The 108,059-nt window shown below is 45.2% G+C and carries 78 protein-coding genes, 1 tRNA gene and 3 pseudogenes; 36 read left to right on the top strand and 46 right to left on the bottom strand.

Annotation, left to right across the window (positions count from 1 at the left end; all coding sequences use genetic code 11):
- Window positions 1-303: 303 nt before the first annotated feature.
- Window positions 304-7,182, bottom strand: coding sequence for an AAA family ATPase (locus QUB12_RS01210; RefSeq protein WP_333305096.1), 6,879 nt, complete (start codon window positions 7,180-7,182; stop codon window positions 304-306).
- Window positions 7,183-7,525: 343 nt separating this feature from the next.
- Between QUB12_RS01210 and QUB12_RS01205 the strand changes: the two genes are divergently transcribed.
- Window positions 7,526-8,227, top strand: coding sequence for a polysaccharide deacetylase family protein (locus tag QUB12_RS01205; RefSeq protein ID WP_333143256.1), 702 nt, complete (start codon window positions 7,526-7,528; stop codon window positions 8,225-8,227).
- Between the two features lie 254 nt (window positions 8,228-8,481).
- On the opposite strand, the gene QUB12_RS01200 is transcribed toward QUB12_RS01205, so the two are convergent.
- Window positions 8,482-9,690, bottom strand: a complete 1,209-nt coding sequence (locus tag QUB12_RS01200) for a lipid-A-disaccharide synthase-related protein (RefSeq protein ID WP_333305094.1) — start codon at window positions 9,688-9,690, stop codon at window positions 8,482-8,484.
- Between the two features lie 108 nt (window positions 9,691-9,798).
- On the opposite strand from QUB12_RS01200, the gene QUB12_RS01195 reads away from it, so the two are divergent.
- Complete coding sequence (locus tag QUB12_RS01195; protein WP_333143258.1) at window positions 9,799-10,962, top strand: GuaB3 family IMP dehydrogenase-related protein; 1,164 nt, start codon at window positions 9,799-9,801, stop codon at window positions 10,960-10,962.
- A gap of 312 nt (window positions 10,963-11,274) precedes the next feature.
- On the opposite strand, the gene QUB12_RS01190 is transcribed toward QUB12_RS01195, so the two are convergent.
- The gene (locus QUB12_RS01190; RefSeq protein ID WP_333300378.1) at window positions 11,275-11,433 is read right to left on the bottom strand and encodes a hypothetical protein; all 159 of its coding nucleotides are present in this window, start codon (window positions 11,431-11,433) and stop codon (window positions 11,275-11,277) included.
- 192 nt (window positions 11,434-11,625) lie between these two features.
- Between QUB12_RS01190 and trxA the strand changes: the two genes are divergently transcribed.
- The 8 genes from trxA to QUB12_RS01150 all read left to right on the top strand — a co-directional run bounded on the left by trxA (window position 11,626) and on the right by QUB12_RS01150 (window position 24,709).
- Window positions 11,626-11,949, top strand: coding sequence for a thioredoxin (gene trxA / locus QUB12_RS01185; RefSeq protein ID WP_333143260.1), 324 nt, complete (start codon window positions 11,626-11,628; stop codon window positions 11,947-11,949).
- Window positions 11,950-12,138: 189 nt separating this feature from the next.
- A complete protein-coding gene (locus QUB12_RS01180) occupies window positions 12,139-13,206 on the top strand; it encodes an LOG family protein (RefSeq protein ID WP_333305092.1) in 1,068 nt (355 codons plus the stop codon).
- A gap of 410 nt (window positions 13,207-13,616) precedes the next feature.
- Window positions 13,617-14,219 carry a hypothetical protein gene (locus QUB12_RS01175; RefSeq protein ID WP_333305090.1) on the top strand — a complete coding sequence of 201 codons (603 nt, stop codon included), beginning with the start codon at window positions 13,617-13,619 and terminating at the stop codon, window positions 14,217-14,219.
- Window positions 14,220-14,349: 130 nt separating this feature from the next.
- The gene (locus QUB12_RS01170; protein ID WP_333305088.1) at window positions 14,350-15,555 is read left to right on the top strand and encodes an urease accessory protein UreH domain-containing protein; all 1,206 of its coding nucleotides are present in this window, start codon (window positions 14,350-14,352) and stop codon (window positions 15,553-15,555) included.
- On the top strand, window positions 15,530-16,003 hold the full coding sequence (locus QUB12_RS01165) for a hypothetical protein (protein WP_333305085.1): 474 nt from the start codon (window positions 15,530-15,532) through the stop codon (window positions 16,001-16,003). The genes QUB12_RS01170 and QUB12_RS01165 overlap by 26 nt, the downstream gene beginning before the upstream one ends.
- 375 nt (window positions 16,004-16,378) lie before the next feature.
- Window positions 16,379-17,821 carry a cytochrome ubiquinol oxidase subunit I gene (locus QUB12_RS01160; protein WP_333305083.1) on the top strand — a complete coding sequence of 481 codons (1,443 nt, stop codon included), beginning with the start codon at window positions 16,379-16,381 and terminating at the stop codon, window positions 17,819-17,821.
- Between the two features lie 8 nt (window positions 17,822-17,829).
- On the top strand, window positions 17,830-18,843 hold the full coding sequence (gene cydB / locus QUB12_RS01155) for a cytochrome d ubiquinol oxidase subunit II (RefSeq protein ID WP_333305080.1): 1,014 nt from the start codon (window positions 17,830-17,832) through the stop codon (window positions 18,841-18,843).
- A 493-nt stretch (window positions 18,844-19,336) separates the two neighbouring features.
- Window positions 19,337-24,709 (top strand): AAA family ATPase, encoded by a 5,373-nt coding sequence (locus QUB12_RS01150; protein ID WP_333305077.1) that lies wholly within the window; start codon window positions 19,337-19,339, stop codon window positions 24,707-24,709.
- Between the two features lie 129 nt (window positions 24,710-24,838).
- On the opposite strand, the gene QUB12_RS01145 is transcribed toward QUB12_RS01150, so the two are convergent.
- Together QUB12_RS01145 and QUB12_RS01140 are read right to left on the bottom strand one after the other, a co-directional pair.
- Window positions 24,839-27,061: a PAS domain S-box protein gene (locus QUB12_RS01145; protein ID WP_333143267.1), complete on the bottom strand. Its 2,223-nt coding sequence runs from the start codon at window positions 27,059-27,061 to the stop codon at window positions 24,839-24,841.
- 412 nt (window positions 27,062-27,473) lie between these two features.
- On the bottom strand, window positions 27,474-28,952 hold the full coding sequence (locus QUB12_RS01140) for a leucyl aminopeptidase (RefSeq protein WP_333143268.1): 1,479 nt from the start codon (window positions 28,950-28,952) through the stop codon (window positions 27,474-27,476).
- 338 nt (window positions 28,953-29,290) lie between these two features.
- Between QUB12_RS01140 and QUB12_RS01135 the strand changes: the two genes are divergently transcribed.
- Entirely contained in the window at window positions 29,291-31,489 is a 2,199-nt protein-coding gene (locus QUB12_RS01135) for a transglycosylase SLT domain-containing protein (RefSeq protein WP_333143269.1), read from the top strand.
- A gap of 496 nt (window positions 31,490-31,985) precedes the next feature.
- On the opposite strand, the gene QUB12_RS01130 is transcribed toward QUB12_RS01135, so the two are convergent.
- Window positions 31,986-32,483: a pentapeptide repeat-containing protein gene (locus QUB12_RS01130; protein ID WP_333143271.1), complete on the bottom strand. Its 498-nt coding sequence runs from the start codon at window positions 32,481-32,483 to the stop codon at window positions 31,986-31,988.
- Between the two features lie 109 nt (window positions 32,484-32,592).
- Here QUB12_RS01130 and QUB12_RS01125 point away from each other — a divergent pair, with 109 nt between their 5' ends.
- Complete coding sequence (locus tag QUB12_RS01125) at window positions 32,593-32,961, top strand: phage holin family protein (protein ID WP_333143272.1); 369 nt, start codon at window positions 32,593-32,595, stop codon at window positions 32,959-32,961.
- A 4-nt stretch (window positions 32,962-32,965) separates the two neighbouring features.
- On the opposite strand, the gene QUB12_RS01120 is transcribed toward QUB12_RS01125, so the two are convergent.
- Complete coding sequence (locus tag QUB12_RS01120; protein ID WP_333305074.1) at window positions 32,966-34,018, bottom strand: cobalamin biosynthesis protein; 1,053 nt, start codon at window positions 34,016-34,018, stop codon at window positions 32,966-32,968.
- A gap of 120 nt (window positions 34,019-34,138) precedes the next feature.
- Between QUB12_RS01120 and QUB12_RS01115 the strand changes: the two genes are divergently transcribed.
- Window positions 34,139-34,501, top strand: a complete 363-nt coding sequence (locus QUB12_RS01115; protein WP_333305071.1) for a hypothetical protein — start codon at window positions 34,139-34,141, stop codon at window positions 34,499-34,501.
- Between the two features lie 50 nt (window positions 34,502-34,551).
- Here the strand turns inward: QUB12_RS01115 and QUB12_RS01110 are convergent.
- Window positions 34,552-34,794, bottom strand: a pseudogene (locus tag QUB12_RS01110) (TetR/AcrR family transcriptional regulator); the annotation flags it as partial.
- 75 nt (window positions 34,795-34,869) lie between these two features.
- Between QUB12_RS01110 and QUB12_RS01105 the strand changes: the two are divergent.
- Window positions 34,870-35,232 (top strand): hypothetical protein, encoded by a 363-nt coding sequence (locus QUB12_RS01105; protein ID WP_333143275.1) that lies wholly within the window; start codon window positions 34,870-34,872, stop codon window positions 35,230-35,232.
- An 8-nt stretch (window positions 35,233-35,240) separates the two neighbouring features.
- Here the strand turns inward: QUB12_RS01105 and QUB12_RS01100 are convergent, their stop codons facing one another.
- Together QUB12_RS01100 and QUB12_RS01095 are read right to left on the bottom strand one after the other, a co-directional pair.
- Window positions 35,241-35,762: a GNAT family N-acetyltransferase gene (locus tag QUB12_RS01100; RefSeq protein WP_333305069.1), complete on the bottom strand. Its 522-nt coding sequence runs from the start codon at window positions 35,760-35,762 to the stop codon at window positions 35,241-35,243.
- A gap of 24 nt (window positions 35,763-35,786) precedes the next feature.
- The gene (locus QUB12_RS01095; RefSeq protein ID WP_333083393.1) at window positions 35,787-36,404 is read right to left on the bottom strand and encodes a TetR/AcrR family transcriptional regulator; all 618 of its coding nucleotides are present in this window, start codon (window positions 36,402-36,404) and stop codon (window positions 35,787-35,789) included.
- A 312-nt stretch (window positions 36,405-36,716) separates the two neighbouring features.
- On the opposite strand from QUB12_RS01095, the gene QUB12_RS01090 reads away from it, so the two are divergent.
- Both QUB12_RS01090 and QUB12_RS01085 read left to right on the top strand, forming a co-directional pair.
- Complete coding sequence (locus QUB12_RS01090) at window positions 36,717-38,312, top strand: pitrilysin family protein (protein ID WP_333143277.1); 1,596 nt, start codon at window positions 36,717-36,719, stop codon at window positions 38,310-38,312.
- Window positions 38,313-38,704: 392 nt separating this feature from the next.
- A complete protein-coding gene (locus QUB12_RS01085) occupies window positions 38,705-40,186 on the top strand; it encodes a pitrilysin family protein (protein WP_333143278.1) in 1,482 nt (493 codons plus the stop codon).
- A gap of 193 nt (window positions 40,187-40,379) precedes the next feature.
- On the opposite strand, the gene QUB12_RS01080 is transcribed toward QUB12_RS01085, so the two are convergent.
- Together QUB12_RS01080 and QUB12_RS01075 are read right to left on the bottom strand one after the other, a co-directional pair.
- Window positions 40,380-40,760 (bottom strand): hypothetical protein, encoded by a 381-nt coding sequence (locus QUB12_RS01080; RefSeq protein ID WP_333143279.1) that lies wholly within the window; start codon window positions 40,758-40,760, stop codon window positions 40,380-40,382.
- A gap of 22 nt (window positions 40,761-40,782) precedes the next feature.
- Window positions 40,783-41,253: a hypothetical protein gene (locus tag QUB12_RS01075; protein ID WP_333143280.1), complete on the bottom strand. Its 471-nt coding sequence runs from the start codon at window positions 41,251-41,253 to the stop codon at window positions 40,783-40,785.
- A gap of 268 nt (window positions 41,254-41,521) precedes the next feature.
- Here QUB12_RS01075 and QUB12_RS01070 point away from each other — a divergent pair, with 268 nt between their 5' ends.
- Window positions 41,522-42,811: a S41 family peptidase gene (locus QUB12_RS01070; protein WP_333143281.1), complete on the top strand. Its 1,290-nt coding sequence runs from the start codon at window positions 41,522-41,524 to the stop codon at window positions 42,809-42,811.
- Window positions 42,812-42,924: 113 nt separating this feature from the next.
- Here the strand turns inward: QUB12_RS01070 and asnS are convergent, their stop codons facing one another.
- Together asnS and QUB12_RS01060 are read right to left on the bottom strand one after the other, a co-directional pair.
- Window positions 42,925-44,316, bottom strand: coding sequence for an asparagine--tRNA ligase (gene asnS, locus QUB12_RS01065; protein ID WP_333143282.1), 1,392 nt, complete (start codon window positions 44,314-44,316; stop codon window positions 42,925-42,927).
- Between the two features lie 119 nt (window positions 44,317-44,435).
- Entirely contained in the window at window positions 44,436-44,801 is a 366-nt protein-coding gene (locus QUB12_RS01060) for a DUF2203 domain-containing protein (protein ID WP_333143283.1), read from the bottom strand.
- A 118-nt stretch (window positions 44,802-44,919) separates the two neighbouring features.
- Here QUB12_RS01060 and QUB12_RS01055 point away from each other — a divergent pair, with 118 nt between their 5' ends.
- Window positions 44,920-45,195: a DUF6439 family protein gene (locus QUB12_RS01055; protein WP_333143284.1), complete on the top strand. Its 276-nt coding sequence runs from the start codon at window positions 44,920-44,922 to the stop codon at window positions 45,193-45,195.
- 246 nt (window positions 45,196-45,441) lie between these two features.
- Here the strand turns inward: QUB12_RS01055 and QUB12_RS01050 are convergent, their stop codons facing one another.
- Window positions 45,442-45,930: an anti-sigma regulatory factor gene (locus QUB12_RS01050; RefSeq protein WP_333143285.1), complete on the bottom strand. Its 489-nt coding sequence runs from the start codon at window positions 45,928-45,930 to the stop codon at window positions 45,442-45,444.
- A gap of 293 nt (window positions 45,931-46,223) precedes the next feature.
- The gene (locus QUB12_RS01045) at window positions 46,224-46,439 is read right to left on the bottom strand and encodes a hypothetical protein (protein WP_333305067.1); all 216 of its coding nucleotides are present in this window, start codon (window positions 46,437-46,439) and stop codon (window positions 46,224-46,226) included.
- 187 nt (window positions 46,440-46,626) lie between these two features.
- On the opposite strand from QUB12_RS01045, the gene QUB12_RS01040 reads away from it, so the two are divergent.
- From QUB12_RS01040 to QUB12_RS01025, 4 genes are all read left to right on the top strand, one after another.
- Window positions 46,627-47,520, top strand: coding sequence for an alpha/beta fold hydrolase (locus QUB12_RS01040; protein WP_333143287.1), 894 nt, complete (start codon window positions 46,627-46,629; stop codon window positions 47,518-47,520).
- Between the two features lie 143 nt (window positions 47,521-47,663).
- On the top strand, window positions 47,664-48,650 hold the full coding sequence (locus tag QUB12_RS01035; protein ID WP_333143288.1) for an aldo/keto reductase: 987 nt from the start codon (window positions 47,664-47,666) through the stop codon (window positions 48,648-48,650).
- A gap of 162 nt (window positions 48,651-48,812) precedes the next feature.
- Entirely contained in the window at window positions 48,813-50,210 is a 1,398-nt protein-coding gene (locus QUB12_RS01030; protein ID WP_333143289.1) for an AAA family ATPase, read from the top strand.
- Between the two features lie 10 nt (window positions 50,211-50,220).
- Window positions 50,221-50,751, top strand: a complete 531-nt coding sequence (locus QUB12_RS01025; protein WP_333305065.1) for a hypothetical protein — start codon at window positions 50,221-50,223, stop codon at window positions 50,749-50,751.
- A 172-nt stretch (window positions 50,752-50,923) separates the two neighbouring features.
- On the opposite strand, the gene QUB12_RS01020 is transcribed toward QUB12_RS01025, so the two are convergent.
- Together QUB12_RS01020 and QUB12_RS01015 are read right to left on the bottom strand one after the other, a co-directional pair.
- Window positions 50,924-51,064 (bottom strand): hypothetical protein, encoded by a 141-nt coding sequence (locus tag QUB12_RS01020; RefSeq protein WP_190736053.1) that lies wholly within the window; start codon window positions 51,062-51,064, stop codon window positions 50,924-50,926.
- A gap of 108 nt (window positions 51,065-51,172) precedes the next feature.
- A complete protein-coding gene (locus tag QUB12_RS01015) occupies window positions 51,173-52,864 on the bottom strand; it encodes a transglutaminase domain-containing protein (protein WP_333143914.1) in 1,692 nt (563 codons plus the stop codon).
- Between the two features lie 422 nt (window positions 52,865-53,286).
- Between QUB12_RS01015 and QUB12_RS01010 the strand changes: the two genes are divergently transcribed.
- The 4 genes from QUB12_RS01010 (at window position 53,287) to QUB12_RS00995 (ending at window position 63,037) form a co-directional block, all read left to right on the top strand.
- The gene (locus QUB12_RS01010; RefSeq protein WP_333143875.1) at window positions 53,287-54,153 is read left to right on the top strand and encodes a DUF928 domain-containing protein; all 867 of its coding nucleotides are present in this window, start codon (window positions 53,287-53,289) and stop codon (window positions 54,151-54,153) included.
- 116 nt (window positions 54,154-54,269) lie between these two features.
- Complete coding sequence (locus QUB12_RS01005) at window positions 54,270-54,446, top strand: hypothetical protein (protein WP_333143876.1); 177 nt, start codon at window positions 54,270-54,272, stop codon at window positions 54,444-54,446.
- A 24-nt stretch (window positions 54,447-54,470) separates the two neighbouring features.
- The gene (locus QUB12_RS01000) at window positions 54,471-56,591 is read left to right on the top strand and encodes a ShlB/FhaC/HecB family hemolysin secretion/activation protein (protein WP_333143877.1); all 2,121 of its coding nucleotides are present in this window, start codon (window positions 54,471-54,473) and stop codon (window positions 56,589-56,591) included.
- A gap of 581 nt (window positions 56,592-57,172) precedes the next feature.
- Window positions 57,173-63,037, top strand: a complete 5,865-nt coding sequence (locus tag QUB12_RS00995; protein WP_333143880.1) for a CHAT domain-containing protein — start codon at window positions 57,173-57,175, stop codon at window positions 63,035-63,037.
- 110 nt (window positions 63,038-63,147) lie between these two features.
- Here QUB12_RS00995 and QUB12_RS00990 read toward each other — a convergent pair whose 3' ends face one another.
- Complete coding sequence (locus QUB12_RS00990; RefSeq protein WP_333143881.1) at window positions 63,148-63,546, bottom strand: alr0857 family protein; 399 nt, start codon at window positions 63,544-63,546, stop codon at window positions 63,148-63,150.
- Window positions 63,547-63,779: 233 nt separating this feature from the next.
- Entirely contained in the window at window positions 63,780-64,295 is a 516-nt protein-coding gene (locus QUB12_RS00985; protein ID WP_333056402.1) for an HNH endonuclease, read from the bottom strand.
- A 583-nt stretch (window positions 64,296-64,878) separates the two neighbouring features.
- Here QUB12_RS00985 and QUB12_RS00980 point away from each other — a divergent pair.
- A complete protein-coding gene (locus QUB12_RS00980) occupies window positions 64,879-65,214 on the top strand; it encodes a ribbon-helix-helix domain-containing protein (protein ID WP_039886507.1) in 336 nt (111 codons plus the stop codon).
- A gap of 35 nt (window positions 65,215-65,249) precedes the next feature.
- On the opposite strand, the gene QUB12_RS00975 is transcribed toward QUB12_RS00980, so the two are convergent.
- Complete coding sequence (locus QUB12_RS00975) at window positions 65,250-66,440, bottom strand: transposase (protein ID WP_333143883.1); 1,191 nt, start codon at window positions 66,438-66,440, stop codon at window positions 65,250-65,252.
- 331 nt (window positions 66,441-66,771) lie between these two features.
- On the opposite strand from QUB12_RS00975, the gene QUB12_RS00970 reads away from it, so the two are divergent.
- Window positions 66,772-68,169, top strand: a complete 1,398-nt coding sequence (locus QUB12_RS00970; protein WP_333305063.1) for a D-alanyl-D-alanine carboxypeptidase — start codon at window positions 66,772-66,774, stop codon at window positions 68,167-68,169.
- A 319-nt stretch (window positions 68,170-68,488) separates the two neighbouring features.
- Here QUB12_RS00970 and QUB12_RS00965 read toward each other — a convergent pair whose 3' ends face one another.
- Window positions 68,489-69,604, bottom strand: coding sequence for an N-acetylmuramoyl-L-alanine amidase-like domain-containing protein (locus tag QUB12_RS00965; RefSeq protein ID WP_333305060.1), 1,116 nt, complete (start codon window positions 69,602-69,604; stop codon window positions 68,489-68,491).
- A gap of 179 nt (window positions 69,605-69,783) precedes the next feature.
- Between QUB12_RS00965 and QUB12_RS00960 the strand changes: the two genes are divergently transcribed.
- Window positions 69,784-71,289, top strand: a complete 1,506-nt coding sequence (locus QUB12_RS00960) for a serine hydrolase (RefSeq protein WP_333305058.1) — start codon at window positions 69,784-69,786, stop codon at window positions 71,287-71,289.
- Window positions 71,290-71,867: 578 nt separating this feature from the next.
- Here the strand turns inward: QUB12_RS00960 and QUB12_RS00955 are convergent.
- Together QUB12_RS00955 and QUB12_RS00950 are read right to left on the bottom strand one after the other, a co-directional pair.
- Window positions 71,868-71,939: transfer RNA gene (locus tag QUB12_RS00955), tRNA-Gln, on the bottom strand.
- Between the two features lie 101 nt (window positions 71,940-72,040).
- Window positions 72,041-74,845: a GAF domain-containing protein gene (locus QUB12_RS00950; protein ID WP_333305056.1), complete on the bottom strand. Its 2,805-nt coding sequence runs from the start codon at window positions 74,843-74,845 to the stop codon at window positions 72,041-72,043.
- 741 nt (window positions 74,846-75,586) lie between these two features.
- Between QUB12_RS00950 and QUB12_RS00945 the strand changes: the two genes are divergently transcribed.
- Entirely contained in the window at window positions 75,587-75,973 is a 387-nt protein-coding gene (locus QUB12_RS00945; protein WP_015175702.1) for a response regulator, read from the top strand.
- Window positions 75,974-76,119: 146 nt separating this feature from the next.
- Here the strand turns inward: QUB12_RS00945 and cheB are convergent, their stop codons facing one another.
- From cheB to QUB12_RS00925, 4 genes are all read right to left on the bottom strand, one after another.
- Complete coding sequence (cheB, locus tag QUB12_RS00940) at window positions 76,120-77,208, bottom strand: chemotaxis-specific protein-glutamate methyltransferase CheB (protein ID WP_333143888.1); 1,089 nt, start codon at window positions 77,206-77,208, stop codon at window positions 76,120-76,122.
- Between the two features lie 163 nt (window positions 77,209-77,371).
- Window positions 77,372-79,864 carry a hybrid sensor histidine kinase/response regulator gene (locus QUB12_RS00935; protein ID WP_333143915.1) on the bottom strand — a complete coding sequence of 831 codons (2,493 nt, stop codon included), beginning with the start codon at window positions 79,862-79,864 and terminating at the stop codon, window positions 77,372-77,374.
- A 224-nt stretch (window positions 79,865-80,088) separates the two neighbouring features.
- The gene (locus QUB12_RS00930) at window positions 80,089-81,972 is read right to left on the bottom strand and encodes a methyl-accepting chemotaxis protein (protein ID WP_333143889.1); all 1,884 of its coding nucleotides are present in this window, start codon (window positions 81,970-81,972) and stop codon (window positions 80,089-80,091) included.
- Between the two features lie 363 nt (window positions 81,973-82,335).
- Complete coding sequence (locus tag QUB12_RS00925) at window positions 82,336-83,760, bottom strand: methyl-accepting chemotaxis protein (RefSeq protein WP_445300647.1); 1,425 nt, start codon at window positions 83,758-83,760, stop codon at window positions 82,336-82,338.
- A 99-nt stretch (window positions 83,761-83,859) separates the two neighbouring features.
- On the opposite strand from QUB12_RS00925, the gene QUB12_RS00920 reads away from it, so the two are divergent.
- The gene (locus QUB12_RS00920; RefSeq protein WP_333143891.1) at window positions 83,860-84,069 is read left to right on the top strand and encodes a hypothetical protein; all 210 of its coding nucleotides are present in this window, start codon (window positions 83,860-83,862) and stop codon (window positions 84,067-84,069) included.
- Between the two features lie 305 nt (window positions 84,070-84,374).
- On the opposite strand, the gene QUB12_RS00915 is transcribed toward QUB12_RS00920, so the two are convergent.
- From QUB12_RS00915 to QUB12_RS00870, 10 genes are all read right to left on the bottom strand, one after another.
- The gene (locus tag QUB12_RS00915) at window positions 84,375-85,505 is read right to left on the bottom strand and encodes a chemotaxis protein CheW (RefSeq protein WP_333305052.1); all 1,131 of its coding nucleotides are present in this window, start codon (window positions 85,503-85,505) and stop codon (window positions 84,375-84,377) included.
- A 3-nt stretch (window positions 85,506-85,508) separates the two neighbouring features.
- Complete coding sequence (locus QUB12_RS00910) at window positions 85,509-87,185, bottom strand: CheR family methyltransferase (protein ID WP_333305050.1); 1,677 nt, start codon at window positions 87,183-87,185, stop codon at window positions 85,509-85,511.
- Between the two features lie 379 nt (window positions 87,186-87,564).
- Window positions 87,565-89,331, bottom strand: coding sequence for a R3H domain-containing nucleic acid-binding protein (locus QUB12_RS00905; protein WP_333305048.1), 1,767 nt, complete (start codon window positions 89,329-89,331; stop codon window positions 87,565-87,567).
- Between the two features lie 177 nt (window positions 89,332-89,508).
- Window positions 89,509-90,660, bottom strand: a complete 1,152-nt coding sequence (gene ldpA / locus QUB12_RS00900) for a circadian clock protein LdpA (protein ID WP_333305046.1) — start codon at window positions 90,658-90,660, stop codon at window positions 89,509-89,511.
- Between the two features lie 279 nt (window positions 90,661-90,939).
- Window positions 90,940-91,368, bottom strand: a complete 429-nt coding sequence (locus QUB12_RS00895) for a hypothetical protein (protein ID WP_333300793.1) — start codon at window positions 91,366-91,368, stop codon at window positions 90,940-90,942.
- Window positions 91,325-92,233: a hypothetical protein gene (locus QUB12_RS00890; protein ID WP_333305044.1), complete on the bottom strand. Its 909-nt coding sequence runs from the start codon at window positions 92,231-92,233 to the stop codon at window positions 91,325-91,327. Before QUB12_RS00890 ends, QUB12_RS00895 begins: the two co-directional genes overlap by 44 nt.
- 176 nt (window positions 92,234-92,409) lie before the next feature.
- Window positions 92,410-94,092: a hypothetical protein gene (locus QUB12_RS00885; RefSeq protein WP_333305042.1), complete on the bottom strand. Its 1,683-nt coding sequence runs from the start codon at window positions 94,090-94,092 to the stop codon at window positions 92,410-92,412.
- 92 nt (window positions 94,093-94,184) lie between these two features.
- Window positions 94,185-95,420, bottom strand: coding sequence for a hypothetical protein (locus QUB12_RS00880; protein ID WP_333143899.1), 1,236 nt, complete (start codon window positions 95,418-95,420; stop codon window positions 94,185-94,187).
- A 149-nt stretch (window positions 95,421-95,569) separates the two neighbouring features.
- Entirely contained in the window at window positions 95,570-96,148 is a 579-nt protein-coding gene (locus QUB12_RS00875) for a hypothetical protein (protein WP_333305040.1), read from the bottom strand.
- Window positions 96,149-96,644: 496 nt separating this feature from the next.
- Window positions 96,645-97,967: a four-carbon acid sugar kinase family protein gene (locus QUB12_RS00870; RefSeq protein ID WP_333305038.1), complete on the bottom strand. Its 1,323-nt coding sequence runs from the start codon at window positions 97,965-97,967 to the stop codon at window positions 96,645-96,647.
- 161 nt (window positions 97,968-98,128) lie between these two features.
- Here QUB12_RS00870 and QUB12_RS00865 point away from each other — a divergent pair, with 161 nt between their 5' ends.
- The gene (locus QUB12_RS00865; RefSeq protein ID WP_333305036.1) at window positions 98,129-99,334 is read left to right on the top strand and encodes a transposase; all 1,206 of its coding nucleotides are present in this window, start codon (window positions 98,129-98,131) and stop codon (window positions 99,332-99,334) included.
- Between the two features lie 165 nt (window positions 99,335-99,499).
- Here the strand turns inward: QUB12_RS00865 and QUB12_RS00860 are convergent, their stop codons facing one another.
- Window positions 99,500-100,168, bottom strand: coding sequence for a hypothetical protein (locus QUB12_RS00860; RefSeq protein ID WP_333305034.1), 669 nt, complete (start codon window positions 100,166-100,168; stop codon window positions 99,500-99,502).
- 96 nt (window positions 100,169-100,264) lie between these two features.
- Here QUB12_RS00860 and QUB12_RS00855 point away from each other — a divergent pair, with 96 nt between their 5' ends.
- Complete coding sequence (locus tag QUB12_RS00855; RefSeq protein WP_333305032.1) at window positions 100,265-101,434, top strand: IscS subfamily cysteine desulfurase; 1,170 nt, start codon at window positions 100,265-100,267, stop codon at window positions 101,432-101,434.
- A gap of 183 nt (window positions 101,435-101,617) precedes the next feature.
- Here QUB12_RS00855 and QUB12_RS00850 read toward each other — a convergent pair whose 3' ends face one another.
- Together QUB12_RS00850 and QUB12_RS00845 are read right to left on the bottom strand one after the other, a co-directional pair.
- Window positions 101,618-102,640: a glycosyltransferase family 2 protein gene (locus QUB12_RS00850; protein ID WP_445300646.1), complete on the bottom strand. Its 1,023-nt coding sequence runs from the start codon at window positions 102,638-102,640 to the stop codon at window positions 101,618-101,620.
- A 132-nt stretch (window positions 102,641-102,772) separates the two neighbouring features.
- Entirely contained in the window at window positions 102,773-103,480 is a 708-nt protein-coding gene (locus QUB12_RS00845) for a C40 family peptidase (protein ID WP_333143907.1), read from the bottom strand.
- A gap of 108 nt (window positions 103,481-103,588) precedes the next feature.
- Here QUB12_RS00845 and QUB12_RS00840 point away from each other — a divergent pair, with 108 nt between their 5' ends.
- Window positions 103,589-104,527: a serine hydrolase gene (locus QUB12_RS00840; RefSeq protein ID WP_333305030.1), complete on the top strand. Its 939-nt coding sequence runs from the start codon at window positions 103,589-103,591 to the stop codon at window positions 104,525-104,527.
- Between the two features lie 82 nt (window positions 104,528-104,609).
- On the opposite strand, the gene QUB12_RS00835 is transcribed toward QUB12_RS00840, so the two are convergent.
- The 3 genes and pseudogenes from QUB12_RS00835 to QUB12_RS00825 all read right to left on the bottom strand — a co-directional run bounded on the left by QUB12_RS00835 (window position 104,610) and on the right by QUB12_RS00825 (window position 105,988).
- Window positions 104,610-104,888 carry a hypothetical protein gene (locus QUB12_RS00835; protein WP_333143909.1) on the bottom strand — a complete coding sequence of 93 codons (279 nt, stop codon included), beginning with the start codon at window positions 104,886-104,888 and terminating at the stop codon, window positions 104,610-104,612.
- Window positions 104,889-104,898: 10 nt separating this feature from the next.
- Window positions 104,899-105,540 (bottom strand): annotated as a pseudogene (locus QUB12_RS00830) (transposase); the annotation flags it as partial.
- Window positions 105,541-105,769: 229 nt separating this feature from the next.
- The gene (locus QUB12_RS00825) at window positions 105,770-105,988 is read right to left on the bottom strand and encodes a hypothetical protein (RefSeq protein ID WP_333305028.1); all 219 of its coding nucleotides are present in this window, start codon (window positions 105,986-105,988) and stop codon (window positions 105,770-105,772) included.
- Window positions 105,989-106,031: 43 nt separating this feature from the next.
- Between QUB12_RS00825 and QUB12_RS00820 the strand changes: the two genes are divergently transcribed.
- Together QUB12_RS00820 and QUB12_RS00815 are read left to right on the top strand one after the other, a co-directional pair.
- Window positions 106,032-106,295, top strand: coding sequence for a hypothetical protein (locus QUB12_RS00820; RefSeq protein WP_333300790.1), 264 nt, complete (start codon window positions 106,032-106,034; stop codon window positions 106,293-106,295).
- Entirely contained in the window at window positions 106,285-106,974 is a 690-nt protein-coding gene (locus tag QUB12_RS00815) for a transposase (RefSeq protein ID WP_333305026.1), read from the top strand. The genes QUB12_RS00820 and QUB12_RS00815 overlap by 11 nt, the downstream gene beginning before the upstream one ends.
- Window positions 106,975-106,989: 15 nt before the next feature.
- Here QUB12_RS00815 and QUB12_RS00810 read toward each other — a convergent pair.
- Window positions 106,990-107,590, bottom strand: a pseudogene (locus QUB12_RS00810) (IS4 family transposase); the annotation flags it as partial.
- A gap of 18 nt (window positions 107,591-107,608) precedes the next feature.
- On the bottom strand, window positions 107,609-108,059 hold a 451-nt coding region (locus QUB12_RS00805; RefSeq protein ID WP_333143913.1), incomplete at its 5' end, for an ISAs1 family transposase.

Here is a 108,059-nt window from a genome sequence, read left to right as displayed (position 1 = left end):
AAGAAGGGGAGTAGGGGTTGACTTTGAGAAGACTCTTGTCCCCCCCTTAAGAAGGGGGGCTAGGGGGGATCGATCGCAATGATGGAACTGAACCAACCGCGTGCTAGCATCAAATAGCATAAACGGGACTTACACAATCCGACCCAAGAAATCTCGCTTTTAGCTGAGTCTCGATCCCCCTCGCATCCCCCTTAAGAAGGGGAGTAGGGGTTGACTTTGAGAAGACTCTTGTCCCCCCCTTAAGAAGGGGGGCTAGGGGGGATCGATCGCGCGGTATACTTCATAAACCTGCAATCTGCTATATCAATATTCACCAACCAATGGTTCAGTTAAATCCAGAATCTTCTCAAACTGAAACTTCGTCACCCAATTTCTGAGAGTTTGAAGCTCGAAAGTGTGAGATTCAGGAATCTCCTTTAGGAGTTGAAAAACTAATTCCGCATCCGCGTCAATAGCTGCTTCATATAATTTTACTATCCATTCTTTTGACATCGCTGCTAATAAATCAGTGAAATTTAACGGTTCTCCAGTCACATTAGAAGGGGGAGAGGGTAGGTCTTGCTCCTGATAAATATAATCGACCCCCAAATGTTTAGCCAGGATGTCAAAAAGGGCTTCTGTGTGGAACGGTTTTCGCACAAAATCATCACACCCAGCCGATAAAATAACTGCCTTTTCTTCTTCCCACACGCTAGCTGTCAGGGCAATAACAGCCGTAGCTTGACCTTTGATAGTGCCTTTAATCTGTTTCGTGGCTTCATAACCATCCATAATGGGCATTCTCATGTCCATCCAGATGAGATGCGGTGAGTAGGAGTCCCAAAGTGCGATCGCTTCAATACCGTTACTCGCTTCTTCCACCTCAAAACCAACAGGTTTGAGGAGTTTAACTAACAGTTGCCGATTGTAATCTCGATCGTCCACCACTAGGATGCGATATTGGGGCTGGTTAGGGGCGAGGGCAACGACGCGACGATGGTAGGGTTGGTTTTGAATTGTGCTGGCATCAGCGATGCCCACAGGAATGTCAAATTTAAATGTTGTGCCCGTTGTGTCTTCTAAAAATTCCTTGAGAGGCCTTCCAGGGGTGAAAGCTTTGCCGCCGCTGATAACGGTGATTTCACCTCCCATCAAGCGGACAAATTGACGGCTAATCGTCAGTCCTAATCCGGTTCCTTGCTGCACTTTTTGACCTGATGCTGTTTGTACGAAGGGTTTGAATAGTTTCTCTAGTTCGTCTGCAGCGATGCCAAGTCCGGTATCTTTTATTTCAAAGATAATGGTTGTTTGTTGTTGGTTTGTGGTTATTTGTGTTTGGGCTTCACTTTGGGTTTTGGCCTGTTTACTTTTTAGTTCTACAGATACGCTTCCCGAAGGAGTAAACTTAATGGCATTACTGATTAAATTAATCAGCACTTGCCGCAACTTAACTTCATCAGCATAGATATATTTAGGAACTTCGGCAGCACATTCAAACAGTAATTGTAAGCCTTGATATTTGGCTTTTAACGCAAACATCTCCTCGACATCAGCTAGTAATTGATGAATATCAAAGTTAGTTTCCGATAGAGTCATGCGTCCCGCTTCTACTTTGGAAAGGTCAAGTACCTCATTAATTAGAGATAATAAATGATTTCCACTCCGATAAATAATGTTAAGGTTCTCTTTTTGTTCAGTTAACAGATTAGTATCGTGATTCATCAGTTGAGAAAAGCCGATAATGGCGTTGAGGGGAGTTCGCAATTCATGACTCATGTTGGCAAGAAAAGTGCTTTTAGCTTTGTTGGCAGCTTCAGCAGCGTCTTTTGCTTGCTCGAGTTCTGCTTCGGCTTTTTTGCGAGCGCTGATATCTCGTCCTACCGCCTGGAATTCAACAATGCAACCGGAATCATCAAATATCGCTCGGTTAACCCACTGCGTCCAACGCACTTGGGAGCTAACAATCACCCGATTTTCAATTGTGACAACGGGATTTTCTTGGCTAATGGAATTGACGACTCGGGTTACATATTCGCGGTCTTCCTCAAACACGACAGGTGCGTAGTGATGGCCGATGAGTTGTTCCCTTGTCAGTCCAAAAAATCGACAGAAGCCTTCATTGACAAAGGTAACGGTACCATCTGGCAGATACCGGGCAATCAGTTCTGTCTGGTCTTCCAGAATACCAAGGTAGCGTGCCTCGCTCTGCTGCAGAGCCTCTTCTGTTTTTTTGCGCTCGCGAATTTCCTGTTCTAAGCGAACATTTTCAATGAGTGTAATCTGTGCCTGCTTACGTTCGCTTATATCTTGAAAAGCTACGATCGCATATTCTACATTACCCGTGTCATCCAAAATTGGCGTGCTGGTTACTTCTAAGGGAACGATTCGCTCACTGTAGTGCAGTTCCAAATCATCCGCCCATGTTTTTTCACCGCCAAGCGATCGCACCAAGGGCAACTCTTCCACTGGATACACCTCCCCTGTCCCTGCCCGATAAATGTGATAGGTTTTTGAGAGTTGATCGATTGCGGCTTTGGGTAAATCTTGAATATTCAGTAACTGCTGTGAAACGGGATTGGCGTAAACCAGTTGTCCTTTGGCGTCGTGAACGGATATGCCAAAAGGAATGGCATTAAGGAATTTATTCTGGCGATTTTGCGTCGATCGTACTTGAGTATAGAGTCTGGCGTTAGTAAGGGCGATCGCCGCCTGAGTTGAAAGCAATTGAATCACTTCCAGGCGATCGGGTGTAAAGACGCCATCTGCTAAATTATTTTCCAAGTAAACAATGCCAATTAATTGCCCTTGATTGAGCAGAGGGGCGCAAAGGATAGACTTGGGCTGCTGTGTTTTGATATAAGCATCTTGGGTAAATCTGCCTTCACGGGCCACATTGTTTTCAATCAGTCCTTCCTGAGTCCTTTCAACATAGTGAATAATCGACAAAGGCAGGCAGGTTTCTATAGGAGTCGATTGCAAAACCATCACCCGATCTGAGTTAGCCTCACCTGACGCTTCGACTCGCAGTTGTCCTTGAGACTCTAAAATTAGATAGCCAATTTGTGCCCCGCAGCTTTCTAGCAGGATTTTCATCAAAGTCGTGAGGAGTTTATCCAACTCAATTTCACTGGCAATTGCCCCAGATGCTTTCATCAATGCTGCCAAATCCAGGGTTTCACCTGAAGTGCTGCCATAAGTATTAGACAGGCTGTTGCGCGAATCTATGGACGTATTGGCTGTCGTAAAACGCTTTAAAAGTTGTGGGTACTGTCGTTTCAAATCTGTCATTTTAGCTGTTGCGCCCCAACGTAAATAACAGTAGTAAGCATTTGTCATATAGGCTTGGGCAACTTGCTCTTTTCCCCAAGCGATGTAGAATTTGGCTGCCAGTTCATTAGCCAAAGCCTCTTCGTTCAGGTACTCATGTTCTTTGGCTAAGGCAATAGCGCGATCGTAGTAGTCGATCGCCCTAGAATTTTCACCCAAAACTCGATATCGTTCTGCCTCCACTAGATAGAATTTATGGAGGTGAGTCATCGGAGCAAAGTGCGCCCATTTCTGGATCTTTTTCTGATTGGATTCAACCTTTTTCAGGATTTGTTTTTGCTCAATTTTAGAAACATCAAAATATATAGCAAGATGAGTAAGGGAATTGTAAAAATGAGAAAGAGGAATAGATCCCACAGCACTGTTTATATTTTTTTCGACCAAGGCGGCATTTTCCAGGGCTTGCTGATAGTCTTGGAAAAGATAGCCGAGGTATAATTTAAAAAAATAGATGGAGTGACAAATATTTGTAGTATTCGCCGCCAAATGAATGGGCAGCATTTTTATTTCATCATAGCTTTCACCGATTAAACGGCACTTATCTTCAGCCCGACCCATTAAGTTCAATACGACCTGCCGCTGGAGTTGATTGTAATAAAAAAATGTTTCTTGATTGAATTGCCGGAAAGCGTTACTGTACATAGCCATCTCGCGTTCCAGCCTTGTCAGTTCCTTGCCCGCTACCAGGGAATAGTAGCAGTATGCGCCGGCTGAAAAAGTCGCATATTCTAAATCTCCGGTTTCCCGTCCAATCAAGTAAGCATCTAGCAAAGGGGTTAAGCTTTCCCTAATATGCTCGTGCCAATGTCTAATAAAGTAATTAAAGATAAATAATGTCCGAGATTTAAGTTTTGTTGCCTTGAATTTATCGACTAACAAGAGAGCAAGTTTCCCAAATTTATAGCCGGAGTTAACATCGTTGACGCCTTCTCCCGAAAGAATTAGTCCGTAGGTAGCATAAGCATAGGATGACACAGGAGTATTACCATGTTGAACTGATAAATTAACCTGTTTAAACACTATCAGCGGAAACAATTCTGGTGTGGCGAAATAGGCAGCAGAAAACATAATTGATAAGATACGCATGGCGGCTATCTTGTCAGGATCAGTCATTTCTGGCAGGTCGATCAAGTCCTCGATTCGTTTCCCTGCTAGCCCGATCTTTGTCCTGGCGAGTGCAATGATAATATCTAATTTATTTGGCTTCTTGGGAAAGCGAATCCCCAACAGCTTTAATACAAAAAGTGCCGTATCTATAGCTTCCAGAGGTTTGTTTTGTGCTGTATAAGCTTGAATCTTGACTTCATAGACTTTCACTTTGTCCAGCAATGAAGTAGCTTGTTGAAGCACTAGGTTAGCCAATTTTTCCATTTCCTCAACATGGCCACTCAAGATAGCAGCTTCTACTGTTTCCACATACAGTGCTAGACTTAGGTCATACTGACGAAGCCAACTATCTGCACTCAGGCAATTTATACCAATGCTTAAGTAATTCCAGGCCGGTTTCCAAGCTGCTGATGCCTTCGCTTTTTTGCCAGCAATCAGATTTAATTGAGCAAGTTTATCTTTTTCTAACTGAACGTCAATTGCTTCTATACTGAAGTTTAGTTGATTGACAATATCAAAAATCTTTTGTTGGAGTACCTGTGGTGGTGTATTTTGTAACAACAGTTGCCCAACTTTCCAGTGAACCGCTTGCTTGTCGTCTGGGGGAATTAGGGAATAGGCTGCTTGCTGGATGCGATCGTGAGCAAATTTATAAATAATTTTTAATCCCTTGGTATCTCTGTCTGTTTTTAGGAATTTGTAATCATCCCCAATGGGTAATATCAACCCTGCTTGAATAGCATTCCACAATTCATCAGCCGTTTGTTTTTGAGAATCTTCATTAATAATTGAAAGGGTTGGCAAATCAAATTGGTTGCCAATGCAAGCGGCTAATCGTAAAACTTTTTGTGCTGAATCTGATAAGGTTTGAATTTTATCTGCGATGAACTCAACAACGTTATCAGTAATATTCCTAGTTATAATTTGCTCTAAATCCCAATACCAAGCCCCAGCATTAGTATCAAATTTCAGCAATTGCTCGGTATAAAGCGACTTGAGAAACTCTTTGATAAAAAACGGATTTCCTTGTGTTTTTTGCCAAACTAAATCGGCTAATTTTTGCGCCTGGATGCTATCGGTTTTCAGCGTATCCGCAATGAATTCATTAACCTGGTTTAAATTTAGGGGTGAAACGGAGAGATGATTAATTACAACTCCCTGCTTTTTCATCTCAGATAAAGTCAGCATTGCAGGATGAGTTGCAGTGACTTCGTTATCTCGATAAGCTCCAATTACAAACAGATATTGAGTAGTAAAATCGGTCATTATCAACTGAATCAATTGCAGGGTAGCGCTGTCTGTCCATTGAAGGTCGTCTAGAAATAGGACGAGGGGATGTTCTTTTTGGCAAAAAACTTGAATAAAGTTTTGAAAAGCTAAATTAAACCGATTTCTTGCTTCGGTTGCAGGCAATTCGGGGACGGGATTCTGTTTGCCAATAATCAGTTCTACTTCGGGAATAACATCAATAATAATTTGTCCGTTGATTCCTAATGCGCGTTGAATCTTCTCTTGCCACTGTTGTAATTGCGCTGGAGTTTCGGTGAGTAGTTGTCGCACCAATTCTTGGAAGGCAGCGACTAAAGCTTGATAGGGAATATCGCGTTGCAACTGGTCAAATTTACCTGCAATAAAGTAGCCGTTTTTTTGAGTGATGAGCTTATACAATTCCTGAACTAAAGCTGATTTCCCAATACCAGAGTATCCCGAAATTAGCATGAGTTCAGTTTGTGTCTCTACGGGCAGATTTTGTGACTGAGTTGTCGTTGGGTTACTCAGGTTATTTGCTAAACGAACCCCTACTTGTTTTTCTTGTCCGGAAGCTACGCGATCAAATGCACTCAATAAGGACTCAATCTGTGATTCTCTCCCGTACAGTTTTTGAGGGAGTTGTAATTGAGGAGAAATATCTTGGTATCCCAAGAAAAAAGGTTGAAATTTACCATTTATAAATCGATCAAGACAAGTTTTTAAATCCGTCTTGATTCCCCAAGCACTCTGATATCTATCTTCCGCATTTTTTGCCATTAACTTCATGACAATTTCTGAGATAGTCACGGGAATTTCTGGATTAATTTCATGAGGTGGAGTGGGTTGTTTGGCAATATGGCAATGAACTAACTCAAGTGGATCGACGGATTCAAAAGGCAACTGGTTGGTTAGCAGTTCATAGAAAGTAACGCCAAGAGAATAAAAGTCGGTGCGGTAGTCTAGTAAGCGATTCATCCTGCCTGTTTGTTCTGGAGATATATAAGCCAATGTCCCTTCTAGAAGATTAGGACTTGTGAGGCTGGGATTCTCTTGGGAGAGGATGGTAGATAAGCCAAAGTCAATAATTTTTAATTGTCCTGTTTGAGGATTCAAGACAATATTAGATGGATTGATATCTTTGTGAATGACATTTTTTTGATGAACTTTGCCTAACGCATCTGTGATTTGGAGGGCAAGGTGGAGAAAATCTGGTACAGCATAGGGACGACCTGACTGCACGATTTTTAAGGACTCTCCTCCAAAATCCTCCAACAACATGACTTGTGTGTTTTCGTATTGTCGCAGTTCGTAGGCTTTAATCGTTTCCTCTAGGTTGAGACGGCGAGTGATTTCGTATTCCTGCTGATAGCGGTAGAGTTCGGCTGGTGTGGGGTAATCCTCTTTGAGGAGTTTCAAAATCAAAGGTTGCTGATTTGATTTGAGGAGGCCCCGGTATACGAGGGTATTAGCACTGTCGTAGATTTGGTTGACAATTGTGATATCTGGCAGTGAAATCATGTTGGGAATTATTGCTGCCTAAAAAAGTTGACTATACAAATAAATATAACATGGCGAGGAGCGGGTGAGAACAGCCGTACACTCGCTCCGAATATAAATCCTTGCCTTACCAGCCCCTACAACTCCCGATCTTTTATTATTGCTTTTTTCCTCTGGACTTACTTACGCTATATGTAGGGTACAAGTGTACTGGCACTTGAAGCGTCTAGCTACTGGGCGATCGCCAAAACTCGAAAATCTCGAAACGGACAATAATTAATGATAAAATACCTTAAGGATTCAGTTACCCAATTGTGGTAATCTGACCAAATCCACTTTCATTCTCGATCGAGTGCGTGCAGCTATGCGAATCGGTAAAATTTTACAAAAGTTTCTGCTTTTCACCATAGCGTTATTTTTCGCAGTATCGCTGTTGATTAAAGTTACTAAATTTCACAATTATTTCGGCATCAACCGCGCCGATACCGAAGTAAAAGTTGTTGCCCTCAGCTACGACGATGGGCCCTATCCTCCCTATACAAATCAGCTTTTAGATATCTTAGACCGCTATCAAATTAAAGCAACTTTTTTTGAAATCGGCCGCAATATTGAGAAACATCCAGAAATCGTGAAAATGATTGTCGCGAGGGGAGATGAGTTGGCAAACCATTCATACTCTCACAAAGATATGATGTTTAAACCCCAGGAATTTTTGCTGTCTGAGATTGAAAAAACCGACAAACTTTTGCAGGAAGTTGGGGTTAAGCAAGATAGTATCAGTTTTCGGCCACCTTGGGGTAGGCGATTTATAGTTTTGTCTTATTTGCTATCCCAAATGCACAAAAAACTGATTATGTGGGATGTGGATTCCCACGATTATGAAAAAACACTCACGGCGGAAGATATCGCTAATCGGGTGATTAAAAATGTGCGATCTGGTTCGATTGTGGTGATGCACGACGGCGGGGGCGATCGCTCGAAAACCGTAGCAGCAACTGAGATGATTGTCAAGGATTTGCAGTCGAAAGGTTACGAATTTAAAACTGTTTCTGAGTTGTTGAAATAGCAGTAGGGTGCGTCAGCCACAATTATTTTCGCGACAAATCCACAATCTCATACTGACGCACCAGGAAATAATATCATGTCCGATAGAGCCATTAAAAGGGCGGGTTTTAGAGATTGTCAATTATTGGCAGATATTTTTTGTGAACCCGCCCCTACCGTATTAGAGGTAATCGACCGGACATAATATAAATGGTGCGTCAGAATTAGACTGTTCGTGGCGCTTGAAAATTTACAACCTGACCCACCCTACCACAATCAATAACCCAGATAGTTTGCCACGTAATTAGCAATTTTTATGCTGCTGCCCGATCGCCCCATTCTCTCTAAACCATTTTGAATGCAACTGGCTAAGTATTTATCATCTTGCAAAGTACGATCGACTGCCAAAGCAGCTTCCTTGATAATATCAGAATTCGCTGGTTGTGTGCCAATAACCTGCACCGAATCACCTAAAAGCCGATTTTGAGCCTCCGCAAATCTATAGGTAAAAGCAGGGCCGTTTCCCGGTACTGCAATTACAGGTTTTCCCAAACCCACAGCTTGTTCTACAGCAGTTCCAGTCATCCCAATTACTAAACTCGACTGCTGCAAAATATCGGCGAAAGCATCGGCCCAGCACATCACTTCGACTATTTTATCTTCACAAAAAGATCGTTTGATTGCTGGAAAAATGAGCTTGCCCGATCGCATTTGCCATCCGCATCGCGCCGCAATATCCTCTAATTGAGGCATTAAAGCCGGAACTAAAGCTGCCCGAAACTGCACTGGTACAGTAGAGTTACTAGCAATTTCTTTAACCAGTTCCAGCAGCAAAACGAGGTTGTCGGTGGCTTCCGGGAGGCGAGAACCGGGGAGAAGGGCGATCGTCCGAACTCCGGGTATTAACTGCAAATCTTTGCCCGTAGAATTGAGGTTGTCCATGACAGGATTGCCGACAAACTGAGCTTTCTTTAAACCCTGTCGGTTTAAGTCAGCAGCAGTCAAAGCATCTCTAGTAAAAACCGCCAGACATTTCTGTGAGCAAAGCAACTGCCACAAGATTAAACCCAAATCGACTCGCCCCTCGTAATAACTAGAATGGGCCGATAGAAAAATTATATAGGGGCGGTTGCTGGCATGGGCGATCGCCCCGGCGACAATATCCCCAGTGGCCACCACCAAATCGCAGTGGCGCGAATGCCTCCAAACAGCCTGCAATTGCTGCCAAGTCAAAGCAATCAGCCCCGCCCCAATATCTTTGAGGAAAAACAGGGGATTCATGTAAAAAACTCCCCCAGACGGCATTTGACTGGTGGGCCCAATAATTGGCACGGTCGATCGGCGGTAAGCAGCCCCGTCACCTACAATCGGCATGGCCGAAACATCAACATCCGCGCCAGATACTCTCAAAGCTTGGAGAATTTGACAGTTAATCGCGTCTTCCCCGTGGCCGTTGCTGAGGAAAAGTATCCCCTTCGATTTCATAAAATCCAATCAAGATCAGGCTTTTTAAACTCATTTGCGCGATCGCTACCTGCCGACAGGCTACGATTTTGTTACTCTAATTTAAATACATTGTGGAAGTGAAACAGCGTGAATATTGAAATTGGGCGGGGCAAAAGTGCTCGCCGAGCTTACGGCATAGATGAAATCGCGCTTGTACCAGGACAGCGCACGCTCGATCCGAGTTTGGCAGATACTCGCTGGCAGATTGGCGGGATCGATCGAGAAATCCCGATCATCGCCAGCGCAATGGATGGAGTAGTCGATGTCCGCATGGCGATTTTGCTGTCAGAATTGGGAGCAATGGGCGTGCTCAACCTAGAAGGAATTCAAACCCGCTATGCCGACCCCCAGCCAATATTAGAGCGCATCGCGAGTGTCGGCAACCACGAATTTGTTTCTCTGATGCAGGAACTCTATGCCGAACCCATCAAGCCAGAATTAATCGAGCTCAGAATTAAAGAAATTAAAGCAGGAGGAGGGATTGCCGCCGTCAGCGGTACACCGGCTGCTGCGAGCAAATACGGCCGGGCGGTTGCTGAATCTGGAGCCGATATATTTTTTGTGCAAGCAACAGTAGTCTCGACAGCTTTCCTTTCCCCTGAATCAATCTCATCTTTAGATTTGACACAATTCTGTCAAGAGATGCCGATCCCAGTAATTTTGGGTAACTGCGTGACCTACGAAGTCGCCCTGAATTTAATGAAAACTGGCGCTGCGGGCATTCTCGTGGGCATTGGGCCGGGGGCTGCTTGCACATCTAGGGGCGTATTGGGTGTCGGCGTGCCCCAAGCCACAGCGGTAGCAGACTGCGCCGCCGCGCGGGACGACTACTATCGCGAAACTGGCAAATACGTGTCGGTGATTGCTGACGGCGGTTTAATTACCGGCGGCGATATCTGCAAGTGCATTGCCTGCGGCGCCGATGGAGTGATGATTGGTTCGCCCTTTGCCAGGGCCGCCGAAGCTCCTGGCCGCGGCTTTCACTGGGGGATGGCGACTCCCAGCCCGGTTTTGCCGCGTGGCACTCGCATTCGCGTGGGGACTACGGGTACTGTGGAGCAAATTTTGCGGGGGCCTGCGGTGCTAGATGACGGTACGCACAACTTGCTCGGAGCTCTGAAAACTAGTATGGGTACCTTGGGCGCTAAGGATATTAAGGAGATGCAGCAAGTGGAAGTGGTAATTGCTCCTTCTCTGCTGACTGAGGGTAAAGTCTATCAAAAAGCTCAGCAGTTGGGCATGGGTAAGTAGATTTACCGATCGAATACCAGCATACCTTGACAAAATTTGTTCAATAGTCTCGAAATTTACAGAATATTGTGGAATTATCGAGAAGGAGATGTCACAATAGAAGAAGCGGAGACGCATGTTTCCGTTCACTCCTCACACCACACTCCGCCCGGACTACTGTTCGGGCGGTTCCTTTTTTGCCGGAAATCTTGGCTCTTGCTTACTAGATACAGAACTGAGGCTTTTAGCTCCGGAGAGGGGAGAGTGGGAGAGTGGGAGAGTCTGGGAGTGGGAGAACTTTTCTTCTACATAAGTGCATTCTGCGGGAGCATCTCATATTTGTAAAAATACTTCTTCTGGCTCCTTCCTTCTTGTGGCTCCTTCCTTCTTCCTCTTTCCTTCTGCCTCCTGCCTCCTGCCTCCTGCCTCAAAACTCCAATTTCTAGCTTGGCCGCAAAGGTGAGATGCTCCCCATTCTGCCTTCGGAAACATAAGTGCCTTCGGAAACATAAGTGCCTTGTTCCTTCAGAAACCTTGTCCCTTCTTCCTTCTACCGTCTTCCCTCTTCCTTCTACCGTCTTCCTTCTTCCTTCAGAAGCCTTCTGTTAAAATCGTTGACGCAAGTGGTTACATTTTTTGCTAAACTTGTTATCCGAGAAATAGTATTTACAAGGATGGCTAGGGATGTCAGCAGCCGCGCAAGTAACCGACTCTACCTTTAAGCAGGAAGTGCTCGATAGCGAAGTTCCAGTTCTAGTGGATTTTTGGGCTCCCTGGTGCGGGCCCTGTCGGATGGTGGCGCCCGTCGTAGACGAAATTGCCCAGCAATATGAAGGGAAGGTCAAGGTAGTAAAAGTTAATACCGACGAGAATCCTAACGTGGCCAGCCAATACGGTATCCGCAGCATTCCGACGCTGATGATATTTAAGGGCGGTGCACGGGTGGATATGGTGGTTGGGGCCGTCCCGAAAACTACTCTGGCCAACACTCTAGAAAAGTACATTTAACTGAACTGCGAGCGGTTTCGCGCTGTTCTTTTTGGGCGACGAAAGCTAACTCGCTTCAGAACCGGGGCAAAGCTACGGGAAAAGTTATTAGTGACCAGCAGGGCAATTTGCGGGTGGCTATTGGCTTATAACTTTGGCTTGCCCCTTAATTTTTAGTAGCGACAATTTGTTACCATTTCGGAAAAAATCATGATTCGTTCTGGGTATGGTCAAGGTTTTGAGTCCCTCCAAGCTGAAGTGATGGATTTGCTCGATCGCTTGCCAATGTTGAAGCACTCTGAGTGGATCGAACGATCGCTCTCTACTATAGTGCAAATGGCCAGAGAGGATCTCGATCGCCTAGACTTGAAGATTATTGCGGCGTCGCTCCGAGATATGGAGAGCGCTTTTGAGATGTTTTATCCTTACCGACACGTTCGCAAAATTGTGATTTTTGGTTCGGCGAGGGTGTCACCGCAATCTGCGGAATATTTGATGGCCAGAGACTTTTCGCGGGCGATCGCCCAGCAGGGGTTTATGGTGATTACTGGCGGCGGCGGGGGAATTATGCAGGCGGGGAACGAGGGGGCGACTGCGGAACGTTCTTTTGGGCTGAACATTCAGTTACCTTTCGAGCAGAGTTCTAATCCTTTCATTGCCGGCGATCCCAAATTGCTCAATTTTAAATATTTTTTCACTCGTAAGTTATTTTTTCTCCGGGAGAGCGATGCTTTAGCTCTGTTTCCGGGCGGTTTCGGCACTCTGGACGAGGCTTTTGAGTGTCTGACTTTGACTCAAACTGGCAAGTTCGGGCCGGCTCCTGTGGTATTGATCGATCGACCGGGAGGAGATTATTGGCTTGATTGGAATATTTTTGTGCAAAAACAATTGCGGGGTCGGGGTTTGATTTCAGCCGACGATCGCAGCCTGTATACGATTACTGACGATGTAAATGTCGCTTGCGAGGCGATCGGTAGTTTTTATCTGGTTTATCACTCCTGCCGCTACGTGCGCGAAAAACTGGTAATTCGCTTAAAAACAGAGCTTTCTCAGGAGAATGTCGATCGGCTAAATACAGATTTTAGCGATATAGTTGTCACCGGAAAAATTGAAAAAAGTCAAGCTTTGGAACCCGAAATAGGAGATGCAACTTTCGATCTGCCGCGCCTAGTTTTGCATTTCAACCAGCGGGATTTGGGGCGGCTTTATCAGCTAATTGCTGCTATAAATCAAATGGGTGCAGCTTCGCCGGCGGCGGCGCATCCAGCACAAAAGTAGTCATTAGTCATTAGTCATTAGTTATTAGTCATTAGTCATTAGTTATTAGTCATTAGTCATTAGTTATTAGTCATTAGTCATTAGTCATTAGTCATTAGTCATTAGTCATTAGTCATTAGTCATTAGTCATTAGTTATATCATATCCGGTCGATTACCCTTCATCAGGTAGGGGCGGGTTCACCAACAATATCTGCCAATAATCTCCAATCTCAAAAACCCGCCCTGCCCGGATATTATGGTCAATCGAGCGGACATGATATTATTAGTTATTAGTCATTAGTTATTAGACTTGTAGGGTGCGTCAGGCTTTCGTTAGAGAGCGATTATTAATGGTTTAGACCTCCGACGCACCCTACTATATGTGTGAGTTGCGTAAGTCCTAACAAGTAAAAAATCAAGTGTAAAATGTATGGCTTACAGCGATTTTAGTTTGGCAAGCGTCAAAAAAGCTTTGAATTTAACGATTTCGCCGAGGCAAGATTTGTTTTCGGCCGTACCTGCTTTAGAATGCAGCAATCATTTAACAGAAACTTTAGCTTATAATGTTCCTTTTGCTCTGGCGAGTAATACGGAAAAATCACGCTCAGAAATGATTATTACGCCGATTTTGCTGGAACTTACCAAACAGTTTCCCGATCGCATTAGTTTGTTTTCGGGAGTTGATTTTACGGTGGACAGCGACTTGGGATTAAACGGCAGTTGCGATTTTCTGATCAGTCGATCGGTAGAGTTCCTGATTGTTAGCGCGCCGGCGATTTTAATCGTTGAGGCTAAACAGGAAAATATTAATGCTGGGTTGGGTCAGTGCGTAGCGGAAATGTATGCAGCTCAACTGTTTAACGAACGGGAGGGAAATCAGGTATCGAGGATTTATGGGGTTGTGACAACGGGAGAAATTTGGAAGTTTTTAATGCTGGAAGGGCAAGCAGTTCAAATAGATTTATTGGAGTATTTTTTGAATCAGGTTGATAAAATTTTGGGAATTTTAGCGATCGGAATTCAAAATGGGTAATTGGGCATGGGGCATGGGGCATGGGGCATGGGGCATTGGCCCGCGCAGGGCATGGGGTAATAGGTAATAGGTAAGCAGTAAAAAAAAATCTAAAATCTAAAATCTAAAATCTAAAATCGTATGACTCAATATGCTCGACATCCTGCTAATTGCAATTTTGGGATTTCTCGGCAGTTTCGGTCACTGCGCGGGGATGTGCGGCCCGCTGACAATGGCGTTTTCTATTTCTAATTCCCGCAACGATAAATTAGCTGCTTTCCGCTTTCATTTGCTGCTGAATTTGGGGAGAATTACTGCTTACGCTTTGGTTGGTGCTGCAATTGGCGGACTGGGTTCGGTGTTAATTGCTGGCGGACTTTTGGCAGGTACCGGTAGCGAATTGCGGCGGGCGATCGCACTTCTCACGGGCACAATGCTGATTTGGTTCGGAGTAGTGCAAATTAAACCGGGTTTGCTGCCCAGATTGCCGCTGCTGCACCCAATGTCGCACGATCGAGTCGGACAAGCAATGAGCAAGCTTTCGGCGCAAAAAAACTGGTGGGTGCCGGTTGCTTTGGGTTTGCTTTGGGGTTTGATTCCCTGCGGTTTCCTCTACGCGGCGCAGATTAAGGCGGCGGAAACGGGAAATTCGGTTTTGGGTGCGGCGACGATGCTGGCTTTTGGACTCGGCACACTGCCAACTATGCTGGGAGTGAGTTTTTTTGCTGGCAGATTGAGCGCGGACAAGCGCAGTCAACTGTTTCGGATGGGTGGTTGGGTGACTGTGGCGATCGGGATTCTTACCTTGCTGCGAACCGATGAAATGGTAGATTTTACGGGCCACGCAGCGCTGCTGTGCTTGATGCTAGCACTGTTGGCGCGTCCGGTTAGCAAGTTTTTGCCCCAACTGTTGCGCTATCGCCGCGCTTTGGGTGTGGGCGCGTTTTTCCTCGCAGTCGCCCACACGTTTCATATGCTGGATCATACGCTGCGATGGAATTTTGACGCGCTATCTTTTATGTTGCCGCAGCATCAGTTGGGAATGGCGGCTGGAATGACGGCGCTGCTGTTGATGTTGCCGGCGGCGGTTACAAGTTGCGATCGTATTCAAAATTTTTTAGGCCAACTGTGGCGAATGCTTCATCTGTTAAGCGTTCCAGCTTTCTTGCTGTGCGCTGTACACGCCGCACTCATCGGTTCCCACTATCTCGGCGGTTTTGAATGGAAGTTGCACAATCAACTGCTGACAGCGGTGTTAGCTGTGGTTACGGTGTTAGTTACGTTTGTGCGATCGCGCTTGTTTTGGTCAGTTTTATCACTAGAAAATTTCTATGTTTCGCCTGTCAAACAAAAGTAAAAGTTTGGGATTGTTAGTTTTTTTGGGATTACTAATTGAAGCAGCAATTCCCAGTGCGCCGCAGTTAAACTCGATTTCTGTTTTGGCGCACGAAGTCGAAGTATCGGGAGATGTAGCCGCTACCTTTCACCTAGAACCCAACCACAACCCCCGCGCCGGACAGCCTGCAAGAGTTTGGTTTGCCCTAACTCGCAGGGGCGGTCAAATTATCCCCCTAGAGCAGTGTAATTGCAAATTAGAAGTTTATCCGAAAAATCGTAAAGATGGGGATAAGCCGCTGATGCAGCCGCCTTTGACCGCCATATCTGCGGAGAAATATCAAGGGATTCCGGGAGGTGATATCGTGTTTCCCAAGGCTGGAATTTACGAACTTGAATTGAGCGGAACCGCCAAAAATAAAGCTAATTTTAAACCCTTTAAACTAACGTATAAAGTCACGGTTCGCTAAGATAATCTTTCCCTCACCGAACATAAATCTTGTAGGGGCGGGTTCACCGATAATAAATGCCTAAAACCCACAATCTCATAAACCCGCCCCCACCCAACTAAGATAATATTTCCATCACCGAACATAAATCTTGTAGGGGCGGGTTCACCGACAATAAATGCCTAAAACCCCCAATCTCATAAACCCGCCCCCACCCAACGGCAAATAATAATCTACCTATTTTAACATACAAAAAAATACAAGCGAAATCTGTATAAAACCTTAAAAATTGCCAACTCTACAAAATGTCACAAATTTTTACACTACATTATAACCAGTGTCCATTATGGAATTTGTGCAAGCTAACCTCTCTTGAACTGACCAAAGGATATAACGATGGATATCTTATCTAACACCGTGGCGCTATCACGGATGCAATTTGCGCTAACCGCCATATTCCATATGCTGTGGCCAGTTCTGACTACGGGAATGGGAATTTATCTGGTAATTGTTGAAGGAATGTGGCTGAAAACTCGCAATCCCGACTACTACCATCACGCTCGTTTTTGGTCTCAACTCTACGTCCTCAACTTCGGTATTGGAGTAGCTTCAGGCATTCCGATGGAATTTCAGTTTGGCACGAATTGGGCACCATTTTCCGAAGCAGTTGGTGACTTTTTTGGCAGCATTTTAGGATTTGAAGCTTCAATGGCATTTATGTTAGAAGCCGGCTTTTTAGGCATTATGCTGTTTGGTTGGGAGCGCGTTCACCCGATCGTCCATTATTTCGCTACAATAATGGTAGCCTTCGGCGCTAACCTATCCACAGTATGGATTTTAGTCGCTAACTCTTGGCTGCAAACTCCTGCGGGAGGAGAAATGGTCAATGGCAAGTTTATTGTCAGCGATTACTTTCAAGCAATTATGAACCCGTTCGCATTAAACAGCATTCTCCATATGTTTTTTGCGACGTTAGAAACTTCGCTTTTTGTCATTGGGGGAATTAGCGCTTGGTACATTCTCAATAAGCGCAACCAAGCCTTTTTTTCCAAGTCTTTAAAAATTGCCATAGCGACAGCCATCGCCGTTGCACCTTTGCAAATATACATCGGACATTTGAGCGCCGAACAAGTCTATCACTATCAACCAACTAAATTAGCAGCAATCGAAGCTAAGTGGGAAACTTCACCAGCGGGAGAGTCAGCAGATTGGACTTTGCTAGCTTTGCCTAATGAAAAAGCCCAAAAAAATGACTGGGAAATTAGCGTCCCCAATGGCTTAGGATACGTTCTGGAATTCAAACAAAAACTCTCCGAACCCGTACTCGGATTGAAGGAATGGAAGCCAGAAGATAGACCCCGGATGGTGGGTTTAATCTACTATTGTTTCCGCATCATGTCCGGGATTGGATTCTTCTTTTTAGGACTGATGCTATTCAGTATAATTCAGTGGATGCGAGGCAAACTTTCTCCTGAAAATATTAGCAGTCAATCTTGGCTGATGCGCGCTTGGGTATTAGCTGCTCCCCTGGGATACATTGCTGTAGAATCGGGTTGGATTGTGCGCTGTGTCGGCAGACAACCTTGGGCTTTATACGGGCAAATTCGCACTGCTGATGCGGTGTCCAACATCCCCGCCAGCAATGTTTTAACTTCTCTCAGTTTCTTTGCAGTTATTTACAGTTTTTTGTTTGTTTGTGCCTTGTATTTTGGCAGCAGAATTATCCGCAAAGGCCCTAATTTAAGTCTGCCTGTGCCAGGTTTAGACAATGAACCTGCAATCGAAAGTCAACCCGCAGAACACATTCCCGATCAACGTCCCGTAGAAGCACAACAATAGGAGATTTTATGCAAGCTTTGGAGCATTTTCTCCCGCAAGTTTGGTTTGTAGTTTTAGCTTTGTTTCTCCTGCTATATGTCATGCTAGACGGTTTTGACTTAGGAGTAGGCATCCTGTCTCTGACTGCTTCCGACGAGGAACGCAGGGGCATTTTAATGACGAGTTTGGGCAACGTTTGGGACGCGAACGAAACTTGGCTGGTGTTGATGGGAGGCGCTTTATTTGGCGCATTTCCCCTGGCTTACGGCACGATTTTGACAGCGCTATATATACCGATTTGCATGATGCTTTTTGGTTTGATATTTCGGGCTGTAGCCTTTGAATTTCGCGAGCATTCTAATCGCAAATTATTCTGGAATTATGCCTTTGGTGCTGGCAGTTTTTTAGCAGCTTTAGCTCAAGGATTTGCCTTGGGTGCGGTGCTCGAAGGCATTGCGGTTGATGAAGCCGGTCACTTTGTGGGTACTACTTGGGACTGGCTGGATTGGCGATCGATCTTGGTTGCTTTGACGCTGATTCAAGGCTATGTTTTGATCGGTTCAACCTATCTAATTATGAAAACAGAAGGCGAACTGCAAACAAATCACTATCGCACGGCTAAAATTGCGGCGGTGACAACTTTAATCGGAGCGATTTTAATTACAATTGCCACTCCGATTTTTTACGAAACTGCTAGATCCAGGTTGTTCGAGAAACCGCTAGTTTATGTCTTTGCCACGATTCCTTTGTTGGGAGTGCTATTGGTGGGACTGCTGCTGAAAAGTCTCGCCAGCAAGGAAGAACGAACGCCGTTTATCTGGACGATTCTGATTTTTTTGCTTACTTTCATCGGCTTGGGATTGATTGTTTTTCCCTACATTATTCCCTCGGAAATCACGATTTACCAAGCCGCAGCTTCGCCCAGCGCGCTGGTATTTATGATTGTGTTCATGGGCATTCTGATCCCGATTATGATTTTTTACAACATCTACAATTATGTTGTGTTTCGGGGTAAGGTTGTCGGCGGCCACTACGGGGAATAAAGCATAATAAAACCGCAGATGCAGGCTAATGTACGCAGATAGTATCAAGTTTATATCTTGGTTTATCTGCGTATATTGGCGGTGAAAAATTACAAATTATTGTTTTCTGATATTATCAGAACTTACGCAACCATACTATACATAACATAGCGCAAATAGTGCGGAGTAGGCAAAGAAACTAATTTAGGATTAGCGATCGCACGTCATGCCACCTGAAAGTTGAAAGTTGAGAGTTGAGATTACTCGCACGGATGAGTCCGGGACTGGCGATCGGGAGGCGCAGCTTTTTTCACGGGTACACGGATTAATCCGGGGGCTTGTGACTAAATTACTTTCGGTCAAATAATAGTTGATAAACATTGGGAAAAAATTACAGTTAATTCTGTCCCTACCCAGGATGCAGAGTTGGCGATCGCTATCTTTGTCACATAATAAAATATAATGGAAGGGAAGGTTTTAATTTAACTTTTTTATTAGAGAGGGTTAACCAGTTATGGATGCGATCGCCAATTTGTCAGGTTATCAGATTACAGAGCAACTTTATGTAGGTACACGTACCCTAGTCTATCGAGGCATCCGTACCCGTGACGAATACCCAGTCGTCATCAAACTGTTGCGAAACGAATACCCCTCCTTTAACGAGATCGTCCAGTTTCGCAACCAATATACCATTGCCAAAAATCTCGACTTCCCTCACATCGTCAAACCCCTGACGCTGGAAGTATACCAGAATAGCTATGCCCTAGTAATGGAGGACTTTGGCGGAGTCTCCCTATCTACTTATCTCAAAACACCAACAAATCAAACCCAACCATCTCAAGCTTTACCTTTAGCAGAATTTCTCCAACTCGCCATACAACTAACAGACATTATTCACTATCTCTACCAAAACCGAGTCATTCACAAAGATATTAAACCCGCTAATATTCTCATTAACCCCGACACCAAACAAATTCAACTAATTGACTTTAGTATTGCATCCATCCTACCACGAGAAACCCAAGAAATCGAGAACCCGAATATTTTAGAAGGAACATTAGCCTATCTCTCCCCCGAACAAACAGGACGGATGAATCGAGGTATTGACTATCGTAGTGACTTTTATTCTCTGGGTGTGACCTTTTATGAATTGTTAACAGGACAGTTGCCATTTATCTCTGATGATCCGATGAAACTGGTGCATTGTCACCTCGCCAAACAGTCGAAACCTATCCATCTAATAAATCCAGAAGTTCCCATAATTTTATCAAAAATTGTCAGTAAGCTGATGGCGAAAAATGCCGAAAAACGCTATCAAAGTGCATTAGGACTAAAGCACGATTTAGAAAATTGTTTATTTCAGTTACAAAAAACAGCCAAGATAGAAGATTTTGAACTCGGAAAGCGAGATATTAGCGATCGCTTTACTATCCCCGAAAAGCTCTACGGTAGAGAAAAAGAAGTCGATCAACTATTAGCTGCCTTTGAGCGAGTCAGCACAGGTAGCACCGAAATGATGCTAGTAGCAGGTTTTTCGGGAATTGGGAAAACCGCCGTTGTCAATGAAGTTCATAAACCGATTATCCGTCAGCGCGGTTATTTTATCAAAGGCAAATACGATCAATTTCAACGCAACATTCCCTTCAGTGCGTTTGTGCAAGCCTTCCGCGACTTAATGGGTCAATTGCTATCAGAATTGGATACCCAACTGCAAACATGGAAAACCCAGATTTTAGCAGCAGTGGGAGACAGCGGACAAGTCTTGATTGACGTGATTCCTGAGTTAGAAGGCATAATTGGCGCTCAACTTCCTGCAACAGAATTGTCAGCAAGTGCCTCCCAAAATCGCTTTAATCTGCTAATGCAGAAGTTTGTGCAAGTTTTCACGAGCAAAGAACATCCTTTAGTGATGTTTTTGGATGACTTGCAATGGGCGGATTCAGCATCCCTGAATTTGCTACAATTATTGATGCTCGATACAGGATATTTATTAGTATTGGGGGCATATCGAGATAATGAAGTTTGGCCCGTGCATCCATTTATCTTAAGAGTGGATGAGATAGTTAAAACGGGGGCAACAGTGAATACAATTACTTTGGAACCGTTAAGCGAACTAGATATGAATTTGTTGGTGGCGGATACGCTGAATTGCGAATCATCACTTGCCCAACCTTTGACAACATTAGTCTATCTAAAAACTCAGGGTAATCCTTTCTTTGCAACTCAGTTTCTCAAGACATTACATGACGAGCAGCTAATTAGCTTTAACTGGGAGATTCGGCATTGGCAGTGTGATATTGCCCAAGTGAAAGCCTTAGCTATCACTGATGATGTCGTTGAATTCATGGCGTTGCAATTGCAGAAGCTGCCCAAAGGAACTCAGTATGTTCTCACATTAGCTGCTTGTATAGGATCACAGTTTGATTTGAATACGTTAGTAATTGTCAGTGAGAAATCTGCTGGAATGATGGCTACGGCTTTATGGAAAGCATTACAGGAAGGTTTGGTGATTCCCACGACCAAAATCTATAAGTTCTTTACCGAATCGGATAGTGATGAAGTTTTCAAGGCTTCAGCTAATCCAACTTATCGATTTTTACACGATCGCGTCCAGCAAGCCGCATATTCGCTAATTCCCGATTCACAGAAAAAAGCAACGCATCTCAAAATCGGACAATTACTTCAGCAAAATTCTTCAAAAATAGAGCTAGAGGAAAAACTGTTTGATATCGTCGGGCATTTGAATCGAGGAATTGAGTTAATCACCCAAGCGAGCGAACGGGAAGCCTTAGCTCAACTTAACTTAGAAGCCGGTTGTAAAGCCAGAAATTCAACCGCCTACACGGCAGCCAGAGTTTATCTGCAAACAGGCATTGATCTACTAACAGCCAACTGCTGGCAAAGCCAGTATGAATTAACCCTGAACCTCTATGTTGCGGCTGCCGAAGCTGCCTATTTGAATGCTGACTTTGACAGCATGGAAGAGATAGCAGCACAAGTGTTGCAAGCAGCCCAGACAATCTTAGACAAAATCAAAATTTACGAAATTCAAATCGCTGCCGAGACAGCACAGAGCAAGTCACTAGAAGCCATTGCAGTAGCAAGAGATGCACTCTGGCAATTGGGCATTGAATTACCCACCGCACCTGACGAAGCCTTGATTAGCCAAGCGCTACAAGCCGTTGCTAGCCAACTCCAAGGTAGAACGATTGAGGAACTGGTGGATCTGCCTGTGATGAGTGCTCCTCAGACTCAGGCAGCTATGCCAATATTGGCCATGTTATTTGCACCCATTCTCCAGGGAATTCCAGGCTTAGTGCCCCTACTTAGCTCCACGATGGTAAGTTTATCGCTCTCCTTTGGGAATGCACCCGCATCGACGGTGGGCTATGCGATTCACGGACTTGTATTAAGTGCTTTTTTGGGAGAGGCAAAAACGGGCTATAGCTTTGGTAAATTGGCACTCTCATTGCTCGATCGGGTCAATTCACGAGAATTTAAGTGCATTACTCATAATATGTTTGGGGCATTTATTCAGCATCATCAAAATGCTATGAGGGCAGGGCTACCAACGCTGAAAGAGGGCTTTATAGCTGGCATGGAAACGGGCGATTTTCTTAACGCTGGCTACAACATAGCTACTTACAGCTACATCAACTTTTACGGTGGGGTAGAACTGGATACTTGGGAACCGGAACTGGCTGTCTACAGTGCTACCTTGGCTCAGGTGAAGCAATATTCGGCTCGGACTTATTTGCATATGGAGCGGCAGATGTTGCATAACTTGAGGGAAGTCGTCAACCAGCCGGATTGCTTAATCGGAACTGCCTATGATGAAACGGTGATGATTCCTAAGCACTATCAGGATCGTGAATTCAGTGCGATCGCTCTTGTCTACATTTACAAACTGCTGCTTGCCTACTCATGGGGCAATTATCCGGCTGCCTTAAACCACATTGGTCAAGTCAAGCCGTATGTGATGGCATTATCGGGATTGGTTCATGTTCCTGCTTTCCATTTCTATGCAGCCCTGACGCATCTGGCAGTGTTTTCCACACAGCCAGAAACCGAGCAAGCTGAAACTCTCGCCCTAGTGGAAACCCATCAAACGACTCTGCACCAGTGGGCGCAAAATGCTCCTATGAATCATCTGCATAAGTGGTATTTAGTTGAAGCAGAACGGCAGCGGGTTTTGGGTTACAAGGCCGATGCACTTTCCATGTACGATCGCGCGATCTCCCTCGCTAAAGAAAATCTATTCCTCAACGAAGAAGCCCTCGCCAACGAACTAGCAGCGAAATTCTACTTGGAATGGGGCAAAGAAAAAGTAGCTCAAGCCTACATGATTGAAGCGTATTATTGTTATGCCCGCTGGGGTGCTAAAGCCAAAATAGACGATTTGGAAAAACGTTATCCTCGCCTACTCGGTATTATCCTTCAGCAACCTCAATCCTTTACTTCATTTAAAGAAACGATCGCCCGGGGAACGATTACTTCTACTCACTCTTCTAGCAGCAACTCTGAATTTCTAGATTTGCCTACTCTGATCCAAGCCTCTCAAGCCATTTCTGGGGAGATTGAACTAGATAAACTCCTGACTACTCTTTTAAAAATAGCGATCGCGAATGCTGGCGCCACTAAGTGTGTCTTATTGCTCAAACAAAAACAGTATTTACAGGTAGCGGCGCTTGTAGCAGAGGGACAGGAACCTGAGCTATTACCATCAATACCTCTAGAATCAAGTAAGGATGTAGCAATTAGTTTGGTTAACACTGTCAAGCGCAGTTTGAAACCTTTGGTAATAGTTGATGCTAGGGTAAGTTCCCAGGTTGGGAGCGATCGCTATATTGAACAGCACCAGCCGATCAGTGTTCTTTGTATTCCAATTCTTAATCAAGGGCAGTTGATAGGAGTTTTCTACCTGGAAAATAACCTGACGGTTGGGGCATTTACGAGCGATCGCATTGAAGTGCTAAATTTGCTGGCTTCTCAAGCTGCTATTTCCTTAGAGAATGCCCGTTTGTATCAAGAATCTCAACAAGCATTTACCGATCTCAAACAAGCACAAATAAAAATAGTTCAAAGCGAAAAAATGTCAGCCTTGGGAAACTTAGTGGCTGGGGTGGCTCACGAAATTAATAATCCAGTTGGTTTTCTGGTTGGTAATATTCAACCCGCCTTAGATTATATCAAAGATTTGTTTGGATTGCTCGATTTGTATGAACAAAAATATCCGCAACTCGATCCAGAGATTCAAGAAGAAATCGAGAACATCGATCTGGAATACATCCGGGAAGATTTACCGAAATTAGTAGGTTCGATGCGGGAAGGCGTGAAGCGGATTCGGGATATTAGTACAAGTCTACGGACATTCTCCCGTGCGGATACTAACTATCCCGTAGCTTGCAATATCCACGATGGCATCGATAGCACCATTATGATCCTGAAACATCGCCTCAAGGCTAACGATACTCGTCCCGAAATCAAAGTGATTAGGGAATATGGGAATTTGCCACCAGTGGAGTGCTATGCCGGACAGTTGAATCAAGTATTTATGAATTTGTTAGGTAATGCGATCGATGCTTTGGAGGAATCAAATCAAGGAATACCTTATGCAGAAATCGCCAATCAAATTACCATTAGAACCGACATTTGTAGCGACAAAAAACAAGCTATAATTTGCATCAAAGATAACGGGGTGGGCATGAGTGAAGTAGTGCAAGAGAAGATTTTTGATGAGTTATTTACTACCAAGGAAGTAGGGAAAGGTACGGGATTGGGATTGCCTATCGCACGGCAGATTGTGGTTGAAAAACACGGCGGTATGCTCGATGTCAACTCAACTTTAGGTATAGGTACAGAATTTATAATTTCACTGCCATGTTGATTATTACCTTGGTAATTTATAGCCAATTTTTGGATTTTTCTTGAAAAGTTAATTTTTTTTACAGCCCACTTGACAATTTATAGCGATCGATAACGTCTGCCCAAGTCTTGATACTTCCGTCGCACTAATTTATAAAGGAATCTCGATCGCAAATTCCGTACCTTCTCCTACGGTGGAACGGCAGCTTAAGGCTCCGGCGTGTTTTTCCGCGACAATTCGGTAACTGATGGCTAACCCCAAACCAGTGCCTTTTCCCATCGGTTTTGTCGTGAAAAACGGGTCAAATAATCGGCTCCGCACGTCTTCTGTCATGCCGATCGCATTATCGGAAATGCGGATGCAAATACTATTTTCGTTCAGGGCTTCTGTGCGAATGCTAATAGTTGGTTTCCAATCGTCGCCGCCGACTGTCGCTCGCCTTTTTTGGTTGCAAGCATCTTCCAAGGCGTCAATACTGTTGCTAAGCAGGTTCATAAATACCTGATTTAGCTGACCTGCATAACATTCAATTAAAGGGATTTTACCATAATCTTTGATTACTTTAATTTCGGGATAGTCGCCTCTGGCGCGCAGTTTGTTGTGCAAAATTAGGAGCGTATTGTCTATGCCTTCGTGAAGGTTTGTAGGCTTTTTTACCGAGTCGTCTAAACGCGAGAAATTTCGCAAGCTCAGAACTATTTCGCGAATGCGATCGGCTCCCATTTTCATCGAAGATAATATTTTTAGTAAATCTTCTCTCAAAAAATCTAAATCGATATTGTCAATACATTCTTGAACTTCTACCACGGGTTCAGGATAGTGTTTTTGGTAAAGTTCCACAAGCTGCAACAAGTCTCTGATATATTGGCTGGCGTAGGAAATATTGCCGTAGATAAAACTGACAGGGTTATTAATTTCGTGAGCTACTCCAGCTACCATTTGACCGAGACTTGACATTTTTTCGGTATGAATTAGGTGAGCTTGAGTTTCTCGGAGTTCTTTGAGAGCGATTTCTAGCTGCTGAGCTCTGTTGTTGGCGATCGCCTCGGAGAGCCGCAAAGCATCCTCCGCTGCTTTGCGCTCTGTTATGTCAAAAATGGCGCCGTTGAGAGATAAAACTTCACCGTCTGCGTTGAAAAGGGCTTGACCTTTCTCTGCAACCCACCGCACGTTTCCGTCGCAGTGAATTAGGCGATATTCGATGATGTAAGGTTGTTTTGTCTTAATAGCTTGAGCGATAATTGTCTCGATCTGCTCAACGTCATCGGGATGAACTATACTCGGAAAAGCCTGCACCGGTTTTTGCATAAAGTTAGCTGCAGGATAGCCGGAAATAGCTTCTATGCCACTGCTGATAAAAGTTACGCTCGATCGCCCCGCAGCACTGCACCGATAAACCGCACCGGGAATGTTAGAAACTAATGACCTAAATTCTTCTTCCCTTTCTCGCAAAGCTGCCTCAATCCGCTTGCGTTCGCTAATGTCGCGAGCAAACGCGCACTGATATTCTTTGCCATTAAATTCCAAATGGTTGATTGTGATTTCTACCGGAAAAATGCGACCGTACTTAGTGAGGTGGTGAACTTCAATATTCACCGAACCGCAGCGTTTTAAGACTTTCCAGTGCAAACTCCAAGCAGTTTGGGGAAAATCTGGATTGATGTCATGCACCGTCATCGAGAGCAATTCTGCTTCAGAATATCCCAATGAAGTGCAAGCAGCGTCGTTGACGTACAAAAATTTACCGTCGGGCCCGATCCAGAATATCGCATCTGCCGATCGGTCGATCGCAAATTGAGTCAGTTGCAACTTTTCCTCAACCCGGTGGCGATCGGCAATTTCTTTTTCTAACTGTTCATTAAGCGAATTGAGAGCTAAAGCGCGATCGACAATAGTATCTGAAGGGTAAAAATTGAGCGCTTGTTTTGCCAATTCTCCTTTCTCGATATCATGTTGGGGCAGATTTTGTTCTACCTCTTTTAACGATATTTGTTGAAATTTTTCTTTTTGATTTAAACCAGACTCGGTAAGTGCTTTCGGCATGAGGGCGAGGGCGATTGCGGCTAAAAGCCAAGAAATCAAAGCACTTGCAGCTTTGAGAGTTACCGACAGCCAATATATGGAATGCCAAAGCGTCCAAACTTCCGTCAATTTAGCCGCGCCCCAAGCAAAAAAAACAACGGCAAACAGCCGGAAAATCTTGCGGTGAGAACCTTGGCGGGTAAAATAAACTAAAGATAGGGCGATCGAGCAATAAGCCAGTGCCGTCAGCGAGTCAAAAACAGCGTACAGTCGCAACTCCGGCACCAGGTTGCAGGCGAGTGTAGAAGATAAAGCAAGTGTGGAAAAAAAAATTGTTAATTGTTCTTGCATAAAGTTCAAGAAAAAAATTATCTGTACCAATGCAAATCAGATCAAATCTAATTATTTGATTTCGGCTAATGAAATATTTACATAATTATATACTTTTTTCATTTTTTATGAAACAGCTATTTTTTCAGGAAATGTCAAAACAGTCGAGGTGGGGCCCTGGGAACGAAGCTTTGCCCAAGTATGAGCAATGGGGAGCCTCACGGCTAGCAACGCTTACGTTGCTCCCTGTGACGGAATACATAGGTTCGCGTACTGATTGCTTCCGAAACATTTAAATTGTTAATGATCCCTATTAAATTTTCTTTTAGATGACTTAAGCAGTGAGCCAGCGGTTAAAAACCCCTGGCTCACAGATGGACTAGCAGACTTTTAAGGCAGAGAAAATGTCAATTCTTCCGCTGGAAATCCACAATTAAGCACCGCCCAGCACCCAATGCACCAAAGTCCGAACTCCAAAACCGGTAGCCCCAGGGCCATTGTAGCCATTTTCTTTGTCACTCCAAACCGTGCCGGCAATATCTAAATGGGCCCAAGCAGTATCCTTTACAAACTGCTTCAAAAATAGCGCCGCCGTAATCGAACCGCCGGGACGTGGACCTGTGTTTTTCATGTCGGCGTGCAATGCTTTCAAGCCCTCAAAATATTTTTCTTCCATCGGCATTCGCCAAAATTTTTCGCCTGCCAATTCTGAGGCGGCGACTATTTCGGCGGCGACGCTATCTTGAGGACTCCACAAACCCGCGATATCGTCGCCTAAAGCAATTACGCAGGCACCGGTTAGAGTTGCTAAATCGACAATTGCGTCAACTCCCAATTTATCAGCAAATACCAAAGCATCAGCCAGGGTTAAACGCCCTTCTGCGTCGGTATTGTTGACTTCAATTGTTTTGCCGTTGGAAGCGGTGAGGATGTCTCCAGGGCGCATGGCGCGGCCGCTGATCATGTTTTCAGTGACGGCGCTGATAAAGTGAACTTCCACATCTGGTTTGATGTGTCCGATCGCCTTTGCCGCTCCGAAAGTAGCCGCAGCGCCGCCCATATCTACTTTCATCATTTCAATGCCGCTGCCGGCTCCTTTGATGTTCAAACCGCCAGAATCAAAGGTCAATCCTTTGCCCACAATTGCTATTTTGCGGCGCGGTGTGCCTTCGGGTTTGTAAGTTAAATGGATGAATTTAGGCGGTAAATCAGATGCTAGGGCAACGCCGAGAAAGGCTCCCATGCCGAGTTTTTCGCAGTCTTCCCGCTCCAATATTTCTAATTCTAAACCGCATTCGGTAGCTAGACTTTGAGCAGTTTCGGCCATTGTAATCGGGGTGACAAAATTAGCGGGCGCTGCGACTAATTCCCGTGCTAAAATGACTCCGGCAGTGATTTGGCGGGCGCGGACGATCGCACTTTCGGTACCGGCAAAACCAAGCAAATGAATTTGTTCGAGTTGCGGGCTTTTGTCTTCCTTTTCCGATTTGAAACGGTTGTCTTGATTCAGGGAGAGTTCTACACCTTCGGCGATGGCGCTGGCTGTAGAATCCGGCGCGTTTTTCCACACCGGAAAGCTAATTCCGAGGGTTTTGCATTTCTCTTTTTTGGCTAACTTGGCGCAAACGCCCGCAGCTTGCCGCACGGTGTCTAATTTTAAGTCCTCTGTTTTGCCCAAACCTACGATCGCAATTTTGCGAATGGGATTATTGCCGCCGACGCGGGTGATGGCGCTCGTACCCACTTGGCCCTTAAAATCTACTTCCAGTAGCAGCTCTTTCAAAGTGCCTGCCAGCTTTTCATCTAATTGTGCCAGATCGCCGGTGAGTTCCAAGCCGTCCTCAAATAGACCAATTGCCAGGGCGTCTCCTGTCCAAACAGAGCGGGGCGTATCGGTGACTAGAAATTCCATGTTTTGATTTACACTTTAGATTTTAGATTTTTGATTGTACTTTGTACTGGGTGGTTTGGGCTTTTTTCTTGGTGCGGGGAAATAGATCGATCGCACAAATTCTCCGCTCCACATCAAAATAAATTCTGCTACTATATCAGCCAAGTCCGCCTGCGATCGGATATTCCACCAATCTCAATCATCTGTTTGGGGGTCTGCTGTCCGTTTTTGCCCCACTCTTAACATTTATTTCTCCTTGAACAGGCATCCTGCCTGTGATGGCGTAGAACACCCATCCTGCCTCTGATGGCTCTTGACAAACGATCGGTTCTCTATATCTTATTCTCTTAAATTTTCCCATGCTAAAACGACGCCGGGCCCGATTTTCTGTTTTAATCAGCGTTTCAGTTTGCGTTATTGCGATCGGCTCTTTGGTTGCTGCGATGAAATTGATGGGTTTTGGCTCGGTCCAGAAGGCTCAGCAGCCCCAGAATGCAGCGAATTCCGAATCGGAAGTCAAGATGCTGGTGTCGCTGTCACCGAGCGAGCGATCGGCGAAATTAGTTGAACTCGCAACCAGTCAGTCTGCAAGTACGAACCCGCAGCAGGAAATCTCCCCTCAAAGCCGCGCCCGCTACCTGCTTGCCAGCGATTTAATTCAGCAAGGAAATGCGGCCAAAGCATTAAAGTTATTGGACAAATTAGAGCAAGAATATCCGGTTTTAGCTGCTCACATTGCCCTAAAAAGGGCGCAAGCTTACCAATTAAGCGGCGACAAAGGCAAAACTAAAAAAGCTTGGGAGGAACTGCTCAAAAACTATCCGAACGACCCGGTAGCAGCGGAAGCTTTATATGTTTTAGGCAAGTCAAAACCGGAATATTGGCAACAGGCAATTAGTGAATTTCCTGGTCATCCCCGCAGCGTAGAAATGGCCCTCCGCAAGTTAAAAGAAAATCCCAATCAGCCGCAGTTGATGCTGCTCGTAGCAAAACACGGTCATTATGTCAAAGATTACGGGACAATTTTGGAACAACTGGTGCAGCGAAACAGCGCCGGTTTGAAACCGGAAGATTGGGAAGAAATTGCCTTTGGCTATTGGGAAAAACAAAATTACGGCAAAGGAGCTATTGCTTACGGGAAAGCTCCCCGCAACGCTAAAAATCTTTACCGCAAAGCTCGCGGTTTGTGGCTCGACGGAAAAATCCCGGAATCGAGAATTGCCTATCAAGAATTAGTGCGCGAGTTTCCCGATGCCGAAGATACTGGTTTGGGTTTAATTCGGCTGTCGCGGCTGAGCGAACCGAAAGAAGCGATCGTTTTGCTTGATCGAGTTATTAGCAAATTCCCCAACTATGCCCCCGAAGCTTTGTTAGATAAATCGCAAATTCTCGACAAAGCACGCAGCGGTCAATCCGCCTCAGATACCCGGAAGTTGCTCTTGACAAAATACAATAATTCTGATAAAGCAGGCGAATTGCGGTGGACGATCGCCCAGCAGTTTGCCAAAGGCGGAGATTTAAAATCAGCTTGGCAGTGGGCGAGAGAATTAACCACCCACAATCCCGACAGCGAACAAGCTCCAGAAGCAGCATTTTGGGTCGGGAAATGGGCACAGCAACTCGGCCGCCAACAAGACGCCAAGACTGCATTTGACTACACGATCTTACGCTATCCAGAATCATATTTTGCGTGGCGATCGGCTGTACTTCTCGGCTGGCCCGTCGGCGACTTTACCACAGTCCGAGATTTGTCTCCCAATGTAGCGCGGCCGCCTCAGCGCCCCGAACCAACTGCCGGTTCTCCTGCGTTGAAAGAACTCTATCAATTAGGTCAAGATAGAGATGCTTGGACGCTGTGGCAAGTAGAATTTATCGACCGCGTAGAACCAAGTATTGCCGAACAGTTTACCGACGGTTTAATGCGAGTTGCAGTCGGAGACAATTTAGACGGTTTGTGGATGGTTGGGAGTTTGCGGCAACGCGATAAACCAGATGATAGAACCCAATACCTCGAACTCAGACAGCAACCGATTTATTGGCAAGCACTTTATCCTTTTCCTTACTTAGAAACCATTGTCAAATGGTCAAAAGAACGCACAATAAATCCCGTCTTAGTAACTGCATTAATCCGGCAAGAATCGCGGTTTATGCCCGCCATCAAATCATCAGTTGGGGCTACCGGTTTAATGCAAGTAATGCCGGAAACAGGAGCTTGGGTTGCTCAACAAATCAGCCTCAAAAAGTATTCTTTGGAGAATGTGGACGACAACGTTAAACTCGGTACGTGGTATTTGGATCACACTCACGACGAGTACAAAAATAACTCGATGTTAGCTGTGGCGAGTTATAATGCCGGGCCAAATGCAGTAGCAGATTGGTTGAAGAGGTTTAGTTTTAGTGATCCGGATGCTTTTGCGGAAAAGATTCCGTTTCCTGAAACCAAAGGATACGTGAAATCGGTGTTTGAGAATTACTGGAATTATCTGCGGATTTACAATCCAGAAGTTAATCAGTTAATGAGTGAGCATTATGCGGCTGCTCAGAAAAAAGCAAAGTGAATTATTCGTGGTGTGGGGGCGGGTTTATCTAAATTGTTGGTAATTGTTAGATATTTTTGGTGGAACCCGCCCTACAAAATATGGTTTCCTAGGGGCGGGTTCCACCAACCATAATCGCCCCAAACAAACAATCTCAAAAACCCGCCCCCAGCCAACAAACAATCATCATTTACATTATAGGGTTTCCTAGGGGCGGGTTCCACCAACCATAATCGCCCCAAACAAACAATCTCAAAAACCCGCCCCCAGCCAACAAACAATCATCATTTACATTGGGGAATTTAATGCAAATATCAGGTTAATGTGAATTATTCGTGGTGTGGGGGCGGGTTTATCTAAATTGTTGGTAATCCTTAGATATTTTTGGTGGAACCCGCCCCTACAAAATAGGGTTTCCTAGGGGCGGGTTCCACCAACCATAATCGCCCCAAACAAACAATCTCAAAAACCCGCCCCCACCCAAAAAACAATCATCAGTAATTGAGCGGAGATGATATCAGCGGCATCCCAAAGAATCGCGAGTAGAAATCCCAGTTTGAGAATTAATCCCGGTTGCCTTTGTACACAATTCTTTAATTTGTGAGCCGTCCATAATTGCATCAGTAAAGTCAGCGCCGGTGATATCAGCTCCATCAAAAGTAGAACGCAGCAAAATTGTTTCTGCTAATATTGCATCGCTTAAATCTGCCTTAGTAAATTTAACTTGATCAATCATTGCATTAGTTAAATTTGCTCCGTGCAAATTCGCCTCAGTCATCACCGAAGCGCTCATAATTGCTCCCCGCAAATCGGCATTAGAAAAATTAGTCAAGTCCATATTAGCGTTAGAAAACTCAGCAGCCCGCAGCATTTGACCGGAAAAATCACGTCTTGTCAGTTCGGCGTTGCTAAAGGACAGCGGAGGAGCGTAATATTTAGATTGAGCCTGGGCTGGCTGCGGCAGGATGAAGATAGTTAGCGCGAATAGGAATGCAGCTAGTTGCCGGAGTTTCATAAGTCGGATATTCTCGCAAGGTGGGTATTTCGTAGTGTATCCCGAACTTTGGTCGATCGACTAAACAGTTAAAATCTGAATTAATAGTGATGGAGATGGAAAAAAAGATATGCTAAGTTTTTTCTTAACTTGGATAGTAGCCGCAGTTTCGCTGATCATTACCGCTAACATTGTACCAGGTATGGCGGTGGTTAGCTTTCCGGCGGCGATGCTGGCTGCTGTTGTTATCGGATTGGTGAATGCGGTTGTCAAACCGATTATTACATTGCTGACGCTGCCTTTGAGCATTATTACTTTAGGTTTGTTTTTATTCGTTGTGAATGCAATTTCGCTTTCCCTGGCTTCGTGGTTGGCGAGTGCGTTCAGTATCGGCTTTGCGGTTAACGGTTTTTGGCCGGCTTTGGTGGGTTCCATTGTGTTGTCATTCGTTTCTGGGTTGATTGGTCGATTTGTGAATGCCAATACTTTGTCTCAGTAGTACATTATCCCAGATATTCGATCGGGCAAACTGCAACCGCTACTGTTACAGCAGAACCCGCCCTAACCCCCCCTTGTAAAGGGGGGGGATTTTGACTGCGAAATATTTTTTTAGGGACTAAAAGCCTTTGCTGGGCGGGCAAGATGCCCACCCCACAAGCAGATTCACTCTTTGTGGAACAGGCATCTTGCCTGTTGTTGAGAATTGTGGAACAGGCATCTTGCCTGTTCTTGAGAATGGTACGGGCGGGCAAGATGCCCACCCCACAAGCAGATTCACTCTTTGTGGAACAGGCATCTTGCCTGTTGTTGAGAATTGTGGAACAGGCATCTTGCCTGTTCTTGAGAATGGTATGGGCAGGCAAGATGCCCACCCCACAAGCAGATTCACTCTTTGTGGAACAGGCATCTTGCCTGTTGTTGAGAATTGTGGAACAGGCATCTTGCCTGTTCTTGAGAATGGTACAAGATATTAGTTCGATCGCACAAAGTGCCGCGGCTTCTGCTACGCTGGGCGTGCCGACTTGTTTGACTACAATATTTGAAGGATTGGGGACTTCTACGGAACTTAAAATGTCAGCAGCAAAAGTTTTTAACGGCCAGTTTCGCGCTTGACAAAGTTCCAGCAAGCCGACTTCACCTGCTTTAGTGTCTATTGTAGCAATACCTGCGATCGCACTTTCCGCTAAATGATAACCGCGACATACATTTTGAATTGCTGTTTCGATTAATTCTCGCCCTGTTCCGCGTTCACAACCTATCCCTATCCACAACACTCTCGGATGCCACTGAACTTTGGGCAAAGCAGATTCCGGCGAAAATCTTCTCTGGGTGAAACTAATCCAAATTCGGGCTTTGATAGTTGATATATTTTCCCCATCCCAATACAAAGAATGTTTTTCTGGCAGACTGTTTTGCCACAAAGTAGAACCAACTTCTTGAATTACTTCTACAGTTTCCCCTCTAGCCATAGCCGCCGCCACTCCTGTCCAGTCACCTTCGCCGCGCCGCCAGCCGCTGGGAATGTCTAGCATATCTAAAGTAAATTTATCGCTCATTATTCAGTTATCTATTCTGTAGTTTCACTGCGACCGCAATCTTAAAAAAAACTTAACACTCTGTTTAGTGAAAATTTTGGTAAAATTGTAGCACAAACTACAAAAAACCCAACATTTAAGATGGTAGAACTAAATCAGTTAGTGTTAGAGCTTGAAAGCAACCTCAAATCGGAAGGAGTGAAAAAAGAATGGCAAGAGCGCCGGTCAAGTTGGGTTAGCGGTGTGGCAGCATCAGTTAACCTGACATATCTAGCAGAATTGCTAGTTGAATGGGAATCAAACTTGCAGGGAGAATCGGTTGATATTCAGTGGCAAGAGCGTCGCAACCTTTGGGTAGAAGAATGTCTGGGAGCATCGATTGTTCAAGAAGTATCAAGTTTATTGCTGGAACTTGAAACCAATATAAATTCGGAAGCTATGGCTGATGAATGGCAGCAGAAGCGGGAGAAGTGGGTACAGCAATTGCACAAGTTTAACGAGTAGTTTCGAGGAGTCAGAGCCTGTAGATATGCGTTTTCAGGCTCTATAATTTCCTAATGACTAATAACTAATTCTTCATCTTTCTGCCAAACCCCATTCAGACAAATATCTGCGAGTCCTTCAGCCATTTCCTGCATTTGCTACCGAGAAGCATTCCGCTCCCTAATCGTATTTTGACTGAAGGGCGCGACTGCAAACATTCCCAAAAATACCTGAGCGACAATCTTCGGATTCATCTTTGGATAAACTTGTTTTTCCATCGCCGTTTCCAAAAAAGCCTCAGCAAAATTGCTCATTATAAAAAACCAACAGTCTCAATCAATAAAATTTGTACCATTATAGCACAAACTGCAAACAAGACAAAATTTAATATGGTAGAACTAAACCAATTACTGTTAGAGTTTCAAGCCCACCTAAACTGGGACGCAGTGAGGGAAGAATGGAAAGAACGTCGCGACTGTTGGATGAGCGAGGTGTCAGCAGCAAGTGACGAAAAACACCTAGCAAAATTGCTAGTTGAATTAGAATCAAATTATCAGCGAGAAGCGGTACAAAGTCTCTGGAAAATGATCCGTGAAAGTTGGGTAGAAGAATGTCATATAGCATCGACGCTGGAAGAAGTATCAAGTCTATTGCTGGAACTTGAAAGCAATACAACTTGGGAAGTAGTGACGGATGAATGGCAGAATAATCGGGAGAAGTGGGTACAGCAAATGTACCAATTTATAGAGTAATAATTCACTTACTCAAAATCCACTTTCATGGTGAATGATGTCCCTCCTGTGCGGTTGATTGTCTCGCTTCCCTCAATTACTTTAAATCCCGATCGCTCGTACAAACTCAGGGCCCGATTCGAGCTTCTGACACTCAGGGATACCGATCGATAAGAGACTTTGGCTGCTGACAGCAAACGATCCAGCAACTGCGTTCCTACACCCTGATTTGTATATTCTGGAAGAACGGCGATCGCCAATTCCGGGATAGTATGGTCAACCCACCCAAACCCCTTGTCATCCCCTGTAAACAAACGCACCCAGGCGGCTCCTACTGGCTGGTTCCCGTTCAATTCGATTGCTGCGAAGCCCAAATCGTTGGCACGTCCCCAATTTTTGACATATTTCGCAATTAAAGGATGATTCACAACCGCTTGCACCGTTGATTCGCCTTCTTCTGCCATGTGCGCCGCTTCATACAGCATTTGCCACAGAAAAGGCTCGTCTTCCTGCGTTAGCGGCCGAATAGAATAGCGCAAAATTTGGCCCATAACAACTTTTCCCTGTTGCCCTAATTATTCATCTTTCAGCAAAACCCCATTCAGAAAAATATCAGCGAGTCCTTCAGCCATTTCCTGCATTTCCTGCGGAGAAGCATTCGGCTCCATAATCGTATTTTGACTGAAACCCGCGACTGCAAACATTCCCAAAAAAACCTGAGCGACAATCTTCGGATTCATCTTCCGATAAACTCCTTTTTCCATCGCTGTTTCAAAAAAAGCCTCAGCAACATCGCTCATTTTTCCGATGACTTCCAACTGAATTCTGTCGCGCAAATCCGGGTGAAATTGCGCCTCCAAAAAACACACCCGCATCATGTCGCTATTCTCGCGGATATTCAGCATCCGCCGCCGCATCACCTGAGCCACTGCTTTGTAACTGCCCATCTCGCTTAATTCAGTCAGCAAATCCGTCAGCAACTCCACCCATCCTTCCGTCGCCACCTCAATCAAAATCGCTTTTTTATTATCAAAATGCCGAAATAGCGTACCCTCGGCCACCCCCGCCGCCGCTGCTAAATCGCGAGTTGTCGTGCCGTCGTATCCGCTGCGGGCAAACAACCGCTGAGCGGCTTGTAAAATCCGCTTCTTGGTTTCTGTTTCAGAAGGAGGAGACTGATTAAAAATTCGCATGGCTTTGCAATGGGTAATTGGCTACTTGGAACTACGGGAGCTGGACTGAGGGACTAATTGATGTTAAGTTTTAAAAAGAATCTCTGGCATTGAGGGCAAACATTTTTTTGTTTGACAATCCAAAATCCAAAATCTAAAATCTAAAATCGAATGACCCTTTTTGAGATTTGCTGTATCAGCCTAACATCTGCGGCGCAACAGATCGCTTATGCCTCCAAAAATCTTTATCCTGAGAAAAGAATCTCTGGCCACCGAGCACAAACATTTTTTTGTTTGACAATCCAAAATCTAAAATCTAAAATCTAAAATCGAATGACCCCGCAGTTCCAAAAACCCCGTGAAGCGAAGCTATCCCGTAGGGAATCGCCCGATCGCCAAACTCGATTCATTGCCTCCCTGCTAGCCGCTGTACTGCTGTGGTGGGGAATTTCGCCGGAAATCGCCCTCGCCCGCCCCAACCCCGCTAGCGGCTCGCAAGCAGTCTCTGTTCAACCGTCGCTCGATCGAGTAATCAGCCAAGTCAGCGAATTTAAGCTCGACAACGGCATGAAATTCATCGTACTCGAAAGGCCCAGAGCGCCCGTAGCATCGTTTCTGATTCACGCCGATGTCGGGGGCGCCAACGAACCCGACGGCCAAACCGGAGTCGCTCACTATCTCGAACATTTAGCCTTCAAAGGCACGCCAAAAATCGGCACTACCGACTACCAAGCCGAAAAGCCGCTGCTAGAAAAACAAGACCAACTCTTCGAGCAAATGCAAGCAGCCAAGGCCAGCGGCAAAACTGAAGAAGTCGCCCAATTAAAAGCAGAATTTGACAAATTTGAAGCCGAAGCTTCGCAATTTGTCAAGCGCAATGAACTCGGCAAAATAGTGGAACAAGCAGGCGGAGTCGGACTAAATGCCGCCACTTCTACCGACGCCACAATGTATTTTTACAGCCTTCCAGCTAACAAGTTAGAAATGTGGATGTCGCTGGAATCCGAGCGATTTCTAGAACCAGTATTTCGGGAATTTTACAAAGAAAAACAGGTAATTTTAGAAGAGCGCAGGCTGCGAACCGAGAATTCTCCGATCGGACAAATGGTTGAAGTTTTTGCCAACAAAGCTTTCTCTGCTCATCCCTACCGCCGCCCCGTAATTGGCTACACTGAAGACATTAAAAACCTCACCCGCAGCGACGTGCAGAAGTTTTTCGACACTCACTACGTCCCCAGCAAGCTGACTGTTGCGGTGGTAGGAGACGTGAAAGCTTCGGAGGTGAAGCGACTAGCTCAAATTTATTTCGGCCGTTACAAGGCGAAACCAGCCCCTCCAGAATTGCAACTTGTCGAACCTCCCCAAACGCAAACTAAGGAAGTCACGCTGCAATTAAAAACTCAACCTTGGTATTTGGAAGGATACCACAAACCGGCGATGAATCATCCCGACAATGCAATTTATGAAATGATTGGTTCTTTGCTCAGCGATGGCCGCACTTCTCGGCTCTATAAATCTTTGGTAGAACAACAGCAATTGGCGCTGGCTGCTCAAGGTTTCAGCGGTTATCCGGGGGAAAAGTATCCGAATTTGATGTTATTTTACGCTCAAACTGCTCCAGGCCGCACGGTTGATGAAGTAGCCTCCGCTTTGAGCAAGGAAATTGAGCGCCTGAAAACAGAGCCGGTTTCTGCTTTGGAATTGGAGCGGGTGAAAACTCAGGCGAGAGCCGATTTGTTGCGATCGCTCAATTCTAATATGGGCATGGCATTTGCGCTGGTAGACTATCAAGTAAACACCGGTTCGTGGCGAAATTTGTTCAAGGAATTGGAGGCGATCGCGGCTGTTACTCCCGCTGACATTCAGCGTGTCGCTCAGGCCACTTTCCGCCCGGAAAACCGCACGATTGGTAAGCTTTTGCCGCTTTAAGAAGAAGGAAGGCACGACACGGATTTTGACACGGATACACGGATGAATTGTCGAGCGTGAGGCATTCATCAGAAAGAAGAAAAACTCGTTCCTAGGCTAGGCCCATTCCTGAAAACTTAAGACAGAAACCCCTAATAAATGTCGCTTTTAGTCGAGTCTAGATCCCCCTCGCATCCCCCTTAATAAGGGGGGACGAAAGAGAACACTCTTGTCCCCCCCTTCGTAGGGGCGGTGCCCCCGTGCCCGCCCTAGGTTAGGGGGGATCTAGACTTCGCGACAAACAAGAGAGACGGTAGGTTTAACGTTAAGTTGTCACGCCTTGGGCAGAGCCGGGGAACGCAGATCCAGAGGCTCTGCCTCGAATTGTCAACTTAGGAAACATTGGAGAAAGAATGAAAAGGACTAAATTGAGACTGAAAAAAGTAAAGTTATTTCTGCTATCCCTTTGCTTTTTTACTGTTTCACTGGGAACGTTTAATTTGTTACCTTCCTTCGCGGCTGCACCCAAACACTACGACGAATTAACATTCCCGGCGGTGCCAGAAATTAAACTGCCTAAATACACTCGCTTCGAGCTGAAAAATGGCATCCGCGTGTATCTTATGGAAGACCGGGAACTCCCGCTAGTTGGGGGAACGGCGCTATTTCGCACGGGCGAGCGCTTTGAACCTGCCGATAAAATTGGACTGGGAGGTTTGACGGGAGAAGTGATGCGAACTGGTGGCACGAGCCGGCATACGGCTGATGAATTAAATCAGTTGCTAGAACAGCGAGCAGCTTCGGTAGAAACGGGGATTGATGTTAGTTCGGGCAGCGCTAATTTTAGTGCTTTAGCTGAAGATTTGGAACCCGTGTTTGACTTATTTGCAGAAGTGATTCGGGAACCAATATTTGCTAAGGAAAAGTTGGATTTAGCGAAGAACCAAACTCAAGGTGCGATCGCCCGCCGCAATGACGATCCTGACGATATTACCGGTCGCGAGTTTCAAAAGTTAATTTACGGCGATCGCAGTCCTTACGCGCGCACTGTAGAATACAAAACCCTCGCCAATATTTCCCGCGACGATTTGGTGAGTTTCTACCAGAAATATTTCCATCCCAAGAATATGATTTTGGGTATTTCTGGCGACTTTGATACAGCTAAAATGCGATCGCTCGTCGAGCAAAAATTCGGCAACTGGCAACCGACTCAAAGTGCACAAGTGCCTGCACTACCAACGGTATCGCCAGCAAATGGGGGCGGCATATTTTTGGTAAATCAGCCGCAATTAAGTCAAAGTTACGTGCAAATGGGACATTTGGGCGGAATGCTCAGCAGTCCAGATTACGGTGCTTTGGACGTGATGAACGGGGTTTTGAACGGTTTCGGTGGTCGTTTGTTTAATAATGTGCGATCGCGCCAAGGTTTAGCTTATTCAGTATACGCAGCTTGGAGTCCGAAATTTGACTATCCGGGGGTGTTTGTCGCAGGAGGCCAAACGCGATCGGATGCCACAGTACCGTTTATCCAGGCAATTCGGGCAGAGATCGATCGTATCCGCACCGAACCAATTACCCCGGAAGAATTAGCTTTTGCTAAAGATTCCACCCTGAATTCTTTCATCTTCAAATTTGAAAATCCCAGTCAAACTTTGTCGCGATTAATGCGCTACGAATACTACGGTTATCCCGAAGATTTCATTTTTCGCTACCGCCGCAGCATCGAAGCAGCAACAGTTGCCGACGTGCAGCGCGTAGCCAAGACTTACTTGAAACCGGAGAATCTGGTAACATTAGTAGTGGGAAATACGGCAGCAATTCAACCGCCGTTATCGAGTTTGGGAACTTCGGTAAAAGTGCAATCTGTTGATATCACAATTCCCCCAGCGACTTAATTTATTTACTCGTTCCCAGGCAGAGCGAAAGTATTTTGTAGGGTGCGTCGCTGCGGAAACTTCGCTGGAATTTGTAAGTTTTTGAGCGACGCACCTAACTATTGTGTGGTGCGTCGCTGCGAGATTGTCGGTCTTGTTTGTAAATTTTCGATGGCGACGCAGCCTACGGCTAACTAACGAACATCGCGACATTTCAAGCCAGCCGATCGGGATCGACACCCAACTCCCGCAACTTTGCCGCCAATACCTCCGCCCGCTGGCGTTCCTGTTGGGCCCGCAGCCGTTCCTGTTGGGCCTGTTCCGAACTCCACAGCAGCAAATTTCCAGCCTCATCCCACCAGCGCAGCCAATTCATAGTTTGCCCCAGCCGTTCCCCCGACCAAATCCCTAGCCACAAATCCAACTCTGGAATCCGCACCCGTCCCTCAGCATCAGCGGTTTGGGCTGCATAACCACCATTTTGCAGATACCGCACTTCCAGTTTGGGCTCGTAGGGGTCGTAGGTAACATAGGTGGGCACTTGCAAAATCTGCTCGTAGAAGTAGAGCTTGCCATAGGGAGGAGTCGATCGCACCGACAGTTCGCCGTAATCTTCATTAGACCTCTTGCAAAAATAGCTGGGACGGGCTCTCCGGCCCGTCCCACAAAAAGTTTTTTCTCTTGTGGGATGGGCCGGAGAGCCCGTCCGAAAATTTGATCGAAAGGACTTTTGCAAGAAGTCTATTAGACAAAAACTCCATCACCACCGATACCGGCGCACCCTCCAGATTCGGCGTGTAACTGCGGCGAATGGTGTCCTCTGCGACTCGATGCACTTGCGGCGCGTAAAACCAATCCGGTGCTTTGACTACAATCTGCTTATTTACAGTCGCTACCAGTCCAAAATTGGAACCGATTAGGGCGATCGGCCCAATGCGTCCCGCGGCTCCCAGAGCATCGGTGAGAGCGGCAGCAAGGGGCGGTTGTTGAATATTGTCCAGGGGATCGTCCGGTAATACAAAGTCGGCTGGTAGGGCTTCCCAGGTGACAGTTGGTGCTTTGGAACTCGATGGGATTTGAAGAACCATTAGCTCATACCATTTGAGATTTGAGATTTTAGATTGGAAAACACCGATCGGGTGTCGCCCATTTAATTTGTACCTCACTTCATTCATAAAACCGTTATGGTAAGGTGCGTCGCCCGGAACAATCCGCAAGTTTCATTTCTGATCTGACAGCGACGCACCCTACAGATCACTAAGAAATAAAGGAAGTATTTCACCCAAATTTGGTATAAATTCGTAGTGAAAACTTGCGATACAGCTCTCATTATTCTCTCTTAATCAGGTGTTCAGTATGCGTTTAAGTCCTATCTCTTCCCGGTTTTTGAAACTGTTGACGATCGCACTCCTCACAAATCAATTCACCCAGCTAGGTGCGATCGCAAATCCATCGACCCCCGAATCAGTTAATTCTCCCACCATTATCACGGATCAGGACAGCCCAAAGGCCTTAGTGGACGAAGTTTGGCAGATAATCTCGCGTCAATACATTGATGCGAGATTCAATCAGCAGGACTGGAATGCGATTCGTCAACGCTATGTGAATCGGTCCTATGGTTCCTATGAAGAGGCATATCAAGCAATTCGAGAGATGTTGAAGCTACTGGGCGATCCATTCACCGCTTTCTACGATCCAGTCGCATACGAAAGTTTGCAGAGTACCACTGCTAATATTACCCAAACCGGACTTGAAATTATAAATGACCGGGATACTCAAGCAGTTACGATTATCCAGCCTACTGAAAATTCCCCGGCACATAAAGCCGGAATCTTGCCACATGATATCATCACTACAATTGATGGTAAACCAGTCGAAAGGAAGGCTTTTTATGAAGTCCTGACACTGCTACAAGGAAACCTGGGAACCTATGTTACTCTAGGCATTCTTCGTAATGGTCAGCCCCTCACTTTTAGAATTCAACGTGCCAATACAAAAAATATTCCTGTACGGTATCGTGTTGAGGAAACTGCGTTTGGTCGGGTTGGTTATATTCGGCTAAATCACTTCAGTGCTCAGGTTACGGAGGATATGAAGGCGGCGATCGAAGCTTTGGAGAAACAGAATGTAAAAGGCTACGTGTTCGACCTTCGCTCTAATCCAGGTGGCTTGTTGAGAGCAAGCATTGACATCGCTCGGATGTGGCTCGATCGAGGCATCATTTTTAGTATGATTGAACGCGATGGAATACAAGACCAGAACCAGGCCAATCATAGCGCACTCACCCAGAAACCTTTAGTCATCCTAATCAATGATAATTCTGCTAGTGCCAGCGAAATCGTGGCGGCAGCCTTGCAGGAAAATAAACGAGCAAGCTTGGTCGGAACAAGAACCAAAGGTTATAATTCTATTCAGTCTGTACGGGGACTGCAGAATGGCTCAGGTTTAGCAGTCACGGTCGCAAAATGGTTAACGCCCACAGGACGAGATATTAACCGAACTGGACTCAATCCTGATGTAGTCGTAGAACTGACTGATAGGCAACAGCAAGACCTGTTTCGCGATCGTAAAATTGGGACTACCGCCGATCCTCAATTCGTGAAGGCGTTACAAATCTTAAATCAGAAGTTGCGACCTTCCAGGTAATCGATTCAGGACTTACGCACGAGCCGTCAAAACCCGGTTTCTATGTCAATATTTCTCGCAGATGTGCAGGATTTTTCTCAGAAACCGGGTTTTTTGCGTAAGTCCTGAATTAACTAAAAATCAATACTCAAAGGCGCTCTCGGAAACGGAATTACATCCCGAATATTCCCCATTCCCGTCATAAACTGCACCAACCGTTCAAATCCCAAACCAAACCCAGCGTGAGGCACAGTCCCGTAGCGGCGCAAATCCAAATACCACCACAATTCCTCCTTATTCATACCCTGGGCTTCCATACGCCGCTCCAACACATCCAGCCTTTCTTCCCGCTGCGAACCGCCGATAATTTCCCCAATATTAGGAGCCAAAACATCCATTGCTCGCACGGTTTTCTCGTCCTCATTTAAACGCATATAAAATGCTTTAATCCCGACGGGATAATCGCTGACAATTGTCGGCTTTTTAAACAAGTCCTCAGCCAAATAACGCTCGTGTTCCGACTGCAAATCCAAGCCCCAACTTACCGGGAAATCAAACTTTTTGTCAGCTTTTTCCAAAAGTGCGATCGCCTCGGTATAAGTAATCCGCTCGAACTGATTATTAATGATATTTTCAGCAGTAGCCAAAACCGTTTTGTCAATGCGCTCATTGAAAAACTCCATATCTTCCGGGCAACGATCCAAAACGTATTTAAAAATGTACTTTAAAAACGCCTCAGCCAAATCCATATCTCCCTGCAAATCGCAGAAAGCCATCTCCGGTTCAATCATCCAAAACTCCGCCAAATGCCGCGAAGTATTAGAATTTTCCGCTCGGAAAGTCGGGCCAAAAGTGTAAACATTGCCGAAAGCCATCGCCATAACTTCCGCTTCCAACTGGCCGCTAACTGTTAAATAGGCGCGCTTTCCAAAAAAGTCTTTAGCATAATCAACCTCTTGCGAATCAGTGCGCGGCACATTCTTTAAATCAAAGTTGGTAACGGCGAACATTTCCCCCGCACCTTCGCAGTCGCTAGCAGCAATAATCGGAGTATGAACCCACAAAAAACCGCGTTCTTGAAAAAATTGGTGTACCGCCGCCGAACAAGCATTGCGGACTCGAAAAACAGCACCGTGGGTGTTTGTGCGCGGCCGCAAATGCGCGATTGTCCGCAAGAATTCAAAGGAATGGCGCTTTTTTTGCAGCGGATAAGTTTGCGGGTCTGCATCGCCGTAAACTTCTACTTGTGAGGCTTTCAACTCAATTCGCTGTCCTTTTGCCGGAGATGCTACCAGCACTCCCGACACTTCTAGAGATGCACCTGTATTCAGTTGTTTCAGTACATTTTCAAAATCTGGCAAATCGGAATTTATGACTACTTGCAAGTTAGCCATCGCCGAACCATCGTTGACTTCGACAAAGGCAAATTCTTTCAATTCGCGCTTAGTGCGAACCCAGCCTTGAACAGTTACAGTTTCGTCGGGTTCACCTGCGCGCAAAATCGCTGCTATTCGTTGATTTGTCATAATATCCACTCCTGTTTATTTAATATTTTGCACCATATTTCTCTCTTTTCTCTTCCTCTGCGCCCTCTGCGCCCTCTGCGGTAAATAAAAAAATCAAAAATTCTAACTCCCAACATCCTTCAACCTGCATAGGATTTCAAAATCCAACCGATCAAAATGCCAAGCCCCCCAAAGCGAACTGCTTGCCAAAAAGGTTGTTTTATGCTTCCCCAAGAAAACAGGCTGCTTTCTAAATTCAACTCGATAGTTTCCAATTCTTGCTCAATTTCCCGCAATTCTTTTTTGAGTTCCGGCAATGGATTTCGGCGCCCCGACTGGCGGATTTCTTCGCGGCGATGGCCGAGTTCTACTTGGCGCTGTCGATCGACCTGAATTTGAGTGTACCGTTCTTTGACTCCTGCGAGCGATCGCTCAACTGCTGCGAGCGCTTGAACAAACTCACTTTCTTGCTCTTCGGGATTTAACTCTGACGGCTGTTGAGGCATTTCGATCTGCAAACCTGACAATAATAATAAAAAAAACCGATTTCCAATTAAGTTGTTATTATATGCAGTATATTTTTTAAATTCAGAAACGGCAGCCAAATCCGTATAATTGCCAATTATGCTTGAAACTACACAAACAACCCAAACTGTCAACCTCAACGAGCTGAGCACGGTAGAACTCGCCCAAGCTCTCGCCGCGCGCCTCGCCATCGCCGAAAAAGATTGGCACCGCCTCAAAGCCAACCGTTCCGCGCGGGCCTGCGAGCAAGCGGCAGCCGCTTTGGTCTTTTTGCTCAAAAAACAGCCCGAAGAAGCTCTCCCGCGCTTAAACCAAGCAGCAGGATGGCTGGATCGATCGATATCGGCTCCTCCCTGTCCCACCCACGGCAAATAATTTTGAGTTTTGATTCTTGAGTTTTGACTTGAGTAGTCGCTCAAAATTTAGACAATCGCGCCGCTAGATCGAGCAGCGCGATTGTGAGTTCAAAAGATTTATACTTTTTTAACTCAAAACTCACATTTTGCATTATGATCAGCTATCAATAGCCAGATACTCCAATTTCTCACTGCAAGCTTCAGCCCGAGAACGAAAAAATTTCCCGGTCTAGCGGAGGTGAAAACTGCTGCTTTCATAGCGGTGCTAGCGCAAGCGAGGCAGTCGGTAGGGACTGGCAAGTTCTTTGCACAGCCGTAACTCTGTACCTTCAGAATTCCACTCTACCCGATCGAATATTTGGTAAAGAATAAACAACCCCCTACCACATTCCTGTTCCACATGGGGTAGTCCAGAGTTATCTGCAACATCCTCTGCGAGGAGACTGTCGCAATCATCGGTATAAAGGTTGCAACTGCAAGGAGCCTTAAAGCCAGAACCTTCATCCGATATCACCCACCAATATTGGTTTTGGACGATCGAAAAACGGACTCCAACAGTTTTAGCGGGATCTAATTTGTTTCCATGCTTAGCAGCATTTACCAAAGCTTCTTGAAGCCCCAACCGCAATTCTGCTTGCCAGAAATCTGGCACCTCTGCTAGGAGCAGATCCAAAATAGGACAAAGGTATAGAGTAGAAGCGAAGCTAATCGTAATCCAATTGCGTCCGACGGGACGAGGTGAAATAGCAATCACTCAGAAAACTCCCTAACTTTCAGGTGGATAAAGTTCACACCCTGCATAGTTGGCTCCCTAGTATTCAAAATGCTAATTAATTGAGCGGCGCAGCTCTACTTCTATCTTAGAGTATCAAAGCAATTAAGAACAGCAAACCACGTCACAAAATATTCTGCGATTCTGAGAAACTTCTGCAGAGAACCATCAGTAATTCTACTTATAACTTCTTCCAGTAGCGAAATTTTTGAGGTCGGCTTTTGCCAACTAGCAACCAAACGGCTCGCTGCATCCTCCAAGCCATTAACAGCTACCTAACAAACGATCCCCACGTTGAAAAGCTCGGAAATAACTATAAAAAAGTCGATCCCTTCACCCTCGCCCATCAGGTTCGACCCTAGCAGCCGCTGCTTTGCGCCATCGCCCAGAACTTGATGTTGCAGCCAAACAGCCAAATCATCATACCTAGGTGTGTTGCAGCCCAAACCCGATTTATTTTCCCAAATGCGATCGGGCAACATATCTCCCATTGCTGCGCCCCTCACAAAATCAATATTCGTTACAAAACTTATTAAGCCTGAGTGCCGGCGAGCGCGAGAGCCCAACTCGCCCACATTGACCTATCCTTTGCTGGCGAAACTCCGGGGCGTTGTTCCAACTAGATAAATCTGAATGTCGCGATACAATAGTTATAGTAAATAATTATTTCTTTACATTATGCAAGCAACCCCAGCCATAACCGCAGCCCCCATAGCCGGCACTTACTGGCAGTGGCGGGGGCATTCAGTATACTACGTTCGATCCAGCGATCGGCATCCAGAACGCCCTCCCCTGCTGTTAATTCACGGTTTTGGAGCCTCCACAGACCACTGGCGCAAAAATATCAGCGGCCTGAGCAAAGACTTTGAAGTGTGGGCGATCGACCTGATCGGATTCGGGCGATCGGCAAAACCAGAATTGCAGTACAGCGGCGACCTCTGGCGCGACCAACTCCACGATTTTATCACCAACATCATCGGCCGGCCCGCCGTACTAGCCGGCAACTCCCTCGGAGGCTACGCCGCCTTGTGTGTAGCAGCCGGGCGCCCCGAATCAGCAGCGGGACTCATATTAATCAACAGCGCCGGCCCCTTCAGCGAACCGCAGCCCGCACCCGAAGCCCCGCCCTTGCAAAAAGCCATATCTGCCGTAGCTAAAACCTTATTTCAGCAAGATTGGGCAAGTTTTCTGCTGTTCCAGTACGTGCGCCAGCGATCGACAATTCGGAAAACCCTAGAAAAAGTTTATCTCGACCAAAGCGCCGTCACAGACCAATTAGTAGAAGAAATTTACCTTCCCTCCTGCGATCCCGGTGCCCCCAAAGTATTCGCTTCCGTATTCCGAACACCCCAAGGCGAAAAAATTGACGTATTACTTAGTCAATTAACCTGCCCATTGCTAATGCTGTGGGGAGAAGGCGATCCGTGGATGAATTCCACAGAAAGAAGCGCTAAATTTCGCAAACACTATCCGCAGTTAACAGAACACTTTATCAAAGCTGGTCACTGTCCCCACGACGAAGTACCAGAACAGATAAACGAACTGATTCGCGCATGGATAATTGACCAATAGTCGATCGGCACATAGATAATTTTCCCCCGGTCATCTCCTCCCTCGGAGAGGGGGAAAATTATCCGATTTGCCGTAAAAATTTATGTATTGTGCCAACACAAACGCGGTTAATTTCTCTCACATATTCTGAGGAGACGGAAACAATGACCCGCAAAAAGACTCGCCGCAATTTTATATTGAGCAGTATAGCTGTTGCCAGCGGCATTGCAGGTGCTAAGGCGATCGAACAGCAGGATGGGGAAATCGCAGCCGCACCCAATAACCAGGCGGTCGCCACAGTAAAAATGCCAGAACGACTGTTAGGCAACACCGGCGTGAAAGTGCCGATTTTCGGTTTGGGGGGGGCCGGACAAACACCGCTGTCGCAGCCGGGAAGAGAAGCAGAAGCAGCGGCGCAAATTGAACGCGCGATCGAACTAGGCATTCGCTATTTTGACACGGCAGCCGACTACGGGCCCAGCGAAGAAAACTTAGGCAAAGTTTTGCCACCATATCGATCGCGCCTATTCTTAGCCACAAAAACCGCCGCCAGAGACAGAGACGGGGCGTGGAGAGACTTAGAGCGATCGCTCAAAAGATTGAAAACCGATCGGCTAGACTTGTGGCAACTCCACCACGTCTCATTCCAAACAGAATTAGACAAAATTTTCAGTGCCAAAGGAGCAATAAAGGCGATCGAAGAAGCCAAACAGCAAAAAATAATTCGTTTTTCCGGCATCACCGGACACCACGAACCAGCCATCATTGCCGCAGGCTTGGATCGCTATCCTTTCGACACAACATTAATCTCCCTCAACGCCGCCGAAAAACATCATCCGCGCTCCTTTGTTACCAGCGCTTTACCAGTGGCCAAAGCCAAAAACATCGGCGTCATAGCCATGAAAATACCAGCTTACGGCAAATTATTTCAGAACGGTGTTTTAGATGGAATGCACCAAGCAATGGGCTACACGCTTTCACTTCCCGGCGTGCACTGCTGCGTCATCGCCGCCGAGTCAGTAAAGCAATTAGAAGAAAACTTCAAAGTCGCCCAAGCATTCAAACCCCTGAACACAACAGAAATGGCAGCACTTGAAAAACGCACCGCCGCCGCTTGGGAAGAAAATACATTTTTCCGACAGTGGACTTAGAGCTGATGTTGGGAAATGCGGCGCTCGTCGCCGCTCTACTTGCTGTTAATATTGAACAAGAATCACCAATCCTGGCATAATGGGTTTAGGAATGAAAAATCTATACAACTAACGGTTTCAGGTTCCTCTCTATCTGATAGTTTATCAACAGGAAATTTTTTAATGAAATTAGAAATTAGAAACTTAGGTGTTGTTGAAAAAGCAGAAATTGATTTAAAGCCTTTAACTGTTTTTATTGGTCGTAATGGTGAAGGGAAAACATGGGCTGCATACACTTTATCAGCGATCCTCGGACAGCAGGGATACGGAAATTACTTAAAAGCTTATCTTGACGGTAAAACCCAACAGACATATCCAATCATAGATAGCGCACTTCAGCAACTTTTTGATGAAGGTAATGCACAAATTGATATGATTAAATTTGCTAATGACTGTGCGGAAATTTATATTAATGATGTGGCTCGTTTGGCTCGAAACTGGATGCCCTCTTTTATGGCTACAGAACGAGCAGATTTTGATAACTTGCAAGTAGATTTAAATTTAGCAGAAACAAAAGCAGAGTTGTTGAAAAGGATAAAATCAGCTTCTGTCGAGAGTGAAATTTCTTTAGGTTTACTTAATGCCCTGAAAGAATCAGACGAAGGAATATTGTATTTTTATTCAAACGGGAAAATTTTGAATAAGCTGCCTAAAAAAGCGATTAAGCAATTCGTAATTCAGGAAATTTTTCAGATGCTCCACAAAGCATTTTATGCTTATATACATATATTCCCTACTGAAAGGACTACTTTTATAACTTTTCCATTTAGCTCTTTTCAACTTCGAGAAGTTAGAAGCGAAGAACTTTTAAAAGAAACAGATAAATCCGAATTTGAACGCAGAAAAACGCCTTTGGTTGAACCAGTAAAGCGTTTGTTGGAGATGATTATATGGAGTTCTAGAAAAAAAGACAGAGAAGAGGAAATAAAAAAGAATCCTTTGGTAGAGGAATATGTGAAGTTAGCTGATTTTTTAGAAAAAGAGATTTTACAAGGAAAGGTCGGTTTTGAAACATCATCAGAATTGCGAAAAGAACTACTTTTTCAACCTAAAGAAAGTACCAAGTTGGAGATGCCTATTGTTTCTTCAATGGTAAAAGAATTAGCTCCATTAGTTCTCTGTTTACGCTATTTAGTTGAACCAAATGAGTTACTGATAATTGATGAGCCAGAAATGAATTTACATCCAGCGGCTCAAGTAGAGATAGCTGAATTTTTGGCAATGTTAGTCAATGCTGGATTGCACGTCTTAATTACAACCCACAGTCCCTACATTGTTGACCATCTTGCTAATCTCATGCAAGCAGCTAAGCATGAAGATCCAGATAGCATTAAAGAAATGTTTTATTTAGAGCGAACAGATGCTTTTATTTCTCAAGAAAAAGTTTCAGTCTATTTGTTTGAGGATGGAACAGCCAAAAACATTATCAGTGAAGAAGGTACAATAAATTGGGAAACTTTTGGTCAAGTGTCGGATGATGTTTCTCGCATTTATGCTAATTTACTGAAAATTCAAGATTGAGAGACAGTTAATGCCTTTTGAAAATTTGCTTTTATCCTCCTGTTTACTTCCAGGTCAAACTTATTTTAAGGAACATAAAGCTTCAGTAAAAGTAGAACCCCTAGAAGGCGAAACAATACTTTTTTTTAACATAGATGACCAATCAAATCCTGGTTGTAAGCTGCGTCAATTTTTATGGGGCACAGAAAAAGGTCAAAAAATGTGCGACCTGATGGTGTTTTACGCTAAAGACAGCAAGCGTGTTATCTGTTTTGTAGAATTAAAAGATAATATCGGTGATTTAGGTCAGGCCACAAAGCAAGTAATTAATACATACGATACTTTCAAGGTACATCTGCAAAAAAGTTATACGCCGAAAGCATTTATCTATGCGTGGGCCGGTTCTTTACCCTACGAACATGAGGAATATCAGAGAGAGTTATTAAAGGCGTTTGGGAAAAATAATTTTGATTTTAATAACAGAAGTAATGATGCTTTAGGTGATTTGTTGCGGGGAAACCCACCTAAAACAGGTGGAGGGAAGCGGAAAAATAAAAAGTAGAAAAAATCTGTCAATTAAGGCTATTCAATAAGATTTTTTTGAAGCGCCACACCTATGTTCTCTCTTTAGTTGCACCTCTGCGGTGAAAATACGTCAAATCAAAAAACAAGGCGACCCAACCAGGTTGCCTTGTTTTTTATCATAAAAGATGCAATTTGTCAACAGCAAAGAGCTACTTTTTTTTCCGTTTAGCCTTATCTAACCGCCTACGATCGCGCCACTCAACAGAAGTCAAATAAGCGACCCCGCCAGTCACCGTCACCAGCAGTACAAAGGCCACTAAAACGAGAAAATTAGCAATCGAAAATTCCACAACCCCTCTTCCTCTGATTTTACATTTTCTACTTTCGATTTTAGATGAAAAATGTTAACAATTAACAGTTAAATGTTGACGGCTAACTGTTAACTGTTAAGACTCCCTTCAAACTGCTGGCAACTCTTCCAAAATGGTAAACCTCACATGATTAATTGCCAGACTCCCCACGGAAACATCCTCCTTGTTTAAAGGAAGACCGCCGCTGGTGAGACCTTGAAACCGGATTCCTTTGCCAATTTCTACGTGATACCAAGCCAAACCCATAAAAAATCGCAACGGATAAGGGCCTCTGTCTTGAATATCATCAGGATTAGATTCCATCGGCACCCAGCCAAAACCTGGAATGTAAAATTCCAGCCAAACGTGATTGAAATCCGGCTCCAGCGACACACCTTTTCTGTCACCAAAAGCCGGACACTTGTAGCGGCCGATCGTGCGGCAAGCAATCCCGTTTAACCTAGCCAAAGCTAACAAAAGTCCCACGTATTCGCCGCAGGAACCGATACCACGGCGCAGCACAATATCGGGAGTGTCAATGTGAGGTCTAATTCCGTAAGAAAGTTGATCGTAAACAAAATTACGAATGCTCAGCAATTGCCTGAGAATGTTAGTTTCCGAACCAATAGCCGCCGCAGCCGCCGATCGCACAATCTCCGTATCCATCGCCAAATTGTCATTATCCACCAAATACTTAGCTGCAAACTCCGGCGACAGCTTCGGACTCTTTTCGACATCCCGAGGCGATAACTGATACTTAATCGATCGAACTTCTAACAAAGCCTTCCAGCCAAAAATTCGGCGTTCCCCAGGGTGCAGCCGATCGAACTTAAACACCGCCACCCGTTCCCCTTCCTGAATTTCCTCAGTAAAAGGCATTCCAATCGGCGTAATTTTCCTGACCTTTTGTCGGTGAGTTTGCGAAGGCAAAGCAATCCGCCACTCCAAATTTTCGATTTCTACCTCATCGAGAGGAGACAGTTCCTCCACATAAGACATTTCCATCAAAAAACCGTTTGACAAAGCGTAGCGCTCGGCTTCATTGTAGTGAAAAGACAAAGGCTGAATAAAAGTGCGATCGCGCTTCGTCAACTGAAAAGGATCTTCCGAATTCGGGTCATCCCGGATGTAAAGTTCATCCCCGGCATAAGCCACGTACAGAACCTCCTCCCCAGTTTCGGAATCCTTGTGAAAAGCCAAACCCGAAGGCGACTCAAAGGGAGTCAAAACGCTAAATTTAATCTCCCCAGTTCCCCGTTCCAAACAGTAAACAGTTTGCTCAGTCTTGTCACAAACCCAAATTTCCTCATCCCGGACAGTGATATTTTCTACCCCAATACCGGGAGCATAAAACCGAGTAATTTCTCGACCAGTTTTTAGGTCAAAAACCAGAATCGAGGCTAATCTCTGGCAAGTCACATAAAGCGTAGATTTCCAAACAGCAATCCCGTCAGCAGGATAAGAAAGCGAAACAAAATGTTCCGGTTGGAGTTCAGTTATCGCCCCGTCCCGAATTGCGCCCCGACAGCAACAAATATCCTCATCCCGCGCAAACCAGAGAGTATCTTCCGAAATAGCTAGCCCAGTTGCGCCCGCAAACTTAGCCGTTTGATAAGGATTCAAAACAGTAGTGTTGTCAGTTTCTCGATCGATCTCCAATAGCAGCCCTTCGGCGCGATCGACAGCGAACAACCTATTTCCTAAAAAAGCAATGCCGTGCAGTGCCAAGACTCCGATGGGTCTGACCATCCGCAGCCCCGAAGGCTGTTTGTCCGAGAGAACAGGTGAATCGAGATTCATGCTAAATTTCTTGCCGGTATTGTACACAAAAACTGATTTGTAACTTGTAGCCGATCGCTTGAGGTTCACCAGCAAAATTGCCGAGTTTCCTGATATCCATGATTGACGCATCAACCGGGTGTTGTTAGGAAAAGACGCCTTGTAGCCTCTTGTCTGAGTTAAAAAACCCGGAATATTAGTCTTTGTCAAAGTTGGGTTGAACAAGCTCAACCGAACCTGCAGCCGTGAATGGAAGTAAGTATAACTACTAAGCTACCACTGACAAACGCGACAGAGAATTCTATGTTGAGCACAGCGACCAAAATAATCGTATCTGCCTGAAGATATAAATTAAGTACAACAGATTACGATATCCGTCAAAACCTTGGATAGAATAAAACCGTGAGATAAAGTTCCTAGGTTCATCAAAAGGCAGGTTCGTCATGGCTTTGAAGTCTGCTCTAAATATCGGTGCTCTTTCCTTAATTCTGTCTTTAGAGGCAGTTGCCGCCGGTAGTTTTTTAATACCTGCAGAGGCTCTCAACAGCCCCGCAAACATTGTCCAGCGCGCCTCACCACCGCAGCTACCCCTCAACTGGCAAACAGCTCAACCCCCTGAACCAAGCGGAAGCAGACCGAACAGCCAGCAATTGGAACCCGCGTGGAATAGCTTTCAACCGCCGGAGGACGGAGTACCCGGAAGGCGGGAAGGGGGAGGAACCCGCGGGTTAGAATGCCCCACGGCCACAACTGCCTTAACTGCCTTGATTCCCCAATCAACTATGGGGCAAACCATATCAGCAAAGCCAACATTTTTCTACTACCTTCCCGTAGCCCTCGACAAAACAGTTCAGTTTGAGTTAGCAGACGAAAGGGACAAAACACTATACAAAAAAAGTTTTCGCATGGTAACTAGCCGTGCAGGTGTAGTTAGCGTCAGCCTCGGCTCCGATGACAACTCGCCAGCCCTGGAAGTTGGCAAAAACTATCAATGGTACTTTACTATCAAATGCAACCCAAAAAATACAACCGATGATGTTCTCGTTTCCGGGTGGATCAACCGCACCGCACTCGCCCCAACCGTGAAAACAGAGTTGGATCGATCGTCCGATCGCACCAAGCTCAGCATCTTCGCCCAACAAAATCTCTGGTACGAGTACCTGGCAACTCTAGCTCAATTGCGTATCGAGTCTCCCAGCGATGCCAGTTTAGCGATCGAGTGGTCAGCAGTGCTCAACTCAGTCGAACTCGGCAAAATAGCCCAAGAACCCTTAGTCGCAAGTGAGTTAACACCTATCACAAGAAAATAATTCAACACCAGTTTCACGCAAAGAATGCAACGGTAGGCCCGTGCCCCAAACCCTGATAGCCATAAGTCATTGGCAATTCTAAAATCTAAAATCTAAAATCTAAAATCTAAAATGGTATGACTGGTGCAGCAAGTACGAAAAACTCGGTTTCGAGCGCGGTATTTGGCAGCGCCACAGATGATTTTTGCCTGTTGCGGATTGTTTGGTCGATCGTCCTAAATAAATTAAAATTTTTGTACCGATCGGCAGTTCGGACTTCTGACATCTTGAAAGCCGGACTGTGGAAATTTTGATGGTCAAATTTCGCCTAATACTAAATGATAAACTGGCATAGTCAAGCAGGCGACAAACTTATTTTAGAGAAATTATTAATTATGCGCCCGAATGCAAATATTGCACTATTTCGGTTGGGGATTTCACTTCTAACTGCGCTGCCGATGGCTTGCTTTTATGCCAATAAAGCTATATCCCAAACAAAGGATATTTCTCAGTTGCCCGTCGCCGCTGACAACTCAGCAGATACGGGCAATCAAGTATTAGCACTTCAAAAACTGGAAATCAAGCAAAATGAAACAGCAACAAACTTAAATCAGCTTCCCGATTCGATCGAGACCAACCCTGAACGAGAAACACAATCGAACCCCGCCGAGAACAGGCAAGATGCCTGTTCCACAAGCAGTTTGATTGATTGTCGTACGGGCATCTTGCCCGTAGCAAAAAATCTGGTTGACAACGATCGCCAATGTCAGAACCCGCTAGATTGCAATCATGTTTTAGCCCAGAACCAACCCTCGCTGCCTCCAAACCTGCCATCGCCGCCGACGGAGCCCGATCCAAATCGCGATCGATTTCTGCAACCGGCCCCGCAGCCTTCCCCAGAACCTCCCCAAGCACCGCCCACAGTAGCGCCGCCGTCCCGGTCGCCAGTTCCCCCAACCCTGCCGAATACACCAATTGAGGTGCAGAAAATTCAAGTAGTTGGCAGCACAATTTTAAGCCAAGACGAAATTAATGCCTTAGTCAACCCGTTAGAAGGCCGTTCTACCACCCTAGAACAGCTCAAACAAATCGCCGACAAAATTACCGAAATTTACCTCAATCGTGGCTACATCACTTCGAGAGCAGTCTTGCCGCCCCAAACTATCACCGCAGGGGTAGTCCAAATTCAAGTGATTGAAGGCAAGCTAGCCCGAATTGAGGTAGAAGGAACTAAAAGATTGCATCCGAGTTACATCCGCAGCCGGATTCGACTCGGTGCCGGAATGCCTTTAAGCACAGCTTCATTAGAAGACCAACTCCGGCTGTTACGAGTCGATCCTTTATTTGACAATGTAGAAGCCAGTCTGCGGGCTGGGGATAATGAAGGAGAGAGCATTCTGATCGTCCGAGTCTCGGAAGCTAATCCGTTTCAACCTACTTTCAGCATTGACAATTACTCGCCTCCCAGTGTCGGTTCCGAAAGATTGGGAGTTAGTTTGCGGCACCGCAATATAACAGGAAATGGCGACGAACTGGCAGCGGCTTATTACAGATCGCTCGGCGATTCAGACGTGTTTGATTTTAGCTATCGCGTGCCGCTAAATGCAATGAACGGCACTTTGCAATTGAGGGCGGCACCGAATCGCAACAGTATCGTACAACCACCTTTTAACCGTGCTGACATTTCGGGAAAATCGCATTTATTTGAAGTTAGTTACCGCCAGCCGCTGCGGAGAACGCCGATCGAAGAATTTGCCTTGTCTGCCGGTTTTACTTATCAAACAGGTAGAACTTTTGTCGCCGGCGAACCGGTTCCTTTTGGCATCGGCCCGGACTCCAATGGTGTCACCACTACGAGCGCAATTAAGCTGGGACAGGACTACATTCGGCGCGACCCGCAGGGTGCTTGGGCCGTGCGATCGCAATTTACGATCGGCACTAGCTTGTTTGATGCTACTCAAAACGAAGGTTCTGATCCCGACGGACAATTTTTGAGTTGGCTGGGTCAATTGCAGCGAGTACAGCGATTGAATGACAAACATTTATTAATTTTGCAGGCAGACTTGCAGTTGTCAGCTAATAGTTTGTTACCTTCCCAGCAATTTGTAATTGGCGGCGGGCAATCTTTGCGCGGCTACCGCCAAAATGTCCGTTCTGGGGATAACGGCTTCAGAGTTTCCATCGAGGATCGGATTACTTTGCAGCGCGATGCTTCGGGAAATCCCAAACTTCAATTAGCTCCCTTTTTGGATGCGGGTACGGTATGGAACGTTGCGAACAATCCTAATACATTAACCAATCAGACATTTTTAGCAGGTTTAGGTTTAGGGGTAATCTGGGAACCGATACAGCGGGTGAACCTGCGCGTTGATTACGCTTTTCCTTTGGTGAGAATTAGCGATAAAGGCGACAATCTGCAAGATAACGGCATTTACTTCAATATAATTTATACACCCTAAAGGGACTTGCTGATATCTGGCACTATTGTCAGCAACAGGCAAGATGCCTGTTCCACAAAATATAAATTTTCTTGTGGAACAGGCATCTTGCCTGTTCATAAAAGGCTAGTTGAGAATGGTGCAACCTATGAGGACTTAGGCACTCCCGGTGTCCTGACTGGGGGTAATATTAATTCCCACGCTACCGGAGTTGGTATTAGACGCAGGTAGCTGTCCCTTGAGAAAAATCAGCTCGCTTTACAAACCACAGTCAGCTAGTCAAAAGATAATAACATCGACGAGCCAACGCCCCGCAGCCGATTCAAGTTACATCCCTTAACGTCCTTGCCTCACCCTTGACGCACCCAATGACAGACAAAGATTATGAAAAATGATAGAGTTTGTCCTTAACATAAATAATTTTTTCTGACAACTAACCCCCAGCCCATCTTAATTTTGATGACCTCGGTAAAAAAAAGAGCCAACGCTAAGCAGATTTGCCTATCCAAAAAGAAACTATAGCTTTTGGCTTTTACGGAGTCGATAGAGAAAGGTTCAGTTGACCCCCCTCTCCCAATTCTTAACTCTCCCAAAAAACAATTATGCTGCCAGATAAATACCGAAAAGTGCATCGCTGTCTCCCTCTGGTGATGGGAGTGGTATTCGCTACTACCTACAGCATCCCCATCAGCGGCCAACCCAGGATTCCCACACCATCCCAGTCACCGACAACAGAAAAACCCAACCCATCGGGAACGCAGCAACCCGTGCAAGCATTTGGCGGGCAACTCGCCATGTTTGTGGGGCATGAGGAGATGGTCATAAGTGCAGTATTTAGCCCCGATGGTCGCCAAATCCTCACTGCTAGTGCAGATAAAACCGCCCGCTTGTGGGATACCAAAGGCAATCTCCTAGTTATGTTCCAGGGAGATAAAGCGGCAAGTAGATCGGGAGGCTTCCCAGGAACCAGATTCAGTACAGCCATATTTAGTCCTGATGGCAGCCAAATTCTCACTACTACTGAGTATGGAGTCCGCTTATGGGATATCAAAGGCAATCTCCTCAAAGAGTTCCGGGGGGATCAGGAGCGGGGTGAAGTTATAAGTGCCGTGTTTAGTCCCGATGGTTCTAAAATCCTAACCAGTAGTAACTTTGGGAATGAAACCGTCAGGTTGTGGGATATCAAAGGCAATCTTCTCAAAGAATTCCAGGGGCATAAAGCAAGAATTAGCGCACCAGTCCGCCCAAAAGCTGTATTTAGCCCTAATGGTCGCCAAATCTTTACTGTCGGTTCGGATGGAACTGCCCGCTTATGGGATATCAAAGGCAATCTTCTCAAAGAATTCCAGGGGCATAAGGATCGTGTCGCCAATGCAGTCTTTAGTCCCGATGGACGGCAAATCCTCACCGCTAGTCTAGATAAAACTGCCCGCCTGTGGGATACCAACGGTAATCTCCTAACCGAGTTCCAGGGGCATGAAAATCATGTCCAAAATGCAATATTTAGCCCCGATGGTCGGCAAATCCTAACCTATAGTAGGCAAGTCCGAGTTTGGGATACCAAAGGCAATCTCCTCGCTGTGTTCGGGCAGCATGGAGATTCCCACTGGAGTTCTGTCTCGATTGCAACAGGATTTAGCCCGGATGGTCGCCAAATCCTTACCAGTAGTATGGATGGAACTGCTCAAATTTGGGATACCAAAGGCAATCTGTTGGCAAAATTGCGGGGGCATAAGGATCTCGTCTGGGGAGTATTTAGTCCCGATGGCCGGCAAATCATCACATTAGGTTGGGATAAAATCGCCCGCCTGTGGGATGTGTCAGCCGCAATTGCTGCCGAATCCGAGCAAATAGCTGTCAAGGAAAGCCTTCAGGAAGGCGTGTCCAAAAATAACGCTCAACTGGCAATATTCCGAGGGCACAATAGTGATGTCCTCAGTGCCGTATTTAGTCCCGATACCAGGCACATCCTCACCGCTAGTCAGGATAAAAAAGCCCGTCTGTGGGATCTCAAAGGCAATCTCCTAACCGAGTTCCAGGGGCAGGAGGGGCTCAGCCGCGCAATATTTAGCCCCGATGGTCGTCAAATCCTCACCATTAGTTTTGGTAGTGTTGATGCGAATGATAGCACTACCCGTTTGTGGGATACCCAAGGCAATCTCCTGGCTCAGTTGCGGGGGAGTGGCTCTTTAGGAATCTACAGTGCAAAATTTAGCCCCGATGGTCGCCAAATTCTCACCGCTGGTGGTAATGGTGGTGGTGATGATACCGCCCGCCTGTGGGATCTTAAAGGTAATCTCCTAGCTGAGTTGCAACCACCTGAGAAAGTATGGGGGGGAATAGCCACAAGTGCGGTATTTAGTCCAGATGGCCGGCAAATCCTTACTGCTAGTAACGATAAAAAAGCCCGCCTGTGGGATCTCAAAGGTAATCTCCTGGTAGAGTTTCGGGGGCATGAGAAGGGGGTCAGAAGTGCACTATTTAGCCCCGATGGTAGTCAAATCCTCACTGCCAGCGATGATGAAACCGCCCGCCTGTGGGATCTCAAAGGCAATCTTCTAGCTGAGTTCCGGGGGCATAGAGAGAGACTCACAACAGCCGTATTTAGCCCCGACGGGAAGCAAATCCTCACCTATGCTTGGGCTGAAACTGCTCGCTTGTGGGATACCAAAGGCAATCTCTTGACAGAGTTTCGGGGAGATGAAAAATATTTCTACAGTGCAGTTTTTAGTCCCGACGGCAGCCAAGTTCTCATTATCAGTAATGATGCTGCAAATGGAATCGACCCTGGTATCGCCCGCTTATGGGATACCAAAGGTAATCTCCTGGCTGTGTTCCGAGGGCATGAAAGAGGTTTCGGTGCAGTATTTAGCCCCGATGGTAGTCAAATCCTCACTGCCAGTGATGATGGCACCGCCCGTCTGTGGGATGTATCAGTAGCAATTGCTGCCCAAGCCGAGCAAATGGCAGCGCTGCAAACTTTTCGGGAAAGCGTATCTAAAAATAGCGCTCAACTAGCAGAGTTACGGCACGATAAGTATGGAGTCAAGCGTGCCGTATTTAGCCCAGATGGCCGCCAAATTCTCACCGCCACCGATAAAACCGTTCGCCTGTGGGATATCAAAGGCAATATCCTCACCGAGTTCCAGGGACACAAGTATTCTGTTGAAAGCGCCGTATTTAGCCCTGATGGTCGGCAAATCATCACCGCCAGCGATAAAACCGTTCGCCTGTGGGATAACAAAGGCAATCTCCTAAGTGAGTTTCAGGGCCGTGATCATAGAATCGAAAGTGCAGTATTTAGCCCGGACGGTCGTCAAATTCTCACTGCTAGTAGTGATAACACCGCCCGCCTGTGGGATACCAAAGGCAATCTCCTGGCTATATTCCAAGGACATGAGATTCATGTCAACAGTGCAGTCTTTAGTCCCGATGGCCGGCAAATCCTCACTGCCAGTTTAGATAAAACCGCCCGTCTGTGGGATACCAAAGGCAATCTCCTGGCTGTGTTCCGAGGGCATGAGACGAGTGTCGAAAGTGCAATATTTACCCCAGATGGTCGCCAAATTCTCACTCTAGGCAGTGATTTCCACGGAAATGCCCGCCTGTGGGATATAAAAGGTAATCTCAAAGCAGAGTTTCGAGGGCAGAAGGATGTAGATAAAGGTTCCAGTCACGATGAGAGTGCAGTATTTAGCCCCGATGGTAGTCAAATCCTGATCACCAGTAACGATAGACTTTCCCGCCTGTGGGATATTTCTGGCAATCTCCTAGCAGTATTGCGAGATCATGACAGTTCTGTCAACAGCGCCGTATTTAGTCCCGATGGCAGGCAAATCCTCACCGCTAGTGAGGATCAAACCGCCCGTTTGTGGGATGCAAAAGGAAATCTTCTAGCGATATTTCGAGGACATGAGGATGGGCTCAACCATGCAAAATTTAGCCCTGATGGTCGCCAAATCCTCACTGTTAGTAGTGATAGAACTGCTCGCCTGTGGGATTTATCAGTTGGGATAAAAGTTTCTGCTGCTGAAGTAGCATTTATCAAAGGAACTCAACTTTCTAGCCAAAGCACAGTCGAATCTAAACAACTTGCACTGGGAAAGTTAGAAGAAGCCCTCGCACTTTATCGTGCAGATAGAAACTACGCCCAAGCCACACGCACTCTCCTTTCAATGGGTAAAATTTACGCCCATTTCGGACAATTTCAATCTGCCCTAGACTCCTACAATCAAGCATTACCCTTATCAAAACAAGCCGGTGCCAAAGCCGAAGAAGCCGCTATTATCAACAGTTTTGGTCAACTTTACATCGATTTAGCTGATCCTCCAAGCGCCCTGGATTACTATAACCAAGCTTTGCCCTTATTCTATCAATTAAATGACCAAGCGACAGTCGCCAACACCCTCAACAACATTGGTAATATTCACGCTGCTACAGGAAACTGGAAAAATGCCCTAGACTCCTACAACAAAGCTCTAGTCATCTCCAGACCCGCAGGTAATTTAGCAGCAGAAGCGACTGCCTTAACTGGCATTGGTAGCACCTACATCGCTTCAAAAGAATGGTCAACGGCCTTGAATGCCTACAACCAAGCCCTAAAAATCTCCCGACACTTAAACGACAAAGTAAAAGAAACCACAGTCCTCAATCAAATGGGGAAAATACAAGCTGCTTTAGGTCAGAATTCTACCGCCATTGAAAACTATAACCAAGCCTTATCTCTATCCCAACAACTCGGTTACAAAACAGAAGAAGCGCACATCATCTACAATCAAGCCATCTTAAACCGCCAACAAAATAACCTCACCGTTGCCCAAACCGAAATTGAAACCGCAATTAATATTATTGAAAACCTCCGCACTCAAATCGGTAGCCAAGAACTGCGCCAGTCTTACTTTGCCCGCAACCAAGATTATTATCAGTTTTACATCGATTTGTTGATGCAACTGCACCAGAAAAATCCCGATAAAGGTTACGACGCACAAGCCTTTCATGCTAGCGAACGTGCCCGTGCCCGCAGTCTGCTTGAACTCCTCAGCGAAGCCAGCGCAAATATTCGTCAAGGTGTTGACCAGCAACTGCTAGCACAAGAACAAAATTTGCAACAACAACTCAGTGATTTTCAGAGTCGCAAATACCAAATTATCAGCGCTAGATCTACCCAAGAATCTCTGGATGAAATTCAAGAAAAAATCGATACAGTTCTCAAGCAACTCGCTCAAATAGAAGCTAAAATTCGCGCCAGTAGTCCTCGTTACGCTGCTCTCCAATATCCCGAACCTCTCAATTTGCAACAAATTCAACAACAGGTAATCGATGACAATACGCTACTTTTAGAATATTCTTTGGGTGAGGAGCGCAGTTATTTGTGGGCGGTGACGAAAACTTCTTTCACCAGTTACGAACTCCCTTCTCGCACCGAGATTGAAGCCACGGCTAAGAATTTCCGCGATACTTTAACCAAAGAGACCACGAGAACCTCTCCTCAAATGGTTGCTGAATCTGCTGGACTTCTGAGCCAAATGATCCTCGCTCCGGTTGCTTCTGAGTTGGGCAACAAGCGCTTGCTAATTGTTGCGGATGGCGCCTTGCAATACATTCCTTTCAGTGCCCTTACTCTGGAAAAATCTGAAGCGCCACTAATAGTTAAGCATGAAATTGTTAACCTGCCTTCTGCTTCAACTCTGGCTATTCTGCGGCGGGATATGGCGACTCGTCAACCGGCTCCAAAGGCGATCGCCTTGTTTGCAGATCCAGTTTTTAGCACGGACGACGAACGGCTCAAAGGCACAAGTACATCGCCTGTAACCAAGAATCAAACTGTTGAAAATCTGCCAGTGGAAGCGCAACAATTACAGAGATCCGCCTCAGAGGCTAACATTTATTGGACTCGCTTACCTTTCTCGCGAACTGAAGCTGAGCAAATCCTGGCTTTGGTTCCCGATGATTTGGAAAAACAAGCGTTTGACTTTACTGCTAATCGTACCACGGCAACCGCTCCCGATTTATCTCAATATCGCATTGTTCATTTCGCTACCCACGGATTTGCTAATAGCAAACATCCAGAATTATCGGGATTGGTGCTTTCTTTAGTTGATGAGAAAGGCTCGTTACAAAATGGCTACTTGCGACTGAATGATATTTTCAATCTCAATTTACCGGCCGAATTGGTGGTGCTGAGCGCGTGTCAGACGGGTTTGGGAAAAGACATTAAGGGAGAAGGGTTGGTGGGTTTGACGAGAGGGTTTATGTATGCGGGGGCGCCGCGTGTGGTGGTTTCTCTGTGGAGTGTTGACGACCAAGTAACTTCTGAGTTGATGACACGATTTTACAAAAAAATGCTCCAAGATAAATTGGCGCCTGCTGCGGCACTGCGATCGGCGCAAATCGAAGTGCTACAGGTTTCAGAATGGCAATCTCCTTATTATTGGGCTGCTTTTGGGCTGCAAGGAGAATGGAATTGAGTGCGCTTCTGGCGGGAGAGGGGGAGAAAGTGGGGGAGTGCGACATGAAGAAAATATTTCCTTCTTGCTTCTTCCCTCTTCCTTGTTCCCTCTTCCTTCCAGATCCGATATTAATCGCCGACTTCCCCGACAACCTCCGCAGCAGCCTGAGTTTCGAGCCAGAGTTTGAGCAGCAAGAGCTCTGCCCGATCGCCCAACACAGTCGCAAACACGCCGTCAGCCCCCTCAGACGCATCAGAAATCCACGTACCGCGCAGAGTCACTTCTACAAAGTCAGCATCAGCAACACAAAGGGCGATCGCATCATTGTCGTTTCGGCGCGCCTCAGATTCCAATAGAGGCAGCGCCGGCAAATTCGCGGGCAGCAAAAATGCCGCAGTGCTCGGTTCGACGCTGATGCTTTGACCAACTCGCATAGCCAGCACCACTCGCAGCGCCACTAACTGTTCGGGAGATTGAGCCAAACGCTCTAGGTTAAAGCCCGTTTCAGTATAAGTCAACTTCAGCATATTGACAGCCCTAAATTTGGAATTGAAAGTTAAAAATTGGTAATTGAAAATTGGCGATCGGGAATTGGGAATTGGGCATTGGGCATTGGATAGGAAGGAATGAAAAGTTTGCTATTCCGACCTAAAATCCTTTTTAATTACAGGACTGAATTAGCTATTAACTATTAGCTATTACCAATTACCAAGAGACTGTTTGGCCCATGCCCCATGCCCTATTCCCCATGCCCCATGCCCTATTCCCCAATTTGGTATTCGTGCCAAAACAGTTCGGCAAAAGCAACAGTGGGGTGTATGGGGGCTTTCGGCTTAGTTCGCAGAGACATTCCAGCTTCTACGGGAGTTCGATCGCCCTTACGAGAGTTGCATCGTTCGCAAGCAGTCACCACGTTGTCCCAAGTATGCGGGCCGCCCTTCGATCGAGGCATGACGTGATCCAACGTCAAATGCCGATTGCTACCGCAGTATTGGCAAGAATGAGCGTCGCGGCGCAGAACTTCCCGGCGATTAACCGGGGGCACTTTCCACAGGCGTTCCCTGTTACCAAAAGTCAAGCGGATTTGTTCGGGTACGTGGATGCTGGTGCTGGGCGATCGCACCAGCCAGCCGTTGCCGATGCTAAAATCTAGAGGTTCAGCCTTGCCTGTTACCAACAGTACGATCGCCCGTTTGATGTTGACACGGCTCATTGGTAGGTAATTCTGAGAAAACACCACCACAGATTGCCTCAATACATCAGTTACTACGGTCACGGCTTGCTCCTCCTCATTTGGATTTTAGATTTTAGATTTTAGATTTTAGATTTGGGATTTGGGATTTGGAATTTTCGGTGCAACGCCTGCATTGGCTACATCTGGTTTTTTCCCAGTTCCCCAAGCGGATCGAATTTCTCAAATATCCAATCAAATGCCCCCGCTTCTCTTACTTAGAAGCGGGGGCTAGAAAAACTGCTTTCATGCAAATTTTCATCCTGTCTTGGTACAGTAGTTTAGCTGTACCTCCCGCTTCGCGTCTCTCGATATGGCTGTGCCACTTGCCGACCGTGCTGGTCTACCTCGTTGTAATTAATTTCTGCAATTTCTCCTAATCCACTATAACCGGGTTTAATTAGGCCCAAGCCCGCCCACGAGGTCGCTGCGACAGTCGCAAAACCCGTGCTAAAGACGTGCCGTGACGACTCGGAGCGACCCGTGGGGCGATCGCACTTCAGTTGATAGGTGGAGTAGGTGGGGAGAAATTTCACAGCAGGCAGAAGGTGGTTAAGAGGCTTTCAATCTAGCTGTAAACATACTACACTGATATTACACATATGTCCACCCGTCACGGAGAAAAATTATGCATACCCTACCTAGAACCTCAACCACCGAAATGGAAGTGACCAGCATTCGACTCGAAAGAGAGCTCAAGGAGAGACTCAAAGAACTCGCGGGCAATCAAGGCTATCAAGCTTTGATTCGAGATTTGCTCTGGAATTACGTGCAGCAGAAGTCTGGAGAGTATCGGCAGATGTTTTCTCGATCGGATATTCGAGCTAGCATTAATGCCACAGCACAGCAGGAGGAACGCTGCGCGCTTACAGGAGAGTTGATCCGACCGGGCGGCCCGATGTTATTAGGCCTGACGATGCACGGCGAAATGGTGCCGCTGAGTATAGGGAGTATGGCTGGTTGACACTCCTGGGCCTGAAGGCATGAGGATTCTTCTATCTACGAGCTGACTTGCTCTAATTGGATTTCTCCAACGAAAGTAGAGGACAATTCTCCCGAAGCGTTATTTGCATCTAGTGCAAGAGTTCCGGTATGCCCTACCGTACTCAATCCCCGACTTAGGATTATTCTAGCTGCGTTCTCGTCTCTATCTAACAAGCACCCACATTTACAAGCGTGGGTTCTAGTAGATAGAGTTTTTTTGACAATTTCACCACAACTAGAGCATTCTTGACTGGTATATTGCGGATTTACCGCAACCGTTACCCGCTCGAATACTTTTCCAAAATATTCAAGCCAGACACGGAATTGATACCAAGATGCGTCGTTAATAGACTTGGCGAGACAGTGATTCTGCACCATATTTTTGATTCTCAAATCTTCGTAGGCTATCAAGTCGTTGGACTGAGTGACGCACCTTGCCAACTTTAGGGCATGGTCTTTACGTTGCCTGCTTATTTTGAGATGGCGCTTACCAAGAATCTGTCGAGCTTTGCCTCTATTCTTTGAACCTTTGACTTTTCTAGATACCCGACGTTGACTGCGTTTGAGAACACGTTCACCTTTCCTCAGAAACCTAGGATTTTCAACCTTGATTCCGTTTGAATCGGTGTAATATTCTTTTAGCCCGACATCCAATCCAATAGTATTACCTGTCGGCGCTGTATTTTCCTTTCGGTCAACATCAATACAGAACTGGACGTACACACCATCCGCACGTTTTACCAATCGAACCCGTTTTATTTGGTTGATTTGGTAAAAATGCAGGTCGCGTGTGCCTTTGAGTTTGAGTTTGCCAATTCCTTTTTTATCCGTGAAAGTTATCGACTTTCTGTCATCTGCAACCTTCCATCCGGTTGACTTGTACTCTACCGAGCGACAGTCTCGCTGGAACTTTGGATACCCTTTTTTACCAGGAATCTTCTTCTTGCAGTTTTCGTAAAATCGGGAGATAGCTGCCCAAGCACGTTCAGCACTTGATTGTCTTGCCATTGAGTTGAGTTCGTCAGCAAACGGAAACGTAGCTGCCAGTACAGCACAATATTTATTCAAGTCGTATTTGTTCTTTTTGGGATTGTCCATCCAATAGCGCAAACAGCTATTGCGGACAAATTGAGCGGTACGAATTGCTTCGTCTACTGCTTTGAACTGACTTGATTTTCCGTAAGATTTAAACTCAAAAACGAGCATGGCTCTACCTCCACTCTTATGCTACCGCAATCAGCACAAAACGGAGTATGGCGTAATGAAAAGTTACAATTAAAGCCGTCCTAGAAGGACGGGGTTTTCAACCCAGTTTTTTGATAAACCAGTTTATCGAAAATTTGTGAGAGCGATCGGCCTGGGGTGAAGGCCCCAGGCGCTGAAGATGGGTTTCCGAAGCATTTCAAGGAGATATATTTAACGAACCGCGAAGACGCGAAGTGCGCGAAGAAAGATGGAGAAGGAAGAAGATAGGCAATTTTAGCGGTTCGGGAGTTTGGTAATGCAGATCCGGAGGCTCGCCCCACGCGCGAGAAGAATGCTAAACTTTCCATCGGGCGTGCCGAACAGACGATCGTACATTATGATGAAAAAAATTAAAGTAATGCTGAAAAACCGCTACTTGACTGCTGCGAGTTCGATCGCCCTTCTCACAATTATTGCCGGATGTGCAGCTACTGAATCACCTCAACTTGCATCTCCCTCTCCTGTAGCTGAATCTTCCCCGCCGCCAGTTAAACCAAGTCAGCCTCAGCCCTTAATAGTCTCTGCTACCAATCCCGAAACCCCCACAAATACCAAAATCCAGCAATATCTCAACGGCTTAGCCGCCCAAGGTTTTGCCAAAGAAAACCAAGGCGTCTGGATGCAATCTGGCAATACTTTGCTAGCCAATCATCAAGGTACCGTTCCTCTGTCAGCCGCTTCTATTACCAAAGTAGCAACATCTCTCGTAGCGCTGCAACAATTCGGGCCGGAACATCAATTTATTACCTTAATTGGTACAACGGGAAAAATTGAAAACGGCGTATTAAAAGGCGATTTAATTGTGGGCGGAAGCGAAGATCCGTTGTTTGTTTGGGAAGAGGCGATCGCCCTCGGTAACGCCTTAAATCAAAAAGGCATCAAGCGAGTCAGTGGCAATTTGATAATTGTCGATAAGTTTTACATGAACTTTGAACTTGATCCCCTCAAATCGGGAGAATTGCTCAAACAAGGATTGAACAGTCAAATCTGGCCCAGCGAAGCCGCTGCCCAGTATCAAACACTGCCTCCCAATACGCCCAAACCCCAAATAGCAATTGATGGTACTGTAAAAGTTTTGTCAGCACCTCCCAATGACGTGCAGCCTTTAGTCAAACATTATTCTTTGCCCCTCGCCGAACTGATCAAAAAAATGAATCAGTACAGCAACAATCTCATGGCAGATATGCTAGCTGATACTGTCGGTGGCGCTAAAACAGTCGCGCAAAAAGCAGCAGCAGCAACCGGAGTTCCTCCCGCAGAAATTCAACTCGTCAACGGTTCGGGATTGAGCGAAGAAAATCTCATTTCTCCACGGGCTGCTTGCGCGCTATTTCTAGCTTTAGAACGCTATCTTGAACCTTACAGCATGACAGTTGCTGATGTCTTAACTGTAGTTGGAAAAGATGAAGGAATACTGGCAGAACGGGCGCTTCCAAAATTAGCAGTAGTCAAATCTGGCACCTTGGATAATGTTAGCGCTTTGGGCGGAGCGCTGCCAACTCAAAAACAAGAAACTGTGTGGTTTGTGATTATGAATGGAGGGGCAAATGTCGAGACATTTCGCACTCAGCAAGAGGTTTTGCTGAAAAGCTTTTTGAATGAGTGGGGAAGTGTTCAAGTTTCGCCGCCGGAATTAACGCCAAATCCTGCTAGAAAGAGTAAGGTATCTCGCAGCGAAATTGTCAATTGATATCAATTCCGGTTGCACTCTTTATGATTGTTGACTGTTGACTGTTGACTGTTGACTGTAGAAGGAGGGGTGGAAAAACTCAATGGTTGAGTGTTAACTGTTGACTCGATTTTATTATTCCGATGCAACCGGAAACGATATGATTGGAGGCTTACGCATGGGGGCCCAGAAACCGGGTTTTTTTACAAAAAGACGCCTTGTCACCCGCAAATTCAGCAAAAAATCCGGTTTCTTTAGTTTGTAGGGTGTGTCAGCACAGAAAAGTGGAATTTTTAGCTAAAATAATGCAAGCTGATACACCCTAGGAGTACAAACCAATTTAATTAGGTGTTTTTGCCCTAGCGACTACAATGCCGATCGCACTTTCGACTCTGCTAATATATCTCTGCAAGTCGTAAGCAACTGTCACCTCCCCAGCCGGCGAAGCGTGAATTAAACCCATATTGCCGTCAGCATTGCGGTATACTAAACCGGTGTGGGTGACATCCAATCCTTTAACATCCGTGGCTACCGCTACAATATCCCCTGGTTTTAACTGAGAATAAACACTTTTTATCTGATTTGTGGGGATGTAATTAACAGTAGTTTTGGCTAACTCTGCTTCTTGGCTGACTATGCACTGATAAGTCGTTTCGTCTTTGACCATTTGCGGGTAACTGCTGCGGTGCTGACTCATGAAATTTAGTGTTTTATTCATGGGTACTCCCCCTAATTCAGCCGTGATATTTTCCACAGTTTGCCGTTTTTGATTGTCGTTAATCCATTCGGAAAAATAGTGCAATCTGCTGCAATAACCGTTGATTTTACCGTTTAAATACCGCTGTTCTTCTATGCGATTTACAAAATTTTGATAGTCGTAATCTTGTACTGCTACGCCCCTGGCGATCGCCAAAACGGTTTCTACAAATAAAACGCAATCAAATTTATTCAAAGTTACGATCAACTTTTCTTCGCCGGATTTGTCCAGCAAACCAGCGGCGTAGGGCTTCCCTAGGAAATTATTGGCGATTGCCTGGACGATTTCTCCCATCGAGCGATCGTGCAAATTTTGTTGTTTTGCATACTGTACAACCTGTTCAAAACGTGCTATGTCTTCAGGTTGTGCAGCGGTTTCTCTCTCCGTGTTATTTGAATTATTTGAGTCTGGTCGTCTCGCCAGCACTTTCAGCAATTCGGAATAGGAAATTTCCGCTAAATTGTTGAAGTCCCACAACATACTCGGAAAACTGGAAACAGTTTGCTTGTTTGTTACTTCCCGATTTTCGCTTTCTCCCGTCAAGGAAAACGCTACATCCGCGCCCTGTCCTGCTGTTTGTCGATCGACAACATATCCCGCTGCAGATTGAGACTGAAATGCCCAAACATCAGGTATCAAAGAATTATTCACGCCGACGATCGCAAATCCCAAAACAGCCAGACTCCAAAAATTTCTCATGTTTTTCAAAGGATTTTGCTTCAACTCAGTGCTATCCTGAAAATTTTACAATTACTAGAATTCTCAATCAGCCTAGTAGACAGATAAACTTGGCAACAGCGGACTAGATCGATACACTTGTCATTTAGATGCCGCCCTATTATAAACTGATCGTGCGAGTTTGATAGCACAAAACTGTAATGCAAGTAGAACGCCGACGCCGCCCCATCGGGCCGCAACCCCCAATCGAGTCCCGACGCCAAAGCACCGAGCGCCCATTCCAGTCCCGACGCCAAAGCACCGAGCGCCCGGTGCTATCTCGTCGTCGCCCAATCCCGACCCGACGCCCCATAGACCTCTTGCAAAAGTCGCTCTCAATTCTGGGAATTATCTGGGTTAATCTGCGTTCATCTGCCTTGTATCTGCGGTTGACCGATCAAGCAAAGATTCATGCAACAGGTCTAATCCAATCCCGACGCCAAAGCAGCCAGCGCCCCGTCGGACGCCGACGCCAAAGCAGCGAAGGCCCAGTGCCATCTCGTCGCCGAGTGAGGACGAAATTTTCTCGGCTAAAATACCGTAACATTTTGTGTTTAATTGCCGGGGCGATCGCGATCGGTTGGATTGTCACAATACCGTTCAGAATTCGCCGTGCCCCAGAACCGCCAGTCATATTGCCTCAACAGGCCGTCTCGCCTCAAGAAACACTCTCGCCTCCGACAATTGAACCATCGGAAAATTTAGCCGATCGTCAAAGCGAGCCTACCTTTAGCTACAACATCAAAACACCTCCCAATCCAGTTTACTCTCAAGAATTGCAAGGGATTGTTGATGAATCTGTGAAAATTGCAACCAGCAAAGGACTGCCCGCAGAACGGCTATCAATTACCCTATTTGATGTCAGCAATTCCCAAAGTCACACCTTTGCTGGATATCAAAATCAAACTCTCCGATTTCCCGCTAGCGTTGCCAAGTTATTTTGGATGGCAGCGTTCTACTCAGCCATAGAAAAAGGCATCATTACGCAAAGAGAATCTGCCTTTAAAAACGACCTAGAACAAATGATGCGCGTCTCCAATAACGATGCTGCCAGCCGACTTTTAGACAAAATCACAGATACAAAATCCGGCGGCAGGCTCGCAGGAGAAGAGTTGCAAACCTGGCTGAAAAAGCGCACTCAAATTAACACATTTTTCCAGTCGGCCGGCTACAATGATCTTCGTATAAGCACCAAAAATTATCCCATATACTATTTAAGACAAGAAGGGCCAATCGGTCGCGACTTGCAATTGCGGGGCGATGCTTCTGTGCCGATTCGCAATCAAGTAACTACCGACCAAGCAGCCAGATTAATATATGAAATCTATACTAGGCAAGCGGTTTCCAGCGTCGCCAGCCGCAAAATGGCTTACTTGCTAACGAGAGACTTAGACCCCAAGGCTTGGAAAAAAGACCCTCTCAACTCAATACAAGGATTTCTCGGCGAATCTTTACCACCTAATATTTATTTTGGTTCCAAAGTAGGCTATACTTCCAAATCCCGCAGCGAAGCGGCATTTGTGAGAACTTTAGACGATCGCGCCATTTATATCTTAGTTGTTTTCGCAGACGATCCTGCTTATTCCAAGGACGAAACAGCATTTCCTGCAATTTCCCGATACGTTTTCGATCGGCTAAACGATCGTGGCCCCAGCACTTTGCAGTGATATGGAGTAGTGCCTGTTGACTGTTGACTGTTGACTGTTAGTCGAAAAACTGAATGATGGTTAGATGCAATCGGGTAGCATCGGAATTATTCGTCTCTCTGTTCTCTTCCTCTGTTTTCTCTGCGTCAACAGCGGTTTAATCATTCCAATGCAACCGGATTTGATATGAGTGTTGAATGTTGACTCGATTTTACAATTCCGGCGCGGTCAGAAGTGAGATTATGCACAAACAACTGTTTCTGCGAAAAATGGGTACTGGCGGCCAAAAAAAACAATTTTTTGACCACAACTCTATGCTTTTAGGTTAGCTAAAACCCGCATAAATAAATCCGGTTTCTGATATCCTATGATACTATGTCCGGCCCATTACCCTTAATAGGGTAAGGGCGGGTTCACGAAAAATATCTGCCAATAATTGACAATCTCAAAAACCCGCCCTTTTAATCACGGTCACTCGATCAGACATGATATGAGCAAGTGCTAATTAAGTTTGTCGTAATGAAGTCGTTTTTCTCTCGTCTGCCAAGCGCTAACTCTAAACGGTGAGTTTAACAATTGATTTACTGGATACAATTTAACTGGGGCGAAAGGATTCGAACCTCTGAATGGCTGGACCAAAACCAGCTGCCTTACCACTTGGCGACGCCCCAACGTCTCAACATTTAATATAGTAACACCCAGACACGGGAATCTGTCAAGCATTTTGACAATAAAATTTAAAAAATGTTTTTGGAACCCGTCGCCTGCAGGTTTATGCTTTGCTCGCAGGGGGGCGAGCTACGGGGATTTCAATCCTGAAATCCGCTCCCTGTCCCGGTTCCGAGATACACTTCAAACTTCCTCCGTGTTTTTCCACCACTATCTGGTAGCTGATAGACAAGCCGAGCCCCGTACCCTTGCCTACAGGTTTAGTGGTAAAGAAAGGGTCAAACAAGTGGCATTTAGCTTTTTCGGGCAATCCGGGCCCGCTGTCTTGAATCCGAATCACCACAACTTGACCCCTCGACTTTCCTGACTCATCAGCCTCCGAGTCTGGGTTCACCACCGCCGTCGAGATTTTGATCGTCTTGGGCGGAGGCTGATTTTCCAAAGAGTCGATCGCATTCGCCAAAATATTCATAAATACTTGGTTGAGCTGTCCGGGATAGCACTCTACCTTCGGCAAGTTGCCGTAGTCTTTAATTACCTCAATTCCCGGCACTAGCCCGTTTGACTTCAAGCGACTCTGCAAAATCAGCAGCGTGCTGTCAATCCCTTCGTGAATGTCCACCGGCTTCATCTCGGCTTCGTCGTGCCGTGCGAAGTTCCGCAGAGACAGGACAATTTGGCGGATGCGTTCAGTTCCCATCTCTATTGAAGACAGAATTTTCAGCAAATCCGGCACTATGAACTCAACATCGATTTCTTCGTTTTTGTCGAGTATTTCGGGGCAAGGCTCGGGGTAGTGCTTTTGATACAAGTGCAGCAAATCCAGCAGATTTTTCATGTACTGCTTGCAATAAGTCAAGTTGCCGTAAATAAAATTAACCGGATTGTTAATTTCATGGGCGACGCCGGCGACCATTTGACCGAGAGAGGACATTTTTTCGTTTTGGATGAGCTGAGCTTCTTTCTGCTGCAACTGCAGCAAAGTTTCCGTAAGTTGGCGGGCTTGAGTTTGAGCTGCTAAGGCTGCCGCCCGGGTTTGGGCGTAGAGTTCGGCTTGGTCGATCGCGATCGCCAATTGATCCACCACCGCTTGCAGCAATTCCACTTCGCTCGTCGCCCAAGAACGGTGGCTGCTGTAATGGTTACAAACTACAGCACCCATTTGACCGGAGCGAGTCTTGACAGGCAGCAGCAGGTTAGAAACAATCCCGATACTGCTCAAAAAAGCTCGCGTGGGCGGTTCGATGCACAGTGCTGTGGCAGTGTCGCCGAGCCGGAGCGTTTGGCGGTGGCTAATTTTCTCGGCCAGCAGGGTTACTTGTTCGATCGGGTATTCTGTAAGTCGGTCTTTCAGTTCGGGATTTGCCGCTTCGTGGGTGATTGCAAAGCTTGGCTGCCCGTCTCGCGAGATGGAATACCACAAAAAGTAGCACTGGTCAACCTGCAACAAGCTGCGAATTTCGTTGACAGCCGTATCTAAAATTTTGTCGAGATCGAGGGAATTCCGCATCTGGCTGGCGAGGCCGAAGAGCAGGGCTTCGCGGCGGCTCAACAATTCTTCTCGGGCAGTGACGCGATCGATCGCCACGGCGATGGCGTTAGCCATGCAGCCCAGAACTTCTAGCGCTCCCTCGCTTGCCAAAGCGTTACTGCACAGAGCCATCACTCCCACCAACCGATCCTCCACAATCAGCGGATAGGCGGCGCAGAGAGACGGGTTCGACAGTAGGCACACAGGAGCCGTTTGGAGGTTTCCGGCTTCTGTTCGCACCCAATCTTCTATTTCCCGTGCCCACTCTTGGCTGCTAAGTCCTGAATTTGCCTGCAATTCTAACCGCTCTGTCTGCTGGTTGAAAGTCCAGATGCTCACCCCTGTGGCGTCTAGGTACTCTACCATTGCCTCGGTGCAGCGGTTGAGGATGACCGATATTTTCCCGCCTTGTCCGAGGGCTGCACCGACTTTAGCTTGCAGGGTTCCCAAGCGAGCTCGCTCTTGTAGGGATGCTGCCGTTAGTTGGCGATCCGAGGTGTCGCGGGGGCCGGCAACGATTTCTCGGATTTGTTGGGTATCGTCCGCGCGCCCGATGCCCGCTGAAGCTTCCCACCCATATTGAGATTTGCCTGTTTCCCCCAGCGTCGGGAGCTTTTTTGTTCCGTATATTGTCCTGCTACTCTGTGGCGTATGTACCGCATACCAGCTCGATCGGTTAGAGCCAGGAACTAACTCCGAGATTTGCTGGCTGTTCGAGCTGATATCTTCTACCTCTGGCAACTGTTTCTGGGCTTTGACTAATTGCCAGCGCAGCTCCACCAAACTCGCAACTTGCCGACTTAAAGCTTGGAGAGCTTCTATCGTTTCTTTTGTCAAGTCTCGCGGCACCGAGTCCATGACGGATAGCACTCCCAGCACCTGCCCATCTGAGCTAACAACTGGGATTCCGGCGTAAAATTTCACGAAGGGGTAGAAAACGATCAGCGGATGCTCGCCAAATCTCACATCTGTGGAAGCGTCTCGAACAATGGCTGCAGGCAGTCCTTTAAAGGAATTTATAGGGAGTTCGATCGCCAATTCGGGAGCAACTGGCGGTTTTTGCAGGGGAATTGCCCGGTCAAATTCCGAGTTTGAGTTTGAGCCGACTGCGAACTCTTCGGGAATTTGATCCAGGGCGCGAGCGCAAAAATTCAGGTAACGGTGGGCCAAAGTTCGATCGATACCTAGCTGCGACTTCAACCAGTGGCGGTTTCCGTCAATCAAGCTCAAGAAAGCAATAGGAGTTCGGCTAAGCTGAGCTGCCAAACCTACCAAATTGTCCAAGCAAGCGTCTGGAGCAGAGCCGAGAAGCTGATACAAGTCAATGTTATGGAGCTTGAACACTTTTTTATCAAGAGGCAAGGGTGCTTTCATCATGTGTAACTGCCCGTCTAGTTGCTGGCAACCGCCCTTCTCAATACTTTCGAGAAAAACAAGCTATGAATTGTGTGATGGGAGACTGTGGGCGCAAATTCGGCGCAGGCTGCTTGCGCCAAATTCCGACTAACCTCTTGACTGATCTGGAAACTTTTGGGTTATGGGAGTTAGAGCACCCCAGATCTAAGACTATATAAATTATACTTCCAGTTGACTATGCTTTTGAATACCTCCGGCTCTCTAAATCTAAGAGCCTCTGTTGGGAGGAAGCCGCTTTCCCAAATATATGACTATTGCTTACCTTTAATTTTTTAATCAGTTTAATTGTATTTTAACAGACTTGTCTAATCGTGGGTAGCTGGCTTGCTGGTAGATTTAAATCAGGGGTTTGTGCCACAATACCAGTGTCCTTTACCGAGCTGTGCCGATTCCGACCGTTCAACTACAGTTAGGAGATGAATTACAAAAGATTGGTAAGATGTTAAACTTTGTAACAAGAGTTGTTCAAACTCGACCTTTTAGGGTTTATGGGCCCGGATGCACATTTTGCAACTGTTGTAATTGCCGATCGACCACTCTCCCAATCCCTTTTTTTGGGCTTGAGGTAAAAAAAACCGGGCTAAAGTTTCAACTAACGCTCCAACGGGGTTGACAATTATTGCACAGAGACAACTCTCAAAAAATGACGGCGGGAATTATGTTTGGTATTTTCAACAACTATAAATAAACAGGGAGAAGAATATGTCTGCAAGTAGCAGTCAAGTACCAACTATTTTGGCAGTTGATGATAGCGTCGTGATGCAAGGACTTGTTAAACAGGCCTTAAGCAAAGAGTTTCGAGTTCTCGTAACCGACAATGCAGTGGATGCTTTGTCAACGATTTATCACGAACAAATTTCGGTTTTGTTGCTCGATGTTTCGATGCCTGGTATTGACGGATTGGAACTCTGCCGCACGGTGCGGAGCTTGCCTCAGTTTCAGAATTTGCCGATCGTAATGCTGACAGCGCGAGATGGAGCCTTTGATAAGGTACAGGGGCGTTTGGCGGGAGCAACAGAGTATTTAACTAAGCCTTTTGATGCTGATAAGTTGCGCGAGGTAATTGGTAAGTTTATCAAAATCAAATAATCGGAATAAAAAAAAATCAGTTTTGAGTAATTAATGAAGTAATTTGAGTAATTAATTAACTAAAAAGTTGGGTTCGCGCTCTCTGAGCCTCGACTTCTTTAACAAGTCGGGGGGCGGGGTATTCTGCACTATTTGCGAGGTAAGTCCTAAATTTTTAATTTTGCCAGGAGTAGGGGAGCGATCGCACTGACAGGTAGAACATATTGGGCGGCACCGAGGGCGATCGCCTCCTTGGGCATTCCGAAGACAATGCAGCTAGCTTCGTCTTGGGCGATTGTCAACCCCCCTTGTGTGGCGATAGCCAACATTCCGTCAGCACCATCTCTACCCATTCCTGTCAGCAAAACCCCCGCTGCTGCCCGACTATAAAAATTAGCTACCGACTTAAATGTCACCGTTACAGAAGGGCAGTGTCCCGCGACATGAGCCGATTCTGAATAAACAAATCGCCCTTGAGAGTCCAATTCTAAATGACGTTTTTCGGGCGGGAAATAAACAGTCCCTGCTTGTGGCAATTCCCCAAAAGAAGCTATCTTAACAGGCAGTTTCGATTCATTACCCAGCCAATCAACTAATCCTTGCAAAAAACCTTCACTGATGTGCTGGACACAAATTATAGGCACTGGAAAACTAGCCGGAAGTTTAGAAATAATCGTGTACAGTGCTTGCGGTCCCCCTGTTGAAGCCCCTATAGCCAATACTTTAATAGTTGGAGATTTAATATTTTCGTTGGAGAACTTGTAATTAGCAACTGGTGCTTGGTTGATTTTTACAACTTGATTATTATTATATTCTGTTGGCATCTTTTTTTGATGCCGTGTAAATACTTTAACTCCTGAGAGGATTTTAACTTTAGCTATTAATTGATTGGCGAGGCGAGCGTAATCAGATACCAACCCGCCAATCGGTTTCGGAAAAACATCCAATGCACCAGCCTTTAACAGTTGAAATACATTCTGAGTATCATTCGCTTGCACTGAAGCACTAATTACTAAAATTGGTAGCGGATATTTCTTCATTACTTCTTCCGTAAATTCTAACCCGTTCATTGGTACCATGTTCAAATCCGTACAGATTACTTGGGGCTGAAGTTTGGGGATTAATTCTAGTCCTTCTAATCCGTTGCAAGCGGTTCCTACAACTTGGATGTCTGGCGAGGACTCAAAAATTCGTTTGAGGACGAGCGTAACTACTGGAGAATCTTCAACTAACAATAGTTTAATGGGCGATAACATCAGTTTGCTGGGAAATGGGGAATGGGGAACGGGAAATGATAAATTCGGCATCCATGCACGGGGAATTTTTCACTAGACACAGGGCATTGGGCCTTGCTAATTGGTAGTAAATAACAAATAGCTAATAACTAATGACTAATGACTAATGACTAATGACTAATGACTACACTAACCTTTTTAGTGTCTCTACCAGCACATCTTGATTGAAAGTACCTTTAGGAATATAAGCATTTGCCCCCGCATCAGCACCTCTTTTTTTATCTTCATCCGATGCCAAAGATGTCACTAAAATTATCGGCAACTCACTGTATTCTTTTTGCTCCCGAATCTTAATAGTCAGGGCCAAGCCGTCTAAATTTGGCATTTGTATGTCAGAAATCACAGCATCAAAATCGCGAGTTTTCAATTTATGGAAAGCATCCAATCCGTCTACCGCAGTCACAACTTCGTAACCCGCACCTTCCAGGATGCGTTTTTCTTGAGTGCGCGTGGCGATCGAGTCTTCTGCTAATAGTATAACTTGTTTTCTGCTGGCAGTCTCAAGTTGCGATCGCGCACTCCCAACCCCACGAGACGAAACTTGCTGGCGTACAGATTTTATCAAATCGTGGGGATTGAGTACCATACAAACTTCCCCAGTAGCGAGAATGGTTGCACCCGAAACATTTCGCACCCGTTTCAGCAATTGACTTTGAGGTTTCATCACCACATCCTGTTCGTCTATCAAAGCATCTACAAATAATCCCAATCTTTCCTCCCCGACTTTCAAAACAATACAAGGCATTTTTGAAGTGGAATTTACGAAGTATTTTTGATTTTTTATCAGACTTTCACTCCCGGTTTCCTGTCTCAAATACCGATTCTTTTGCCAGCCTTGTCTAGTGTTTAATTCTAGTAAATCTGTCAGATGAGCAACTGACAGAGGCTGACCCTTGGAAAGTATAGTTTCCTTACCTTCTATAGCAAATATCTCAGACGGAGACACCTGTTGTGCCGTGTCTACAAACTCGACTGGCAGAGCATAAGGAATGTCTTCAACTACGACAATTAATACATTTGCTGTAGCTAAAGACGTGCTGATTTGCAGCCTCAAAGTGCATCCTTTTCCCGGTAAAGACTCTACTTGAATACTACCTTTTAGGGCTTCAACATTAGTGCGAACTACATCTAAGCCCACCCCGCGGCCCGAAACTTCGGTAACAAATTTTTTGGTCGAAAAACCAGGAGTAAAAATTAAAGATTGTACTTGATTTTCTGTCATTTCTGCCAGTTGTTCAAGCGTACAAAGATTACGTTTGACAGCCGTTTGTTTAATGCTCTCTAGATTTAGTCCCCGACCATCATCAGCAACTTCAATAATAATATTGCTAGCAATATTATAGCCTTTAATTCGGAGAGTAGCCACGGGAGGTTTACCTAGTTGTTTCCGCTCCTCAACAGTTTCAATACCGTGGTCGATCGCATTTCTAATCATGTGCATTAAAGGGTCTTTCATTTCCTCTAAAATGCGTTTATCGGCTGTAGTTTCGCCTCCTTCAATCACTAATGCAACTTCTTTACCTTCCCGTTTCGCTAAGTCTCGAACAGTTCGAGGAAATAAATTAAAAATAGTAGACAAAGGCAGCAGTCTCAGAGTGCGAATTCCTGATTCTAATGCCTCGGCGATTAATTCGAGTCTGGCAGTATCTTCATAAACTCGATTTCTCAAGCGGTTGACTAAAGTTCCGAGACGTTCCAAACGTTCTTCTGTACGTTGATAGTAATCCTGCAATTGGCTAAACTTACCGTTGGCTTTAATACCGTTTTCATCTATTTGCATCCGATCGAGAGTCAAGCTCGTTACAAAATATTCTCGGCTCCACTCTTCCCACAAAGTTGTAATTTGTTCGAGCTCTGCAACTCGGTGTCCTAGCCGAGTTTTTGTGACAGTAAGTTCCCCTGCTTGAGTCATTAAATCGTCTAAATTTTGAGTAGCAACGCGAATGGTTTCAATGCGGTAAGATGAGGTAGAGGATGCAGTAACTGCCGACTGCGACGCCGACGCAGGGGCGGGTTCAGAAGGTGCAGGCAAGTTGTGAGCTTGCAGTGGAAATTCGGGCTGGGATTGTCGGGGTAAAAAAGAGGAATTCTTCTCTAAGTTAACGACTTCTGAATTTTCAACGTTGGTTTCTGGTTGTTGGGTAGGAGGCTCAGTAAATTGCGGTTCTACCAACGGTTGTTCTGGTACTGGTGAAGATGATGGCTCTACTATTGAGGCGGCCGCCTGTGGCTGTAACTGACTAGAAGCACCCATCATGCTAGCGAGGATATAAAATGTATTAATGCCGGAATCTTGGCCGGTAACGGCTTCGTTAACGAGTTTGCGGATGGCCTCTAAACCTTGCGAAAGTCGATCGCTAATATCTGAATTTAGTGGAGTTTCTCCCCGCTTGACACCTCCCAAAATATGCTCCATTTGATGAGCTAAAGATGCTACATTTTTTACTCCCAGCATCCCAGCATCACCTTTAAGAGAATGGGTTTCCCGCAACAATTGTTCTAACTGAGCGAAGTCGTCTGGATGTTGTTCTAAGTACAGCAATCCGTCATCTAGTTTCTGTAAGTGTTCTTGACTAGCGACTTTAAATACATCTCGAAGTTCTTGATCTTCAATCATCATATATGTTTTTGAGTAATAGGTAATTGAGCATGGCTTATGGGCAATTGGTAATGATAATTATCTTGACTACTCAGTCGATTGCTAATGACTAATGACTAATGACTAATGACTAATGACTAATGACTACTGACTACTGACTAATGACTAATGACTAATGACTAATGACTAATGACTAATGACTAATGACTAATGACTACTGACTAATGACTAATGACTACTGACTACACTACTTTTTTAAGATTAAATGCAGCTTCTGTGAGTTGTTGAGTACCGATTTTAACTTGATTAATGCCGCTGACTGTTTGAGACGCGGATTCCTTCATAGAACTCATGGCATCACCTACTTGCTGAATTGCGCTCGCCTGCTGTTTAACATTAAAAGAAATTTGCTGGTTGCTAGCAAACACCAGATTGCAAGCTTCCCTCACACCCGTAAAAGCTTCGGCCGTATCTTGTGCTGTTTTCACCCCTTCTGCAACCGTTTTGCGACTATCTTCAGTTGCTTTCACCGTAGAGTCGATCGCGCCCTTAATTTCTGGAACAATACCATTAATCTTTTGTGCTGCTTGTTGGCTTTCATCTGCTAACTTACGAATTTCGCTTGCTACCACCGCAAAACCTTTACCGTACTCACCGGCTCTGACTGCTTCAACAGCAGCGTTGAGAGCCAGCATATTAGTTTGGCTGGCTAAATCGCTAACCAAACTTGCGAGAGTCGATATATTGCCAATCTGACTCGTGCTGTCGTCGAGTCGATGATTTTGCTTAGAAATTGCCACCACAGCTTCTCTAAGATTCAGCATTTGATTGAGAGTTTGATCTACCTTTTTAGTACCTTCTTCGGCGAGATTTAAAGCTTGGCGAGCGGCAGCGGCAACAGACTCAGCTTGCTCGGCTGTTTGCTGAGAAGATCTGCCCAAATTTTCTAGAGTTATAGTTGTTTGATTGACAGAGACAAATTGCCGATCTGCTATTTGCTCTTGCCGATTCATATTAGATTCTATTTGCAGTGAAAATGACGATATTTGGTAAATCAACCCCCGAATGAGAGCAACAATCTGTTGCAAAAAAAACCAGCCAAATCCCAGCACCACAGCCAGGGAAACAATAGCAATAAACGCTGCTATTTTCTGAAGAGAATCAATAGAAGAAAATAGCAACCTTTTGGGTGAAGTATCCACAATTACTAAAAATTTATTTTTATTTTCCTGGCTGGGAAAAACTGTATTATAGCTAATCACTAGATCCGTCTTGTCAATATTTCCCTTGCCACCTGAGAGTATTTTAGCAACAATGTCTCCTGAATAATCATTTTTGACATTTTCCTTAGTTTTGAGTTCCAATCCCCATGCTTTTTGAGGATTGGGATGAGCCAGATAATACCCATCTTGATTTAAGATAAAAGATTGGTCTGATAGTTCAGGATTAAAATTTTTAACCATATCGAGCAAAGTGCTACCCAGAGCATTCGTAATGACAAAGCCTTGTCTTTGTCCTTTGGCATTAAAAATTGGAGTGGCGTAGCGAATGGTTGGCTTGTAAGGAATTTCTATTTTCCCCCTTTCCTCATTCAGATTTAAGGAAGACACATAGACTTCTCCTGATTTTAGCTTCATAGTTGCCGAAAAGTAATCTGCGTCTGCTTTATTTTGTAGTTGAGAATCTGGAATAACTTGGAGATTTGTGCCGTCAGAATCTACGCGCACGATCTCCTTACCGCTGTTATCTATGTAACGCAATTGCATATAATAGGGCTTGGCTTCCATCAACGATAAAAATGTGAGTTGCATTCGATAAACCCAATCTTTATAAGTTGAATTAGTTTGTTTGTCTACTCCCTTTCCTTCTCTAGCTCTAATCATTCCCTGAACTGGGGGAGTTTTGCGGAGAAACAAAATATCGGCTCTCAGATTGTCAAATTGGTTAATCATTTGATTGGCGGTGGAATTAACACTGTCACTAAGGGTTATTAATGCTAAATTTTGTAGTGCTTCTGTTGAAGAAGAAATTCCATACCAACCAACCAGAGATACTGGAATCAAGGTACTTAAAATTAGGAGTAGGAGCAGTCGGTGCTGCATTTTTTGGAAAAATTTGTTCATCATTGGTTACGGAGGATTGGTTACTGGGAACTTGTACGCTCGCATAGTCTAAGTATAGGGAATTGGGAACTTGTACGCTCGCGTAGCCGAAATATAGGGAATTGGAAAATTGTACGCTCGCGTAGCCTAAGTATAGGGAATTGGGAATTGGTACTAAAGAAAAAATAACAACTCCCAAATAATAACTCACAAATCACAACTAACTACACTGCTGATTTGAGATTAGGTTCTGATTTGCCCAGAAACAAGTTATTACTCCCGTTAATATCGCTGGAATTGTAGCGATGCCGATCGCCAAAGCAATTGATTTAATTTTTAAGGATATATTGGGCCTTTTTTGGGAACTACTCATAATTCATCGATCTCCTACAAAACTGCTTTCAAATCTAAGGCTGCTTCATTCAATTTTTGAGTGCCGACTTTAGTTTGACTGATACCGCAAGCGGTTTGGGCTGCCGCTTGATTGAGGGAGTTCATAGCTTGCACTACCTGTTCGATCGCGATCGCTTGCTGTTTGGCATTCAGAGAAATTTGCTGAGAGCTCAAAACCACATTGTTAATGGCATTGGCAACTCCTGCAAATGCCACTGCGGTTTCTGAGGCAATATTCACGCCGGATTCCACTGTTTTAGTTCCTTCGTCTGTCACCATTACAGTTGAGTTAATCGCCCTTTGAATATCAGCAACTAATAGATTAATTTGCGCTCCAGATTTTTTACTGCGATCGGCAAGTTTGCGAATTTCTGACGCCACCACGCCAAACCCCTTGCCATGTTCCCCCGCCCGCACGGCTTCCACAGCAGCATTGAGTGCTAACATATTAGTCTGATTTGCCAAATCGCTAACTACAGTTGAGATATTACCAATGTGATCTGTTTGTTCGCTCAACTCTATAATTTGTCCTTGGATATCCTGAACTTTAGTTTTGAGAGTTGCCATTGCTTCTAAAGTTTGTTCTACAGCTTTTGTGCCACCTCCAGCTAAATTCAAAGCTTGCATTGCTTGAACCACGGCTGTTTCTATCTGCTGTGAGGTAGCCCTGGAAGATGCTCCCAATTCGTCCATTGTAGTAGTAGTTTCATTTACTGAAGCAGCTTGCTGACTTGCCATGCGTTCCTGTTCTTCCACGGTGGCTGCAATCTCAGTGGAAGAAGTGGCGATCGAGCTAATTGCCCGATCGATAGTTTGGGCAATTCCTGACGAAATCAACCCAGCTATAATAGTACCTAACACCAATAAAAGTACGGAAGCAAATACCACAGCCCAGAGCAAGAAAACTAAAGATTCCTTAGTTTTTGCGGTGGCTTGCTTAATCGCATTGACTTCAATGTCGCGAAATTGCTTATTCACTTCCACAAATTCATTCACAAATTTTGTCTGTTTTCCGGTGTTAAATATAGCCACGGCTTCCGCCCTCTTATTTTGTTGTAAAAAAACCATCATTTCGTTAGAACTCTCATAATATTGGTTGCAGAGTTGTAGCATCTTCTCTAAACGTTCTTTTTGTTCAGGATTTTGGATCATTGACTCAACACTATTAGCCGACTGGCGAGCTAATTCTAAACCTGTTTGAAAATCATTTAAAAAGTCAGTGTTTTTATTATTAATTAAATACCCGCGCAACCCCCGTACCATTTGCTCGGCACCTGCAGACATATTATTTGTGTGTCTGATCACATTTTCGATCCTTTCTACTTCTTGAAAATTACTCAATACCTGATTAGTGGTTGTATAAACTAGCACGGGAAAACCCAAGTATATAGTTGCTGGCGCTACATATGCAAGCAGCATTCTCTTTCTAATATTGAATTTTATTAAGTTAGCAAACATATTTTTCTCCTTAATTTTAGTCCAATATGGCTTGAAAAGCGAGGGGATTTGGTATAGCGTATGTTGAAGGAAGAAGGAAGAAGCCGCTTCGGCTCGCTTCCCTTTGACTACGCTCAGGGGAGGCGAAGCCGATCGCCATTCGGTTACGATCAGGGCGCGATCGGCCCCCTGAGCCTAGTCGAATGGCAAGTTAAAAAGAAGGAAGAAGCAATAAAATCAATGATTTGGGCCATAAACAACTTCCTCACCGTATTGGCGGTTGCTATATAGCAAGTCTAAATCATTTATGCAGATTGGTAGGGTTAGTGGCAAGAGTGCCTACCCCGATCCGCTTAAGCACGGGGGGAGTGGACATACCTTAATTTTACAACTCATTTAGACGCACTATAGAAGATAAAATCTGCTAGCATCGTCGTGGTAAAGTCGAGTCAAGTCGTCTCCATATGTATCTTCCATATATCAGCGCAATTTGCACCTTTTCGACTCACTGTCAATCGTTCAGTCTCAACCGTGAAACGTCAACAATCATCGCGATCGTGCAACCGAAATTGATATAATTGAGATAACTTGTTGATTCAAACCTCCTCATCAACAACAAGTCCTCCTTTGCTCAGGAGTTTGGGCAAGTTCAGAATAGCCATCATTTTTTCCCCGTAAAGAGCTGTCCCCCTTAGATATTCGCGGTTGGCAGAATACAGTGCAGTCGGAACAGCCGCAATTTCCGACACATTTAAGTATATAATATCTAATATTTCGTCAACAACTATACCAGTGACTAAATCCCCAACTTCAACAACGATCGCCTTAGAGAGATAATTGGCAGAGTCCGACATATTTAAAGACATATTTAAAACACTGCGAATATCAATTAGCGTCACAATTTCTCCCCGTAAATTTATATTTCCCACTATGCGATCTGGAGTGCAAGGAACAGGAGTTACTTGACCAATGTCAGTAAATTCGCGCACTAAATCTAAAGGAATACCCAAGTATTCGCCATTCAAAGCAAACACTGCCAAAGACATATTAAGTGCAGCACCATTTTCCCCCTCGCCTTGTCGCCTTAAATTATTAGCCCGCAATTTAAAAATTGCCTTTTCTTCCGGCGTAGCCTGCGGGCAAAAAACGTCCCGCTTGCTCAGAATTTTAGGATTTTCGCCTAACCATTTTCCATTTATTTGCCACTTTAAATTTTTCGTCTCTGCCTCACCTGCTGTTTCTTCACTACCTGCACTGCTTGGAGAAAGAGGCCAGCTTTCCTCTGACTTTTTGGGAGAATATCTAATTAAGGAATCGAGATTCAGCAGCATGATAATATCGGCTTCGCAGCGGGCCAATCCCGCTACAAAATGATGAGAGGCTTCTGAATTATCTCGCCCGTAAGATAGCTGCGGAGTGATGGCATCTTCTGAGATTTCCTTAACTTCGCGAACTTGATTGACAATTATACCGAGTTTCGATTCTTGCCACTCTAGGACGATCGTACTATCTGTCACAGCATACTCTTGCCAAACGTATCCAAAACGAAGATTCAGATCCATCACGGGCAGAATTTCGCCCCGAAGGTCGATCGCCCCAACAATATCTTGAGGTGCTTCTGCAATTGCTGTCAACTCCGGCAGAAAGAAAATTTCCCGAACGTAACAGGCTTCTATACCGCAGAGAAAACCGTTCTGTTCAAAAATAAGATACGGTTTAGTTTCCATATTTTAGTGTACAGTTTCTTTACTGTATAATTTTAACAATTTTTTTTTAACATTCATCAGCACTTGATTAGCTGTCATTTTTCCCTGTGAATCTATGGGAGTATTTGGCGGTAGTGCTTTCAGAATTTCACAAGATGAATTGTACATTTTAATAGCTCTTTTTACTTGACCTTCTTTATTGTATATATTCCCTAGTTCTATATAAGCTGAAACAAAAGAGGGACACATATAAATAGTCCTCTTTAATAAATTCTTTGCTGTTTCCAATTGCCCCTGTTCTTCAGCAATGTGAGCTTGTAAATAATCAGTAAATACTGAACCCGGATCGACTTTTCTAGCTCGATTACAGTATTCTATTGCCTGAGAATAATTGCCGGAATTTGCCTGAACTTGAGCCATCAAATAATAAGCCTCAAAATTATGTCCCTGCAAGTCTATTGCCTCTTGTGCCTTGTTGAGCGCCTCAGCATAATTTTTATTCTTAAATGATTTTTTAGCCTCTAAAATTAGCATTTGAGGCGTTTTATTTTGAGTATTTTCTGCTATTATTTTTTCTGTAACTGAAACGGCATTGTTCGGCAAGCCCTCCTCCAGATAGGGAGATGGCAGCATCTTCCCCAGCGGATTACTTATTTTTAATACGGGCGGCATCTCTATCTCTGTAAAATTGCTGTTAGTAGTAAAACTAGGTGGCATAGTTTCCCATGTTAGCAACTCACCACTATCATCGCCCATAGTATCTGCTTTCGGGAATTCCCGAAATGCCGAGTTGGCTTCCCTTACCGTTGCAACCCTAGACTCTATTTGACCGCCTTCCTCCGGTACTGCATCCCGACGCTGATACACCACCGACTCCGGAAAAATCTTGGGTTCAAACTCGTTCATAATTTGACCGTAAACTTCAGCGTGACCGGTCATTAAATATCCTCCAGGTCTCAGGGTATTGGAAAATTTTTTCAGTACCAGTGAAATATACTTATGTTCAAAATACACAAAAACGTTTCTACACAAAATTAAGTCTATGTTATAAAGATTTTGGTAAATATTAGGAAACTCATCTGTGATTAAATTTACACAGCTAAAGTTTACACTTTGGCGCAATTCTAGATTAATTTCCCAATCATTTTCCCTCGGATGAAAATATTGCTTTTGTATCTGCGGTTCAACCAAGCGAAACGACCAATGACTGTAAACTCCCTGGGGCGCTTTTTTGATTACTTTTTCATTGATATCTGTACCTAAAATTAATATTTTCCATTGATCCCAATCGGGAATCAACTGTTTTAAAACAATAGCTAAAGAATAAGGTTCTTCACCGGTGGAGCACCCCGCACTCCAGATTCGCAGCGTCGGCTGCATTCCCAAGGTCTTGTGCAAGTTTCTTTTCTGCTCTATCAATTCAGGAAAAATTACTCTATTTAACAGAGAAAACTGTCCTTTATCTCGCATAAAATAACTTTCAATTGTTGTTAATAGTAATACTAATTCTGTCCATTCGTTTTTACTTTCCAAAGTTTGGGCAGTTAAAAGTTTATAATATTTTTCGGGTTCGGCAATTTTTTTGGCTCTCATCCGAGTCAAAATTTTGTGAGACAAAGCCGAACGATCTTGCGACCGTATTCGCAAACCAATCTGAGTAGTAATTAAGTTAATAAATAGCTGAATTATTGAATCATTCATGTCAACTGAGGTAGATTCATTTAATAATTTGGGAAGTGGCAACTTTTACTGAGCTGGTGCTGAGTTTGTGCTGAGCATAGCTGCTAGCCTGCGGCTCGTCGGTTCGCGAAGCCGAAGGGAAGTGGGTAGCCGAACTATTGGGAATTGGGGAACTTGTAAGCTCGTGTAGTCGAAGTATTGGTAATTGGAAATTGGGGAATTTGGAATTATAAATTGAGAATTTAGCCGATCGCCTTAACAAGAACAGTATCACACAACATCATATCAGAAAGTGGTCAGCTACTTAAAGGAAAAAGGCAAAAGGTAAAAGACAGAAGCCAGGAAAAAATTCTGCCTTCTGCCTTCTACCTTCTGCCTTCACAGGCATCAACCTCCCACTTTAAGCTGGATATATCCGCAGGCGGCGATTGGGTTCTTCCCCAAAACTGTGGGATTTCAGGTGATAGTGTTCCACAAGTTCGTGCTGCATTTTGCGGACGTTGGGAGAACGGGGCAGGAGTTCCACCGGCTGTCCCTTGGGAATGACAATTTGCTCGACTGCTAAGCGCGTTTCTTCCAGAGCTTCGAGCTCGTCAGAAGAACCGCTGCGGGCGAATAAGGCGAGGTCTGCCACTTCCGGGGTACCTGGGTCATCCATGTCCAACAGACGCCGCAAAGCTCTAGCTACGTGGGGAATAGTCGCGGCCTTAATTGTGTGCAGGGGAACTTGGCGAGTTTTAGCCAAGTGCCTCAATTTCGACTGGTTCCGAACGTTCGATCGCAAAGCCAAAACCACGTCAGCACTCTCAATATCCTTCGTCAGCAGCACCGGCAGGTTCAGCGTCGAAATCACCTGTTCGAGCTGGTGACGAGGTATGCCGTAAGGATAAACGTGGAGGGGCAAATCTTCGCCGTTAGGGCCGACATTATGGGAATAGCGTCCGGGGGTGGGTACTGGTTCGACGGACAGGGATTCTTCGAGCAGTTGCTCGAAATACCGAGTCTCAGCAACCGGCGCGCTCTTAGCAGCGAAGTTCGCGCCTTGAGCGGGCATCGGCACCATTTTGCCAGCACTCCGCCACCCAGAGATCGGTGTGACGGGCCGGATTGCCGATACAGCAGCGGGGCCGCCGGAAGCTGGCATTCCCGGAAACCGGGCGGGGGGAGCGGCTGAGTCGCGCTCGATAATTACTTCTCCCGTCTCGCTGACACTTCTGATTTGCTGGCTCGGTTCGCGTCCCCGCAGCAGAGTGTCGATCGAATCTGCAACTCGCTCGTGTATTACCCAGCGCTGGCGTTCCAGCATTTCGACGGCTATTTCAAAAGTTGGCGGTGATTTGCGCTCCAAAACCGTCTTTTGAGAACCGCGCCGTCTTGCTTCGTCATCTCCCAGCGTCACCGCTTGGATGCCCCCAATTAAATCGGCCAGAGTCGGGTTTTTCATCAAGTTTTCGAGCCGGTTCCCGTGGGCAGTACCGACCAACTGCACGCCCCTTTCGGCGATCGTCCGAGCCGCCAAAGCTTCGAGTTCCGTGCCTATTTCGTCAATCACGATCACTTCCGGCATATGGTTTTCCACTGCTTCGATCATGACTTGGTGCTGGAGTTCGGGGCGGGAAACTTGCATTCTGCGAGCTCTGCCGATCGCTGGGTGGGGAATATCTCCATCTCCGGCAATTTCGTTGGAGGTGTCGATGATTACCACCCGTTTTTCCAAGTCATCGGCGAGCACGCGGGCAATTTCGCGCAGGGCCGTGGTTTTGCCAACACCGGGGCGGCCGAGCATCAAAATTGACTGACCGGTTTCCACCAAATCGCGGATAATGCCGATCGTCCCGAACACAGCGCGGCCCACCCTCAACGTCAAGCCGATAATCTCGCCGCTGCGGTTGCGAAGGGCGCTAATTCGGTGCAGGGTTTGCTCGATACCGGCTCGGTTGTCGCCGCCGAAGTGGCCGACTCGATCGATGCAATAGTTGAGGTGTGCTTTGGTAATCGGAGTTTGGGAAAGAGGTTCGGCCAAGGATGGAAAACGAGCTTCAGGTTGGCGGCCCAAATCCATGACAATCTCAATGAGATTGTTGCGCTGCGGGTGCTGCTCTAAGGGCTGCCGGATCTCATCTGGCACGATGTCTAATAATCTGTTGAGGTCGTCTGTAATCTGCATTCGCCTCGATGTGTTCGGTGACTTTTTCAACTTTTTAGTCAGTTGTCAGTTGTCAGTTGTCAGTTGTCAGTTGTCAGTTGTCAGTTGTTGTTGATATTAACGACTAACCACTAACCACTAACTAATGACTAATGACTAATGACTAATGACTAATGACTACTGACTAATGACTACTGACTAAAATTCTTTGAGCTGGGAAACTAGAGAACGAGCTAAACTCACGGCCTGTGAGAGAAGTTCTGGGACGGCTTCGAGCTGAGGTAGCCGAGATGTTTCAACTCCGGCTCCTGGCCGCGTGACTGCCACCGGAACGGCATAGGCTCGATCGGTCTGCATTGTTTCTAACTGTTCTAAAATTGGCGATAGCAAAACCCTGGCATAGCTACCGTAAGCTACACCTGCAATGTATGGGACAGGGGGAACTGACAAATTTTTCCCACCATCCTTCATCAGTCCCTCGGCTCTCAACTTGCTGACAGTGTGAGCATTAGTGCCGCCTGCAAGTTGCACGTATCCCGGCAACTGGGCAGCCAAAACTTTTTGACCGAGTTTGACCGCGGCTCTAGTAGTTCCTGTTCCGATATCTCCGCTCATTGGCCTACCGTCCGTTTGCCAAATTAGCGGACAAGGAAGGGGGGAAATTATTTGATAGAGTGTCCGCAAATAATCAATCAAACCGTCTCCATCGGGGCAACTAATTGCTATTACCTTGAGTTGAGCGACCCAGGGAGCTATGCTCGACCAAAGTCGCGCAAAATCTGCCTCTCTGCCTACTTGCGTGTGGATTTCTAGGGCGTCCGCACCGGATTGCAAGATTAAAGGTGCGATCGCGGCGGGAGCAGACACGTAAGAACGAGTATAAATCAGTTGACTCGGACAAATCGGCAGACAGCGACCGCAGCCATAGCATTGCTGGTCTATCACCCCGCAAAAACCACTGCCAGCACTCTGAAAAACTATTGCTTCGGCTGGACATATTTTTTCGCACGGCCGCCAGCAGTCCACGGGACAATCGGCTGGGTTGAATTCGGCTTTGCGAAAATGCGGGTCTTCGCCATCGTTTAAACTCACCATCAGCAACGGCAACCCTTTGCCGCCAAACCTGCGGTTTTGAGTTCTTGCCTGTAATTCGCTGGCCACTTGTAGGGCTTCTTTCGCTGCGGCGACGGCGGCGGGATCTGCCGCGACATCGATACAGTCAGCGCCTGCTAAGGTGTAAGCCAAGGTGAGATTCCGTACAGCCGGTAGGTGCTGAAAGCTCGCCCCACAGATCAGCTTGAACCAATGGCCATCTTTTAATGAGTTTAGGGGATGATAATGTTCTGTCACCCTTATATGTTAATCCTTTCAGCTAAAAATTACGAGGCAAAAATTTGTACTGAGTTTTCCGGCTCAGCCAGATACAAGTATCAAAACGCTACCGATAGGAGTGGGACTTGGGGGGTCAGCCCTAGATGTGGAGTATCGAGCATGACTTTTTTGGCAATCTAATTTTTTTAAGAGTTTTTGTTACGGGTACGATTTTTAATTTTTGGCTGAGGTTTTAATTGCAGGCAGACTTATAATAATATCATTTGTTAGCGGTGGGTGCAAGATAAAAGCCGACTATTATTGCAGGATTGAGAGTTTTGGACTCGGAAAACTCGATTCGGAGCCATCTAGCGCTAACCAAAGCACCTGCGCGTATTGAGCGCACTCAAACCAAGGCAGAATGAAAGTTAAATAGCCGATCGCCACTGCTGATAAATCGGTATTTAGCGACACGATCGCGCATTTCAAGCAATATCCCCACAAAGCAACAGCAGCGATTAGTCCCAGAATGCCTGTAGAAATAGCAGTATCTAAAATCCAATTGTGAGCTTTATAACTCGGTATTTTTTCAGTGCGAACCTGTCCGTTTGGGGCAATATAATCATAAGAAAACTGACCTAAATTCACAATTTCAGGAACCTTATTGGGAGTGGCGACGAAAGGATATGCGATGCCAAATCCGTTAAAACCCCAGCCAAAGAGAGGTCGTTTTTGAATCCCGCGCACGGAAATTTCCCACAAGGGCGATCGGCTGGACATTACTTGTGCCACAGATACCCGATTCCAGTCCAGAGGTTAGCGTAAAAGTCATCGCACTAATGGCCACAAAGCCGATCGCAAGAGCGGGAATTAATTGTTTGTAATATTGCCGTCCCAATAAGTAAAATATTGCTATTATTAAAGATAAAACTGCTGTGCGAGTGTTGGTAAATAGCAAAGCGGGGAGAATGAGAAATAAAGCGAGAGTGGCAGTGCGATCGCTAATTAATTTCCGCTTCCAACCTACCGCACAAATAACGGCTGTCAAAGTCAATACTATAGCTGCGTGACCGCGATGCGAGAAAAGTGCGATCGGCTGCTGTCCCCGAAAAATCGTGCTAGCCAAAACATCATGTGCGATCGACTGACCGTTCGTTGCTGTATAATCAATTTGCCAGTTGACAACTTGCGGAAAAACGCTAACAGCTACAACCGCACCTCCTATCAGCAAACCCCGTATTTGACAGCAAAACAATTCTGGATGCAGTTTTAACAGCAGCCTATTGGTGAGGCTAAAAATAGAAATTAACAGCCAGTACAGCCAGCCGTCTCCCATTTGGTCTTGTCCCCAAAAAGAACGCTCCGGGAAAGGACTGTTGAGGGTAGAAATCGCTCCCACCGTCAAAAAAAATCCCCACAAAATCAGGCAGACTTTCCACGACCGGGAAAAACTTAAAAGTTTCCTTTCTTCCCATAAAAATGATAAATTTGAAAGCACAATCAGCAGGACAACAAAAACTTTAGGCTGCGTCCAAATTTCGCCGCGGCTGCCTCCCCAAGGGTTGATGAGAATGAGACTGAAAGCATATAGCAAAGTGTAAATATTTTTCATATGAAATATAGTTGTGTAATTGCGAGCTTTGTGTCAGTGCCAGCGAATCGAAGCAATCGCAGCATCTTCAGTTCATTCGATAGTGATTCCTGTAGGGGCGGGTTCACCAACAATACCTGCTAATAATTGACAATCTCAAAAACCCGCCCCTGTCTGGATATTAGGGTCTATAAAAATTAACCAGCCTGTCGCTTTTTCCGCAAAATATGCCGCATCCCAGCGAACCATAACACCATTCCCTTAGCCGCCACAATACTTCCAGGTTCCGGTACAGATTCCGCATCAATTGGCTTGGAAATTTGCCGCATCTTGAAACTTCCTTCCCGTTCCTTAAAAGCTAATTGAATTGGAAATGCTGTTTCTGCTGTCTCACCAAATAATGAATCAATCCCAGTGATTCTAAACTTGTCTACTGGATAACCCAACAAAGAAACAAAGTCTAATTTATCTCCCGGACTGAAATTACCGAGTATCGAATCTCCTACTGCAACAGTAAATTCCTGGTCATCGCCCGCAGGAAAATCGAGAATTTCAGTAAATAAAGTGTCTTCCAGAGATTGGAATTCAAAGCCGTAAGTAGTTGGAGGATCATACCAGCGACAGCCGGGAACTTGGTTGAAGACTTGCCAGCCATTTTGGATAGAATTGGGAAGGATAGGGTTTTGCTGTGTCAGGCCGCGCATTTCTTTTCCGAAGCCGCCGCCGCCGCTAGCTGCAGAGCTAAAATCTGGCGAGTCTTGTGGGTCGTAAACATCAACAAAAAGCTCGTAATTGCCTGTGTCTTGACCGCGAGCACCTCCACCAGCAGCACCGACATTGAGGTTGATATTGCCGCTACTGCCCACAGTACCAGTTAGTGCGGAGGCAAAACCATTTCCTACACGGCTACTGTCGTCGTCAAATCCTAGCTGAAAACCCGAGTCATTATCAGTGCTTAAGAATGTGTTGGGGTTGCAGCGATTGGATGGGAGGTCGTTGTTTGTCCAGGCTATATATTTTGAACCAGGGGTAAGGTCAGAGAGGTTAAAACGATCTAGTTCAAAACCGGAGGCGAGGCTGTCGGAAAACTTTTTAGAGGTTTGAGGACGAATTACTTCGTTTCTCCAACCCCATCTAATTCCGTTGTAAATGGTGACTTCTCTTGGCTCGGTTGCTGGCCGTAAAATCTCCTCAACTAGGTAGACTTCTGCGTCAAAGTAATTATTTCTTTGAGCTGCGAGTTCACCCGGAGAATAAGGTCTGTCTATAAAAAAGCTTTCGCCCGCCATACCAGTAGTATCGTAGTAAGGATCATCGCTTCTAAATCCATTGTCAATGAAAGGAATATGGGGTATAAAACCAGGAATGCCTTCGCCATAGTTTGATCGTACCATTTGAATCCAGTGGAGTTGTTTACCTTCTTGTCCAGGTTGAGGATCGCTAGGTGCTGGATGGTACTTTAAATAAAAAGTAGCGCCCACTCCATTTTCTCGTGGCTCTCGTTCTCCGGGGTTTTCAATACCGCAAAGAACTGCATAACCGCAAGCGAGATAATTTACGATCTCAAAATTACCTTTTAATTCTTGTTGTGCAGTCTGAAAATTCCAACCCAAAATACCTTGTTGCGATCTTAAAGCCCACAGATGAAGTACAGTAGAAAATGGCACTGTTCCTCCTCGAGGGATAGGTTGTGTCCATAATCTTGTATCTACATCCGTCCTGCCTTCTAAATCATCTATAAGGTAGCGTGAAACTGGTCTCCAGTTTGAAGTAGCACCGGGTTTTGGAGGTATAATATTAAATGCAAAACTTGCCAGACCCGTCAGCATGACTGTCAAGGCAGACGTAAATCCAGCTAGCAAATATTGTCTTAAACGCATTTTTCGTAGCTCCTCTAACATTAATTTACCAAACAAAGCAATTTAAGTTTTTTGAAAACCGACTGAAATGGCAAGGATTATTTAACTTCGGTTCATAAATTTACTAGGTGTAAGTCCACAAAAGGCATCGCTATCCAACCAGTCCAGACTTTTTCTAATACCTGTTCTTTGATGTTAGTTGCTCTTGGTGCGCCAATGTGGTATCTAAGTCCAAGATGATATGTACCGGGCTTGAGGTCATAAAAATAATAGAAGCCTCCAGCTTGGTTGGGAATTGCGAGTAGAAGCTGATTCCAATGCCAGGAAAGCCTTCCATCTAAAACAAATAAGGCACTATCTCTTGGTGGAGCTAAGTAATAGTTTGGCCCTTTACCTACCCAGGTTCTCATGAGGTCGCTCCTCCATTTTATTTCTTTACCGTCGTCACCTATTAGTGTTAAGTCAAGGGAATCTAATTGCTGAAAGCGAAAAGCGGTTGATGTATTGTTAGTAGCCCGGATACCTAGCTTCACAGCAGTCCGAGCACCAGGCAGATTAGGAGGGATAATTAACACGGACTCCGGCATCTCTGTTTTGAACTGAATGCCATCCACTTCAATTGCACTACTATCAGTCGATAGGGGCATAACTAGGCGAAGATTCACAAAAGGGCTTGCCAACAGCCCCGATCCCGTTTCTTGTGCAGTTCTTGCTGCTTTGGTATCTGACTCGGAAACAGGTGTGGTATTGCAATCGGTATTCAAGACGAATCGGAGCTGATAGGTTTCTTCGGGGATTACCTCGAAATACCAGCAATTGTTATGGTCTATCGAACTTCGAGAATTGTCAGGAATAGTAGGAACTTTAAGTACAAGCAAGTTATTATCCCAATAAAGCAATGCGGTTAGAAAAATAATTCTTGGAAGTTCTGGTTTGATTTCCCACCAATCAAAATTTCTCGTCTCGTTGTGTTCGATCGCAGGGGCTAAGTTGGGTCTTAAACCAGCTAACCCGCTCGTTGCTTCTCGATCGAAAGGTCTGTTTGGGTGAGTGCTAGCTGCAAGACAATCAATATCTCGAAGTCTTTGTCTTGTTTGATTATCAGATGTCCAAACCTCTGGAATAAAGGTTTGGGATGGGTTGACGCGAAAAGAAGTTGAAGTGTTGTTGATAATACGCAGCGTCACTTGGATAGAAGTATGGGAGCCAAGCAGATTTTTGGGGATGGGAAAGACTAAGGTAGGATAAAACCTTGGACTTGGATTCGTGACTTCTATGAATATGCCGTTTGCTTCAACGGCATTGTTGTCAAAAGATTCTCTGCAGCCATCACCTTCACTAGATGTCATGTTTGTTATCCTCCTATTATGCTAATAGCTGCGATCGATCTCTAGCTTTTTGTAGTCGCAGCGATCGACCATTTTGTCCTACCATTTCTGGAATCAATGTAATGAATGTTGTTAGTGTTGGTAGACAACACTTGTGAGGTAACTTCTGTTCAGGATGAGACTATGCAGAATTTGACAAATGGTGTAATAACCCTACCAGTCCATAATCTTTCTAATAATGTTGGCTTTGTCCCTTCTTGGCCTCGATCGTTTATTCTATCAACCTCGTTTTCATTTCTGTAGATAAATCGAACATGATATTCTCCCGGATTGAGAATGTCAAAATTCCAATAGCCACCCGTGCCTTTGGCAATGCTAATTTTTAACTGGTGCACACGCTTAGACCAGATGAGCCTTGCATTTGGAAAGAAGGTAATGCTTTCTTCAGGCATAGCTAACAGAAAATATGACTCTTTAGGTTTTAGGCGTCTAATGCGAAGGAAAATGCTGGGTAGTAATTGACTGTCCGCACCCATAAGTTCTGGAGTTAATCTGCCATAGGAACTGAAACGAAACGGCATAGGTGTGTTGTTGGTAATGCGAATACCCAACTGCACAGGGATATCCATATTGCCATCGGGGCTGAGTGGTTCCACTGGAATACTGAACGTGCGCTCTGGCATTAAAGTTTCAAATTGGACACCATCCACTTCGATTACACTCTTCTCAAAAGATTCTCCTGATGTCATATTTGCTACCCTCTCTCTTCCAAAAAAGCTAGTTGAATAGGAAAAGCTGTTTCTACTATTGCGTCAACTAAAGCATCAATGCCAGTAATTGTAAAGTAGTCAACTGGGTTCCCTTTGACTGTACATATTAGAACCAATCCATTAATTTTTTAACCCTAAAAATACCGAACTTTTTTAGACGAATTTTCCCTACTACCAGCAGTAGAACGGCTCTCCCGGATGCTTGGTGCAAAAAGTAGCGATCGATACAATCCACTGCAGTTTTTTACCATCTTGCCCTAGAATCTGTAACGTTGTATTTAACTATTGGAAACGCAACGAGGCTGCCGTTTTATTCGTAATCTGAAGAGCGAGTTTTACAGGAGTTGCAGCATTGGGCTTATTTGAGGAGATTGTCAAGACACGCTCTGGCATTAAAATTTCAATATCTTAGAACCCCGACTTCTCTAAGAAGTCGGGGTTCTGGGTGTTCTGTTTTTTTATATCTGTCTGCTGATTACTTGCTCAGCCGCTTGTAAACAGTAGCCAAAGCATGGCTATCGCCCACATTTCCCGGAAACAAAACAACTGGTAAATTGGGAAACAGAGGATGGTCTGCCTCGGTTTTCACCACCGAACAACCTGCGATAATTTGACCGATTTGCCTGACACTTTTCAGCGACAAACCTGTACTCAAAACATCATTAGAAGTAATGCCGCCCTTGCTAATCAAAAACCCGATATCCGCAGGCAGTCCCCGCACGATATCCATCAATAAAGCAGAAACCGCCTCTCCAAATTTTAACCGGACTTCGGTATTTTCAAATTCGAGTTCCTTGCGGCTGGTATAAATTACAGGCGTTTTACCATCGGCATGAGAATCGCGGGCTTTTTCGAGAATTTCATCGAGCATTTGGGTGCGATACTCAGGTGAATCTTCTAACAAGTGAGATACATCTATTTCAATGCTAACTATATTGGGTTCTTTTAACAAGCGCTCCAATTGTTCAGTAGTTTTCTTAACGTGGGAACCAACTATTACTGCACCGGGTTTGCCATCCCTCACATATTTTGCCATTTCGTCGGCTGCTACTGGCTGCGGGCCGAGGTCAGCTAAGGATGTTAAAATACTCGCCGCGCTGCGGAATAAAAACTTTTTGCCTTGACTGACTGCATTGAGAATGTGTTTGGCAAATGTGTCTAAATCGCCTTGGCTTTGGCCGTCAACAACCGCACATTGGTTGTCTTCCATATCCATCAGTCGATCTAAACTTCCGTAGCGAATGTCTCCGAGTAAAATGCGATCGACTGCATCAGCAGGGATGCGACCTTTGGTTTTTTCTTCTACATAGTCGGGCAGGTAACTGTGACTGTACCCGAAGACTGAATCTTTGGCAAATTCGGTTTCGTGTACTGGTGTCGGGACGCTGTTAACTATTAGGTAGTGCACGCTGTGGCGGGTAATTCGACCTCCTTCAAAAAAGGCGGGAATTAGAAAATGGGCGTCGAAGGGGCCAAGTTCTTCGGCGATCGCGTCGGTTTCGATGGGATAGTGGCCGCGCAGGGTAGAATCGGAACGGCTAACTATTAGGAAGTCTTCGATTTTTTCGCTGGCGATCGCCCTTTTTAGATTTTGGCACACTTCGCGGGTGACGGAGGCTGCTTTTTCGGGAGTTAGCGATCGAGTATTTGTCAGTATGAAGAAAATCGGGCACTTGTCCCGCAGCCCCAAACGCAGGGTGTCTTCGTCCCAACGTGTCAGCAGTAAGCAACTGTGCACGGTTTGAGAACCTGTCGGATCGTCGTCGAGAACTATAATCTTGGGTTTGGCAGAAGACATACTGACCTGGTTGTTAACGTCACCTTTCCAAGATATCCTTACCTGTTACGTAACAGGTAAAAATTTACCAAAAACTTGGGTCTAAAGTCCCTTCTTCAGTGGTCGGCTTTAATTTCTCCAGAAGTGTGTTAGAGTGGTTTATATCCAGTTCAACGACGTAAATGTTAGTATTTGAAGCTAAACTAGAAGGAAAAAGCCAGCAGTACGAGCTGCTAGACGAAGCCATTCGTACTGCTCGCTTTATTCGTAATAGCTGCATCAGATACTGGATGGACAATAAAGGCATCGGTCGATATGACTTAAGCGCCTACTGTGCCGTGCTTGCCAAGGAATTTCCGTTCGCTGCTAACCTCAACTCAATGGCAAGACAGGCTTCCGCAGAGAGAGCCTGGTCATCAATTGCCCGATTCTACGAAAACTGCAAAAAGGCGAAACCAGGGAAAAAGGGATTTCCGCGCTTCAAAAAACACACAACTCACGGTTCTGTCGAATACAAGACTTGTGGTTGGAAGCTTTCAGAAGACCGGAAAACTATCAACTTTAGTGACGGTTTTAAAGCCGGCAGCTTTAAATTGTGGGGAACTCGCGAGCTCCATTTCTATCAGTTGAGTCAGATCAAGAGAGTTCGCGTGGTTCGTCGCGCTGACGGATACTACGTTCAGTTCTGTATTGATGCCGAACGGAATGAAAAGCGAGTACCTACTGGAAAAACCATTGGTTTAGATGTGGGGCTGACTCATTTTTATACTGATTCTGATGGAAATACTGTAGAAAACCCACGACATCTGAGAAAGTCAGAGCGGTCGCTCAAAAAGCTCAGTCGCAGATTTTCTCAAACCCAAAAAGGTTCTAAAAACAGAGCGAAGGCGCGAAATCGATTAAGCAGAAAACACCTTAAGGTAAGTAGGCGACGTAAAGACTTTGCTGTGAAACTAGCAAGGTGCGTAGTCCAGTCTAACGACTTGGTAGCCTACGAGGACTTGTCAGTGCGGAATATGGTCAAAAACAAAAACCTGTCCAAGTCGATATCAGATGCAGCTTGGACAGGTTTTAGGAATTGGATTGAATATTTTGGCAAAGTGTTTGGTGTAGCTACTGTTGCAGTACCGCCACATTATACGAGTCAAAACTGTTCTAATTGTGGGGAAGTTGCGAAGAAATCACTAAGTCAAAGAACCCATATTTGTTCACATTGTGGTTTTGTCTTAGATCGTGATTGGAATGCAGCTCGCAATATATTAGAACTCGGATTGCGTACCGTGGGGCACACGGGAACCTCTAACGCCTCTGGAGATATCGACCTCTGCTTGAATGAGGAAACTCCTTCAAGTAAGTCGGGTCGTAGAAAGAGGAAACCCAAGCAGTGATGTTTGGAATCACCGTGGCTTTAGCCCGGTGAGGATGTCAAAATAGTTATGATATTTTTTTCACAATTCTCCTAACTTATAATTTGGAGAATGTGTTTGAGTTCGCTCGGTTCAGTAAGCTGCATATTGCTACTGGGTAAGAGGCGCACGCAGCCGTGCAAGCTACTAACTTTTGCCCTTTTTAAAATTAGCAGCGTTTCGCTCTTGCAACTTTTTCATTTCTGCTTGAACTCCCACGGCTACCTGCAAAGCTTCGTTGAGCAATCGCCCTTGTTCGCTGGCTCGATCGCTAATTTGCAGGGCATTCAAAGTTCTCAAATTATTGGCAAACAATTCGGAGTTAGTAGCGACAAATTTTTTGTTTTCCCTGAGAATTCTTTCGGTTTTCAAAGCTCGAACTAAATCGTCTCTGATTAGCTGCAAGGCTGCAATGACTTTTGCCCGATCGCCGATTTTGACTTCCGCATTGCCAGCATCTTCTATCCGATCATTAATGGCGATCGCTTCAATTATACCATTATAGCGATCCACATCATCAAAAAGATTGATTAAATCTTTGTTTTGCCGACTGCACCGAATTTTCCACGCATCCTCAAGGATTAAACCGAGTATCGCAACCAAGTGGAGGGCGAACCACAACAAATAAGCTCTAGGAAATATCGCAACCAGCAGCCAACAACTGATTAGAAGCAAAACAATTAAACCGACTGTTTTCAAAGCTTCGCGGGCAAACTTAGTCGCTGTCGGCGGGCGGTATACGCGATCGGGCCCCGCGCCTGTGAGGTGCTTGAGCTCACCGACAGTAATTTCTAATCCCTGAATGTCAGCTCGCATAAATCTTCACAAATATTTCTTAATTATAAAGTTTTGTAGTAGAACAAGGGGCTCGTCTACAATAAACCTAACACTTTTTTCAACCAAAACTGCACTATGTCCGCACGTCCTATATACCTCGACAACCACGCCACAACCCCCGTAGATCCACGGGTACTTGATGCGATGCTGCCGTATTTCACCGAACAATTCGGCAACGCAGCCAGCATCAACCACGTCTACGGCTGGGAAGCAGAAGCAGCGGTAAAACAGTCACGACAAATCATAGCAGAAGCGATCAATGCTTCCCCAGAAGAAATTGTTTTTACCAGCGGTGCAAGCGAAGCAAATAACTTAGCGATCAAAGGTATCGCCGAAGCTTATTTCAGTAAAGGAAAGCACATTATCACAGTAAAAACAGAACACAATGCAATTCTCGACCCCTGTACCTATTTGCAAAAATTGGGGTTTGACATTACTGTTTTACCGGTGAAAAGCGACGGGCTGATTGATATAGGCGATTTGATCAAAGCGATTCGCTCCGAGACAATTTTAGTTTCAGTGATGACAGCTAACAACGAAATTGGCGTCATTCAGCCGATCGCAGAAATTGCAGCAATTTGTCGGGGAAATGACATTCTTTTTCACACAGATGCGGCACAGGCGATCGGCAAAATTCCCCTCGACGTAGAGGAGATGAATATCGATCTAATGTCCTTGACAGCCCACAAAATCTACGGGCCAAAAGGCATCGGTGCTCTCTACGTGCGCCGCAACAAACCGAGAGTGCAGCTAGCGCCGCAAATGCACGGAGGAGGCCACGAAAGGGGAATGCGATCGGGAACTCTCTACCCACCGCAAATAGTTGGGTTTGCCAAAGCAGTAGAATTGGCAATTGCGGAAATGGAGTCGGAAACAGAACGAGTGGTTAATTTGCGGCAGCGTTTGTGGGAAAATTTGAGTGAATTGGGCGATGTTTTTCTCAACGGTCACGCTACTAAGAGATTGCCGGGGAATCTTAATATTAGTGTAGCCGGCGTTGACGGTCAAGCGTTGATGTTGGGTTTGCAACCGGCGGCGGCAGTTTCTTCGGGATCTGCTTGCACTTCGGCGAAAATATCTCCATCTCATGTTTTAGCAGCGATCGGGCGATCGGACAAATTAGCTTATGCTTCAATTCGGTTCGGTATTGGCCGATTCAATACCGAAGCAGAAATAGATGCAGTTTCCCAACACGCGATCGCAACTATTCAATCTCTCCGACAAGCTCAAAAAGTGATGAGTTAGAAAGAGCATTCGGCGGTTGAAACCGCTTCTACACAAACGAAGTCCGCCTCCGCGGACTAAGAGATTAAGGGGATTTTTAACCCAGGTTTGGTATTAAAACTTTCCAATTTCTTCAGTCCGCGTAGGCGGACTTTGTTTGTGTAGTAGCGATTTCAATCGCCGAACACAATCGACACCAATCCCTTATTTAGAACCAAATACCTCGCGCACCCGATAAATAGGTTTTCCCTGCGACTCGTGATAAGTCCGCATCATCACTTCCGCCAGCAAACCAAAACAAAATAACTGCACGCCAGTTAACAGCAAAACCACAGCCAAAATCAGCAAAGGGCGGTTCCCAATAATTTGACCAAAACCCAATTTTAAGACTGTCAAATAAATCCCTAAAACCGTTCCCAACGTCATAGAACTCAGTCCCAAAAGTCCAAAAACGTGCATCGGTCGAGTCAGAAACTTTTTCATAAAAGAAATAGTTAACAAATCCATCAACACGCGAAAAGTCCGCCAAATCCCGTACTTACTTTGACCGAAACGGCGGGCGTGATGTCGCACCGGAAGTTCTGCAATTCTCGCCCCTTCAATAAACGCCAAAGCAGGCAAAAAGCGGTGCAATTCCCCGTACAGATTCAAGTCTGCTACCAACTCGGATTTATAAGCTTTCAAAGAACAGCCGTAGTCATGCAAAGTTACGCCTGTAACGCGACCAATTAACCAGTTCGCAATTTTAGAAGGAATCAACCTACTAATAGTATTATCCTGCCTATTTTTCCGCCAGCCACTAACTAAATCGTAGCCTTCATCTAACTTGGCCAACAATAGCGGAATATCAGCCGGATCATTTTGCAAATCGCCGTCTAGGGTAACAATAGCACGGCCGCGAGCGCGATCGAAACCTGCCGACATGGCAGCAGTTTGCCCGTAATTGCGGCGCAAAATTACAGCACAAAGGTCATCGCGAGTGCTGGCTAACTGCTGGAGAAGTTCACCAGAACCGTCCTTAGAACCGTCATCTACACAAATAATTTGATAGCTGAGTCCAGATGGTTGGATAGAAGAGGCGATCGCCTCAATCAAATGAGGCAAACTTTCCACCTCATTATACACCGGCACCACCACCGAAACGTCGAGAACAACCTCAGCCTCAGCTTGCTGTCTCGCCAATTTTTCCAAAAATAATGCAGCGTCCATTTGTTTGTTAGATAACATCAGTAATCATTAGTCATTAGTCATTAGTCATTAGTCATTAGTCATTAGTTAACAGTCATTAGTTAACAGTTAACAGTCAACAGTCAACAGTTAACAGTCAACAGTCAACAGTCAACAGTCAACAGTCAACAACTAATTAGGTTGATAACTTGCCACAACTTTACCATATCCCCGCAATTGCTGGTAATAAGCTTGACTGACTAGATCGCCCTCCTCCGACAAAACATCGATACCGATACCGTTGCGACCTTGTGCTTGTCCCGAACTGTGAATGTAGCGATTATCTCCGAGATACAATCCTACGTGAGTGGCTTTTTCTGGCGTACCAAAAAATACTAAATCCCCCGGTTCTAAAGCACTGATACTAATAGGTTTAGTAAAAGCTTCCTGCTGATAAGCATCCCTCGGCAACCAGATGCCGGCAGCCACAAAAGCAGCTTGCATCAAGCCCGAACAATCATAATTTGGCCCGACTGTACCGCCCCAAAGATAATAATTGGATTGGTTCATAGCCTCGCGAGCGAAAGTAATTACTATTGGTAATTTTTCCTTGATTTGGGCCTCAGAAAGCACCAGAGGATGATACACTGTTTCTGCCACATCGAGCAACTCAACATCTCGAATATCCAGCCATCCCGGATAATCATCTTCGCACAGCCGCACCATCACAGCCGTTGTATCCAAGTTTACATCGCTCTGTCTTAGGGGGAGTTCGACGACGCGCAAATGCCGCCCCAGGGCTGCTTGAGTTGCCAATCGATCGCACTTTGGGGAATCGTAAATATTTATGTGCGATCGCGCCCGGTACTCCTGAACATCAGATAATTGATAATTGGCCATTGCTAATTGCTCATTGTTTGCTGTTAATTGTTCGCATTTATTGTTCGCATTTAACGATAGATTGCCATTAGCTGCTAGCCGTTAACCGTTAACCGTCAGCCATTAACCATGACATTTTTTCACAAAGACGAACAATTAGAAAACCTCGGCAGTAGCATTATAAGCTCCGCATTGTCAGAATTTACAGGATTAAGTGGCGATCGTACAGCCATTACCTGGATAGTCTACGATCCGCCGGTGCGAGTCAATACAGGCGGTGCCCTGAGTCCAGAAGAATTTTGGAAATATCAACCGCGAGGTTTTAGCGCCAGAGCTTCCGAACGAATTTATCCAGCCAGCATCGTCAAATTATTCTACCTCGTTGCCATCTGGGAATGGGCGCAAAAAGGCATGATTCAAACATCGCCAGAATTAGAACGCGCCGTCCGAGATATGATAGTTGATTCCAGCAACGACGCCACCAGTTTAGTAGTAGACGCCCTCACCGGCACAACCAGCGGCCCAGAATTATCACCAGGCCCCTTTGAAAGTTGGAAACAGCAGCGAAACATCGTCAACCGTTACTTTCAATCATTGGATTGGCCGGAATTACAAAATATTAACGCCAATCAAAAAACCTGGTGTGACGGCCCCTACGGTCGCGAGCGAGCATTTGTGGGAGAATTAATGGAAAATAGAAATATGCTGACCACAAATGCAGCGGCGCGTTTGCTGCACAGTATAATCGGCGGCGTAGCTGTTTCTGCCCAAGCATCGCAAGAAATGATGGGTTTAATGAAACGCAGTTTAGACCCAGCAGAATTAGAAGCAGATCCCGAAAATCAAGTTACAGGTTTTTTAGGCGGCGGATTGCCAGAATCAGCAAAATTGTGGTCAAAAGCGGGACTGACAAGTCAAGTGCGTCACGATGCTGCTTATATTGAAATACCAAATTTGCGGCCGTATTTGTTGGTTGTATTTACCGAGGGGAAAGAGAATAGCAAGAATGAAGAAATTTTGCCATTTATATCGCGGCAAGTTGTCGAAGCGATGAAGGCACTTAATTAGACTTAGGGCAAATTGAAAATTATACACGCAGATTCCCGACTTCTGAAAAAAGTTGGGACTCTAACAGCGTCAACTGTCAACCCTAACTTTTTAATTGAACTTGCTCCATCATTCGTTGATCTTGTTGGCTGTGAAAACGATGAGTTGAGGAAAGTAATTCTTCTTTGGTAACTGGCGTTCTTCTTAGGGTATCTAAAGGAACTAGAAACTCACATTTTTGAATTTTGATTTCCAGTGCATCAATTACAAATCTTACATCCAAAAAACTGGCATCTTCGTAGTCATTATCTTCATAACGTTTAATTTGTTCTTCTTTCAGTCCAGCTAAATCTGCCAATTCTTTTTGGATTAGCTTAGCCATTTGTAACAAGTTAAGCCTGTATGGCAGTTGTCAAAGGGATTTCAGAAGAGGCATCAAATAAAAATTGATTCAGGCCTCGCTGTCGATCGGGGAAAGGTGCAACAATTAACTTAACATTGGGCTTTCGTTGAGATTTAACAATACCTAAATCTTGGTTTTCGGGCGCGGCGAAATACTCGATCAAGTCAGTGGCCTTACCTTTTTGATGAGCTACATAAAAATGGTAAAGACCCCGGTAAATCATTTCTAATGAAATCGAATCTATTGGTAAAGAGAGTTGGTCAGCAACGGCATCACCTAAATCAACCAAGAGTGCATAAAATATCCAAGTCCCCCAAATTTGAAGCTGGATGCCGTTGAGAGAACCTGTCCACAAATAACTTAATCCCAAAAGCCTTTTTACGGTATTAAAAGCATCTTCAATCCTCCAGCGCCTGCGATATAAATCTGCGACTACGTAGGGAGGTAATACATGAGGATCTAGTACGCTTGTCAAATAAGAATGCCAAATTTTACCGGAACGAACTTCAATCAAACGTAAGGTAATAAATGGAGTTTTTGAAGTTCCTGAGCCTAGCCGTATCCGACTATCTCGGAGTTCATAACTCTTGGTAAATACTTGCTGTATTTTAATTGCTGCTCCTTTTTTTAACAATACTCCGGACAGTTTTTAAAGAGGGATACGATCGCTTTTGCAGCAGAGAAGTGAAAAAAGTGAGTGCAATCTGAACCCAAAATCAACAGAAAAAAAGGCACTCTTTTCGGTTAAGCTATAAAAACACACAAGCTCAACAGATTGCCTTAGGAAAATCATGGAATCCATCTTACAACAAATGCCAGGGATTAGTCAACCCCAAAAGAAGTTTTTAATCACTTTATTCTCAACTATCTTGCTGGCTTATGGCAAGGTCAACTTCACAAATCTCAGTCGTTATAGTTGTTTGAGCGAAAAAACCTACCGTCGTCACTTTCTCAAAAGCTTTAATTTTCCACAATTTAATCAATATTTCCACGGAACTTGCTTTAAATCCTGAACACACAGTCATTGCTGTTATTGATTGTTCTTTTTTAAGAAAAAGTGGCAAAAAAACTGACGGCAAGGCTTATTTTTATAATGGTGTAGCTGGTAAATCGGAACAGGGATTGGAAATTTCTGTGATTTCTATTGTCGAAATTGAGACTCGTTTATCTTATAGCTTAAGCGTGCAACAAACTCCATCACGTCCTCAAATAAAGCCAGGGAAAAAACTGCCACAAAAACCGAAGAATAGCTGGTCAAAAAAATCTCGCAAAAAACAGGAGTCTCAAAGCTCAACGCCTGACATCACAAGAGTTGATGATTATGCAAAACATCTCAAGAATACTCGTTGTTCCTTCCCAACTTCTGTACGTCCAAATGGTCGCTGATGGCTATTATTATCGCTCTAAATTCTGGGATGCTGTGGGGGAGTTGAATTTAGACTTTATTGGCAAGCTAAGAGTTGATGCTAACCTACGCTATCTCTATACAGGTGAACAAAATAAACTGGGAGCACCTCGCAAATATGATGGTAAGGTTGACTGCCAATATCTGAGTCGTCTTAAGTTTGTTAAACAAATAAAACCGGGAGTTTCATTATATACATTAGTAGTGTGGAGTTGTTGTTTAAATTGCAAAATTAGCTTGGCTTGTATTTCTGAGGTTCAAGCCAATGGGAAAATCAAAAATACTTTATTATTTAGCACTGATATTCATCTACCACCTGAGCAAATTGTTGAATATTATCAGGCTCGTTTTCAAATCGAATTTATTTTTCGTGATGCTAAACAATTTACGGGATTGTCAGATTGTCAAGCTCGTCATTTACCACGGCTTGATTTTCATTTTAATGCCAGTCTGATTGCCTTAAATCTAGCCAAATATGAACTCTCTAGTTGTCATTCATCTGCCAAATCTTTTGTGTTTTCAATCTGTTCTTATAAACGTCTGAAATTCAATAAGCATCTACTTTCTACCTTTATTGATAAGTTAGATTTAGACCCGGATTTGATTTTAAATCACCCTAACCTTCCTTCAGTCTTGTCTTATGGTACTCTGGCTGCTTAAAAACTGTCCGAACTATTGTTTTAAACGAGTAATTAAGTGGATATCTCGTTCAATTAATTTGAGCCAAAAGCTAAAATGATAAAATCCTCTATCCAGTAAGAGTAAGGTTTGAGTTGGCACTAATTGCAGAATATTTTCTTCAAGCTTAACATCAGAAGCTCGCTTAGTTTTCCAGAAACCAAATATCGATAGGGAGCCTGGTCATTAAATCTATAACTGTTGCCATTTTTCCTGCCAACTGCCCTTTTGGTATATCTTCCAAGCTTTTGAGCTTGCAAAACAATGCTTCGAGCGTTGAACTATCTATTATCCAAATGCTCGAAAATTTAGTCAAGGCAAATTGAATGCTTTCTGGTAGGGGTCGTTGGTTTCTCTTGGACCAAGCAGTTCTTAAACTTGGTAATAAATTTTTAAAAACTCCTTCAAATAAAGTGGCAGGAAAACTTAAAAACCTTTGAGACATTGCTTGTTGACTAACTGTCGTAGGTCGGCACCACAAAAAACCTTCTCTTGCCAGCATTCTTGTGAGTTCTGTCACTCCAGCTACGTCTCGCCACAGCAAGGTTAATACTGCTGCTACCATCAACGGTAAGTTGACAATTCTCCCTCGTAAACCAGGGTAAGAGCATCTCAATTAGGCTTGACACAAGGACTCAGAAGAATCTAATGTAGGGTCAAGAAAACAAGAAAAGAGAACTTGAATCATATAATCGTTATCCATAGCAGTGCGTTTCATTTTTTGTCGGAGACTGCGTTTGTAAGTCAGTTCTCGATTAAGGGCATTGAGAGCAATGCGTCGTAAAAGAGCAAAATTCCGAGGACTGTGGAAAGAGCGAATGCGGCAAGCATCCTCAGCAAATGTACAGTCAAGAGTCCAATGAGCCTGGTTTTCAATACCCCAATGTTGTTGAATAGCCCGACCAATAAGTTGAGCATCACTGTGTAAAGAAGACCAATAAAACTGAACCTCACGGGTAGTTTTGTTCCAGAGATGACGGACTCGTACAACCAGGGTAAACGCATCTAAATTAAGTCCTGCAAATCTATAGAAGCTGACGAAAAAACAGGTTGCTCGTTCAAAATGG

The sequence above is a fragment of the Microcoleus sp. B7-D4 genome (assembly GCF_036705125.1).
Taxonomy (GTDB): Bacteria; Cyanobacteriota; Cyanobacteriia; order Cyanobacteriales; family Microcoleaceae; genus Microcoleus.
The sequence above is the reverse complement of the archived record's forward strand: the minus strand, read 5'-3'. Positions and strand labels throughout refer to the sequence as shown.

Bases quoted from the DNA above. Each gene is read 5' to 3' on its own strand.
- QUB12_RS01055 (WP_333143284.1), top strand. From the start codon at position 44,920: ATGCTTGAAACTACACAAACAACCCAAACTGTCAACCTCAACGAGCTG.
- QUB12_RS00840 (WP_333305030.1), top strand. From the start codon at position 103,589: ATGACATTTTTTCACAAAGACGAACAATTAGAAAACCTCGGCAGTAGC.
- QUB12_RS00835 (WP_333143909.1), bottom strand. From the start codon at position 104,888: ATGGCTAAGCTAATCCAAAAAGAATTGGCAGATTTAGCTGGACTGAAA.
- QUB12_RS01035 (WP_333143288.1), top strand. From the start codon at position 47,664: ATGACCCGCAAAAAGACTCGCCGCAATTTTATATTGAGCAGTATAGCT.
- QUB12_RS00865 (WP_333305036.1), top strand. From the start codon at position 98,129: ATGTTAGTATTTGAAGCTAAACTAGAAGGAAAAAGCCAGCAGTACGAG.
- QUB12_RS00860 (WP_333305034.1), bottom strand. From the start codon at position 100,168: ATGCGAGCTGACATTCAGGGATTAGAAATTACTGTCGGTGAGCTCAAG.
- QUB12_RS00875 (WP_333305040.1), bottom strand. From the start codon at position 96,148: ATGACATCAGGAGAATCTTTTGAGAAGAGTGTAATCGAAGTGGATGGT.
- QUB12_RS01095 (WP_333083393.1), bottom strand. From the start codon at position 36,404: ATGCGAATTTTTAATCAGTCTCCTCCTTCTGAAACAGAAACCAAGAAG.
- QUB12_RS00885 (WP_333305042.1), bottom strand. From the start codon at position 94,092: ATGCGTTTAAGACAATATTTGCTAGCTGGATTTACGTCTGCCTTGACA.
- QUB12_RS00850 (WP_445300646.1), bottom strand. From the start codon at position 102,640: ATGTTATCTAACAAACAAATGGACGCTGCATTATTTTTGGAAAAATTG.
- QUB12_RS01000 (WP_333143877.1), top strand. From the start codon at position 54,471: ATGATAAACTGGCATAGTCAAGCAGGCGACAAACTTATTTTAGAGAAA.
- QUB12_RS00910 (WP_333305050.1), bottom strand. From the start codon at position 87,185: ATGAATGATTCAATAATTCAGCTATTTATTAACTTAATTACTACTCAG.
- QUB12_RS01160 (WP_333305083.1), top strand. From the start codon at position 16,379: ATGGATATCTTATCTAACACCGTGGCGCTATCACGGATGCAATTTGCG.
- QUB12_RS00905 (WP_333305048.1), bottom strand. From the start codon at position 89,331: ATGCAGATTACAGACGACCTCAACAGATTATTAGACATCGTGCCAGAT.
- QUB12_RS01010 (WP_333143875.1), top strand. From the start codon at position 53,287: ATGGCTTTGAAGTCTGCTCTAAATATCGGTGCTCTTTCCTTAATTCTG.
- QUB12_RS01190 (WP_333300378.1), bottom strand. From the start codon at position 11,433: ATGTTTCCGAAGGCAGAATGGGGAGCATCTCACCTTTGCGGCCAAGCT.
- QUB12_RS01145 (WP_333143267.1), bottom strand. From the start codon at position 27,061: ATGCAAGAACAATTAACAATTTTTTTTTCCACACTTGCTTTATCTTCT.
- QUB12_RS01175 (WP_333305090.1), top strand. From the start codon at position 13,617: ATGGCTTACAGCGATTTTAGTTTGGCAAGCGTCAAAAAAGCTTTGAAT.
- QUB12_RS01015 (WP_333143914.1), bottom strand. From the start codon at position 52,864: ATGAATCTCGATTCACCTGTTCTCTCGGACAAACAGCCTTCGGGGCTG.
- QUB12_RS00935 (WP_333143915.1), bottom strand. From the start codon at position 79,864: ATGATTGAAGATCAAGAACTTCGAGATGTATTTAAAGTCGCTAGTCAA.
- QUB12_RS00970 (WP_333305063.1), top strand. From the start codon at position 66,772: ATGCTAAACTTTCCATCGGGCGTGCCGAACAGACGATCGTACATTATG.
- QUB12_RS01200 (WP_333305094.1), bottom strand. From the start codon at position 9,690: ATGAAATCGAAGGGGATACTTTTCCTCAGCAACGGCCACGGGGAAGAC.
- QUB12_RS01135 (WP_333143269.1), top strand. From the start codon at position 29,291: ATGCTAAAACGACGCCGGGCCCGATTTTCTGTTTTAATCAGCGTTTCA.
- QUB12_RS00890 (WP_333305044.1), bottom strand. From the start codon at position 92,233: ATGAAAAATATTTACACTTTGCTATATGCTTTCAGTCTCATTCTCATC.
- QUB12_RS01180 (WP_333305092.1), top strand. From the start codon at position 12,139: ATGATTCGTTCTGGGTATGGTCAAGGTTTTGAGTCCCTCCAAGCTGAA.
- trxA (WP_333143260.1), top strand. From the start codon at position 11,626: ATGTCAGCAGCCGCGCAAGTAACCGACTCTACCTTTAAGCAGGAAGTG.
- QUB12_RS01165 (WP_333305085.1), top strand. From the start codon at position 15,530: ATGTTTCGCCTGTCAAACAAAAGTAAAAGTTTGGGATTGTTAGTTTTT.
- cydB (WP_333305080.1), top strand. From the start codon at position 17,830: ATGCAAGCTTTGGAGCATTTTCTCCCGCAAGTTTGGTTTGTAGTTTTA.
- QUB12_RS01115 (WP_333305071.1), top strand. From the start codon at position 34,139: ATGGTAGAACTAAATCAGTTAGTGTTAGAGCTTGAAAGCAACCTCAAA.
- QUB12_RS00980 (WP_039886507.1), top strand. From the start codon at position 64,879: ATGCATACCCTACCTAGAACCTCAACCACCGAAATGGAAGTGACCAGC.
- QUB12_RS00855 (WP_333305032.1), top strand. From the start codon at position 100,265: ATGTCCGCACGTCCTATATACCTCGACAACCACGCCACAACCCCCGTA.
- QUB12_RS01210 (WP_333305096.1), bottom strand. From the start codon at position 7,182: ATGATTTCACTGCCAGATATCACAATTGTCAACCAAATCTACGACAGT.
- QUB12_RS01070 (WP_333143281.1), top strand. From the start codon at position 41,522: ATGCGTTTAAGTCCTATCTCTTCCCGGTTTTTGAAACTGTTGACGATC.
- QUB12_RS01025 (WP_333305065.1), top strand. From the start codon at position 50,221: ATGCCTTTTGAAAATTTGCTTTTATCCTCCTGTTTACTTCCAGGTCAA.
- QUB12_RS00845 (WP_333143907.1), bottom strand. From the start codon at position 103,480: ATGGCCAATTATCAATTATCTGATGTTCAGGAGTACCGGGCGCGATCG.
- QUB12_RS01100 (WP_333305069.1), bottom strand. From the start codon at position 35,762: ATGGGCCAAATTTTGCGCTATTCTATTCGGCCGCTAACGCAGGAAGAC.
- QUB12_RS01090 (WP_333143277.1), top strand. From the start codon at position 36,717: ATGACCCCGCAGTTCCAAAAACCCCGTGAAGCGAAGCTATCCCGTAGG.
- QUB12_RS01060 (WP_333143283.1), bottom strand. From the start codon at position 44,801: ATGCCTCAACAGCCGTCAGAGTTAAATCCCGAAGAGCAAGAAAGTGAG.
- QUB12_RS01205 (WP_333143256.1), top strand. From the start codon at position 7,526: ATGCGAATCGGTAAAATTTTACAAAAGTTTCTGCTTTTCACCATAGCG.
- QUB12_RS01105 (WP_333143275.1), top strand. From the start codon at position 34,870: ATGGTAGAACTAAACCAATTACTGTTAGAGTTTCAAGCCCACCTAAAC.
- QUB12_RS01040 (WP_333143287.1), top strand. From the start codon at position 46,627: ATGCAAGCAACCCCAGCCATAACCGCAGCCCCCATAGCCGGCACTTAC.
- QUB12_RS00915 (WP_333305052.1), bottom strand. From the start codon at position 85,505: ATGGAAACTAAACCGTATCTTATTTTTGAACAGAACGGTTTTCTCTGC.
- QUB12_RS01150 (WP_333305077.1), top strand. From the start codon at position 19,337: ATGGATGCGATCGCCAATTTGTCAGGTTATCAGATTACAGAGCAACTT.
- QUB12_RS00870 (WP_333305038.1), bottom strand. From the start codon at position 97,967: ATGTCTTCTGCCAAACCCAAGATTATAGTTCTCGACGACGATCCGACA.
- QUB12_RS00920 (WP_333143891.1), top strand. From the start codon at position 83,860: ATGTTGAAGGAAGAAGGAAGAAGCCGCTTCGGCTCGCTTCCCTTTGAC.
- QUB12_RS00995 (WP_333143880.1), top strand. From the start codon at position 57,173: ATGCTGCCAGATAAATACCGAAAAGTGCATCGCTGTCTCCCTCTGGTG.
- asnS (WP_333143282.1), bottom strand. From the start codon at position 44,316: ATGACAAATCAACGAATAGCAGCGATTTTGCGCGCAGGTGAACCCGAC.
- QUB12_RS00880 (WP_333143899.1), bottom strand. From the start codon at position 95,420: ATGACATCTAGTGAAGGTGATGGCTGCAGAGAATCTTTTGACAACAAT.
- QUB12_RS01125 (WP_333143272.1), top strand. From the start codon at position 32,593: ATGCTAAGTTTTTTCTTAACTTGGATAGTAGCCGCAGTTTCGCTGATC.
- QUB12_RS01045 (WP_333305067.1), bottom strand. From the start codon at position 46,439: ATGGGAGATATGTTGCCCGATCGCATTTGGGAAAATAAATCGGGTTTG.
- QUB12_RS01085 (WP_333143278.1), top strand. From the start codon at position 38,705: ATGAAAAGGACTAAATTGAGACTGAAAAAAGTAAAGTTATTTCTGCTA.
- QUB12_RS00945 (WP_015175702.1), top strand. From the start codon at position 75,587: ATGTCTGCAAGTAGCAGTCAAGTACCAACTATTTTGGCAGTTGATGAT.
- QUB12_RS00965 (WP_333305060.1), bottom strand. From the start codon at position 69,604: ATGAGAAATTTTTGGAGTCTGGCTGTTTTGGGATTTGCGATCGTCGGC.
- QUB12_RS01075 (WP_333143280.1), bottom strand. From the start codon at position 41,253: ATGGTTCTTCAAATCCCATCGAGTTCCAAAGCACCAACTGTCACCTGG.
- QUB12_RS00990 (WP_333143881.1), bottom strand. From the start codon at position 63,546: ATGCTGAAGTTGACTTATACTGAAACGGGCTTTAACCTAGAGCGTTTG.
- QUB12_RS01130 (WP_333143271.1), bottom strand. From the start codon at position 32,483: ATGAAACTCCGGCAACTAGCTGCATTCCTATTCGCGCTAACTATCTTC.
- QUB12_RS00925 (WP_445300647.1), bottom strand. From the start codon at position 83,760: ATGCTGCTTGCATATGTAGCGCCAGCAACTATATACTTGGGTTTTCCC.
- QUB12_RS01140 (WP_333143268.1), bottom strand. From the start codon at position 28,952: ATGGAATTTCTAGTCACCGATACGCCCCGCTCTGTTTGGACAGGAGAC.
- QUB12_RS00975 (WP_333143883.1), bottom strand. From the start codon at position 66,440: ATGCTCGTTTTTGAGTTTAAATCTTACGGAAAATCAAGTCAGTTCAAA.
- QUB12_RS00960 (WP_333305058.1), top strand. From the start codon at position 69,784: ATGCAAGTAGAACGCCGACGCCGCCCCATCGGGCCGCAACCCCCAATC.
- QUB12_RS00815 (WP_333305026.1), top strand. From the start codon at position 106,285: ATGGTCGCTGATGGCTATTATTATCGCTCTAAATTCTGGGATGCTGTG.
- QUB12_RS01005 (WP_333143876.1), top strand. From the start codon at position 54,270: ATGACTGGTGCAGCAAGTACGAAAAACTCGGTTTCGAGCGCGGTATTT.
- QUB12_RS01030 (WP_333143289.1), top strand. From the start codon at position 48,813: ATGAAATTAGAAATTAGAAACTTAGGTGTTGTTGAAAAAGCAGAAATT.
- QUB12_RS01120 (WP_333305074.1), bottom strand. From the start codon at position 34,018: ATGAGCGATAAATTTACTTTAGATATGCTAGACATTCCCAGCGGCTGG.
- QUB12_RS00930 (WP_333143889.1), bottom strand. From the start codon at position 81,972: ATGATGAACAAATTTTTCCAAAAAATGCAGCACCGACTGCTCCTACTC.
- QUB12_RS01170 (WP_333305088.1), top strand. From the start codon at position 14,350: ATGCTCGACATCCTGCTAATTGCAATTTTGGGATTTCTCGGCAGTTTC.
- cheB (WP_333143888.1), bottom strand. From the start codon at position 77,208: ATGTTATCGCCCATTAAACTATTGTTAGTTGAAGATTCTCCAGTAGTT.
- QUB12_RS00950 (WP_333305056.1), bottom strand. From the start codon at position 74,845: ATGATGAAAGCACCCTTGCCTCTTGATAAAAAAGTGTTCAAGCTCCAT.